General features: G+C 64.9%; 104 protein-coding genes and 2 pseudogenes (1 of these 106 cut by a window edge). 58 read left to right on the top strand and 48 right to left on the bottom strand.

Annotation, left to right across the window (positions count from 1 at the left end):
• The 4 genes from WD006_RS16625 to WD006_RS16610 form a co-directional block, all read left to right on the top strand.
• A protein-coding gene (locus WD006_RS16625; RefSeq protein WP_029309372.1) for an efflux RND transporter permease subunit crosses the window boundary here: on the top strand, nt 1–961 show its 3' portion. Its footprint begins 2,156 nt before the window's first position; 961 of the gene's 3,117 nt are visible here — the last part of the coding sequence; the start codon falls outside the window, past its left edge; the stop codon is at nt 959–961.
• A gap of 101 nt (nt 962–1,062) precedes the next feature.
• On the top strand, nt 1,063–1,437 hold the full coding sequence (locus WD006_RS16620; RefSeq protein WP_008648670.1) for a DUF2880 domain-containing protein: 375 nt from the start codon (nt 1,063–1,065) through the stop codon (nt 1,435–1,437).
• A 148-nt stretch (nt 1,438–1,585) separates the two neighbouring features.
• Entirely contained in the window at nt 1,586–2,083 is a 498-nt protein-coding gene (locus WD006_RS16615; protein ID WP_029309373.1) for a DUF1579 domain-containing protein, read from the top strand.
• Nucleotides 2,084–2,177: 94 nt separating this feature from the next.
• Nucleotides 2,178–2,786 carry a nitrogen fixation protein NifQ gene (locus WD006_RS16610; protein ID WP_035833767.1) on the top strand — a complete coding sequence of 203 codons (609 nt, stop codon included), beginning with the start codon at nt 2,178–2,180 and terminating at the stop codon, nt 2,784–2,786.
• A 58-nt stretch (nt 2,787–2,844) separates the two neighbouring features.
• Here WD006_RS16610 and WD006_RS16605 read toward each other — a convergent pair whose 3' ends face one another.
• A complete protein-coding gene (locus WD006_RS16605; protein ID WP_227874133.1) occupies nt 2,845–3,180 on the bottom strand; it encodes a hypothetical protein in 336 nt (111 codons plus the stop codon).
• A gap of 223 nt (nt 3,181–3,403) precedes the next feature.
• Between WD006_RS16605 and imuA the strand changes: the two genes are divergently transcribed.
• Genes imuA through WD006_RS16590 form a run of 3 tightly spaced genes read left to right on the top strand, consistent with a single transcriptional unit; the run spans nt 3,404 to nt 9,451 of the window.
• Complete coding sequence (imuA, locus tag WD006_RS16600) at nt 3,404–4,363, top strand: translesion DNA synthesis-associated protein ImuA (RefSeq protein ID WP_029309376.1); 960 nt, start codon at nt 3,404–3,406, stop codon at nt 4,361–4,363.
• Complete coding sequence (locus WD006_RS16595) at nt 4,254–5,963, top strand: Y-family DNA polymerase (RefSeq protein ID WP_051723384.1); 1,710 nt, start codon at nt 4,254–4,256, stop codon at nt 5,961–5,963. The genes imuA and WD006_RS16595 overlap by 110 nt, the downstream gene beginning before the upstream one ends.
• Nucleotides 5,964–5,989: 26 nt before the next feature.
• Nucleotides 5,990–9,451 (top strand): error-prone DNA polymerase, encoded by a 3,462-nt coding sequence (locus WD006_RS16590; RefSeq protein WP_029309378.1) that lies wholly within the window; start codon nt 5,990–5,992, stop codon nt 9,449–9,451.
• A gap of 276 nt (nt 9,452–9,727) precedes the next feature.
• Here the strand turns inward: WD006_RS16590 and WD006_RS16585 are convergent, their stop codons facing one another.
• The 5 genes from WD006_RS16585 to WD006_RS16565 all read right to left on the bottom strand — a co-directional run bounded on the left by WD006_RS16585 (nt 9,728) and on the right by WD006_RS16565 (nt 14,439).
• The gene (locus WD006_RS16585) at nt 9,728–10,381 is read right to left on the bottom strand and encodes a peroxiredoxin (RefSeq protein ID WP_008650897.1); all 654 of its coding nucleotides are present in this window, start codon (nt 10,379–10,381) and stop codon (nt 9,728–9,730) included.
• A gap of 173 nt (nt 10,382–10,554) precedes the next feature.
• The gene (locus WD006_RS16580) at nt 10,555–11,688 is read right to left on the bottom strand and encodes a dihydrolipoamide acetyltransferase family protein (protein WP_017515462.1); all 1,134 of its coding nucleotides are present in this window, start codon (nt 11,686–11,688) and stop codon (nt 10,555–10,557) included.
• A gap of 16 nt (nt 11,689–11,704) precedes the next feature.
• A complete protein-coding gene (locus WD006_RS16575) occupies nt 11,705–12,685 on the bottom strand; it encodes an alpha-ketoacid dehydrogenase subunit beta (protein WP_008650900.1) in 981 nt (326 codons plus the stop codon).
• Entirely contained in the window at nt 12,678–13,781 is a 1,104-nt protein-coding gene (gene pdhA, locus WD006_RS16570; RefSeq protein WP_029309379.1) for a pyruvate dehydrogenase (acetyl-transferring) E1 component subunit alpha, read from the bottom strand. The genes WD006_RS16575 and pdhA overlap by 8 nt, the downstream gene beginning before the upstream one ends.
• A gap of 187 nt (nt 13,782–13,968) precedes the next feature.
• Entirely contained in the window at nt 13,969–14,439 is a 471-nt protein-coding gene (locus WD006_RS16565; RefSeq protein WP_011518626.1) for a hypothetical protein, read from the bottom strand.
• Nucleotides 14,440–14,619: 180 nt separating this feature from the next.
• On the opposite strand from WD006_RS16565, the gene WD006_RS16560 reads away from it, so the two are divergent.
• The 5 genes from WD006_RS16560 to WD006_RS16540 all read left to right on the top strand — a co-directional run bounded on the left by WD006_RS16560 (nt 14,620) and on the right by WD006_RS16540 (nt 19,243).
• Nucleotides 14,620–15,558 carry a TauD/TfdA dioxygenase family protein gene (locus tag WD006_RS16560; protein ID WP_029309380.1) on the top strand — a complete coding sequence of 313 codons (939 nt, stop codon included), beginning with the start codon at nt 14,620–14,622 and terminating at the stop codon, nt 15,556–15,558.
• Nucleotides 15,559–15,607: 49 nt separating this feature from the next.
• A complete protein-coding gene (locus tag WD006_RS16555; RefSeq protein WP_029309381.1) occupies nt 15,608–16,633 on the top strand; it encodes an ABC transporter substrate-binding protein in 1,026 nt (341 codons plus the stop codon).
• A 1-nt stretch (nt 16,634) separates the two neighbouring features.
• Nucleotides 16,635–17,474 carry an ABC transporter ATP-binding protein gene (locus WD006_RS16550; protein ID WP_029309382.1) on the top strand — a complete coding sequence of 280 codons (840 nt, stop codon included), beginning with the start codon at nt 16,635–16,637 and terminating at the stop codon, nt 17,472–17,474.
• 47 nt (nt 17,475–17,521) lie between these two features.
• Complete coding sequence (locus tag WD006_RS16545; RefSeq protein ID WP_029309383.1) at nt 17,522–18,391, top strand: ABC transporter permease; 870 nt, start codon at nt 17,522–17,524, stop codon at nt 18,389–18,391.
• An 84-nt stretch (nt 18,392–18,475) separates the two neighbouring features.
• The gene (locus tag WD006_RS16540) at nt 18,476–19,243 is read left to right on the top strand and encodes a class I SAM-dependent methyltransferase (RefSeq protein WP_011518632.1); all 768 of its coding nucleotides are present in this window, start codon (nt 18,476–18,478) and stop codon (nt 19,241–19,243) included.
• A gap of 33 nt (nt 19,244–19,276) precedes the next feature.
• Here WD006_RS16540 and WD006_RS16535 read toward each other — a convergent pair whose 3' ends face one another.
• Entirely contained in the window at nt 19,277–20,503 is a 1,227-nt protein-coding gene (locus WD006_RS16535) for an MFS transporter (protein WP_011518633.1), read from the bottom strand.
• Nucleotides 20,504–20,705: 202 nt separating this feature from the next.
• Here WD006_RS16535 and WD006_RS16530 point away from each other — a divergent pair, with 202 nt between their 5' ends.
• Nucleotides 20,706–21,482 (top strand): IclR family transcriptional regulator, encoded by a 777-nt coding sequence (locus tag WD006_RS16530; protein ID WP_011518634.1) that lies wholly within the window; start codon nt 20,706–20,708, stop codon nt 21,480–21,482.
• 151 nt (nt 21,483–21,633) lie between these two features.
• Nucleotides 21,634–22,863 carry a GGDEF domain-containing protein gene (locus tag WD006_RS16525; RefSeq protein ID WP_029309384.1) on the top strand — a complete coding sequence of 410 codons (1,230 nt, stop codon included), beginning with the start codon at nt 21,634–21,636 and terminating at the stop codon, nt 22,861–22,863.
• A gap of 75 nt (nt 22,864–22,938) precedes the next feature.
• Here the strand turns inward: WD006_RS16525 and WD006_RS16520 are convergent, their stop codons facing one another.
• From WD006_RS16520 to WD006_RS16485, 8 genes are all read right to left on the bottom strand, one after another.
• Nucleotides 22,939–23,793, bottom strand: coding sequence for a citryl-CoA lyase (locus tag WD006_RS16520; RefSeq protein ID WP_029309385.1), 855 nt, complete (start codon nt 23,791–23,793; stop codon nt 22,939–22,941).
• Nucleotides 23,790–24,989, bottom strand: a complete 1,200-nt coding sequence (locus WD006_RS16515) for a CaiB/BaiF CoA transferase family protein (protein WP_008650915.1) — start codon at nt 24,987–24,989, stop codon at nt 23,790–23,792. The genes WD006_RS16520 and WD006_RS16515 overlap by 4 nt, the downstream gene beginning before the upstream one ends.
• A 37-nt stretch (nt 24,990–25,026) precedes the next feature.
• A complete protein-coding gene (locus tag WD006_RS16510; protein ID WP_029309386.1) occupies nt 25,027–26,037 on the bottom strand; it encodes a Bug family tripartite tricarboxylate transporter substrate binding protein in 1,011 nt (336 codons plus the stop codon).
• A 317-nt stretch (nt 26,038–26,354) separates the two neighbouring features.
• On the bottom strand, nt 26,355–27,011 hold the full coding sequence (locus tag WD006_RS16505) for a phosphorylase (RefSeq protein WP_029309387.1): 657 nt from the start codon (nt 27,009–27,011) through the stop codon (nt 26,355–26,357).
• Nucleotides 27,012–27,039: 28 nt separating this feature from the next.
• A complete protein-coding gene (gene shc / locus WD006_RS16500) occupies nt 27,040–29,049 on the bottom strand; it encodes a squalene--hopene cyclase (RefSeq protein ID WP_029309388.1) in 2,010 nt (669 codons plus the stop codon).
• Nucleotides 29,050–29,124: 75 nt separating this feature from the next.
• Complete coding sequence (gene hpnD / locus WD006_RS16495) at nt 29,125–29,973, bottom strand: presqualene diphosphate synthase HpnD (RefSeq protein WP_011518641.1); 849 nt, start codon at nt 29,971–29,973, stop codon at nt 29,125–29,127.
• 110 nt (nt 29,974–30,083) lie between these two features.
• On the bottom strand, nt 30,084–30,557 hold the full coding sequence (locus WD006_RS16490; RefSeq protein ID WP_224443859.1) for a BON domain-containing protein: 474 nt from the start codon (nt 30,555–30,557) through the stop codon (nt 30,084–30,086).
• A 180-nt stretch (nt 30,558–30,737) separates the two neighbouring features.
• Complete coding sequence (locus WD006_RS16485) at nt 30,738–30,941, bottom strand: cold-shock protein (RefSeq protein WP_008650922.1); 204 nt, start codon at nt 30,939–30,941, stop codon at nt 30,738–30,740.
• An 851-nt stretch (nt 30,942–31,792) separates the two neighbouring features.
• On the opposite strand from WD006_RS16485, the gene WD006_RS16480 reads away from it, so the two are divergent.
• From WD006_RS16480 to WD006_RS16435, 10 genes are all read left to right on the top strand, one after another.
• Nucleotides 31,793–34,654: a bifunctional glycoside hydrolase 114/ polysaccharide deacetylase family protein gene (locus WD006_RS16480; RefSeq protein WP_029309390.1), complete on the top strand. Its 2,862-nt coding sequence runs from the start codon at nt 31,793–31,795 to the stop codon at nt 34,652–34,654.
• Nucleotides 34,617–38,774, top strand: a complete 4,158-nt coding sequence (locus WD006_RS16475; RefSeq protein WP_029309391.1) for a tetratricopeptide repeat protein — start codon at nt 34,617–34,619, stop codon at nt 38,772–38,774. The genes WD006_RS16480 and WD006_RS16475 overlap by 38 nt, the downstream gene beginning before the upstream one ends.
• 51 nt (nt 38,775–38,825) lie before the next feature.
• Nucleotides 38,826–39,374: a hypothetical protein gene (locus tag WD006_RS16470; RefSeq protein ID WP_011518646.1), complete on the top strand. Its 549-nt coding sequence runs from the start codon at nt 38,826–38,828 to the stop codon at nt 39,372–39,374.
• Nucleotides 39,375–39,397: 23 nt separating this feature from the next.
• The gene (locus WD006_RS16465; protein WP_029309393.1) at nt 39,398–40,861 is read left to right on the top strand and encodes a PelD GGDEF domain-containing protein; all 1,464 of its coding nucleotides are present in this window, start codon (nt 39,398–39,400) and stop codon (nt 40,859–40,861) included.
• A gap of 3 nt (nt 40,862–40,864) precedes the next feature.
• Nucleotides 40,865–41,851 carry a hypothetical protein gene (locus WD006_RS16460; protein WP_029309394.1) on the top strand — a complete coding sequence of 329 codons (987 nt, stop codon included), beginning with the start codon at nt 40,865–40,867 and terminating at the stop codon, nt 41,849–41,851.
• The gene (gene pelF / locus WD006_RS16455) at nt 41,848–43,437 is read left to right on the top strand and encodes a GT4 family glycosyltransferase PelF (protein ID WP_029309395.1); all 1,590 of its coding nucleotides are present in this window, start codon (nt 41,848–41,850) and stop codon (nt 43,435–43,437) included. The genes WD006_RS16460 and pelF overlap by 4 nt, the downstream gene beginning before the upstream one ends.
• 1 nt (nt 43,438) lies before the next feature.
• On the top strand, nt 43,439–44,809 hold the full coding sequence (gene pelG / locus WD006_RS16450; protein WP_011518650.1) for an exopolysaccharide Pel transporter PelG: 1,371 nt from the start codon (nt 43,439–43,441) through the stop codon (nt 44,807–44,809).
• 208 nt (nt 44,810–45,017) lie between these two features.
• A complete protein-coding gene (locus tag WD006_RS16445; protein WP_011518651.1) occupies nt 45,018–45,716 on the top strand; it encodes a response regulator transcription factor in 699 nt (232 codons plus the stop codon).
• On the top strand, nt 45,709–47,379 hold the full coding sequence (locus tag WD006_RS16440; RefSeq protein WP_035833745.1) for a FecR domain-containing protein: 1,671 nt from the start codon (nt 45,709–45,711) through the stop codon (nt 47,377–47,379). Before WD006_RS16445 ends, WD006_RS16440 begins: the two co-directional genes overlap by 8 nt.
• Nucleotides 47,366–49,825 carry a CHASE2 domain-containing protein gene (locus WD006_RS16435; protein ID WP_011518653.1) on the top strand — a complete coding sequence of 820 codons (2,460 nt, stop codon included), beginning with the start codon at nt 47,366–47,368 and terminating at the stop codon, nt 49,823–49,825. Before WD006_RS16440 ends, WD006_RS16435 begins: the two co-directional genes overlap by 14 nt.
• 244 nt (nt 49,826–50,069) lie before the next feature.
• Here WD006_RS16435 and WD006_RS16430 read toward each other — a convergent pair whose 3' ends face one another.
• The gene (locus WD006_RS16430) at nt 50,070–50,945 is read right to left on the bottom strand and encodes an MlaA family lipoprotein (RefSeq protein ID WP_029309397.1); all 876 of its coding nucleotides are present in this window, start codon (nt 50,943–50,945) and stop codon (nt 50,070–50,072) included.
• Between the two features lie 44 nt (nt 50,946–50,989).
• Nucleotides 50,990–53,716 (bottom strand): MMPL family transporter, encoded by a 2,727-nt coding sequence (locus WD006_RS16425; protein ID WP_029309398.1) that lies wholly within the window; start codon nt 53,714–53,716, stop codon nt 50,990–50,992.
• 181 nt (nt 53,717–53,897) lie between these two features.
• Between WD006_RS16425 and WD006_RS16420 the strand changes: the two genes are divergently transcribed.
• A complete protein-coding gene (locus WD006_RS16420) occupies nt 53,898–54,527 on the top strand; it encodes an MlaC/ttg2D family ABC transporter substrate-binding protein (protein ID WP_008645112.1) in 630 nt (209 codons plus the stop codon).
• Nucleotides 54,528–54,621: 94 nt separating this feature from the next.
• Here WD006_RS16420 and hpnH read toward each other — a convergent pair whose 3' ends face one another.
• Both hpnH and ispH read right to left on the bottom strand, forming a co-directional pair.
• On the bottom strand, nt 54,622–55,788 hold the full coding sequence (hpnH, locus tag WD006_RS16415; protein ID WP_011518656.1) for an adenosyl-hopene transferase HpnH: 1,167 nt from the start codon (nt 55,786–55,788) through the stop codon (nt 54,622–54,624).
• Between the two features lie 28 nt (nt 55,789–55,816).
• Nucleotides 55,817–56,815: a 4-hydroxy-3-methylbut-2-enyl diphosphate reductase gene (gene ispH, locus WD006_RS16410; protein ID WP_011518657.1), complete on the bottom strand. Its 999-nt coding sequence runs from the start codon at nt 56,813–56,815 to the stop codon at nt 55,817–55,819.
• A 154-nt stretch (nt 56,816–56,969) separates the two neighbouring features.
• Between ispH and hpnA the strand changes: the two genes are divergently transcribed.
• A complete protein-coding gene (gene hpnA / locus WD006_RS16405) occupies nt 56,970–58,046 on the top strand; it encodes a hopanoid-associated sugar epimerase (RefSeq protein ID WP_267880329.1) in 1,077 nt (358 codons plus the stop codon).
• Nucleotides 58,047–58,083: 37 nt separating this feature from the next.
• On the opposite strand, the gene WD006_RS16400 is transcribed toward hpnA, so the two are convergent.
• The 4 genes from WD006_RS16400 to WD006_RS16385 form a co-directional block, all read right to left on the bottom strand.
• Nucleotides 58,084–59,226: a glycosyltransferase gene (locus tag WD006_RS16400; protein ID WP_375199026.1), complete on the bottom strand. Its 1,143-nt coding sequence runs from the start codon at nt 59,224–59,226 to the stop codon at nt 58,084–58,086.
• 6 nt (nt 59,227–59,232) lie between these two features.
• Nucleotides 59,233–60,249, bottom strand: a complete 1,017-nt coding sequence (locus WD006_RS16395) for a hypothetical protein (RefSeq protein WP_011518660.1) — start codon at nt 60,247–60,249, stop codon at nt 59,233–59,235.
• Between the two features lie 132 nt (nt 60,250–60,381).
• Complete coding sequence (locus tag WD006_RS16390; RefSeq protein WP_011518661.1) at nt 60,382–60,657, bottom strand: hypothetical protein; 276 nt, start codon at nt 60,655–60,657, stop codon at nt 60,382–60,384.
• 62 nt (nt 60,658–60,719) lie between these two features.
• On the bottom strand, nt 60,720–60,983 hold the full coding sequence (locus tag WD006_RS16385; RefSeq protein WP_008645098.1) for a hypothetical protein: 264 nt from the start codon (nt 60,981–60,983) through the stop codon (nt 60,720–60,722).
• 199 nt (nt 60,984–61,182) lie between these two features.
• Here WD006_RS16385 and WD006_RS16380 point away from each other — a divergent pair, with 199 nt between their 5' ends.
• Entirely contained in the window at nt 61,183–62,301 is a 1,119-nt protein-coding gene (locus WD006_RS16380) for an AGE family epimerase/isomerase (protein ID WP_029309401.1), read from the top strand.
• A gap of 7 nt (nt 62,302–62,308) precedes the next feature.
• Here WD006_RS16380 and WD006_RS16375 read toward each other — a convergent pair whose 3' ends face one another.
• Entirely contained in the window at nt 62,309–63,166 is an 858-nt protein-coding gene (locus WD006_RS16375) for a LysR family transcriptional regulator (RefSeq protein ID WP_029309402.1), read from the bottom strand.
• A 133-nt stretch (nt 63,167–63,299) separates the two neighbouring features.
• Here WD006_RS16375 and mdtD point away from each other — a divergent pair, with 133 nt between their 5' ends.
• Complete coding sequence (mdtD, locus tag WD006_RS16370; RefSeq protein WP_029309403.1) at nt 63,300–64,703, top strand: multidrug transporter subunit MdtD; 1,404 nt, start codon at nt 63,300–63,302, stop codon at nt 64,701–64,703.
• 62 nt (nt 64,704–64,765) lie between these two features.
• Here mdtD and WD006_RS16365 read toward each other — a convergent pair whose 3' ends face one another.
• The 3 genes from WD006_RS16365 to WD006_RS16355 form a co-directional block, all read right to left on the bottom strand.
• Nucleotides 64,766–64,906, bottom strand: coding sequence for a hypothetical protein (locus WD006_RS16365; protein WP_231108879.1), 141 nt, complete (start codon nt 64,904–64,906; stop codon nt 64,766–64,768).
• 21 nt (nt 64,907–64,927) lie between these two features.
• A complete protein-coding gene (locus WD006_RS16360) occupies nt 64,928–65,302 on the bottom strand; it encodes a hypothetical protein (protein ID WP_011518666.1) in 375 nt (124 codons plus the stop codon).
• Between the two features lie 276 nt (nt 65,303–65,578).
• The gene (locus tag WD006_RS16355) at nt 65,579–66,445 is read right to left on the bottom strand and encodes a LysR family transcriptional regulator (RefSeq protein WP_011518667.1); all 867 of its coding nucleotides are present in this window, start codon (nt 66,443–66,445) and stop codon (nt 65,579–65,581) included.
• Between the two features lie 96 nt (nt 66,446–66,541).
• Here WD006_RS16355 and WD006_RS16350 point away from each other — a divergent pair, with 96 nt between their 5' ends.
• Entirely contained in the window at nt 66,542–66,922 is a 381-nt protein-coding gene (locus WD006_RS16350) for a tautomerase family protein (RefSeq protein ID WP_029309404.1), read from the top strand.
• A gap of 265 nt (nt 66,923–67,187) precedes the next feature.
• On the opposite strand, the gene WD006_RS16345 is transcribed toward WD006_RS16350, so the two are convergent.
• Together WD006_RS16345 and WD006_RS16340 are read right to left on the bottom strand one after the other, a co-directional pair.
• Nucleotides 67,188–67,859, bottom strand: a complete 672-nt coding sequence (locus WD006_RS16345) for an alpha/beta hydrolase (RefSeq protein WP_029309405.1) — start codon at nt 67,857–67,859, stop codon at nt 67,188–67,190.
• 116 nt (nt 67,860–67,975) lie between these two features.
• Nucleotides 67,976–68,272, bottom strand: a complete 297-nt coding sequence (locus WD006_RS16340; protein WP_011518671.1) for a hypothetical protein — start codon at nt 68,270–68,272, stop codon at nt 67,976–67,978.
• Between the two features lie 572 nt (nt 68,273–68,844).
• Between WD006_RS16340 and WD006_RS16335 the strand changes: the two genes are divergently transcribed.
• Complete coding sequence (locus WD006_RS16335; RefSeq protein ID WP_029309407.1) at nt 68,845–69,918, top strand: methyl-accepting chemotaxis protein; 1,074 nt, start codon at nt 68,845–68,847, stop codon at nt 69,916–69,918.
• 17 nt (nt 69,919–69,935) lie between these two features.
• Here WD006_RS16335 and WD006_RS16330 read toward each other — a convergent pair whose 3' ends face one another.
• Nucleotides 69,936–70,805: an alpha/beta hydrolase gene (locus WD006_RS16330; protein ID WP_029309408.1), complete on the bottom strand. Its 870-nt coding sequence runs from the start codon at nt 70,803–70,805 to the stop codon at nt 69,936–69,938.
• 456 nt (nt 70,806–71,261) lie between these two features.
• Here WD006_RS16330 and WD006_RS16325 point away from each other — a divergent pair, with 456 nt between their 5' ends.
• Nucleotides 71,262–71,759 (top strand): hypothetical protein, encoded by a 498-nt coding sequence (locus tag WD006_RS16325; RefSeq protein ID WP_011518676.1) that lies wholly within the window; start codon nt 71,262–71,264, stop codon nt 71,757–71,759.
• A 256-nt stretch (nt 71,760–72,015) separates the two neighbouring features.
• Nucleotides 72,016–72,615, top strand: a complete 600-nt coding sequence (locus WD006_RS16320; RefSeq protein ID WP_029309409.1) for a TetR/AcrR family transcriptional regulator — start codon at nt 72,016–72,018, stop codon at nt 72,613–72,615.
• Nucleotides 72,616–72,661: 46 nt separating this feature from the next.
• Here WD006_RS16320 and WD006_RS16315 read toward each other — a convergent pair whose 3' ends face one another.
• From WD006_RS16315 to WD006_RS16295, 5 genes are all read right to left on the bottom strand, one after another.
• Complete coding sequence (locus tag WD006_RS16315; protein ID WP_011518678.1) at nt 72,662–73,438, bottom strand: alpha/beta fold hydrolase; 777 nt, start codon at nt 73,436–73,438, stop codon at nt 72,662–72,664.
• Complete coding sequence (locus tag WD006_RS16310) at nt 73,435–74,466, bottom strand: M14 family zinc carboxypeptidase (protein ID WP_029309410.1); 1,032 nt, start codon at nt 74,464–74,466, stop codon at nt 73,435–73,437. The genes WD006_RS16315 and WD006_RS16310 overlap by 4 nt, the downstream gene beginning before the upstream one ends.
• Before the next feature lie 45 nt (nt 74,467–74,511).
• Complete coding sequence (locus tag WD006_RS16305) at nt 74,512–75,426, bottom strand: LysR substrate-binding domain-containing protein (protein WP_029309411.1); 915 nt, start codon at nt 75,424–75,426, stop codon at nt 74,512–74,514.
• Nucleotides 75,427–75,708: 282 nt separating this feature from the next.
• On the bottom strand, nt 75,709–77,853 hold the full coding sequence (locus tag WD006_RS16300; RefSeq protein WP_011518681.1) for a phosphocholine-specific phospholipase C: 2,145 nt from the start codon (nt 77,851–77,853) through the stop codon (nt 75,709–75,711).
• A gap of 51 nt (nt 77,854–77,904) precedes the next feature.
• Nucleotides 77,905–78,123 (bottom strand): hypothetical protein, encoded by a 219-nt coding sequence (locus WD006_RS16295; protein ID WP_017514643.1) that lies wholly within the window; start codon nt 78,121–78,123, stop codon nt 77,905–77,907.
• A gap of 456 nt (nt 78,124–78,579) precedes the next feature.
• Between WD006_RS16295 and WD006_RS16290 the strand changes: the two genes are divergently transcribed.
• A complete protein-coding gene (locus WD006_RS16290) occupies nt 78,580–79,065 on the top strand; it encodes a hypothetical protein (RefSeq protein WP_029309412.1) in 486 nt (161 codons plus the stop codon).
• Nucleotides 79,066–79,090: 25 nt separating this feature from the next.
• Here WD006_RS16290 and WD006_RS16285 read toward each other — a convergent pair whose 3' ends face one another.
• The gene (locus WD006_RS16285; RefSeq protein ID WP_029309413.1) at nt 79,091–80,239 is read right to left on the bottom strand and encodes a DSD1 family PLP-dependent enzyme; all 1,149 of its coding nucleotides are present in this window, start codon (nt 80,237–80,239) and stop codon (nt 79,091–79,093) included.
• 217 nt (nt 80,240–80,456) lie between these two features.
• On the opposite strand from WD006_RS16285, the gene WD006_RS16280 reads away from it, so the two are divergent.
• Nucleotides 80,457–82,004: a methyl-accepting chemotaxis protein gene (locus WD006_RS16280; protein ID WP_029309414.1), complete on the top strand. Its 1,548-nt coding sequence runs from the start codon at nt 80,457–80,459 to the stop codon at nt 82,002–82,004.
• Nucleotides 82,005–82,101: 97 nt separating this feature from the next.
• Here WD006_RS16280 and WD006_RS16275 read toward each other — a convergent pair whose 3' ends face one another.
• Together WD006_RS16275 and WD006_RS16270 are read right to left on the bottom strand one after the other, a co-directional pair.
• Nucleotides 82,102–82,695 carry a 2-hydroxychromene-2-carboxylate isomerase gene (locus WD006_RS16275; RefSeq protein ID WP_029309415.1) on the bottom strand — a complete coding sequence of 198 codons (594 nt, stop codon included), beginning with the start codon at nt 82,693–82,695 and terminating at the stop codon, nt 82,102–82,104.
• 57 nt (nt 82,696–82,752) lie between these two features.
• Entirely contained in the window at nt 82,753–83,481 is a 729-nt protein-coding gene (locus WD006_RS16270; protein ID WP_060784142.1) for an SDR family oxidoreductase, read from the bottom strand.
• A 294-nt stretch (nt 83,482–83,775) separates the two neighbouring features.
• Between WD006_RS16270 and WD006_RS16265 the strand changes: the two genes are divergently transcribed.
• The 4 genes from WD006_RS16265 (at nt 83,776) to alaC (ending at nt 87,061) form a co-directional block, all read left to right on the top strand.
• Nucleotides 83,776–84,390 carry a PadR family transcriptional regulator gene (locus tag WD006_RS16265; RefSeq protein WP_035833748.1) on the top strand — a complete coding sequence of 205 codons (615 nt, stop codon included), beginning with the start codon at nt 83,776–83,778 and terminating at the stop codon, nt 84,388–84,390.
• Complete coding sequence (locus WD006_RS16260) at nt 84,387–85,199, top strand: siderophore-interacting protein (RefSeq protein ID WP_011518689.1); 813 nt, start codon at nt 84,387–84,389, stop codon at nt 85,197–85,199. The genes WD006_RS16265 and WD006_RS16260 overlap by 4 nt, the downstream gene beginning before the upstream one ends.
• Nucleotides 85,200–85,298: 99 nt before the next feature.
• Nucleotides 85,299–85,700, top strand: a complete 402-nt coding sequence (locus WD006_RS16255; protein WP_011518690.1) for a hypothetical protein — start codon at nt 85,299–85,301, stop codon at nt 85,698–85,700.
• Nucleotides 85,701–85,843: 143 nt separating this feature from the next.
• Nucleotides 85,844–87,061: an alanine transaminase gene (gene alaC, locus WD006_RS16250; protein WP_011518691.1), complete on the top strand. Its 1,218-nt coding sequence runs from the start codon at nt 85,844–85,846 to the stop codon at nt 87,059–87,061.
• 68 nt (nt 87,062–87,129) lie between these two features.
• On the opposite strand, the gene WD006_RS16245 is transcribed toward alaC, so the two are convergent.
• Nucleotides 87,130–88,017: a LysR family transcriptional regulator gene (locus WD006_RS16245; protein ID WP_029309418.1), complete on the bottom strand. Its 888-nt coding sequence runs from the start codon at nt 88,015–88,017 to the stop codon at nt 87,130–87,132.
• 100 nt (nt 88,018–88,117) lie between these two features.
• Here WD006_RS16245 and WD006_RS16240 point away from each other — a divergent pair, with 100 nt between their 5' ends.
• The 4 genes from WD006_RS16240 to WD006_RS16225 all read left to right on the top strand — a co-directional run bounded on the left by WD006_RS16240 (nt 88,118) and on the right by WD006_RS16225 (nt 91,728).
• Nucleotides 88,118–89,125: a tripartite tricarboxylate transporter substrate binding protein gene (locus WD006_RS16240; protein WP_011518693.1), complete on the top strand. Its 1,008-nt coding sequence runs from the start codon at nt 88,118–88,120 to the stop codon at nt 89,123–89,125.
• Between the two features lie 93 nt (nt 89,126–89,218).
• Nucleotides 89,219–89,956, top strand: a complete 738-nt coding sequence (locus WD006_RS16235) for a PIG-L deacetylase family protein (protein ID WP_011518694.1) — start codon at nt 89,219–89,221, stop codon at nt 89,954–89,956.
• A complete protein-coding gene (locus WD006_RS16230; RefSeq protein WP_029309419.1) occupies nt 89,953–90,666 on the top strand; it encodes a 4-carboxy-4-hydroxy-2-oxoadipate aldolase/oxaloacetate decarboxylase in 714 nt (237 codons plus the stop codon). Before WD006_RS16235 ends, WD006_RS16230 begins: the two co-directional genes overlap by 4 nt.
• Nucleotides 90,667–90,777: 111 nt before the next feature.
• A complete protein-coding gene (locus tag WD006_RS16225; protein WP_011518696.1) occupies nt 90,778–91,728 on the top strand; it encodes a LysR family transcriptional regulator in 951 nt (316 codons plus the stop codon).
• A gap of 173 nt (nt 91,729–91,901) precedes the next feature.
• Here WD006_RS16225 and WD006_RS16220 read toward each other — a convergent pair whose 3' ends face one another.
• Both WD006_RS16220 and WD006_RS16215 read right to left on the bottom strand, forming a co-directional pair.
• Nucleotides 91,902–92,318, bottom strand: coding sequence for a PIN domain-containing protein (locus tag WD006_RS16220; protein ID WP_029309420.1), 417 nt, complete (start codon nt 92,316–92,318; stop codon nt 91,902–91,904).
• Entirely contained in the window at nt 92,315–92,692 is a 378-nt protein-coding gene (locus WD006_RS16215; protein ID WP_029309421.1) for a hypothetical protein, read from the bottom strand. The genes WD006_RS16220 and WD006_RS16215 overlap by 4 nt, the downstream gene beginning before the upstream one ends.
• Nucleotides 92,693–93,010: 318 nt before the next feature.
• On the opposite strand from WD006_RS16215, the gene tcuA reads away from it, so the two are divergent.
• From tcuA to WD006_RS16185, 6 genes are all read left to right on the top strand, one after another.
• Nucleotides 93,011–94,444 carry an FAD-dependent tricarballylate dehydrogenase TcuA gene (tcuA, locus tag WD006_RS16210; protein ID WP_029309422.1) on the top strand — a complete coding sequence of 478 codons (1,434 nt, stop codon included), beginning with the start codon at nt 93,011–93,013 and terminating at the stop codon, nt 94,442–94,444.
• Nucleotides 94,431–95,603: a tricarballylate utilization 4Fe-4S protein TcuB gene (gene tcuB, locus WD006_RS16205; protein ID WP_029309423.1), complete on the top strand. Its 1,173-nt coding sequence runs from the start codon at nt 94,431–94,433 to the stop codon at nt 95,601–95,603. Before tcuA ends, tcuB begins: the two co-directional genes overlap by 14 nt.
• A 42-nt stretch (nt 95,604–95,645) precedes the next feature.
• The gene (locus tag WD006_RS16200) at nt 95,646–96,434 is read left to right on the top strand and encodes a class II aldolase/adducin family protein (protein ID WP_011518702.1); all 789 of its coding nucleotides are present in this window, start codon (nt 95,646–95,648) and stop codon (nt 96,432–96,434) included.
• Nucleotides 96,435–96,634: 200 nt separating this feature from the next.
• Nucleotides 96,635–97,615 carry a Bug family tripartite tricarboxylate transporter substrate binding protein gene (locus WD006_RS16195; protein ID WP_029309424.1) on the top strand — a complete coding sequence of 327 codons (981 nt, stop codon included), beginning with the start codon at nt 96,635–96,637 and terminating at the stop codon, nt 97,613–97,615.
• Between the two features lie 9 nt (nt 97,616–97,624).
• Complete coding sequence (locus WD006_RS16190; protein ID WP_029309425.1) at nt 97,625–98,650, top strand: D-2-hydroxyacid dehydrogenase; 1,026 nt, start codon at nt 97,625–97,627, stop codon at nt 98,648–98,650.
• Nucleotides 98,651–98,763: 113 nt separating this feature from the next.
• Entirely contained in the window at nt 98,764–99,216 is a 453-nt protein-coding gene (locus tag WD006_RS16185) for a response regulator (RefSeq protein WP_011518705.1), read from the top strand.
• Nucleotides 99,217–99,222: 6 nt separating this feature from the next.
• Here WD006_RS16185 and lpdA read toward each other — a convergent pair whose 3' ends face one another.
• Nucleotides 99,223–100,689 (bottom strand): dihydrolipoyl dehydrogenase, encoded by a 1,467-nt coding sequence (lpdA, locus tag WD006_RS16180; RefSeq protein ID WP_051723391.1) that lies wholly within the window; start codon nt 100,687–100,689, stop codon nt 99,223–99,225.
• Between the two features lie 114 nt (nt 100,690–100,803).
• Nucleotides 100,804–101,019, bottom strand: a pseudogene (locus tag WD006_RS16175) (biotin/lipoyl-containing protein); the annotation flags it as partial.
• 258 nt (nt 101,020–101,277) lie between these two features.
• Between WD006_RS16175 and WD006_RS16170 the strand changes: the two are divergent.
• Entirely contained in the window at nt 101,278–101,868 is a 591-nt protein-coding gene (locus tag WD006_RS16170) for a hypothetical protein (RefSeq protein ID WP_231108880.1), read from the top strand.
• A gap of 37 nt (nt 101,869–101,905) precedes the next feature.
• Here WD006_RS16170 and WD006_RS16165 read toward each other — a convergent pair whose 3' ends face one another.
• On the bottom strand, nt 101,906–102,544 hold the full coding sequence (locus WD006_RS16165) for a LysE family translocator (RefSeq protein ID WP_029309428.1): 639 nt from the start codon (nt 102,542–102,544) through the stop codon (nt 101,906–101,908).
• Nucleotides 102,545–102,657: 113 nt separating this feature from the next.
• Here WD006_RS16165 and WD006_RS16160 point away from each other — a divergent pair, with 113 nt between their 5' ends.
• The 5 genes from WD006_RS16160 (at nt 102,658) to WD006_RS16140 (ending at nt 107,492) form a co-directional block, all read left to right on the top strand.
• Nucleotides 102,658–103,509 carry a LysR substrate-binding domain-containing protein gene (locus tag WD006_RS16160; protein ID WP_029309429.1) on the top strand — a complete coding sequence of 284 codons (852 nt, stop codon included), beginning with the start codon at nt 102,658–102,660 and terminating at the stop codon, nt 103,507–103,509.
• A 177-nt stretch (nt 103,510–103,686) separates the two neighbouring features.
• Entirely contained in the window at nt 103,687–104,583 is an 897-nt protein-coding gene (locus WD006_RS16155) for an alpha/beta fold hydrolase (protein WP_029309430.1), read from the top strand.
• A gap of 292 nt (nt 104,584–104,875) precedes the next feature.
• Nucleotides 104,876–105,091 (top strand): hypothetical protein, encoded by a 216-nt coding sequence (locus tag WD006_RS16150; protein WP_029309431.1) that lies wholly within the window; start codon nt 104,876–104,878, stop codon nt 105,089–105,091.
• 207 nt (nt 105,092–105,298) lie between these two features.
• Nucleotides 105,299–106,387, top strand: a complete 1,089-nt coding sequence (locus tag WD006_RS16145; protein ID WP_029309432.1) for a porin — start codon at nt 105,299–105,301, stop codon at nt 106,385–106,387.
• A gap of 304 nt (nt 106,388–106,691) precedes the next feature.
• The gene (locus tag WD006_RS16140) at nt 106,692–107,492 is read left to right on the top strand and encodes an IclR family transcriptional regulator (RefSeq protein ID WP_029309433.1); all 801 of its coding nucleotides are present in this window, start codon (nt 106,692–106,694) and stop codon (nt 107,490–107,492) included.
• 18 nt (nt 107,493–107,510) lie between these two features.
• Here the strand turns inward: WD006_RS16140 and WD006_RS16135 are convergent, their stop codons facing one another.
• A complete protein-coding gene (locus WD006_RS16135; protein WP_155714371.1) occupies nt 107,511–107,651 on the bottom strand; it encodes a hypothetical protein in 141 nt (46 codons plus the stop codon).
• 259 nt (nt 107,652–107,910) lie between these two features.
• Here WD006_RS16135 and WD006_RS16130 point away from each other — a divergent pair, with 259 nt between their 5' ends.
• The 4 genes from WD006_RS16130 to WD006_RS16115 all read left to right on the top strand — a co-directional run bounded on the left by WD006_RS16130 (nt 107,911) and on the right by WD006_RS16115 (nt 111,779).
• Nucleotides 107,911–108,864, top strand: a complete 954-nt coding sequence (locus WD006_RS16130) for a Bug family tripartite tricarboxylate transporter substrate binding protein (protein WP_029309434.1) — start codon at nt 107,911–107,913, stop codon at nt 108,862–108,864.
• Nucleotides 108,861–110,015 (top strand): CaiB/BaiF CoA transferase family protein, encoded by a 1,155-nt coding sequence (locus WD006_RS16125; protein ID WP_011518714.1) that lies wholly within the window; start codon nt 108,861–108,863, stop codon nt 110,013–110,015. Before WD006_RS16130 ends, WD006_RS16125 begins: the two co-directional genes overlap by 4 nt.
• Complete coding sequence (locus WD006_RS16120; protein WP_011518715.1) at nt 110,012–110,815, top strand: enoyl-CoA hydratase; 804 nt, start codon at nt 110,012–110,014, stop codon at nt 110,813–110,815. The genes WD006_RS16125 and WD006_RS16120 overlap by 4 nt, the downstream gene beginning before the upstream one ends.
• A gap of 64 nt (nt 110,816–110,879) precedes the next feature.
• Nucleotides 110,880–111,779 (top strand): LysR family transcriptional regulator, encoded by a 900-nt coding sequence (locus tag WD006_RS16115; protein WP_375199027.1) that lies wholly within the window; start codon nt 110,880–110,882, stop codon nt 111,777–111,779.
• Nucleotides 111,780–112,038: 259 nt separating this feature from the next.
• On the opposite strand, the pseudogene WD006_RS16110 reads toward WD006_RS16115, so the two are convergent.
• The 3 genes and pseudogenes from WD006_RS16110 to WD006_RS16100 form a co-directional block, all read right to left on the bottom strand.
• Nucleotides 112,039–112,279, bottom strand: a pseudogene (locus WD006_RS16110) (hypothetical protein); the annotation flags it as partial.
• A 465-nt stretch (nt 112,280–112,744) separates the two neighbouring features.
• Nucleotides 112,745–113,392: a response regulator transcription factor gene (locus WD006_RS16105; protein WP_060784141.1), complete on the bottom strand. Its 648-nt coding sequence runs from the start codon at nt 113,390–113,392 to the stop codon at nt 112,745–112,747.
• A gap of 364 nt (nt 113,393–113,756) precedes the next feature.
• A partial coding sequence (locus WD006_RS16100) for a porin (protein WP_425648207.1) occupies nt 113,757–114,514 on the bottom strand: 758 nt, incomplete at its 5' end.

Genomic DNA, 114,514 nt, shown 5'->3' with positions numbered 1-114,514 from the left:
CCAGCAATATCTGTCGATCGAGATCGACCGTCAGGCGATTGCGCGGTACGGGCTGAACGTGTCGGACATCCACGACATCATCGAGATCGCCATCGGCGGCAAGCGTGCCACGGATATCTTCGAAGGCGAACGTCGCTTTGCGGCGGCCGTACGTCTGCCCGAGGAATTCCGCAGCAACGTGCAGGAGATTCGCCAGTTGCTGGTATCGGCGCCCGATGGCGTGCAGGTGCCGCTGCAGAGCGTGGCGAAGATCGAAGTGACCGATGGTCCGGCGCAGATCAGCCGCGAAATGGCCAAGCGCCGCGTGGTGGTGATGATCAACGTGAAGGATCGCGATCTCGGCGGCTTCGTGGCCGAACTGCAGTCCGCCACCGAGAGCAAGGTCAAGCTGCCCGAGGGCTACTACTTCGAGTGGGGCGGCCAGTTCCAGAACATGGAACGCGCGATGGGCCACCTGAAGATCATCGTGCCGATTACCATCGCCGCGATCTTCTTCCTGCTGTTCCTGCTGTTCAATTCGGTGCGCTATGCCACGCTGATCATCACGGTGCTGCCGTTTGCATCGATCGGCGGCATCATCGGGCTGTTCGTCACGGGCGAGTACCTGTCCGTACCGGCGTCGGTGGGCTTTATCGCGCTGTGGGGCATGGCGGTGCTGAACGGGGTGGTGCTGGTGTCGTACATCCGCACATTGCGCGAGTCGGGCATGTCGCTGCGCAACGCGGTGGTGCGCGGCGCCACGCAGCGTTTCCGTCCGGTGATGATGACCGCGACGATCGCCATGCTGGGTCTGGTGCCGTTCCTGTTCTCGACGGGCCCCGGCTCCGAGGTGCAGCGTCCGCTGGCGGTGGTGGTGATCGGCGGGCTGATCACGTCGACGCTGCTCACGCTGGTCATGGTGCCCACGCTGTACCGCTGGTTCGATGACCGCAAGCCGGAGCCGCGCGACATGTCGGTGTAACGCGACCCGGAACATTCGATCCGTACGCCAGTACGCCAGTACAATGGCAACCGGCCGGCATGCAACGCGCGTGCCGGCCTTTTTTGTTTGGAGTGCATACCATGACGATCCAAGCGCGCCGCGTGTTGACGGCGCTCGCATTGATCGCGCTGCCGGTGACCGCGATGGCGGCGCCTGCCGCATCCTCGGCCGACGCGCCCGTCAACGTCGAACTGGGCCAGCGCGGCGGCAAGCCCGAAGCGCCCGAGGCACCCGGTGCCTGCATGAACGCGGTGAAGGCCGCGTTGCCGAATCCCGACCAGTTTCGCTGGGTGCGCGGCACCACTCGCCGCGTGGCCGAAGACGTCTACAGCGTGGTCGGCAGCATCGAGTACGTGGACAAGTCGGGACAGGCCCGCAAGGGCGAGGCGCAGTGCGATGTGATGCGCGCCCCCGGTAACCAGTTCATCGTGCCGAAGGTGCGTTTGCCCCAGTAATTTCCGCGCTGACCCTGCCACACCGGAAACCCGCTCGATGACATTTTTGTCATCTTGCGGGTTTTTGTTGGACATCGACGACCTCGTCTTCTAACCTCTTGTGTACGTCGTACACAAATAGCGGCGCAACTCACAAGGAGGCGTTTGCATGAAGATCGAAGCGACCAACGAACACCGCTGGCTACAAAAGCTCGTCGGCAGGTGGGTAGGCGAGGGCGAGGCCCAGATGGGCCCCGAGGCGCCGCCTGAAAAATGGAAGATCCCCGAGCAGGTCAGCCAGGTGGGCGACGTCTGGGTGCAGGCGCGTGCGGAGGGCGAGTTTCCGGGATGTGGGTCGGCGGTCACGATCATGACGCTCGGCTACGACCCCGTTCGCAAGCATTTTGTCGGCACGTTCATCGGTTCGATGATGACCCACATGTGGGTCTACGAAGGCGATCTCGAGGCCGATGGCCGCACGCTCACGCTGCGTGCCGATGGCCCGGCGTTCGGCGCGGATGGCAATGTGGTCGAGGGAAAAACGGCGAAGTACCGCGACGTTGTGGCCATGGTTGACGACGATCACCGCACGCTGACGTCGTTCATGCAGGCCGACAACGGCGAGTGGATGCAGATCGTGCAGGCTCGCTATCGTCGCGAGAAGTAGGGCGCCGTTCGCGGTTTGACTGGCGTTATATACGTGGTTATATTGCGATGCGATGCCCGCCATTCCGCGGGTGTGCTGCCGCATTGTTGCCACGATGAACCGCTCACTGCTGTTGCTGGATGCCTTTGCCGCCCAACCCGGCGATCCCGTTACACGGGCGTTGGCCGGGGTACTGGAGTCCGCCTGCGCGGGGCGCCTGCCGCGCTTCGCGCAATGGCTCGGCCTGCCGCCGGACGCGTTCCGGCGCATGCTGGATCACTGCTTTCCCGGGGCCGCGCAGGCGGGGTGGGCGCCAGATGTTCCACCACAGGCGCCGGACAGCCTGCCGTGCGAATTCGCCGATCTGGTAGAGATGCTCGAGGACGGCTGCACGCCGGGCGCGGCAGGGACGCTGGTGCCGCTGGTGCATTGGGCCGCGCACGCGCTGGCCTGCGGCTGCTTCGGCCATACGCACTTGTGGCAGGACATGGGCCTGTCCGGGCGCGACGACGTGTCCGCGTTGCTGCGGCAGATCTTCTGGCCGGTCTTCGCGGCCAATACCACGGACATGAAATGGAAGAAGTTCTTCTATCACCGCGTCTGCGAGCGGCTCGACATTCATCCTTGCCCTGAGCCCTCGTGCGAGGGCTGCGACCATTACGCGGCCTGTCACGGCGCCGAATCAGCCATCGAATCGGTCATCGTGAGACAGCCTCGCTCCTGATTCCCGATGGAAGTCTCCCCAGCCTCCCCGGTGCAGGCGGGTGAGCGTATGAGCGTGGTTATGCGCGATCGACGCGATCGAGTTCGTTCCTGCTCCACCAGGCCTCCAGCAGCGGCTGGAAGCGGTCGTCGGGCGCGCGCGGCACGCGCGTGCTCTTGCGGGCGGGCGGGAGCTGCCGGCCCGTGAGCTGGTAGAAGATGGCGCCGGGCAACGTGCCGGGACCGTAGGGCACGTGATCGACCACGTTCATCTGGCGCGCGGCCTTCAGCGCGCGCGTGGTTTCCTCGGGGGTAAGACCACACGCGTCGGCCATCACGTCACGGCGCAGCGGACCTTGACGCTTGAGACCATCGATCAGCAGATGCACGCAATCGCGCGTATTCCGTTGTTTCATGTCGCGCATTTTGCGTACCTGCCCCGGACTGCACAATCGTGCATGACATTTGTTTGCATTCGTGCCGGGAATCCGTGGCAGTTCGCTGACAAGCGCACATTCCAGGCGGTGAACGCGCCACATTCGTGCTGCAGGCTTGCATCGGTCTCGATACTGTATAAACATACAGTATTCGTAAAAATACGAGGGCAGCGCCAGTCGATTGCGCCTCTTCATCCACATCATGACCGTGTCATCGCATGTCACGCCGCCGACAGTCGTGGCGGGCCATGCGGCTTCCTCCTCCTCCGCGCCCCGTGCATCGGTGAGCGAACTCGAGCACCGCTACCCCGGGCTGTGGCGCGCGGGTCAGCTCGGCCGCGCCGGGCGCTTGCCCGTGTGCCCGACCGGGTACGATGCCCTGACGGCCGAACTGCCGGGCGGCGGCTGGCCTGTCGGCGCCGTGACCGAGTTGCTGCTGGCCCAGGGTGGTGCGGGCGAATTGCGTCTGCTGATGCCGGCGTTGCGTGCGCTGGCCGCGGCGGGGCGCTGCATCGGTTTTGTCGATCCCCCGTACCTGCCCAATGCGGCAGGACTGGCGGGAGGGCTGGCGGCAGGACTGGCCGACGGTGGCCTGCCCGCGCGTCAGCTTTACTGGGTACGTCCACAGGCTGGTGCGAGCGTGGCATCGCGCCGCGCCGACATGGCGTGGGCGGCCGAGCAGATGTTGCGCAGCCAGGCGTTCGGCGCGGTGCTGGTCTGGCTCCCGGCGGCGCGGCCAGAGGCGCTGCGGCGTCTGCAGGTGCTGGCGCAGGCCGGCGATACCGTGGTGTGGGTGCTGCGGCCGATCCGCGTGCTGCACGAATCGTCGCCGGCCATGCTGCGGCTGGCGTTATCGCCGTTGCCCGGCAATTTGCTATCCATCGTTTTTCACAAGCGGCGCGGCCCGGCACGCGACACGCCGCTGCTGTTGCCGCTGGAAGGCATGCTTCATGTGCCGCGGCGCGCGGGTGTACCCGCGGTGCCCACGCCGGTCGCTCCGGTCGTTCCGGTCGCTCTGGTCGTTCCAGCAACTCCGGCAGGAGCCGATCATCATGTTCCCGATATCTCCGACATCCGCGGCAGCGCCAGCCATCCCGGCGTACTGGATCGCGGTGCACCTGCCGCGCCTGCCGCTGGACGCGCTGCAGCCGAGCTGGCCTGAGCCGGTCGATGCTGGTATGCCCGCCGCTACGTCTGCCCATGCGTCCGCCAGTACGTCCGTCGATCCCCGGCCCGCACCCCATACCGGAACGCTGCATCAGGCGCTGCCGGTGGCGGTGATCGAGCACGAGCGCGTGGTGCTGGCCAATGGCCCGGCCGTGGCGCTGGGCGTGCGCTATGGAATGCGGCGCGGCGGCGTGCAGGCGCTGTCGGCCGATGTGGTGCAGCTCGATCGCGATCTGGCGGCGGAGTCCGCATTGATGACCTCGGCCGCTTTGGCGTTGCTGCATTTCACGCCGGCCGTGGCGATCGACGCCGAACCCGAAGCGGCCACGGTGATGCTCGATGTCACGGCCAGCCTGCGGCTGTTCGGCGGCCATCGCGCGTTGTGCCGGGCGATTCGCGCGCGTGTGCGGCAACTGGGCACGTTTGCGCAGATCGGTAGCGGTACCACGGCACAGGGCGCCGCGTGGCTGGCGCGTCAGCCGTTACGCAAGACGTCGCGCGGCATTGTCCGGCCCGCGCGCCGCGCGGTGCGTGCCGCCCGCATGACGCGCCTGCTCGACCGCCTGCCCGTGGAATGCCTGCACACGCTGGCCGATCCCGAATGGCTCGAAGGCATTGGTTGCCGCACGCTGGGGCAGGTGCGCCGGTTGCCGCGCGCGGGGCTGTCACGCCGTATTGGCACGGAATTGCTGGCGCGGCTCGACCAGGCCTATGGCCAGATTTCGTCCGGGTTTGCCTGGTTCGAGGCGCCACCGGCGTTTGCGCAGCGCATGGAACTGCCAGGCCGCGTGGAGTCGGCCGAGGGCGTGCTGGCCGGGGCGCAGCGGCTGTTGCTGGCGCTCTCGGGCTGGCTGGCCGTGCAGCAGGCCGGCGTGACGCGCTGCGTGCTGATGCTGGAGCACGAACGCTACCGGCTGGGCGAGGACACTGACAGCACGCCGGTGCCGCTCCGGCTGGCACAACCGAGCCGCGATCCCGTGCATCTGTCGAAGTTGCTGCGCGAGAAGCTCGACAAGATCCGCTTTCATGCGCCGGTGGGCGGGTTGGCGTTGCGCGTGGAGGCGATGGAAATTTGCGTACCGCAAAGCGACTCGCTGTTTCCGGAACCGGGTGCCGAACCGGCGGAACTGGGCCGGCTGCTCGATACGCTGGTGGCGCGGCTAGGGCGCGACAACGTGCTGCAGCCGCATCCACTGGCGGATCACCGGCCCGAGCGCGCCAATCAATGGGCGCCCGTCGACGAACCGCCCGCCCGGGTCGGGACAAGTGGCATGACAAACGGCACGACAAGCGGCACGACAAGCGGCGGCGCGACCCCGCCCGAACGGCCGCTATGGCTGCTGGAGTCGCCATTGCCGCTGCGCGTGCACAAGCATCGCCCTGTTCATGATGGCCCGCTGGTGATGCTGACGCGCCCCGAACGCATCGAGGCCGGCTGGTGGGATGGTGGCCTGGCCACGCGCGACTACTTCATCGCCGAGCGCGACGACGGGCTGCGTTGCTGGGTCTATCGTGAACGCCCGGGGCATCCCACGCGCGACGGGCAGGAAGACGGCGGCGAATACCGCTGGTTCCTGCATGGGCTGTTTGCCTGAGCGCGCCGGATGCCAGGAGGTTGATCGTGCTGTCCGGCCTGTCTTCGTTGTTGCCGTCGCTGCCCGACTATGTCGAGCTGCACTGCATCTCCAACTTCACATTCCTGAACGGTGCCTCGCATCCGCAGGAACTGATTTCGCGCGCGTTCCAACTGGGCTACAGCGGGCTGGCGCTGACCGATGAATGCTCGGTGGCCGGCACCGCCCGCGCGCATCATGCGATCAAGGTGCTGCGCGAGGATATGTGGGAGGCGGTAACACGCAGCGCCCGGCGACTGGCCGCGGGGCAGACGGCGGGCGATGTCGACGAGATAGAGGAACTATCGGTATTCGACCTCGACACCGGCGACGAAGAGAGCGATGCAGGAGGTGTGGAGGACGCGGAGGATGCGGAGGATGAGGATGCGCTGTCGCCGGACGATTTCGACGATGACCCCGATGCCGCCGCGCGCCGTCATCGTGTGCTCGAAGCCCGCGCCGCCGCTGCCGATGCGTTCAACCTGATCATCGGCAGCCGCTTCACGTTGACAGCCGCGCCCGAAGACACCATGTCGCCACCGCGCCTGGTGCTGCTGGCGCGCAATCGCATCGGGTTTGGCGACCTGTGCGAGTTCATCACGCTGGGCCGCACCCGCGCGGAGAAAGGCAGCTATTTGCTGTATCCATCCGATCTTGCCGATCCGCAGCCGGAGCAGGCGCATCTGCGCGGCATGCCGGATTGCCTGGTGGTCCTGCTGCCCGATTACTGCGCCGATCTCGACGTCCTGCGCGCGCAGGCACGCTGGTGCCACGCAACCTTCGGCGACCGCGCTTGGATGGCGATGGAACTGCTGCAGGGCCATGCCGAAGCCATGCATCGCGCGCGTTTGCAGCAGGTGTCGGCGGAAACCGGCGTGCCGCTGGTGGCGGCCGGCGCGGTCAACATGCATGTCCGCTCGCGCAAGCCGTTGGCCGATGTGCTGACCGCGATCCGCATCGGCCAGCCTTTGCCCGCGTGTGGACGGGCCCTCGCGCCAAATGCCGAGGCGCATCTGCGCATGCGCCAGGTGCTGTCGCGGCTCTATCCGCGCGAAGCGCTGGCGCAGACGCTGAAGCTGGCGGACCAGTGCCGCTTCTCGCTCGACATGCTGCGCTACGAGTATCCCGAGGAACTCGTGCCCGACGGCGAAACGCCGATCACCTATCTGCGCAAGGAGGTGGAGCGCGGCATCACCGAACGTTTTCCACATGGCATGGCGCCGGAATGGAAGAAGCAACTCAAGGAAGAACTCGAACTGATCGAGGAGAAGCACTACGAGCCGTTCTTCCTGACCGTGCACGATATCGTCCGCTTCGCGCGCCAGGAGGGCATCCTGTGCCAGGGGCGCGGATCGGCGGCCAACTCGCTAGTCTGCTACTGCCTGCATATCACCGAGGTCAGCCCGGAACAAGCCAACCTGCTGTTCGGCCGGTTCCTGTCGCGCGAGCGTGACGAGCCGCCCGATATCGATGTCGATTTCGAGCACCAGCGGCGCGAGGAGGTGATCCAGTACATCTATGGAAAATACGGCCGCCATCGCGCCGCGCTGGCCGCGTCGCTGATCACGTACCGCTCGCGCAGCGCGTTGCGCGACGTGGGGCGCGCGCTCGGCATCGACCCGGGCGTGGTGGAACAGGTGGTCAAGGGGCAGGCCTGGTGGGATGGCGGCGCGGCGTTCATTGACCGCATTTCGCGCTACGGGCTCGATCCCGATTCCATCACCGTGCGGCAATGGGCCAGCCTGACGGAGCAGTTGCGCGGCTTTCCCCGTCACCTGTCGCAACACGTGGGCGGCTTCGTGATCGCCCGGGACAAGCTGTCGCGGCTCGTGCCGATCGAGAATGCGGCGATGGAAAACCGCAGTGTGATCCAGTGGGACAAGGACGACCTGGAATCGCTGGGGTTGTTGAAGGTCGATGTGCTCGCGCTGGGCATGCTGACCGCGATCCGCCGTGCGCTGACGATGATCCCGAATCCGGACCCGGAGCGCGCCGGACTGCCCACGCGCATGGAGGATCTGCCCGATGGCGACGTCAAGACCTACGACATGATCTGCAAGGCCGATACGATCGGTGTGTTCCAGATCGAATCGCGCGCGCAGCAATCGATGCTGCCGCGGCTGCAACCGCGGGAGTATTACGACCTCGTGGTGGAAGTGGCCATCGTGCGGCCGGGGCCGATCCAGGGCGGCATGGTGCATCCGTATCTGAAGCGGCGCGAAGCGTTTCGCCTCACCCGCAAGCTGCCGACCTACTTCGACGACGTGATCCGCCGCGTGCTTGGCCGCACCTTGGGTGTGCCGATCTTCCAGGAGCAGGTCATGCAGCTTGCGATCGAGGCGGCCGGGTTTACGCCCGGGCAGGCGGATCAGTTACGGCGCTCGATGGCGGCCTGGCGTCGTCGTGGTGATCTCAAGAAGCATCAGGACGCGCTGGTACGGGCGCTGACCGGGCGCGGCTATCCCGAATCGTTCGCGCTGGCCATCTGCAAGCAGATCGAGGGGTTTGGGGAATATGGCTTCCCGGAAAGCCATGCGGCCAGCTTCGCCAAGCTCGTATACGTCAGCGCATGGATCAAGTGTCATTACCCCGAGGCGTTCCTGTGCGCACTGCTCAACAGTCAGCCGATGGGCTTCTACTCGCCGTCGCAACTGGTGCAGGACGCGCGCCGGCATGGCGTGACGTCGCAGCCCGTGGACGTGACGATCAGCAACTGGGAGAGCACGCTGGAGCCGCGCCGGGAAGGGCAGAACTTCCGCGACGTGCGGCTGGGCATGAATCGCGTGAAGGGGATGCGCAAGGCTGCCGCGCTGCGGATCGAGGCGGCGCGTGTGGCGCGGCCATTCGACAGCGTCGAGGACCTCGCGCGCCGCGCGTCACTGGACCGGCACGACATTGACGCGCTGGCCGCGGCCGATGCGCTGGTATCCCTCGCGGGGCATCGACGCCAGGCACGCTGGCACGCGCGTGGCGCGGCGGTGCAGACCGCGCATCGCGATCTGCTGCACGATGCGCCACCGCAGGAGCACGCACTGCAACTTCCCGAGCCGAAACTCGGCGAGGACGTGGCCGCCGACTACGCCAGCCTGGGGCTATCGCTGAAGTGCCATCCGCTGACACTACTGCGCCACAGACTGCGCGCGCTCAAGTTCGCGACGGCACGCCAACTCGCGAACTGCGCCAACGGCCGCCGCGTGCGCGCCTGCGGCATCGTGACCGTGCGCCAACGGCCATCGACGGCCAGCGGCACGATCTTCACCTCGATCGAGGACGAGACCGGCGCCGTCAACGTCATCATCTGGCCAGACCTGGTGGAGCGGCAGCGCAAGGAGGTTCTGGGGGCGACGCTGCTCGGCGTGATTGGCACCTGGCAACGACAGGGCGAGGTGCGCCATCTGGTTGCGGACGAACTGGTGGATCTGAGTCCGTTGCTGGGGAGGCTGATGGTGGGGAGTCGGGATTTTCATTGAGAAGGAGGTCCAGTTTCCCCCCTTCTCATGCATCGGAGCAGAGCGCAGCAGGCCGGTCCCAGAATCCGGTCCCCAACTCAACGCACAAATTTTCAACCCCTGCAAGCAAAACCCCGCCAGGGTTGATTGCCCAAAAATTAGGCAATCAACCTTGAGCCAATACCGGCGCGGGCTGGCGGGTTGTCAAGAGGGGGATTATCCACGCTCTCTGTGGATAGTTCCTATCCGTCGTGCGGACTACCCCATCTGTATTAACAGAGGTGCTTACTTCGGTCCCTACTTCGGCTGGGCAACCGTTCGCAGATAAGGCTTGAGCGTCTTGAAGCCCTGTGGATATTTCTTCTTCGCGTCGTCATCCGACACCGAGGTGGGGATGATCACGTCGTCGCCCGGCTTCCAGTTGACGGGTGTGGCGACGGTGTGTTTCGCGTTCAGTTGCAGCGAGTCGAGCAGGCGCAGCACCTCGTCGAAATTGCGTCCCGCGCTCATCGGGTAGACCAGCATGGCCTTGACCTTCTTGTCAGGGCCGATCATGAACACCGCGCGGATCGTGGCGTTGTCCGCTGCCGTGCGTGGGCCGCCGCTCGCCTCGGGGTGGATCATGTCGTAGAGCTTGGCCACCTTGAGGTCGTGATCGCCGATCATCGGGTAGTTGACCGTGGCGCCCTGCGTTTCCTCGATGTCCTTGACCCAGCGCGAATGGTCGCCCACCGGATCGATCGACAGGCCGATGATCTTCGTATTGCGTTTGTCGAACTCGGGCTTCAGCTTGGCCATGTAGCCGAGCTCGGTGGTGCAGACCGGCGTGAAATCCTTGGGGTGCGAGAAAAGGATGGCCCAGCTGTCGCCGATCCACTCATGAAAATGAATCTTCCCTTCAGTGGTGTCGGCGGTGAAGTCCGGTGCTTCCTCGCCAAGTCGGATTGCCATGGTCGTGCTCCTTTATTGGTGGGTTGGGTGGGGGCGTGACGCAGCCGTCTGTGCGGCGAAAATCCAGTATAGGAACTGGTTTGCCCGCCGGACGGACAATGGGCTTCATCCATGTGGCGGATGGCCGGCCTGGCCAGGGCCGTGCCGGTATCGCCGGAATCACTCCTGTCGTGCTACTCGGGCCGTTCCAGATCCTCGATGACCGCGCGCAGGAACCGGGCCGCCTCGCCGCCCGTGACCACGCGGTGATCGAATGTCAGCGACAGTGGCATGACCCGGTGCACGGCAGGCACGCCGCCGGATGCCACCACTTCGTCGCGCACGCGCCCCGCGCCGAGGATGGCAACCGTTGGCGGCACCACGATGGGCGCCGCGTAGCGGCCCGCGATCATGCCGAAGTTCGACAGGGTGATGGTATTGCCGCGCATCTCCTCCGGCGCGATGGTGCGTGCGACCACGTCGGCGCGCATTCGGTCCAGCCCGGCACGCAGGTCGGCGGCATCGCGTTTGCCGACGTTGCGCAGCACCGGCACGAACAACCCCTCCGGCAGGTCCGCCGCAATGCCCACGTCGATCCGCTCGAGCAGGTGGCGTCTGCCGGTCCTGCCTTCGTACCACGCGTTGAGCGCCGGTTCCGCGCGCACGCCGGCCACCAGCGCGCGCACCAGGCGGATCGTGATGTCCTGACCGGTCACCGATGCGCCGGTCGCCTGCCACGCATGCAGGTCCGCATCGTCCATGACCGTGGCCGCGGCCACTTCGCTCTGCGCGCGCGCCATGTTCTGCGCCATTGCGCGGCGCACACCGCGCAGCACGTCCGGCGCGCCGACGTCCGCCAGGGTGGTGGCCACGCGCTGCACATCGGTGGCCGTGATCACGCCATCGTGGCCGGATGGGGTGACCATCGACAGGTCGACCGACAGCTTGCGCGCCAGCGCGCGCACGGCCGGCGTGGCCTTGATGCCGTGTCCGCCGGGAATGCCGGCGGCGCCTACGCGCGTGACGCCTTCATTGACCACATGCGTGCCGACCTTCACGGCGCCTACCACCGTGCCGGCATCGTCGGGTGCCCCCGCGCCCTCGAAGCCAACCAGCGGCGCGCCCAGGTGGACGATGTCGCCGGGCTGCGCAAAGAGTTTCGCAACCTGTCCGGCGAACGGGGAGGGGATCTCGACGATGGCCTTGGCTGTTTCCACCGACAACAGCGGCTGGTCGGCCGCGATGGTGTCCCCAGGCTTCACATGCCAGTTGACGATTTCCGCTTCCTGCAGGCCTTCGCCCAGGTCGGGCAGCTTGAAGATCCGCATCGCTATGTCTCCTTGGCTAGGCTGCTTCCAGCGCGCGTCGCGCCGCGTCGACAATCCGCGCCACCGACGGCATGTAGCTGTGTTCGAGTCGCGCCAGCGGCACCACCGTGTCAGGCGCCGTCACGCGCTGCACCGGGGCGCTCAGCGAATAGAGTCCCGCGTCGGCCAGGTTGGCGGCAATCTCTGCGCCCAGGCCGGCGGTGCGCGGTGCTTCATGCACGATCACGCATCGGCCGCTCTGCGCAACCGATTCCAGGATGGTCTCCATGTCCAGCGGCTTGAGCGTGGCCACGTCGATCACTGCCGCGGAAACGCCTTCGTCGGCCAGCACATCGGCCGCGGCCAGCGTTTCCCGCAACATCGCGCCCCAGCTCACCAGCGTGAGGTCTGTGCCCTCGCGCAGCGTGAAGCAGGCGTCGAGGGGCAGCGCCTGGCCGTCGTCGGCGACCTCCTGCCGGAACAGCCGGTACAGGCGGGTGGGCTCCAGGAAGATCACCGGGTCCGGGTCGCGAATCGCCGCGAGCAGCAGCCCGTAGGCGCGCGCCGGCGATGAAGGCATGACCACGCGGATGCCCGGCATCTGCGCGAACAGGGCCTCCGGGCTTTCGGAATGGTGTTCGGGCGCGTGGATGCCCGCGCCGCTCGGCGCGCGCACAACCATCGGGCACGTGATCCGGCCGCGTGTGCGGTGCCGCATATGACCCGCGTGATTCAGGATGTTGTCGATCGCCGGATAGATGAAGCCGGCGAACTGGATCTCCGCGACGGGCTTGAGCCCCATCGCCGCCATGCCGATGGCCGCGCCGACGATGGCGCCTTCGGCCAGCGGCGTGTCGATGACGCGGGCCTCGCCGAAGCGCGACTGCAGCCCCACAGTCGAGCGGAATACGCCGCCGTTCACGCCGATGTCCTCGCCCAGCAGCACCACGTCGGGATCGTTGGCGAGGGCATGGGCCAGGGCCAGGTTGACGGCTTCCACCATATGCAGTTCAGCCATGATGGGCTCCCGAGGTATCGGTCTTGCCAGAGGCGTCGTATTGCCGCGCGGTGTCGAGTTGTTCGGCCATGGCGTCGGGCAGCGTTTCATACAGGCAATCGAACATCGCCGATGCATCGGGATGCGGCAGCGCAAGATAGGCCTGCACGGCCGCGCCGACGGCCTGCTGGCATTCCTTGATCAGCGCCTCTTCCTGCGCGGCGTCCCAGGCGCCGAGGCGGGCCAGGTAGTCTCGCAGCCGGATAATGGGCTCGCAGCGCCAGGCTTCCTTGACCGATGCCTCGTCCCGGTAGCGCGACGCATCATCGGCTGTCGTATGGTCGCCCAGGCGGTAGCTCACCGCCTCGATCAACGTCGGCCCGCCGCCGTGGCGCGCATGTTCGATGGCCGCGCCAACGCGCTGCCGCGCGGCAATCACGTCGTTGCCGTCGATCTGTTCGCCCGGAATGCCCGCTGCGATCGCCTTCTGGGCCAGCGTCGCCGCCGCCGTCTGCTTGGCGCGCGGCATCGAGATGGCCCACTGGTTGTTGTTGATAACGATGACCAGCGGGACGTGCCACGCGCCGGCCATGTTCATCCCCTCGTAGAAGTCACCCTTCGAGGTGCCGCCGTCGCCGAGGATGCACACCGCCACGTTCGGTGCCTGGCGCAGCTTGAACGTGTAGGCCACGCCGGCCGCATGGCCAACCTGGGTGCCGATCGGCACGCAGTTGCCGAAGTCATATGGCACTGCGGCAAACGCGCTGCCGCGTTCGTCGCCACCCCAGTACAGCAGGCTCTCCGTCATCGTGACGCCCCGCACAAACTGCGCGGCATGATCGCGGTACGACGGCACCAGCACGTCGTCGCGGCGCATCGCCGTGGCCACGCCGACGCCGATCGCTTCCTGGCCCAGCGCGGACGCGAACGTGCCGATCTGGCCGGTACGTTGCATCGCGATGGCCTTGAGATCGAACTGCCGGGTCAGCACCATGGCGCGATAGAGCGGCAGCAGGGTGGCCGGATCGCGGGCAAAGTCGGGAAGGTCGGGCTCTGGCGAGCCGTCGGGGGAGAGGTAGCGGGTAAAGCCGATTTCAAAACGCGCAACAGTGCCCATGTGGTTGTCCCCTTGAGGTTGCTCCCTTGTGGTTCGCGGTGTCCTGTGCGGCGCAGCATCTTGTGAACGCTGCTGCCTTTGAGTGTAGGGCACCGAATCGCGCTGCGGGCGTGCGGTGGCGCACCGCCGTCACATTGTCAGCGCGGGCGGGTGGGGCGGTTTCATCGGCGGACGTGCAGCCGGGGCGCTAGCGGTGCCGGTACGCAGCGTGTGGCGGCACGCCGCCACGTGGTGGATAGAGTTTCTGGAACTGGGTGGACGTAATGCCCATGCCGCCCTTGTCGTCGATGATCGTCATCTCGTGCCACGCGACGGGCGAGCCCTGAAGACCGGCGAATTCCCTCAACTGCCAGATCCGGCCCGTCTGCGTGTCGAGCAGGAACGGGCCGGTGCGAGTCTGGCCGCTGGCGACGATCTGGAACCGGCCGGGCGCCGCGGCCTCCGCTGGCTGGCCTCCCGGGATGGGCGGCTGAGCGACGGCCCCGGCCCCGGCATTGGATGCGGCGACGGATGCGGCATTGGATGCGGCGGAAACCGGATTGCTGCCGGACGTGGCGGGCGCCGCTGCCTTGGGCTTGTCGCTGCCTCCGCATCCGGTCAAGACCATGAAGGCTGTCGCCATCGACAGAGACAGCATGGAACGTATTGCATCTTGCATACGGGCCTCCCGCGCGCCTGGTGTTGTTCCAGTCATTCCAGCAAGTTTAGGCGCGAGGCCGCGGGCGCGCCAACGCGATATAAGGAATCCGCATAATCGCGCGCGATTTGATTCGTTGTCCGGCCGGTGCGGCTTCCCTACAGTGCAAGGCTTGTGCTTCCCCCAGAGCAAAGACCTGCCATGACGATTGCCACTGCCGACGCCACCGTCGATACCTCCGTCGATACCTCCGCCAACCTCGCCACCGAGTCTTCCACCAGATCCCTTCAGGATTTCGAGATCCGCCCGCTGGGCGCCGCACTGGGTGCGGAAGTCATCGGGGTCGATCTGGGGCGGCCGCTGTCGCATGGTGATTTCCAGCGCATCCATCAGGCGCATCTCGATCATCACGTGCTGGTGTTCCGCGACCAGCGCATCACGCCGGCACAACAGATCGCCTTCAGCCGCCGCTTCGGGCCGCTGCAGATTCACGTGCTGAACCAGTTCCAGTTGCAGGGCTATCCCGAAGTGCTGATCGTCTCGAACGTGATCGAGAACGGCAAGCCGATCGGGCTGGGGGATGCCGGCCACTTCTGGCATTCGGATCTCTCGTACAAGGAGACACCGAGTCTTGGTTCCCTGTTGCACGCACGGGAGTTGCCCGCCGAAGGCGGCGACACGCTTTTCGCCAATATGCACGCCGCATGGGAGAACCTGCCGGAAGCGCTGCAGCGCAAGGTGGCGGATCTCACCGCCGAGCACACGTATCTGGCGCGGTACGCGGAGTTGCAGGCGCGCAGCCCGTGGCGTCCGAACCTGACGCCGGAGCAGATCGCGCAGGTCAAGCCCGTGGTGCATCCGGTGGTCCGCACGCATCCGGAGACCGGGCGTCGCGCGCTGTTCGTCAGCGAGCATTTCACCACGCGCATCGTCGGCCTGCCTGATGCCGAAAGCCGCGCGATCCTCGATGAATTGTTTGCGCACAGCGTGAAGCCCGAGCACGTGTACCGCCATCAGTGGCGCGAGCACGACCTCGTGTTCTGGGACAACCGGTCGCTGCTGCATCTGGCCGCCGGCACGCCCGATCAACTGCGGCGCGTGATGTATCGCACCACGATCGAAGGCGATCAGCCGTTCTGATTCGATTCTCGTTTTTTCACTCCGGCCCCATTTTTCAGGAGTCCATTGCATGTCGCTGTTTTCGTCCGCTTCCACCCTGACCCGTCGCGCCGCCGTTGCCATGCTGACAGCGGGCCTCGCCTTGACTGGCAATGCGCACGCCGAAGGCCGCCTGCGCATTGCCGAGCAGTTCGGCGTGGTCTATCTGCTGCTCAACGTCGCACGTGACCAGCAACTGATCGAGAAACACGGCAAGCAGCAGGGTATCGACGTCAAGGTCGAATGGACGCAGCTTTCCGGTGGCGCGGCGGTCAACGATGCCTTGCTCTCCGGCGCGATCGACATCGCAGGGGCCGGTGTCGGCCCGCTGCTGACGCTGTGGGACCGCACCCAGGGCAAGCAGAACGTGAAGGGCGTGGCGTCGCTTGGCAACTTCCCGTATTACCTGGTCAGCAACAATCCCAAGATCAAGACGATTGCGGATTTCACCGAGAAGGACCGCATCGCGTTGCCGGCGGTGACGGTCTCGGTGCAGTCGCGCGTGCTGCAATATGCCGCTGCCAAGCAGTGGGGTGACAAGGAATTCAACCGGCTCGACAAATGGACCGTGGCGGTGCCGCATCCCGATGCTGCGGCGGCGATCATTGCAGGCGGCACCGAGATCACTGGGCACTTCGGCAACCCGCCGTTCCAGGAGCAGGAACTGGCGGGGAATCCGAACGCACGCGTCGTGCTCAATTCCTACGATGTGCTCGGCGGGCCCAGCTCCGCCACGGTGCTCTACGCGACCGAGAAATTCCGCAGCGAGAACCCGAAAACCTATCGCGCGTTCGTCGATGCGCTGGCCGAAGCCGCCCAGTTCGCAACGAAGAACCCGGAAGCTGCCGCCGATCTGTATATCCGCGTGAACAAGGCGAAGATCGACCGCGCGCTGCTGGTGAAGATCCTGAAGAACCCGCAGGTGCAGTTCAAGGTGACGCCGCAGAATACGTTCGCGCTGGCGGACTTCATGTATCGCGTGGGTGCGATCAAGCATCAGCCGAAGTCGTGGCAGGACTATTTCTTCCAGGACCCGGCAACCGCCGAAGGGAGCTGACATGGCCGAAGGCAATAGCGCGCACCTGCGTGTGGTCGCCAGTCACGAACCGCTGCTGCAGGTGGATGGCGTATCGCTGGAGTACCGCACCGCGCAGCGCGTGGTGCGCGCCACGCATCGCGTGAGCTTCGACGTCCACGCCACGGACCGGTTCGTGCTGCTGGGGCCTTCGGGTTGCGGCAAGTCGACGCTGCTCAAGGCGGTTGCGGGCTTCGTGCCGCCGGCCGAAGGCGAGATCCGGCTCGACGGGCAACGGGTGCAAAAGCCGGGGCCGGACCGCATCGTCGTGTTCCAGGAATTCGACCAGTTGCCGCCGTGGAAGACGGTGCGACAGAACGTGATGTTCCCGCTGCGGCAGGCGCGTGGCATGTCAAAGGCCGAGGCCAACGACGTGGCGCTGCATTTCCTGGACAAGGTGGGGCTCGCGGCCTTTGCCGATGCCTATCCACACACGCTGTCGGGCGGCATGAAGCAGCGGGTGGCGATTGCGCGAGCGCTGGCCATGCGGCCGAAAGTGCTGCTGATGGACGAGCCGTTCGCCGCGCTCGACGCGCTGACGCGCCGCCGGATGCAGGAGGAATTGCTCGCGCTGTGGGACGACGCGGCCTTCACGCTGCTGTTCGTGACCCATTCGATCGAGGAAGCATTGGTGGTCGGCAGCCGCATTCTGCTGCTGTCGCCGCATCCGGGGCGGGTGCGCGCGGAACTCAACAGTCATCAGTTCACGCTGGCCAGCCAGGGCAGCGCGGAATTCCAGACGGCCGCGCACCGCATCCACCGGATGCTGTTCGGCGAACCCGCCACCGTGGAGGATGCGTCGAGCCGCATCGTTCACGCCTGAATCCCCAGATACCCCCAATTCCCGCCCTTCGATTCGAGATGCAAGCGATGAGTACCGCCAATCCCCCGGTTCGCCCCGAGTACGAGCATGTGCTGGCTCCCTTCACGGCCGTGCCGTTGTCGCTGCCGTTGCCGTGGTACCGGCAACTGTGGCAGCAAGGCTGGTTGCGCAAGGCCCTGATCCTGGTGGTGCTGGCCACACTGTGGGAAATCATCGCCCGCGTCCAGGACAACGACCTGCTGCTGCCGACGTTCCTGGCCACAGTGCGGGCGTTCGGCGAAGGCGTCGCCAGTGGCGAACTGCCGGGCAAGGCGGCGGTGTCGTTGACGGTGCTGCTACAGGGCTATGCGGCCGGCATCGTACTGGCCTTCGCGCTCACCACGCTGGCTGCGTCGACGCGTATCGGGCGCGATCTGCTCGACACGCTGACGGCGATGTTCAATCCCCTGCCGGCCATCGCGCTGCTGCCGCTGGCCCTGCTGTGGTTCGGGCTTGGCAGCAAGAGCCTGATCTTCGTGCTGGTGCACTCGGTGCTGTGGCCGCTCGCGCTGAATACGTATGCCGGGTTTTGCGGCGTGCCGGAAACGCTGCGCATGGCGGGGCGTAACTATGGCCTGCGTGGGCTGCGCTTCGTGGTGCTGATCCTGGTGCCCGCAGCGTTGCCGGCCATCCTTTCCGGGCTGAAGATCGGCTGGGCCTTCGCCTGGCGCACGCTGATCGCGGCCGAGCTTGTCTTCGGCGCTTCGTCGGGCAAGGGCGGCCTGGGCTGGTACATCTTCCAGAACCGCAACGAGCTCTATACCGACCGCGTGTTCGCGGGGCTGGCCACGGTGATCCTGATCGGGCTGGCCGTGGAAGGGCTGGTATTCGCCACACTGGAGCGCGTTACCGTCCGGCGCTGGGGGCAGCAGCACTAGTAGCCGCACTCGCAGGCCGCAGTAGCAGTAGCACTGGCAGGCAGGTCTTGCCGTTGTCATGCGAGCGGAGTAACGTACGCGCTCATGACCGCGATCCATCATGCTGCCGCCCAGGGCTTTTCTGCCCAGGCCGATACCTACGCCCGTGGGCGTCCCGAATATCCCGCCGAGCTTTCCGGCTGGCTGCGCGACACGCTTGGCGTGGCACCCGGCAAGAGCGTTGTCGACCTCGGCGCGGGCACCGGCAAGTTCACGCGCCTGCTGGCGCAGACCGGCGCCACGGTGATTGCCGTGGAACCGGTCGATGCCATGCGCGCGCAACTGTCGTCGAAACTGCCGGACGTGCAGGCGCTGGCGGGTAGCGCCGAGTCGATTCCGCTGCCCGACGGCAGCGTCGACGCGGTGGTCTGCGCCCAGGCGTTCCACTGGTTTGCCAACACTGCTGCCGTGCAGGAAATCCGCCGCGTGCTGAAGCCCGGCGGCAAGCTCGGGCTGGTGTGGAATGTCCGCGACGAGTCGGTGGGCTGGGTCGCCAGGCTGACCGAGATCATGACGCCGTTCGAGGGCGATGCGCCGCGCTTCTACAAGGGGGACTGGAAGAAGGTCTTCCCGGCCGATGGCATGGGACCGCTCGGTCTGACACGCTTTGCGTACACCCACAGCGGCGCGCCGGAACAGGTGATCGTCGATCGCGTGATGTCGGTCAGCTTTATCGCGTCGCTGCCGCAGGACCAGCAGGACGCCGTGCGCGCCCGGTTGCGCGAGGTCATTGCCACCGACCCGGCGCTGCAGGGGCACGACGTGGTGTCGTTCCCGTACAGCACCGAAGCGTACTGCTGCGAACGGCTCTGATCGGGTGGCGGTCAGATGACCGTCAGATGAGCATCAGGTGGCCGGCGCCAGCCGGTCGCGATAGCGCGCAGCCAGGACCTGGCTGAGCACCAGCGCCAGCACTGCCGCCAACGCGGCGAACAGGTACACGGCCGGATAGCCGGCGTGCTTCGTGATCAGGCCGGCGACGGGGCCGGTCAGCCCGAGCGAGAAATCGAAGAACAGCGCGTAGGCGCCCAGCGCGGAGCCGCGATTGGTGGCTGGCACGCGCTTGACGGCTTCGATGCCGAGCGACGGAAAGACCAGCGAGAAACCGAAGCCAACCACGGCTGCGCCAGCTAGCGCCTGCCACGGCGCCTGGGCCAGCCACAGCATCGCCAGACCCGCTGCCTCCACCGCGAACGACACCAGCGCCACCGGATAACCGCCGAAGCGCGTGATGCTGTCGGCCATGATCAGCCGCGTCAGGACGAAGCAGGTGCCGAGCGCGGTCAGCGCCAGCGCGGCATGATCCCAGCCATGCCCCGCGTAGTAGAGCGTGATGAAGGCCGTGATCGCGCCAAAGCCGACCGAGCCAAGCCCGAGGCACAGGCCGAACGGTGACATCGCGCGGAATACGCTACGGAAGGGCAACCGCTCGCCCTTGAGGATTGGCACGGCGGCTTGGCGGCGCGCCAGCAGCCACGAGGCGCCGGCGATGACTGACGTCACGATGCCGATCGCGGTCAGGCCACCGTGGCCGGCCAGCAGCACGCCCACGGGCGCGCCCACCGCCAGCGCGCCGTAGGTGGTGACGCCATTCCAGGAAATCACTTTTGCCGTATGGCGCGCGCCCACGCTGCCGATGCCCCAGGCGATGGTGCCGGTGGTCACCAGGCTCTCGCCCGCGCCCAGCATCAGGCGGCTCGACAGCAGCCAGCCCAGCGCGAGCCAGTCGTTGCCCGCGAACTGCGCGGCGACCAGCATCAGCAAGCCGCTGCCCGCGCACAGCAGCAGGCCCGTCAGCACCGAGCGCTTCGGCCCTTTCATGTCGCACAGGCTGCCGGCCCACGGGCGGCTCAGCAGCGTGGCCAGATACTGGATGCTGACCGCCAGACCCGCCAGTACCGCGCTATAGCCAAGGTCGCCATGCACGAAGCCGGGCACCACGGCGATCGGCAGGCCGACGCTGAGATATGCGATGAAGTTGAAGACAACGATGCCAAGTATGCGGCGAGTCACATTACCGGAGGCGAGATCGCCATGCGGTGGCGTGGCCTCGGGGGAAAGCGGGGTGGTCATTCGGTGCGGGGCGCGATTGGACGGGGATACAGGCCGGGTCCGGGTCGTGTATCAGGTACGACAACATAGGGAAAACCCGGGAGCGGCAATCATACCGGGAATGGGCGCGGTCCGTGCGGCGTGTTGGCGTGCAGATTGACATTGATTTTGCCGTTCTATACCGTGGACGCCCGTTCCATGCCACGTCCTCGACGCTTTCTCCATGCCCCGCAAAGCCGCCCAACTCTCCGAAGCCGACAAGCACGCCGCTGAAGGTGGTGCCGTCGCCGTGGATCGGGCGTTGTTCGTGCTGTCGGCTTTCCGGGAAGGCGACGGGACGTTGGGTCTGGCCGAACTCGCGCAACGCAGCGGCCTGTACAAGAGCACGCTGCTGCGGCTGCTGGCGTCGCTGGAGCACGCGCGGCTGATCCAGCGTCATACGGATGGACGCTATGGGCTCGGCCCCGAGATCGCACGGCTTAATGCGGTCTACGCGGCGTCGTTCTCGCTCGAGCAGGTCGTGTTGCCGGCGTTGCGCGAACTGGTGCGCACCACGCGCGAATCGGCCGCGTTCCACATCCAGCAGGGGGAACACCGGCTCTGCCTTTATCGCGTGGACTCCCCGCAGCCGGTGCGCGACCACATTCGTGCCGGCGATCTGCTGCCGCTCAATCGCGGCGCCGGCGGCCGTGTGCTGCGCGCTTTCGCCGGCGCGCGCGGAGAGATTTATCAGCGTATCCGTGACGAAGGCGTAATCGCGCTGGTGGGCGACCGCAGCCCCGACATCGCGGGCGTGTCGTCGCCGGTGTTCGGGCCCGGTGGGGAATTGAAGGGCGCCTTGACGCTGACCTGCCCGACGCCGCGCTTCTCCGAATCGTTCCGCGAACAGGTACTCGATGCCGCGCGGCGGCTGACGCAGGCGCTTGGCGGGATTTTCCCGGAGGTCGTCGAAGCCGCCGGACCCTCATCCTCGGCGGCAACTGCCCCGCAGGACGACTGAGCATCCCCCGGCTTGTCGGGGGTGCCGCTCGGTGACCCGCGCGGGATAAGATGCGTGCTTTCGTGCCGACGATAGCAACAGGGGCTACCCGTCAAGGGTAAACCTCGACAAGCGGCAGCCGCCCCCGGTAGCTTTAGAGGATTCGACTCCCGTGCACCTGGCCCAGCAGACCATCCTGGTCGTGATGATGGTGGTTTTCTCCAGCACGCTCGTCATGGCGGCGGGGCTGGTGCTCGCGCTGCGCGCCAATGAGGCTGGCCGCCTGTGGGCCGTCGGGCATGTGATCGCCTCGGGCGCGGGGCTGGTCATCGCGGCCAGCGCAAGCGCCGGATCGGCGGAACTCGGCGCGCTCGGCGCCGGTGCCTATGTGTTTGGCCGCCTGACGATCTACCGGGGTGTGCGCGTCTACTACGGCATGTCCGAACACGCGGCGCTGCTGCACGGTGTCGGCTTCGTGACGCTGGTGCTGCTGATGCTGCTGACCGGCCTGCCCGATGGCAGCAGGCTCGTGCATGGCCTCGCGTACGGCTTGCTGGCCCTGATCTCGTTTTTCACTGTCATCACCATGCTGCGCAGCGCGCGCGGCCGCAGGAGCATCGGCAGCCCGCTGGTGCTGGCCTCCCACCTGGTGCTGCTGATCTCGCAGGTGGCGGCGCTGAGCTACGGGGCGACATTCAAGGGTTTCGAGGTCACGCCTTTCTTCCTGCAGCCCGAAGGCTCGGTCTGGCCGCTGGCGCCGCTGGTGGCCGTGTTGCTGGGCCTGTTCGGTTTCTGCCTGATGTCGATGGAGCAGATCATCGCGCGCAACGAGAGCGGCGCGCGTACCGATGCGCTGACCGGGCTGCTCAATCGCGGCGCGCTCGACATGCTGGCCATCAGCATGATCGCGCGCTGGCAGCGCAACGGCGAGGCGCTGTCGTGCCTCGTGATCGACGTCGACTATTTCAAGCTGGTCAACGACACGCACGGCCACCATGCCGGTGACAACGTGCTGCGTGAAATCGCGACGGCGCTAGACAATTCGCGGCGCGCGTCGGATATTGCCGCGCGCTACGGTGGCGAGGAGTTTTGCATCCTCTGTCCGCATACGGACGAGCACCAGGCCACTGCGCTGGCCAATCGTATTCTGCGGAAGGTGAGGGCGATCGAACTGCCCGGCGCGGGCGGTCATGCCAGCGTCAGCATCGGCGTGGCCGAGCTGCGCGGCGGGCCCTCGAGCCGTGAGGGCCTGTGGCGCAGCCTGTTCGCCACGGCGGACCGCGCGCTCTATCAGGCCAAGCAGCGCGGCCGCGACCAGTTCATGCTGGCGTCCAGCATGATCGAAGAGACACCGGTCGGCGACGCGCTGCAATCGGTGACCGAGCCGCAGATGATTGTTTGACGGCGGATACCCAGGCGGGCCCGGTGGATACCTGGGCCGCCCTTATGTCGCTCTTAAGCCGTCCTTATGCCGTCCTTATACCGCCCCGCCATCCACCGGCACATCCCGTTGCGGCTGCCCGTCGTACGACCAGATGAACTGGCGCGGAATCGGCCCCTTGTTGCGGCCGCCCTGCTGGGTTTGCTCCCACGCATGAGACAGGATGCCCACCGAGCGCGACAGGCAGAATAGCCCGCGTGCCAGCGGCGCCGGAAAGCCGAGTTCCGCGTAGATGACAGCGGTCGCGCCGTCGATGTTCATCGGGATCGGCTTGTCGCGTCCCGCGCCGAGCGCCTTTTCCACCGCGCGGGCAATCGCCGCGTAACGGCCGGACACCACGCCATCGTCGGCAGCCTGATCCACCAACGCCAGCAGGCGCGGCGCGCGCGGGTCGAGCGGATGGAAGCGATGGCCGAAGCCCGAGACGAACTTGCCGTGCAGGTCGCGATAGTGGGCCAGGCCAGCGGCCACGGCATCATCGAACGGCGTGCCGGCGTCGAAGCGGCGCGCGATGTCCTGATAGAGTTCCACCGCCTGCTCGCCGGCGCCGCCGTGCACATCGCCCAGCACGTTGACCGCCGAGGCCATCGCATTGTTCAGCCCCACGCCGCAGGTGGCGGCCATGCGGGCGATGGCGATGCTGGGTGCCTGCGGGCCGTGGTCGACGGCGGCCATCAGCGCCGCGTCGAGCAGTTCGCCTTCGCGCTTGCCCGGCAGCTCGCCGCGCAGCATCAGCCAGATCATCTGCGCGAACGACACATTGCCGATCAACTGCTCGATCGGGTAGCCGCGATAGCGGATCTCGCCCGGCTTCATGTCAATGATCTCGGTGCGCCACCAGTCCTGCGAAGCCTGCTGGCCGGCGTCGATCGTTTCGTTCGTGGCGCTCATAGCGCGCGCTCCTGTTTGAGGGTGTCGATGGCGGCGGCGTCATAGCCGAGTTCGCCGAGGATGTCGTCGGTATGCTCGCCAAGTTGCGGCGGAGGCGTGTCCACGGACGGGGCCTGCCCGTTGACCTTGAAACCGGTGCGCAGCAGGCGGATGTCGCGACCCACGCCAGGCACGTTTTCGAACGCGCCGATCATGCCGCGGTCGCGCACCTGCGGAAGTGCGAGCGTGTCCGGCACCTTCAGCACCGGCCCGGCCGGCACGCCAGCCTCATTGAGCAGTTGCCACCAGTCGGTGGCGGACTTCTTCGCCAGTTCCGCTTCCAGTTCGGCGGTCAGCGCCGCGCGGTTCGCCAGGCGCGACTGGCGCTCGGCAAAGCGCGGGTCGGTCGCGAGCTCGGGGCGGCCCACCACGCGGCACACCGCTTCGAACTGCTCCTGCTTGTTGGCCGCGATATTGAGCGGGCCGTCGCCAGTGCGGAACGTGCCAGACGGGCTCGCTGTCATGTTCTCGTTGCCCATCGGGGCAGGGTCCTTGCCCGCCACCAGATGGTTGGAAACCACCCAGCCCATCGTGACCAGCGTGGCTTCCAGCATCGATACGTCGAGGAAGTAGCCTTCCGTGCGTTCGGTATCGGCCAGCGAGGCGGCGATGGAAAAGGCCGCGGTCATGCCGCCGATGGTGTCGGAGACGGGATAACCGACGCGATACGGCGCGGTCTGCGGGTCGCCGGTGATGCTCATCACGCCTGCCATGCCCTGGATGATCTGGTCATAGGCCGGCAGGTCGGAGAGCGGCCCATCCTGGCCGAATCCGGAGATCGCGCAGTAGATCAGGCGCGGGTTCACCAGCTTGAGTTCGTCGTAGCCCAGGCCCAGGCGCGTCATCACGCCGGGGCGGAAGTTCTCGACAACGACGTCGGCGCTCTGCACCAGCTTGCGGAAGACTTCCTTGCCGCGCGCGTGCTTGAGGTTGATCGTGATCGAGCGCTTGCCGGGGTTCTGCGCCAGGAACGAGACGCCCATCAGCTTGCGGTTCAGCTCGGCATCGGCGCCAAGCTGACGTGCGAGGTCGCCCGTGCCGGGCGTTTCCACCTTGATCACCTCAGCCCCCATGTGGGCGAGCTGGTGGCAGCAGAAGGGCCCGGCCAGCACGTTGGTGAGGTCGAGCACGCGGATATTGCGAAGCGGCTTTTGCATGAGGGGTATGTGGGTCCGGCCAGGCATGTTGTTGGTCTTATTCAACGCGAGCGCCGGAGTCTCGCACGATCGTGCCCCAGCGCGTGTGCTCGCTCTTGATGAACGTGGCGAGGTCCGCCGCGGAGCCGCCGCGCGGTTCGCTACCTTCGTCACGCAGTCTGGCGATCGTATCCGCATCCTTGAGCGCCTTGTTCACTTCCGCGTTCAGGCGGGCGATCACGTCGGCCGGTGTGCCGGCGGGTGCCACCAGTGCCTTCCAGTCCTCGGCCTGGAAGCCCGCGTAGCCCTGCTCCGCGACGGTGGGCACATTCGGCAGCAGCGCCACGCGCTTGACCGACGTCACGCCTAGCGCGCGCAGCTTGCCAGCCTTGAGCATCGGCATGGCGATCGGCGGCGTGGCGAAGTAGAAGTCGGTCTGGCCGCCCATCAGGTCGGTCAGCGCGGGCGATGCGCCCTTGTATGGCACATGCAGCGCCTTGAAGCCGGCACGGCGCTGGAACATCTCGCCGGTCAGGTGGCCCACGGTGCCGGTGCCCGCTGACGCCATCGACAGTTGCTTGGTCTTGGCCGCGGCCACGAGGTCAGCCAGCGTCTTGTAGGGCGAGTCCTGTCGCACGATCAGCACCACGGGCTGCGCGGCCACCAGGGCCACGGGCGTGAAATCCGTGACCGCGTTGTACGGCATCTTCGGGTAGAGCGTCGGGTTGATGGCGAGGTTGGCGGTCTGGCCCATGCCGATCGTGTAGCCATCCGGGCGTGCCTTGGCCACGGCGTCGAGGCCGATGTTGCCGCCGGCGCCGGCGCGGTTTTCCACCACCACCGTCCAGTGCGTGGCGGTGCCAATCTTGTTGAAGACCAGACGCGATAGCACGTCGGTGCCGCCTGCCGGCGGGAACGGCACGACCAGGCGGATCGGCTGAGCCGGATAGGCATCGGCGGCAAACGCGGACGCACCCGGCAGGGCGGCGATGGCCGCCATGGCGATCAGGCCGTGCACGAGGGTGCGGCGTCGCGAGGAGGCCGGGCGGGTCGGGTGGATCTTGTTCATGCTGAGGTCTCCGATTTCTAATGTTCTATAGAACAGAACATCGATCTTAAGAAAGGAATGAAACGGAGGATAGGAGGGGGGCGACGGACTGTCAAGTCATGGTGGATGACAGGCGGTGGCGGGATGTCAGGCCGCAGCGCGCGGGTGTGATCCTGACCTGGATGGGAATTTGAACGGCTTGCCGTCTCCCCGGCCCGCTCTGGCGCTGCGGGAGATGGGAAAAAAACAGCGGGTGTTTTGATGGGCGTGGGTGTGCTCCCCTCACCCGCGATGGCGCGAGAGGGGAAGGGGGAGGGCGAAAAGACGGGAGGGCGGCGTCAGGCCGCCGCGAGTGCGGTCAATGCGAAGCCAGCGCCGACAGCGTGTCGGGCGGCAGATAGCGCGGACTTTGCCGCTGAAGCATCGCGCCCCAGCCGCAGCAGGCCGCCAAGTTGATGCGGAGCCTTGAGCAGGCCGAAGATGATTGCGCCGATGTCGGTGCTGCCATCGGCCGCCATGCCGGCCACGGCTAGCGGGGGCACGGGACGGTCGGCAGGGTCGATCACCACGCGCAGCGCGGCGAACGGAATATGGTGGGTCTGGGCGGCCAGTGCGGCGATGTGGGATTCCATGTCCACGGCCAAGGCGCCGTGGGATTCGTGCAGCGCGGTCTTGTCGGTCACCGTGGTGACCGGGGTATCGGAGCCAGCCAGCAGGCCACACACGGCCTGAGGCAGGGCGCGGCGAAGCGCCGCTGTCCAGTACGGGTCGGTCGAGTAGGACGTGTCGCCCGCCCGCACGGCGGTGGCGACGATCACGGTGCCCGGCGGCAGCGTGGGATCGAGCCCGCCGGCTACGCCGAAGCTGATGACGCCGTCGCAGCCTTGCGCCAGCTGGGCCAGCCGGGCGTCAAGCACACGCGCCAATGCCGCATCGCGATGCCCGTAGAGCGTTTCCACGCCCGGTCCCGACGCGATGCGCGCCTCGAAATCCATCCCGCTGACTGCCAGTACCGCCACGACTTCAGAGCCCCCAGGAGATGGCGCGATTGCCATCGCGCAGCAGGTTGCGGAAGCGCGCCAGTGCCCAGAGCGGGAAGAAGCGCGAATAGCCGTGGTAGCGCAGATAGAACACGCGAGGGAAACCCACCGCCGTGAAGTACGGCTCGTCCCAGAAACCATGGCTGGCCTGCGTGCGCAGCAGGTACTCGACGCCGCGCACCAGGGCGGGGTGGTCGCCTGCGCCGGCGGCCATCAGGCCGAGCATGGCCCAGGCGGTTTGCGATGCTGTGCTCGGCGCCTTTTCATAGCCACGATACTCGAGCTTGTAGCTGTCGCCCGACTCGCCCCAGCCGCCATCCTCGTTCTGGATCGACAGCAGCCATTGGGCCGCGCGCTTCATCTCGGGCGCGTCCGTGCCGATGCCGGCGGCGTTCAGCCCGCACAGCGCGCTCCACGTGCCATAGATATAGTTGGTACCCCAGCGGCCAAACCAGCTTCCGTCGGCCTCTTGTTCGTCGAGCAGGTAGCGCAGCGCGCGCGCGGCCGGCTCGCTGTTGGCCGGCATCTGGCCTAGCTGGCACAGCATCGCCAGACAACGCGCGGACACGTCGGCCGTGGGCGGATCGAGCAGCGCGCCGTGATCGGCGAACGGGATGTTGTTCAGGTAAAGGTGCGTGTTCTCGGGTTCGAACGCGCCCCAGCCACCGTTGCTGCTTTGCATGCCGACGATCCACTCGCAGGCGCGGGATACGGCCTCGTCATAACGGTTGGAGCGGTCGCCCTTGTCCACCCGGTCCATCGCGGCAGCCACCACGGCGGTGTCGTCCACGTCGGGGTAGTGAGGGTTGGCGTACTGGAAAGCCCAGCCGCCCGGGCGGACGTTGGGACGGCGCACCGTCCAGTCGCCGCGCAGTTCGAGTTCCTGCAGCGGCAGCAGCCAGTCCAGCCCGCGTGCCGCAGCCGCGATCGTGCGCGGCTCGCCGACTTCCAGCAAGGCATGGGCGGCCAGCGACGTATCCCAGACCGGCGACAGGCATGGCTGGCAGTAAGCCTCGTCATCCTTGACCACGAGCAGCTTGTCGATCGAGCGGCGGGCGATGGCCCGGTTCGGGTCGCTCTCGGGCACGCCGAGCACGTCGAACATCAGCACTGAGTTGACCATCGCCGGGAAGATCGCGCCGAGGCCGTCTTCGCCGTTCAGCCGTTCGACCGTGAATTCACGCGCGCGCTCGATGGCCCGCTGGCGCAGGCCACGCGGGAACAGTGGCTCGGCCATGCGCACCACGGCGTCGAGCGTGCGGAACACGCCGACCCATAGCGGGCTCTGGTGCGGCGCGCGGCGCGGCAGGCGGGTGGCCTGGCACGGGCGCACGAACAATTCGTCGATGCCGATCTTGCGCGGATTGCGCGCCTGCGGACGCAGGCTGTTGAGCACCAGCAGCGGCACGATGACCGTGCGGGCCCAGTACGACACCTTCGACAGATGGAACGGAAACCACTCGGGCAGCAGCATGATCTCCACCGGCATCATCGGCACCGCCTGCCACGGCATCACGCCGTACAGCGCGAGCAGCGTGCGCGTGAATACGTTGCTGGCCTCGGCGCCGCCCATCGCGTGGATCGCGGCGCGCGCGCGGCGCATGTGTTCGGCTTCCGGGTTGTCGCCGGCCATCTTCAGCGCGAAGTAGCCCTTCACGCTGGCACTGATGTCCGAGGCGCCGGCGTGGAACAGCGGCCAGCCGCCATCGGCGTTCTGGATGCGGCGCAGGTAGTTGGCGATCTTGCCTTCCAGTACCAGATCCGGCGTCTCGCCGAGGTAGTGGACCATCAGGATGTACTCGGCCGGAATCGTGGCGTCGGCTTCGAGTTCGTAGACCCAGTGGCCATCGGACTGCTGTTGCGCCAGCAGGGATTCGACGGCATGGGCGATGCCGGCATCGAGCGGATCGGGCAGGGCCGGCTGGGCAGGGCGACGGGCGCTGGTGGTCAGCGTTTCATCCTGGGGGCGGGTTATTGTTGCGGCCTGGTTCATCTAAATCGGGGGCACTTCTCTGTTCTGGGCACGCGGCAATGGCCGCGTGCCTTGGCTAAATACAAGGCGGGCAAATCATGCGATGGCATGTCGGAGCAGAATCCAGACCAGCTTTGCCTTGGGCACGCGCACGCGCGCGCGCGGCGGTTGCCAGCCACGGGCCAGCAGGCGGGTCAGGATGCCGTGATAGACATCGGACATGATGCGCGGCGAACGCACCACGCGCGCCGGGCAGCGCGCCATGATCGCGGCGGAGGCATCGTAGTGAGCCTGAGCATCGCGCGCGATGCCGGTGCAGACCTCGGCGATCGCGGGGTGATGGATGACGTCGTATGGCTTGCCGACGGGAATGCCGGCGGCGGCCAGGGCCTCGGCCGGCAGGTACAGACGGCCGATCTCGGCGTCCTCGTCGAGGTCGCGCAGGATGTTGGTCAGCTGCAGCGCGCGGCCAAGGTGATGCGCCAGCGCGATGCCGGGTGCTTCGTCCAGGCCGAACACGCGCACGGCCAGGCGGCCGACGGCGCTGGCCACGCGGTCGCAGTAGGTGTCCAGCGTGGCGGCATCCGGCGCGACGATCGTGGCGACGACGTCCATGATCATGCCGTCGATGACGTCGGAAAAATCCTGCTGCTGGAGATTGAACGCCTTGATCTGCTCGTCGAGCGGGCGCAGCGCCGCAGGCGCCTGGCCTGCATAGCAGGCGGCGATGTCGGCGCGCCACTGTTCCAGCGCGGCGAGGCGGTCGGCGTGCTGGGTGTCGCCATCGGCGATGTCGTCCACGGCGCGGCAAAACGCGTAGATCTCGAACATGGCCTGCCGCTGCGAAGCGGGCAGGATGCGCATGGCCGCATGGAACGAGCTTCCGGATGACACGGCGGGTCCGGCGATCGGCCCGCCTGGCGTTGCGATTTCAGTACCGGCCACGGGTTTCCTCGGCACGCATTGTCAAATACCTTCCAGCGGGGCAGCCAGCGGGTGGCGCCCCGGGAACGGCAGAATTTGGGGGGATTCGAAGTCGGGCGATTATAGCAACTTCATCGCGCCGGGGGATTTGTGACGTTATCACCATAACGCGGGTATGGTACGCCGCGTGCCGGGGTGGTGGTGGTCTGGTCGATGACCCGTTCTACGTCGGGCACTTCGCGCAGCGCGCCCAGGAAACCCTTCCGGTCGAAATCCGCGGCCACGCAGCCCTGCACGGTCAGCCAGCGGCCCCGCACCATGATCCAGAGCGAGCTTTGCTGCCAGGCGGGCATCGTGTGCCGCAGCGTATCGAGCCGACGCCGCAGGGCCTCGGCAATTTCCTGGTCGTACTGGTAAGCGTTGGCCAGCCTGCAACGGCCTTCCATATAGCAGTGGTTACCTTCCTCGATGCGGTGGTGCGCCTCGCGTTTCCAATCCGCCTCGGTAATGCGCGGGCCCGCCGGTTCGGGGCAATTGGCGATCGCCTGCGAGATTTGCAGGAAGGGGTCGTTGCCGAAGTTGCGGGTCGTCTGTCCAAGTGCCATTTGCGCCGCGCATATCGTCATGGCCATTAGTGTCGCCAAGTGAATTGCCACGCGCAAAAAACACCGCGATGACCGAACGTCATCAATGCAATACATTATCTGCCCTGTGGAAAGCCCAGAAAGCAGAAAGCCCCGCCGGAGCGGGGCTTCCCAGGCAAGATAAACTGCCCGGTGATCCAGTTAGATAGCCTGGATCTTCGTGGCCTGTTCGCCCTTCTGGCCCATAGCCTTAACGTAGCGAACCTTCTGACCTTCCTTCAGCGACTTGAAGCCATTGCCTTCAATCGCCGAGAAGTGTGCGAACAGGTCATTGCCGCCTGCGTCCGGCGTGATGAAGCCGAAGCCCTTGGCGTCGTTGAACCACTTAACGGTACCGGTTTCCATATGTCTATCCAACCTCGAATTTCAAATGGGCGTAATTGCCCGACCAAGCATGTCGCTCACAACGAACCGGAGCAAAACGCTACAGGCCGGCGCACATGCGAGCAGCCATTTTGACTGTTTTTTTCTGGCTGTCAATCGGACCATGCCCCTAATGGTGTTTCGGCATACAAACAGCAGATATTAAATTCTTCTACATCCATTCCGGATTTGTCTGACATCAGGGTGCCTTCAGCGATGTTATGTCAGTCATTGCGGGCGTGGCGGTACCGGCAGTCGTTACATATTCGTAAGGCACGAGTGTGAGATATCACACAGTTGCCCACAGTCGCCATGCGGACAATCACACCGCAATACCTCAAATGGGCCAGATGCCGGAATAAAAATCCTGAGAGGTATGGTTATCCCGTATGCCAGAACCGAGAAACTTGTGGTCCAGGCGAGCGTAGTGGCGGCAGACATCTGCATTTTTACCACCCGGTGTAACATCTGCTTACCGATTCCCCTGTGGTCAAGGGGCACGCGGGTTGAATCGTGCCAAATGTCGTACCTATGACATGGCTTGTCGGGCACAATTTTTGACAATCTATTTCAAACGGATGGCCTAGGATCCACCTGCTCGCAAATTAGGAAAAATCCTATATAAAAGTGCTGCATAGAGCATAATGCAGGCTTAGGCATCGTCCGAGATGCGGGTCATGCATGCGAGCGGGGCCTGCGCGCCGCCATCGGCAACCGTCATAACAGCAGCGGACTTTAAGCCAGTGAAGCAATTACAGCGATGGATTCGGGGACTTTTCGAGGAGAGGGATGGGCCGACGGGCCGCTCGCGATCCGGTGCGTGGCGTGTAGTGATGGCCGTGATTGCCATTGTGGCAGCCGGTGTAGGGCTTGTGCTTGGCACGCTGACGCCGTCGACCGCGGCGCTGGCGCAGTCACCGGCGCCAGCGCGCGTCGCGCCGAGCGTGGCATTTCACTATGGCGCCCGGCCGCCCGTGGACATGCTGCAGGCCTTCGACGTGGCCGTCGTGGAGCCCGATAGCGGCTTCGATCCGCGTAGCGCCAGAACGCCGAACACCGCCTGGTTCGCATATGTCAGCGTCGGCGAAGTCCTGCCGAGCCGCGCGTACTTCAAGGACATCCCCCAGGCCTGGCTTTCCGGCAGCAATGACGCATGGAACGCCAGAGTCGTCGATCAGGCCGCCGACGGCTGGCCTGCCTTCTATGTCGACAAAGTAATCACGCCGCTGTGGGAACGCGGCTATCGCGGCTTTTTCCTCGATACGCTCGATTCGTACCATCTCGTGGCCAAGACCGACGCCGACCGCGCGCGTCAGGAAGCCGGCATGGTGCGTGTGCTCCAGGCAATCAAGGCACGCTATCCAGACGCGAAGCTGCTGTTCAACCGTGGCTTTGAGATTCTGCCCCAGGTGCATTCGCTGGCCTACGGCGTGGTGTTTGAATCGCTGTTCCGCGGCTGGAACCAGGCGCAAGGCACGTACACCGAAGTCAGTCAGCAGGACCGTGACTGGTTGCTTAACCAGGCGCGCATCGTCCGCGAGCAGTACGGCCTGCCCGTGATCTCGATCGACTACTGCCCGCCCACCGACGCCCAATGCCGACGCGACACCGCGCGTCGCATCGGCGCGCTGGGCATCACTCCTTATGTCACCGATTCCGGGCTGCAGACCGTGGGCGTCGGGTCGTTCGAGGTCATGCCGCGCCGCGTGCTGGTGGTGCAGGAAAACGAACTCGATGTTTCCATCGACGACAGCGTCGGCGTGCGTTTCCTGTCGATGCCGCTCAACTATCTGGGCTACCGCGTCGATTTCGCGGAAACGCGCGACACGTTGCCGGAGATCACTCCCGACCGCTATGCCGGCGTGGTGGTCTGGACCAACGGCAATATCCGCCAGAACCCGGGCCGCTTCTACGCCTGGGCGGAGAAACAGATCCGCCAGGGCATCCCCGTGGCCTTCATGAATGGGTTTGGCGCGCAGCCCGACGGGGCGCTGGCACGGATGCTGGACCTGAAGGCAGTCAAGGGCCGCACCTCGGGCGACGTCCAGATCCTGTCGCAGGACAAGATGATGGGCTTCGAGCAGCAGGTGGCCCCGGACCGTGCCGATGCGGTGCCGGTGCAGATACGCGATGGCGCGGCGAACACGCGCACGCTGCTGCGCCTGCGCTCGGGCACGCTGACGTATGACGCCGCCGCGATCACGGCCTGGGGCGGCTATGTGATGGGCCCCTACGCCGTGCGGCAGAACACGCCCAAGGGGCAGGACCGCTGGATCGTGCAGCCGATCGACTTCCTGCGCGAGGCATTGCGCCTGCCGTTGATGCCGGTCCCGGATCCCACCACCGAAAGCGGCCGCCGGCTGCTGACCATCCATATCGATGGCGATGGGTTTGCCTCGAAGGCTGAGATTCCCGGTGGCGGTTATTCGGGCGAGGTGCTGTTCCGCGAGATCTTCGACCGGTACCGCCTGCCGATGACGATGTCCGTGATCGAAGGCGAGGTCGGCAAAAGCGGCATGTATCCGAAGCTGGCACCGGAACTGGAGCCGATTGCCCGCAAGATCTTCGCGCAGCCGTATGTCGAGGTGGCCAGCCATACCTATTCGCATCCGTTCGAATGGGGCCGGACCGTGCCGGGACAGGAGAGTAACGCCAGGATCATCGAGGGCGATGACACCTATCACCTGGCAATTCCGGGCTACAAGATGGACCTGAACCGTGAAATCGGCGGCTCGATCGATTACATCAACAAGGTGCTGTCGCCGAGCAAGCCGGTGAAGCTGGTGTTGTGGCCCGGCGACTGCCAGGCCCCGCCCGAGGCGCTCAAGCTGACCGAAGCCGCTGGCGTGCTGAACATGAATGGCGGCGACACACTGATCACGCGCAGCAATCCGACCTGGACCGCCATCGCTCCGCTGGGCATCCACAAGGCGGATCACACGTTCCAGGTGTTCGCGACCAACCAGAACGAGAACGTCTATACGAACCTGTGGCATGGGCCGTACTACGGCTTCGAGCGCGTGATCGAAACGTTCGAGATGACGGAGAAGCCGTACCGCTTCAAGGCGGTGAACATCTACTACCACAGCTACTCGGGTACCAAGGTGGCATCGCTGAAGGCGCTGCGCAAGGTCTATGACTACGTGCTGACGCAGAACTTGCTGCCGATGCATTCCACCGACTACGTGCTCAAGGTGATCGACTGGCAGGGGATGGCCGTGGCCCGCGAGTTGGGCGATGGCGCCGACGGTGCGCCGGCCAGTGGCGCGTGGCGCGTGCGGGGCGATGGCAACCTGCGCAATCTGCGTTGGACGGGCGCGGGCGTCCCCGACGTGGTCACCGCAACCGGCGTCACGGGTTCGTCGCCGGCGCCGGGCGGCGGCGTCTACGTGCATCTGGATGGCGGCAACGCGCGCTTCCGTTTCGTACCCACGGCCACGCAGTCGGTGCCGGAACTGCCCGAGGCCAACGGTCTCGTGCGCGACTGGCGCCGCGATGGCAATGTCACCCGCTTTACCTTCGCCGGCTACTACAAGCCGTTCTTCCGGCTCGCCAACGCGGGCCAGTGCAGTGTTTCCATCGATGGCAAGCCAGTAACCGGTGTGCGCGATCGCAATACGCTGCGTTTCGATACCCCGGCGGTCAATGATCCGATCCATGTCCAGCAACAAGTCGAAGTCCGCTGCGGCGCCTGAGCGCGAGCGGCTGTTGCCGCCGGCGCTGGTTCTGACCTTTACCGCGATCGTGGGGGTTGGGCTGGCGCTGATGTTCCCGCGCGAGACCCTGCGTGAGCGCCTGCTTGGTCAGGGGCGGGCCGTCGATGGCCTGACCGTGGCCTATCTCGAGGCGTGGTCGCGTGTGGCGCCCAACGATACGAACTTCATGAGCGTGCTGGCCGAACAGTACGCCCGTAGTGGTCGGCTGGATGATGCCGAAACGATGCTCGAACGCATGTTGGCGGTGAAGGGCCAGGACCTGACGGGCCAGATCCTGCGCACGCGCATCGAGATCACGCAGCAGCGCGCCTATGCGGCCCAGCCGGATTCTGCCGAGCGCGCGGAGCGTCTGGCGATGATGGACGGCCTGCTCAAGGACGCCACCACCCCGGAGATGCTGCGTGCCTGGTCGGTGGCCGACCTGCAGACGCTGGCCACGCAGTCGCGCCAGGTCGGCAATGCGGCTGCGGCCGTGAAGCTCTTCCGCGAACTCAGCGTGCGCGACCCGGCCAACGTGGATTTCTATAATCGCCAGCTTGCCGGCATCGCCCTGGCGGGCGGCAACTATCGCGATTCCGCTCGCGCGTTGTTCGAGGCGCAGGCCCGCGCGAAGAATCTCTACGAGCAGCGCACGCTGTTCCTGCAGGCCCTGCAAACACTGCAGGCCGGCAACCTGCTCGATGAAGCGCTGGCCGAAGCCGAGCGCCACGGTGGAAAGCTGCTCGATGACGCCGAGGTACTGCGCTATCTGACCAGACTGGCGCTGGCGGCGAACAAGCCGGATATCGCGGCGAAGTATGTAGAGCGCCTGCTCAAGCTGTCGGCCAATCGGCCGACGAAGAGCACGCAGCTCGCACAGGCCGAACGGCAGCGGAACCTTCGCCGGGTCTCCGATACCGAACCGTGGCTCGCGCGCGGCGTTGTGTTTCTCGACGGTCCGCACGGCCTTGCCTTGCGCGAGCAGGTGGGCGAATTCGGCCTGCGTCGTGTGGCTGCGGAAGCGATCCCGGCGTCTGGCGTCGTGACGAAGCCGGCCACCCGCGACATCACGCAGGCTGAGGCCCAGGAGACGGCCAAGGCAGAAGTGGCCACGGCTGTCGCCAATGGCAAGACGTTCAATCCCGACGATTACGACCTGGCCTACCGCGTGTTCCTGGCTGCGGGCAAGCTCGATCAGGCCCAGCGCGTGGCGCAGACGGCCGTGGACAAGTTGCCCAACGACGCCGTCTGGCGCGAGCGTCTGGCGCAGGTGGCCGAATGGAATCGCCAGCCAATGGTCGCGCTGCAAAGCTGGCTCAAGTATGCGCAGGAGACCAACGACGAACGCGCCTGGAACAACGTGATGCGGCTGGCGCCGGGCCTCAACGACGACCGCGCCTATCTGGCGGCATTGCGGCATCGTGCGGCGGGCGGCGACCTGAAGACGATCGACGAGGTCGTCGCGGCCTACGAGCGGCTCGGCGAGCCGGAGGCCGGCATGGCATTCCTCGACGGGCTCGCCAACGGGCCGAACGGGCGTCAGGTGATGGAGCGCAATGCCGAACTGGCCGAGCGCGCCGGCAAGGACGACCGCGCGTTCGAGCTCTACGGCCAACTGGAGAAGCGCTTCGGCGCGCGCCCGCTCTACGCGCTCAAACGCGCCAACATACTGTTCGTGCGCGGCCGGCTGGATCAGGCGATGGACGCGATGCTGCCCGCGCGCGACAAGGCCGGCACGCAGGACCTGCTCTATTGGCGCACGTACACCCAGCTTGCTCGCCTGACGCAGCGGGACGATCTGCTCAAGGAGGGCTATCGCCAGATGATGATCTCAATGGCCAAGAGCCATGACGATCACTGCATGGCGATGCCGCCCGGTGCGGCCCGCAACGATTGCCTGGCCGAAGTTCGCGACACCGAGGACGATGATTTCGCGAACCTGATCGAGTACTACGATCGCTGGCCGATCGACGCCGGCCGCATCGCAGAGGCAGGCTGGCGCAAGAACGGCAAGCTCGATGAGCTTCAGTTGGCGATGTACTACTACACGCGCGCGCACGCTTATATCCGCATCGAGCAGATGCTGGCCAGCCTGACTCCCGAGCAGACGCGACAGGCCGAATCGTCGGCGGGCTTCCTGATGCGTCGCGCCGAGTACTGGCGCGCGACCGGTAACCACGAACGCGCGCTTGCCGATCTGCGTCATGCCATCGGGCAGGCCGATGCCGATAGCGAAACCTACGGCGCATTGCTGTGGGCACTCGTCGACATGGGTACCGACACCGAGGTGCGCGCGGTGATGCTGCGGCTGAAGCCAGAGGCGGAGAATGATCCGAGCCTCTGGGGCGCCTACGCGGCAGGCGCGATGCGCTTCCAGGACGGCCGCACCGCCTTGCACTTCCTGCGAAAGATGCAGCGTGGCAAGAGCGCCGATCCGCTCTGGCTCGGTGTGACCGCCGATGCCTGCGAGGCTATCGGCCAGACCGATCTGGCCTGGCGTATCCGCCGGGAGGCATGGGTCGAGCTGCATCGTACGTGGGCCGTGGGTGGCGCGAAGTGGGCCGAGGAAAGCGCCGGCGACGAGTATGCCGATGAAGACGAAGAAGATGCGCAGGGCCGTCCGGCACGCTCGGATCTCCGTAGGCAGATGATCGCGCTTGGGCAGATCTTTGCCTCGGCCGATGTGTCGCGTGGACTCGTCGTCGAGATGCTGCGGCGCGATCGCGAAAGCGTCGCCGCGCGCCAGGCCGCGCCCAGCGATCCAAAATCGCCCTCGCAGCTCGGCAACGTGCCGGGTCTGTCCCCGCTCGAAGTGACGCCGCCGCCGGCGCTGGTGGAACGCGAACGGCGCAGACAGGCGCAGCTTACGGCCGCCAGTCGCGAGGTGGCGCTGGCCTGGGCGATGTCGTCGGAGTCGAACGAACTCGCGCGAGCCTGGCTGGCCCGTCAGTACGCCGAGCGGCTGCAGCGGCCCGCGTATGCCGAGATTGCGATTGCGCTCGACGACAACGACATGGACAAACTCGACCGGATCATGGAGCGCAAGGCCGGGAAGGTGCCTGTGCTGAGCCAGATCGAGGTCAATCGCCAGCTCGACCGGCTTGCCGCCGCCCAGACCCAGGCGTTTGAAACGCAGGAGCTGGCGCGCACCGATGACTCGCTGCAGCAGACACTGCAGGACGCACTGTTGTTCAACGCCCAGGCAATCGAGCCGCGCGCGTCGTACCAGCGTCAGAATCCGCTGGAGTTCTACGAGTACAGCCTGGCCGGTGGTGCCCGGCTTTGGGACGGCTATGCGCTGAACCTGCGCGGCGTGTTCCGCGATCAACGCTCGACCGACCGTACTGCGCTCGACAACGTGCCTGGCAGCGACCGTCGCGCCGAATTGGCGTTGACCTACCGCGACACCCAGAAACTCTGGCTGCTGGGCGTGGGGCGTCGCGACGGCCTGCAGAGCTTCACCACGGCGCGGCTGACTGGCGCGTGGAACCTGGAGGATCGGGTGTCTTTCACTGGCCGGCTCGGCTACAACCAGCAGGCGGACGAATCGGCGCAACTACGTGTGGGCGGCATGAAGGACCTGGTCGAACTGGGCGCGACATGGCGGCTGGGGCTGCGCGAGTTCATTCGCGGACGGATCGAGTACGACCGTTTCTACGGGCAGGACCGCAGTTCGCTGGGGCACGGCATGGTCTACGACGTGGAGGCCGGCTATCGCATTCGCACGCAGTATCCCGACTACACGGTCCGCATCGTCGGCACGCGCGGCATTTACAACACCAACGGCGGCGCGCTGACGCCCACGATGCAGCGGCTGGTGCCGGCCGGTGGCGACGCGACGCCTGCGTTCTACATGCCGCAGAACTTCACGCAGGCAGGTGTGCTGTTCGGCTTTGGCACCGAACTGCTCGACGACTACACGCGCAAGTGGCGGCCCTTCCTGGACGTTGGGGCGCTCTACGACTCGCGCGCGGGGCACAACTTCCGCGGCCAGCTTGGCATGGCTGGCTCGGTGTTCGGCAACGACCACATGTCGATGTACGTGCTGCATGAAACCGCGTCCCGCAACGGCGGCACGCCGCTGACAGAAGTGGGTTTGCGATATCGCTGGCTCTACTGATAGTGAATACTGATGATCGAGTTCTTGAGAGTAACGAGGGGGATGGAAAACATGAACAGGATGACGACTCGCATGGGCCGCGTGATGGCCTGGTGTGGCGCGCTCGGCGCGGCACTGTGGCTGGCTGGTTGCGCGGTTACCGACGTGGGCCGCGCGCCACAGATGTCGCCCGGTGACGTGGTGGCGGTACTGCCCATCGTCAACAACACCGAGACGCCCCAGGCTGGCCTGCGTGCCGAGGCGATCGCCGAATCGCTGCTGAAGACCGGCGGCGTGGCGAACCTCAAGCGCTACCCCGCCTCGCTGAACCCGGAAACGCTGTTCGAGCCGGCCGAGCGCGAGGCGGTGGGCAAGGCGCTTGAGTGGGCCCGTGGCGAGCGCGCGCGCTACGCGCTGACGGGTTCGGTGCAGGAGTGGCGCTACAAGGTTGGCGTTGATGGCGAGCCCGCCGTGGGCATCTCGCTGCAGCTGATCGACGTGGCCAGCGGCCAGGTGGTGTGGTCGGCCACCGGCAGCAACGCCGGCTGGAGCCGCGAGTCGCTCTCGGGCGTGGCGCAGAAGCTGCTGCGTCGCCTGCTGGCGCCGCTGATGCAGGGTTGAGCACGGAAGGACGGGGGAGAGACGTGGCCAAGACCGTGGAGACAAGGCGCCAGGGGCAGGGCATCGGCCTGGGCGGGCGCTACGCGCGCTGGCTGGCGCCCGCGGGTGGCGGTGCGGCAGCCGTGATCGAGATGATCGTGATCATGGCGGCGGCAATGGGCATCACCTGGCTAGTGCTGCCGCAGAACCCGCTGCTGCTGGGCATGGGCTTTCCATGGGCCTGGTTGTTGCCGGTGATTCTGGCCCTGCGCTATGGCACGTTGGTGGGCGTTGGCGCGGTGCTGATGCTGCTGGGCGGCTGGTTCTTTTTCGACGAGATCGGCGCGCACAGTGGCGCCTTCCCGCGCATGTTCTTCATGGGCGGGCTGCTGCTGGTGCTGGTGGCCGGGCAGTTCGGGGACGTGTGGAATACGCGCCTGGCGCGAGCGCGGGCCGTGAATCGCTATCTCGACGAACGGCTGGCCGCGCTGACGAAGAACCACTACCTGCTGCGCATCTCTCATGCCCGGCTCGAGAACGATCTGCTGGCGCGTCCGACGACGCTGCGCGACACGTTGTCGCAACTGCGCGCGGTGGCCCTGCAGGACGCGATGAACGGCGGCAATACCGGTCCGCTGGCCGGCGCGCAGCCGATGCTCCAGGTCGTCGCGCAGGCGTGTCAGGTCGAGGGCGCGGCGCTCTATGCCTGCGATGGCGAGCGTGTCGTGCCGAACGCCGTGGCCAGCATCGGCCCGGCCTTCGAGATCGACGTCAACGATCCGCTCGTGCGGCATTGCCTCGAAACACGCGCGCTGGCGCATCTGCGTTCCACGGGGCTCCAGCAGGACGCGCAGACGCGTTACGTGGCCGTCGCGCCCGTGCTGGCGGGGTCGGACCGGTTGATTGGCGTGCTGGTCGTGGAACGGATGCCGTTCCTGTCGCTGACTTATGAAAACCTGCAGATGCTGATGGTGCTGATGGGCTACTACGCCGATGGCGTGGAACACGCCCGCGCCACGCACGGCATCCAGGAAATGGCGCCGGCTATTCCGTATGCGTTCGCACTCGACTACGCGCGGCTGTCGCGGCTGCGTCACGAGACGGGCATCCAAAGTTCGGTGGTGGCGCTGGTCTTCGACCTCGACGAAGCACGCGATGCGCTGTTCGAGCAGGTCGTGCGCAGCCGTCGTGCGCTCGATGTGGCCTGGCCGGTGCGCAACGCCCATCACCGGGCCATGCTGACGCTGATGCCACTGTCGGACGCCCAGGCGGTATCCGCCTATCTGGTGCGTATCGAGGACATGCTGCGCGCGCAGTTCGGCACCGATTTCTCGAGCGCGCATATTGGCGTCTACACGCTCTCGGTGCCCGCTGAGGGTGCGGAGGAGGCGCTGATGCGGCTGCTGCACCGCTGCCAGCTCGATGGGGCGTCCACGATCACGGCCGTGCAGGCCGATGGCACGCGCGACGCCAGCGTGGCGAGCGCCGGACCGGCACGGGCAGGCTGACCCATGGGCAAGCTGACCTTCGGAGGCGCTGCCTTCCAGATCTCTGCCCTGGCGCTGCTGTTCAGCGGCGGAACGGGGCTGCCGCTGTTGCTGGGCTTCCTGGCGCTGCAAGGCGCGGCTGCGGCGCTGCTGGGGCTGGTGTTGTGGCGCCTGTTGCCGCGCCGCTTCCGGACACCGTTCGTGTGGAGCTACGGCTATCTGGCAGCGTTCTGCTTCTTCGTGCCGGTGGGTGGCATATTGGTGTGCGTGGGCAGCCTGTTGTTCTCGAAACTGTTCCCGCGCCGTGGCAGCAACAGCGGTATTGCATCGGTGGCGCTGCCCGAGTTCGTCACCCACCTGATCCAGCGTGTGACCCATGGCGGGGGCGCGCGGCTGCGCGCGCAACTCGGCAATTCGCGCGCGCCATTGCCCGAGCGCATGACCGCGCTGGTAGCCATGCAGTCGATGCCCACGCGAACGGCCAGCCCGATGCTGCGCGAACTGCTGGCCGACAGCACCGACGATATCCGGCTGCTGGCCTACGGCATGCTCGACGGCGCGGAAAAGCAGCTTACGCAGAAGATCCTGGCCGAGCTGCCCCGTCTGGAGTCGGCTGACAGCCCGCAGGCGCGCGGGGAGATCAACCAGCGGCTGGCTGACCTGTATTGGGAACTGATCTACCAGAACCTGGTGCAGGGCGATGTGTACCGCTACACGGCCAGCCAGGTGGAGCGCTACGCCAGCGCGGCACTGGAGATCGACGGCAACATCGCCGCGCTCTGGTACATGCGCGGCCGGCTGGCGCTGACGCGCAACGCGCCCGCCGAGGCGCGCGAGTTCCTGGCTCGTGCCGAAGCGCTCGGCTTCGCGCGTGATCGCGTGTTGCCGCTGCTTGCCGAGGCGGCTTACCTGGAACGCGACTATGCCACCGTGCGCCGCCTGATGGCGGATTTCGACAGTCCTTCGCCGCTCCCACTGGTGCGGCCCCTGCTGCGGTACTGGCAATCATGAGCGAGATTCTGGTCAAGGGAACGTCTGCGGACGTCATGCTGCTTCTGGAAGGCACGTTTCCTTATGTGAGTGGTGGGGTGTCGAGCTGGGTCAATCAGATGATCCGTGCCTTCCCCGATATCCGGTTCGGCATCGTCTTCATCGGCAGCCGCCGACAAGACTATGGCGAGATGGCCTACGCGCTACCGGACAATGTGGTGCATCTGGAAACGCATTTCCTTTACGACTTCGCGCCGCCGCCGATGGTGCATGGCACGAAGGGCGATGCGCACGCCTTCGACCGCTCGGACGAACTGCACGAAATGCTGCGTCAGCGCGGCAGGGAGGTGGAGGCGGGGGATCTGATTCGCGAACTGATGCCAGCGCTGGGCGAGGGCGGCGCGCTGTCCGAGGATGCGTTCCTCTACAGCAAGCGGGCGTGGGACACGATCACCGATCAGTACCGACGGTACTGCACCGATCCGTCGTTCACGGACTATTTCTGGACTGTCCGGATCATGCACAAGCCGCTGTGGCAGCTCGTGCGGATCGTGGACGGGCTGATTCCCGCCAAGGTCTATCACACGGTTTCCACCGGATACGCGGGATTCCTCGGTGCGATGCTGCGGCATCGCACTGGGCGCCCGCTGCTGGTCTCGGAGCACGGCATCTATACGAAGGAACGGAAGATCGACCTGTTCCAGAGCCAGTGGATCCGTGATAACCGGAACATCTTCGAGCGCGACATTTCTCAGATTAGCTACTTCCGCGAGCTCTGGGTGCGCTTCTTCGAGACGTTGGGGCGCGTCTGCTATGAAGCCGGTGACGAGATCACGGCGCTGTACGAAGGCAACCGCAGCCGCCAGGTGCTGGATGGCGCGCCGGCCGAGCGCACGCACAATATCCCGAATGGCATCAACCTGCCGCGCCTTTCCGCGCTGCGCGAGCGGCGCGCGCCGGGTGTGCCGCCGGTGCTGTGCCTGATTGGCCGGGTGGTGCCCATCAAGGACATCAAGACGTTCATTCGCGCGATGCTGACCGTGGTGCGGGAGTATCCCGATGCCGAAGGATGGATTGCCGGTCCCGAGGATGAGGATCCGGATTACGCGACTGAGTGTCGCAGCCTGGCCGAAAGCCTCGGGCTGGGCGGCAAGGTGAAATTTCTCGGCTTCCAGAAAATCGACGAACTGCTGCCGAAAGTCGGCGTGCTGGTGCTGAGTTCGATTTCCGAGGCGTTGCCGCTGGTGGTGCTCGAAGGGTTCGCGGCGGGTGTGCCGTGCGTGACGACCGACGTCGGCTCGTGCAGCCAGCTCGTCTTCGGGCTGCCCGGCGAGGACGCGGCGCTGGGGGCCGCGGGCGACGTGGTGCGCATCGCGGACCCGGCGGCGCTGGCCGATGCGGCGCTGAAACTGATCAAGGAGCCCGCGCGATGGCAGGCGGCCCAGGCCGCCGGCATCGCGCGGGTGGAACGCTACTACACGCAGGAACAGATGGTGGGCAGCTATCGCACGCTCTATGCATCGATGATGGCGATGCCGGACAACACGCATCACGCACGCGGCGGGGCAACCCCGGCAAAGTGCCCGGTGCACGGGGGAGGGCGCTGACATGGCCGGCATCGGATTCGAACTGCGCAAGATGCTGCGGCGGGACAGTCTTTCGGGGCTGATTGGCGCCTATGCCTATGCCGGGGTGATCAGCTCCGGTCCGTGGGTGCTGTCGATCGTCGGCATCCTGCTGATTGGCCTGCTATCGGTCGGTTTCGTGATTCCGGGCATGCTGATCACGCAGTTCCAGGTCTCGGTGACGTACCTGATCGCGTGCAGCCTGATACTGACCGGGCCGATGCAGCTCTCGTTCACGCGCTTCACCTCGGACCGGCTGTTCGAGCGTCGCGATGATCTGGTGCTGTCGAACTATCACGCGGTGGCGTTGCTGGCCACGATGCTGGCAGGGCTGATCGGGCTGGCGTGTGCGTTCTGGGCCTTTCCGGAGCAGTCGGTGCTGTACCGGCTGTTGATGATCGCGGGCTTCGTGATCATGAGCAACATCTGGATCGCGGCGATCTTCCTGTCCGGCATGAAGCAGTACAAGGCCATCGTGTGGACCTTCCTGATCGGCTATGCCATCACCGTGCTGGCGGCGCTGGCAATGCGCAAGAGCGGGCTCGAAGGGCTGCTCGGCGGCTTTGTGGTCGGCCAGCTATGCCTGCTGGTGGGCATGATCACGCTGATCTACCGGAACTACACCAGCCGCCGCTTCATGTCGTTCGAAGTCTTCCAGAAGCGCTACGCGTATCCGAGCCTGATCGCCATCGGCCTCTTTTACAACCTTGGCATCTGGCTCGACAAGTTCATGTTCTGGTATGCGCCGTCCACCGGCCAGCAGATGATCGGGCCGCTCCATGCGTCGATCATCTACGACATTCCGGTGTTCCTGGCCTATCTGGCGATCATTCCGGGCATGGCCGTGTTCCTGGTGCGGATCGAGACGGACTTTGTCGAGTATTACGACGCGTTCTACAACGCGGTGCGCGGCGGCAGCTCGCTGGAGCATATCGAGGACATGCGCAACACGATGGTCCAAACCATCCGCCTGGGCCTGTACGAGATCGTCAAGGTGCAAGCCATCGCGTCGCTGGTGCTGTTCGTGGTGGGCGGATGGGTGCTGCGACTGCTCGGGATTTCTGAGCTGTATCTGCCGCTGCTCTACGTGGACGTGATCGGCGCCAGCCTGCAGGTGGTGCTGCTGGGCGTGCTGAACATCTACTTCTACCTGGATCGCCGCCGCGAGGTGCTGATGCTGACCGGCACGTTCGTCGTGCTGAATTTCGTGCTGACGCGCCTCACGCTCGAGCTTGGGCCGGCATGGTATGGCTATGGCTTCGCGGTATCGCTGCTGATCGTCGTAGCACTTGCGTTATATCTGCTCGATCGTAAACTTGACCGTCTCGAGTACGAAACCTATATGCTCCAATAAAGGGCGCGATGCGTGGCGATGCTGCATTTTGCGCGCACGAAACCGTTACGCCCGCAATTGGAAACTGAGAGGAAAAGGTAAAGATTGAGGTTGGTCTGCAACACCCGAAGCGCAGAATCCCCTCTAACGTAGCCTCGACGGGCCGTGTTACCGTTCGGTAACATAACACCGCCGTGCCAGACACAGGCCGTAGTTATCAGAGGGAAGTATGAGAATTGCCTCCGTGGAGGACGACACCAGCCAGGCCGAGCAGATTTGCCAACTGCTGGATGAAGCGGGCTTTGAATGCTCGAGCTTCGCGACCGGTTCCGCGTTCTTGCGAGCATTGCGGGACCAGGCGTTCGACCTGGTCGTCATGGACTGGCAATTGCCGGACGTCAGTGGTTACGAACTCGTGAGCTGGGTCCGCCAGCATTCGGGACGCCTGCCACCGATCCTGTTCCTGACCAGTCGCATCGAAGAATCCGATATCGTCGCGGGCCTGTCCGTGGGCGCCGACGATTACCTTGCCAAGCCGATCCGGCCGGGCGAGTTCGTCGCGCGCGTGCGAGCGTTGCTGCGTCGCGCATATCCCAAGACCCTGCACGAAGACGATCTGATCCGGCAGGGCGCCTATATCGTGGACGCGCGCCGGCGCGTTATCGCGCTGGACGGCCAGAACGTCGATCTGTCGCCGCGCGAGTTCGACCTGGCATTGTTCCTGTTCCGCAACATCGGCCGCCTGCTGGCGCGTGACGTGATTGAGCAGGCCGTCTGGGGGCGTGCGATGGATGCCGCCTCGCGCACGCTCGACACGCATATGTCGCGCCTGCGCATCAAGCTGGCCCTGCGCCCCGAAAACGGTGTGCGGCTGGCTTCCGTCTATTCGCATGGCTATCGGTTCGAAGCCACGGCCGCTCATGAGTAGCCGTCCCACGTCGCACCGCGCCGCCGTGGGAGGTGCGCTGATTTCCCTGATTCTGTCTGGCAGTGCGCTGGCCGGCCCCGCGGGCACGCAGGGCAAGGATTTCATCTATGAGGTCGAGCGGGGCGACACCCTGATCGGCCTGGCCACGCGTTTCATGACGAGCATGGACGGTTGGCACCTGCTGCAGACGCTCAATCGCGTGGAAGACCCGTACCGGCTGGTGCCCGGCACGCGGATTCGCATTCCCCTGTCGCAGATCCCCGTAGCGCCGTCGACGGCGCGGGTGGTTTTCGTGCGCGGACAGGCAAGCGTCGATGGCAGCCCGATGCAGACCGGCATGGCGCTGGCCGAATCGGCGCGGATCGAGATCGGTCCGAATAGTGCGGCGACGCTCGAACTGAGCGACGGGACCCGTGTGTCGCTGCCAGCGGCGACCACGCTGCAGGTGCGCCGACTGCGCGCATTCGCGCGCAGCGGTCTGACCGATACGATGATCGGCATCGACAAGGGCGGCGCCGATTCCGTGGTCGCGCCAAAGGGCGGTGGCGTCGGGCGCTATGAGATCAGCACGCCGTTGATGGTGACAGGCGTGCGCGGCACGCGCTATCGCGTCAGCGCCGATGACGGCGGTAGCCGTAGTGAAGTCATCGAAGGCAAGGTCGGTGTGGGGGCAGGTGCGCGTCCGGGCTCGGCCACGCAAGTCGCCGCCGGCTACGGTGTTGGGGTGTCGACCGCGGGCCGACTGTCCAAACCAATGGCGTTGTTGCCTGCCCCGGTCGTTGCCGCGCTGCCGCAGCCGGTTTCCAGCCGTGCCGTCACGGTGCGCTGGCAGGCCGTGCCGGGCGCGGCTGGCTACCATGCGGGCGTGGCGCGCGATGCCGCGCTGACCGAATGGGTAGCGACGACGGAGTCCGCGTTGCCGGAGGCCGTATTCGACGATCTGCCGGACGGTGATCTTTTCCTGGTCGTCAGCGCCCTGTCGCCACAGCGGCTTGCCGGACGGAGCGGCGTGCAATCGTTCAAGGTCTGGCGCAATCCGCCAGCGCCGTTCTCGCTGGTGCCTGTGCCCGACGCCGTCGAGCATGGCGGCGAGGTGGCGTTTCGCTGGGCTGCCGTGCAGGACGCATCGGGCTACGAGCTTGCGCTGGCCGCCGATCCCGAGTTTTCTCAACGCGCCGAGACGCGCCGTGAAAATGGCGTGGAGGCCGTCCGCACATTGGCGGTGGGGCAGTGGTGGTGGCGCTTGCGCTCGTTCGATGCGCGGAATCGGCCGGGCCCATGGGGCGACGCGCTAAAGGTGACAGTGCAACCGGCCCCGCCAGTGCCGGCGCCGGTCGACAACGGCGAGGAACTGCGCGTGCGCTGGCCTGCCGATGCCGGAACCGCCGCTGCTACGGGCTATGTGCTCCAGATGGCGTCCGATCCAGCTTTCAGCGGCGATGTGGTCACGTTCCGTACCACGGAGAGCGCGCTTTCGATTCCCCGCCCGGCCTCCGGCACATATTTCGTTCGCGTGGCCCGAGCCACTGGAACGGACGTGCCTCTGGCAAGCGCGTTTTCCGCGCCACAGCGAATCGACCTGCAATCTGTGCTGCGTGATGGACAGGGTGCGGTGATTGTGACGGGCGGCGCGAAGAAAGGCGTGCAACTTGGCGCCCAATAGAACTGACCTGCGCAGCGGTCAGTTCGACGCGGCCGAGCGGGAGGGCGCCCCGGGCGCCATGGGCTTTCGTCGGCGCACGCGACTGGAGTGGGCGCTGCTCACCGCCGCCGTGCTGGTGATCGCCCTGGCCGCGTCAAGTTTCTCCTGGTTCGAACGCGCGGACCTGGCCGTGTTGGACCTGGCCATCGTTGCCCAGGAGCACCCCGCGCGCAATGACATCGTGATCGTCGCCATCGACGACGAAAGCATCGGCGTGATTGGCCGCTGGCCGTGGCGGCGCACGGTGCTTGCCGCGCTGGTGGACCAGATCGGCGCTGACAATCCGCGTGCGATCGGCATCGATGTGATCCTGTCCGAACACGATATCCGTTATCCGTCCGACGACGCCGAACTGGCGCGTTCCGTGGCGCGGTCCGGCAACGTAGTCTTGCCCATGGTCGGCGAGTCAGGATCGAGCGGCGCGCGGCTGCGCGGCCCGATGGATGGCTTGCTGGCCCAGACTGGCCACATCAACATGATTGTGGATACCGATGGCGTGGCCCGACAGGTGTATCTGCGCGAGGGCGATGGCGAAGGGCCGCCGGTCTGGCACTTCGCGGCCGCCATGGCGGCGCTGGGGCAGCACACGCCGGTGACAGCGGCGCAGTTCCGCAACGAACGCGCGGTACGCATGGATGGCGCGGGGTGGATCAGTCAGGACCGATTGCGGATTCCGTTCGTCGGCCCCCCGGGGTCGTTCGCGCGCGTCTCTGTGCTGGATGTGCTTTCCGGCGAGGTCAGTCGCGGCTACTTTCGCGACAAGTCCGTACTGATCGGCACCGTCGCCACCGGACTCGGCGATGTGTTCCCGACGCCGGTATCGCGCGATGGGCGCGCCATGAGCGGTGTCGAAATTCTGGCCAACACGCTGCAGGCGCTGCTCGATGGCACCGGCATCGTTACCGTGCCCAAGCCCGTGGGCTGGCTCGGGACGATCCTGCCGGTGCTGCTGGCGGCCCTGGCGGCGTTGCGGTTCTCGCCGCGCAATGCGCTGCTCGCCACGGTGGCGATCGTCGCGGCGGTCGTCGGCACCAGTCTCTGCCTGCCGGGCAGTATGCATCTGTGGTTTGCGCCGTCGGGTGCGGTGCTTGGCTGCATGATGGTCTACCCCCTCTGGAGTTGGCGGCGTCAGGAAGCCGCGCTCCGCTTCCTGTCCGAAGAACTCGGGCGCCTGGCGCATGAGCCAGGCTTGCTGGCGGCGCCAGCCACGCGCATCGACCACTCGCTCGACGGCCGGATGCAGGCGGTCTACGGCATGACCTCGCGCCTGCGCGACATGCGGCGCTTTCTGTCTGACGGACTGGAGAGCCTGCCGGAAGCGACCGTGATCTGCAATCTCGATGGCGGCATTCTGGTGGCGAACCGGCGCGCGGTGGCGCTGGCGCCAACGATGCTCCAGGGGATCGACGGCGCGTACTATGCCAACGACCTGCGGTACATGCGCGGCAGCAATACGTACGGCGAGCTAGGCCGCCCGGCGTTGCCCGACCTGATCGAGGCGATGTTCACGGTGGCGGGTCCGGGCCTGGCCTACTGGGACGCGCTGTGCGGCGCGCTCGAAGGTGACGCGCCGGTGATGTCCTCGTCGGATTCGCATGGCGTGGAACTGACCACCGAGGACGGCCGGCGCTATCTGTTGCATGGCGGGCCGCTGCATGGCGAGGCGGGGCGTCCCGCGGGCGTGATCGTCAGCCTGATCGACATTACCGCGATACGTCGCGCCGAACGCCAGCGCGAGCAGACACTGCATTTCCTGTCTCACGACATGCGTTCGCCGCAGGCGTCGATCCTGGCCCTGATCGACATGCAGTCACGCCCCGACCGTGCCTTGCCGCAGACCGAACTGCTCGGACGAATCGGCGAACACGCGCACCGCACGCTTGCCCTGGCCGACGATTTCATCCGGATTGCGCAGGCCGAATCGCAGAGCCTGACGTTTGCCGAGACCGACCTGACGCAGATCGTGCTCGACGCAACCGATGAAATGTGGGCGCTGGCCAAGGCGCGTGGGACCGAACTGCGGCTCGACATCGACGAGCAGGGGCCGAGGTTGCGCGTGGCGCCAGCCCTGCTGGCACGCGCCATCACCAACCTGGTCAACAACGCCATCAAGTACAGCCCGTGCGGCACCGAAGTGACGGTGCGCCTGCGCAGGCTCGGCCCCTATATGGCGATCGAGGTATCCGATCAGGGGCCGGGCATCTCGCAAGACGCCCAGGCACGGCTGTTCCGGCCGTTCAGCCGAGTGCACGCGCATGGCGCCGATGCGCCGTCTGGCAGCGGCCTGGGGCTTGTATTTGTGAAGACCGTGGCGGAGCGCCATGGCGGCCGGGTGATGGTTGCCAGTGAAGTTGGCAAGGGCACGATGTTCTCCATCTGGTTGCCCCTGCGCAGCCGCGCGTCCTGAATGCGGGCCGACACAATTGTTGGCAGTCACGCTTTCGGAAATTGCCTACGATCTGGGTGCCGCGGACTCCGCATCCGCGCGCCTTCCGGCCCGCGTCGTATCCCGACGCGGGCAATTTTTTGCGTAGTCGTCGGACAAACGCCCTGACGCTCTCAGCCGGAGAGCCAACCAGCAGCCATTGATATGCCCTCTATGGGGTGGTGGAGAGGGCAAGCGTCTCGATTGCCCCGAGACGCTATTCTGGCTACTTTGCTGAGTCGGATGGCGGGGCAGCCGGGGCAGCCGGGGTTGCCGGAGTTGCCGGAGTTGCCGGAGTTGCCGGGGCGGCCTCCCCAGCAGCGGGCTTGGCCTCCGAGGCCTTGTCCGACTCGTCCACCTCGTCGTACGACGGCAGCGCGTTTTCACCCTGGTTCAGCAGGTACTGGCGCCGCTGCGAATAGGCATCGCGCACGAACGCGTACTTGTCGAGCGCGGCCTGCGAGAGCAGGTCCGTGGCGCCCAGCAGGTTCGAGCGCGTGTTGATCACGTTGACGCCGAACAGCGAGTTGCGCCAGGCCGGATCCAGATAGTGCGCCGGGTCCAGGTAGATGCTGGCGGCTACGCCCATGCTGTCGCGGAACGAACTCGGTCCGTAGATCGGCAGCACCAGGTATGGGCCAGCGGGCACGCCCCAGGTACCGAGGGTCAGCCCGAAATCCTGCGAATGGCGGTTCAGGCCAGCGGCCGTCGCCACGTCGATCAGGCCGCCAATGCCGAGCACCGAATTGATGGCGATGCGCATCATCGTTTCGGTGGCATCGACGCCCTTGCCCTGCAGCACGTTGTTGACGAAGTTGCCCACGTCAGACAGGTTCGAGAAGAAATTGGTCACGGCCAGACGGGCCGGCTCTGGCGTCACCGCCTTGTAGCCCTTGGCCAGCGGTTGCGCGCCATAGGTGTCGATCGTGTCGTTGACCTTGAAGATCACCCGGTTCATGGGCTCCAGCGGATCCTGCGGATTGGCTTGAGGACCCGTGGCGCAGCCGGTGGCGAGGACAGAGAGCGAGACGGCGGCCAGCGTGCGGGCAAGCCGGGGCTGGCGCAGTGCTACGGCGCCCGAAGGCGAAAAGCGGGATAGCATCGGGAAACGGTCTTGGCTTTGGTTTCTTGTAAGGGTGCGGCCGCCTACCTTCCTGGGTGGCGTTGATCCGGCCCCGCTGTGTTATCGGAAGATTGTGACATGGACGCGGCTACCGAGAGCGGGGGCAGCGACGGGCCGAGCGGTTCGGCGCGTCCCGACGGCTGACGGCGCGGGCGTCCCATCAGGATCGGCTGGAAGAACACCGCGCCAGCCAGCGTGCACGCCAGCGCCAGCGCCAGCAGTTTGCCCATGCTCGCAGTGCCCGGGTGGTGCGACAGCCAGAGGCTGCCGAACGCCGTCGCCGTGGTGGCGGCGCTGAACAGCACGGCGTGGGTCAGGCTCGACTGCAGAAGCTTGGTCTTGCCATGGCGCCAGGCAATCACATAGTAGATCTTGAAGGCCACGCCAATGCCCAGCAACAGCGGCAGCGCGATGATATTGGCGAAGTTCAGCGCAATGCCGAACACCACGCAGAGTTCGAGCGTCACGAGGCCGGAAACCAGCAGCGGGATCAGCGTCCGCAGCACATCGCCGACGCTCCTCAGCGTGATCCACAGCAGCACCGTGATCGAGATCACCGCCAACACGCCGGCGTGCAGGAACGCGGTCATGATTGTGTCGGCCGATCCGCGGATCGCGATCGGGCCGCCGGTGGCGTCCGGCTGCACGCGCGCCATCACGTCGATAAACTGGTTCAGCGCCGCTTCGCGGGCGTCATCGTTCTTCGCGCCGGGCGGCGGCAGCTTCGGGCTGACGCTGACCAGTGCCTGACCATCGGGCGCGAGCCAGTCGCGGACCAGTTCGGGCGGCAGTGTCTGCTGCGAGATCGGCTCGGGCTGCAGCGCGTTCTGCAGTGAGGCCAGCGCCAGTTGCAGCGGCAGCGCAATGGCCTGTTCCGCACGGTCGCGCGTGGCGGCCGGCGCATCGGCCAGCTTCTTGAGCGCTTGCGACAGATGGTCGGCTGCAGCTGCGCCCGGGCCGGGGTGATCCTCGGCGGCCAGCGCGAGCTGGCGCGAAGCGTTGCGCAGCGATGCCACGCGGCGCACGTCCTCGGCCGGCTGCGAGCGCGTTTGCGTCAGCACGGGCATCAGGCTCTTCGCCATGCCGGCGACAATGGCCAGCTTGGCGGGCTGGTCATCCGGAATGAACGTCTTCAGCGTGACCACGCGCTCGACTTCCGGCAGCGTCTTGAGCCGCGTGGCGATCTGCTGGGCTGCCGCCACGGACGGGGCGAGCACACTGACGTTGTCGGTACCGGCCTGCGGCGCATCCTTGAGCGCGAGCAGCGTCGACATCGATTCGGAGTCAGGGTCCTTCAGGTGCAGCGGGTCGAAATCGAAACGCAGGTGCGGCAGCAGCGGCGCGCCCGCGATCAGCACCGCCAGCACGCCGACCAGCGTGCCCTTGCGATGGCGTTCGAAGAAGGAATCGGCCGGGGCCAGCCAGGCAAAGCCCGGCACTTCGTCCTCGCCCGGCGGGGCCAGCACGCGGATCATGGCCGGCAGCAGCGTGAAGGTGGTGCCAAAGGCGATGAACATGCCGACGCCGGCGATCTTGCCAAGCTCGGCCACGCCGCGGTAGTCGGTGGGCAGGAAACAGAAGAACGCCGCGGCGGTGGCAGCCGCGGCCAGCGTGAGCGGGCCTGCGACGTCGCGGGCCGCCAGCTCCAGCGCCTTGTTGATGTCGTCATGCTCGTGCCGCTCTGCTCGGTAACGCACGCCGAACTGGATGCCGAAGTCGACACCCAGGCCGACGAAAAGCACCGCGAACGCCACGGAAATCATGTTCAGCGCGCCAACCATCAGCAGGCCCAGTGCGGCAGTGATGATGAGCCCGGAGATCAGGCTGACAAGGACAGCCGTGATCAGCCGCGCGGAACGCAGCGCCATCCACAGGATGCCGATCACGACGACCAACGTGAGGATGCCATTGAGCGCGGCGCCTTCGCTGACCGACGAGAATTCGTCGTCGGCCAGGGGCTGCGGGCCGGTCAGTCGCACCACGGCGCTGTAGCGTTCGGCAAGCTTGAGTTCGGTGGCCGCGGTGCGGATCGCGTCGCTGGCGCCAGAGCCGGCTTGCAGGTCGCTGAAATCGAGCACCGGCGACAGCGTCACGAAACTGTACGCGTTGCCGTCGGCGTTGGCCTTGAGGCTGTCGTCGACCAATCCGGCCCACGACAGGGCCACCGTATGGTCGGCCAGCACGCCGTCGACGGTATTCGCGCTCGCCTGGAGCAGCTTTTCCATGTCGCCCAGCTTGATCTGTCCGAGCTGCAAGGGGAGCGCCAGCGTGGTGGTCAGCAGGTCCGACAGGCCGCGCAACGTGGGATCGTGCGCGAGATTGTTGAGCAGCGGCCGGGCCTGCGTGAGTTTCTCGGCCATGTCGTTGACGCTCGCGGTATCGGCGAACAACAGGCCGTTGCGTTCGAAGAACGGGCCCGAACCGGGCTGCCCGACCGCGCGGAAGCGCTTGGGCTGCTTGCGCAGGGCATCGGCCAGTTCATCGGCGGCCGCATCGGCAAGCTCCTTGGCTGGGGCCTGCACCACGGCGAGGATCATCTTGTCGCGCTGCGGAAAGGCGTCGCTGATGGCCTGGTCGTGCTTCGCCCAGGGGGCGTCGGATTCAAGCAGTCGGCTGATATCGGTGTTGATGGCGAAGTTGCGGGCCGCGTAGATGCCTGCGGCAACGGTCAGCAACAAGGAAATGCCAATTACCAGCCAGGCGTGGGCGGTAGCGAATTTGACGGTGCGAACGAGCAGCGGTCTGATCATGTGTTTGAAATCTTCATCGCCCGGTTGCGGAGGGGCGCGTGGGCGGCACCCGGAGTATAGCGGGTGACGGTGGCGTTGCAGGTCCGGAGCGCCTTGCGCGCCATGCAGTCCGGCCTCGCGGCGATCCGCTATATACTGGCCCGACTGGCCAGCCGGCCGATACCTTGAGCATCAGATTGTCATGAACCGTTACGGATTCCTTCCCGCCGCCATCATTGCGCCGATCGCCGCCGTGGCCGTCGTCAGTACCGCCCACGCGCAGGTCAATACCAGCGCTTCGCCGGACAAGCTCGTGCAGTCCGCCGTCGAGGGCGTGATCACGAAGATCAAGGCCGATCCGGAAACCCGCGCGGGCGATCTCGGGAAGATCACGGCGGTGGTCCAGCGCGAGTTCCTGCCCTATACCGATTTTGGCCGCACCACGCGCCTCGCGGTGGGCGGCGCCTGGAAACAGGCGACGCCGGAGCAGCAGAAGGTCCTGCAGGAGCAGTTCACGGCGCTGCTGGTGCGCAGCTACGCGGTGTCGCTTTCGCAACTGCGCGAGCAGAGCCCGAAATTCTCGTACAAGCCGGCTAAAACCGGCAGCAATGCCAATGACGTGGTGGTGGCCACGCGGGTGATGAACAACGGCGACGAGATGCTGATCGATTATCGGCTGGAGCGCGGCGCGGAAGGCTGGCGCATCTATGACATCAACATGATGGGGGCGTGGCTGATCGAGGTGTACCGCAAGCAATTTGCGGACATCGTCGCTCGTGACGGCGTGGATGGATTGGTGAAGTACCTGACGAATCACAACGCGCGGACTTGATGCCTGTGTGGGCCTGAATGGCCTGAGTGGTCCGGAAAAGCAATCGGGGTCGGCAATGCCGACCCCGATTGCTTTCACGTCACCAGAACCAGGCTTAGTGCACCTGAGCGGCCTGCACGGCCTCGGCGCGGCTACCCTGCGCCTTCTTCAGGTTGCCGATCTCGGCCAGCTTGATTTCCACGTGGCGCGAGAAGACGTATTCGGCGGGACGCTGCTTGTCCAGCGGGATGTCCGGGGCCATCGGGCCATCGGTCTTCACGCCGCGCAGGCTCACGCCCAGCGCCTTGATCGGGTGCGCGAACGTATCGGCCACAGCCGTGGCTTCGAAGCCGCTGTGGACCATGCAGTTGGCGCACTTCTCGTAGTTGCCGACACCGTAGGCGTCCCAGTTGGTGTCTTCCATCAGTTCCTTGAAGGTCTTCACATAGCCTTCGCCGACCAGGTAGCACGGACGCTGCCAGCCGAACACGGTACGCGCCGGGTTGCCCCACGGCGTGCACTTGTAGGTCTGGTTGCCGGCCAGGAAGTCCAGGAACATCGTCGACTGACTGAACGCCCAGTTCTTGCCGGCGTTGCCGCGCGACAGGATGTCGCGGAACAGTTGCTTGGTCTTGCCGCGGTGCAGGAAGTGCTGCTGGTCCGGGGCGCGCTCGTAGGCGTAGCCCGGCGAGACCGTGATGCCGTCCACGCCCATCGCCTTGACCGAGTCGAAGAACTTGGCCACGCGGTCAGGCTTGGCATCGTTGAACAGCGTGCAGTTGATGTTGACGCGGAAGCCACGCTCCTTGGCCATGCGGATCGCTTCCACACAGCGGTCGTACACGCCTTCCTGGTTCACCGAATGGTCGTGCATTTCGCGGTCGCCATCCAGGTGGATCGACCACACGAAGTACGGGCTCGGCTCGTACTGGTCGATCTTCTTTTCCATCAGCAGCGCGTTCGTGCACAGGTAGACGAAACGCTTGCGGGCGATGATGCCGCGCACGATTTCGGGCATGTCCTTGTGCAGCAGCGGCTCACCACCGGCGATCGAGACCACCGGGGCGCCGCACTCGTCCACGGCCTCCAGGCATTCCTGCACCGACAGGCGCTGGTTCAGGATGGGGTCCGGATAGTCGATCTTGCCGCAGCCCGAGCAGGCGAGGTTGCAGCGGAACAGGGGCTCGAGCATCAGGGCGAGCGGGTAGCGCTTCTGCCCGGAAAGATGCTTGCGTGCGATGTAGGCGCCTACGCGGGCGACCTGCAGAAAGGGAATGGCCAAGGGGGTGCTTCCTGTTAGGTTCGTTGCTTCAGCCTGCCGCCGTCTGGTCGGCAAGGCGTGCGTCGCTGGGTTCAGTGGTACTACTGGCCGCCGGGGCCTGCTTCACATTGTCCAGCTCGGCCGGCAGGCGGAATTCGGCATGTTCCTCGATCCCTTCCATGGTCGAAACTTCGACCGGACCAAGGCGGCGCAAGGCCGCAATGACGTCTTCCACCATTTCTTCGGGTGCCGAGGCACCCGCGGTAATGCCGACGACGGCGGCGTCGCGGACCCACGTGGGGTCCAGCTCGCTGCCATCGGCGATCAGGTAACTCGGTACGCCGCTCTCGGTGCCGATTTCGCGCAGGCGATTCGAGTTGGAACTGTTGGTGGCGCCAATCACGAGGATGACGTCCACGCGGGTGGACAACTCGCGCACCGCGCTCTGCCGGTTCTGAGTGGCGTAGCAGATATCGCGTGTACTCGGGCCAACCAGATTGGTAAACCGCGCGCCGAGCGCCGCAATGATATTACGGGTGTCGTCCACGGACAACGTGGTCTGTGTGATGTAAGCGACCGGTGCGTCATTCGGCAGGTCCAGGGTGGCGACATCGGCCTCGTTCTGGACCAGGATGACCTTGCCCGGAATCTGCCCCATCGTGCCTTCCACCTCGGGGTGGCCGGCATGGCCGATCAGGACGACGTGGCGGCCCGCTGCCGCGTACTGGCGTCCCTGATTGTGAACCTTGATGACGAGCGGGCAGGTCGCGTCGATCGCGTGCAGTTCGCGGCGGGCGGCCTCGCTGACCACGTCCCGCGACACGCCATGCGCGCTGAAGATCGTCACTGCATTGCCAGGCACCTCGTCGAGTTCCTCGACAAAGCGCGCGCCTTTCTGGCGCAGGCTTTCCACCACATGCTTGTTGTGTACGATTTCGTGTCGCACATAGACGGGGGCGCCATGCTTGACGAGGGCTCGATCGACGATTTCGATCGCGCGGACGACACCTGCGCAAAATCCGCGAGGTTGAGCAAGTATCACCTGCATCGAAATGGCCCCCCGACCCTCTTGTGAAGATTAGAAGACATTTATATTTTGGTATTCCCGGGATCACATTTCCGGACTACGGTGGTTACTATATACCGGTGTCAGTTTTCGTGTCGCCGCGTGGGAATTTGCCAACAGGGCGTTTCCGGCGAGAATGCTGCACCGCAATCCGGCTGTGGGTGGGCTTCTGCGGGGCAGAAGAGCCTGCCGCGCCGGCAGCATTGTCAGGGGATTTGAAATTAACAATTGCATTCTTGTTACAGGTGCGTCGGGATTCCTAGGCTCGTCTGTGATGCGACAGGCACTCGACCGTGGCTTCCAGGTGCGCGTGCTTGTGCGCCCGACCAGTCCGCGCGCCAATCTGGCCGGCTTGCCCGTGGAGATTGTCGAAGGCGACATGCGCGATGCCGCATCGATGACCCGCGCCATGGCCGGCGTGCGCTACCTGTTCCATGTGGCAGCCGATTATCGGCTCTGGGCGCCAGATCCAGAGGAAATCGTGCGTTCGAACGTCGAGGGCACGGTCACGGTCATGAACGCCGCACGCGCAGCTGGCGTGGAGCGTGTCATCTATACGAGCAGCGTGGCCACCCTGCGTGTGGCGGGCGCCACGGCGCCGGTCGACGAGACGGCGGCAATGGCCGGCCATGAGGCGATCGGCGCCTACAAGCGCAGCAAGGTGCTGGCCGAGCGCGAGGTGGAGCGTCTGGTGGCGGAAGGCCTGCCGGCGGTCATCGTGAATCCCTCCACGCCGATTGGCCCGCGCGACGTGCGTCCGACCCCGACCGGCCGGATCATTGTCGAGGCGGCCACCGGCAAGATCCCGGCCTTCGTCGATACCGGCCTGAATCTGGTCCACGTGGACGACGTGGCGAACGGTCATTTCCTGGCACTGGACAAAGGGCGCATCGGCGAGCGCTATATCCTGGGCGGTCAGGATGTGCTGCTGCGGCAGATGCTGGCCGACATCGCGGGCATGGCCGGCCGCAAGGCGCCAACCATCGAGTTGCCGCGCTGGCCGCTCTATCCGGTCGCCCGCGTGGCCGAGACCATCGCACGCTTCACCGACAAGGAGCCGTTCGTGACCGTGGACGGGCTGAAGATGTCGCAATATCGGATGTTCTTCACTTCCGCCAAGGCCCAGCGTGAGCTTGGATACGCGCCGCGCCCCTATCAGGAAGGGCTGCGCGATGCGCTCACGTGGTTCCGGGAAGCCGGCTATCTGAAGTAGCCGATCAGCACGGCGGGGTGGTCCCGCCATCCGGATGTTACGACCGTACGGGCGCCTGCGAGCGCCCTTTCCATTGGCCGCCACGACGCAGGTAATAGCGCCGCGCAGAATCCAGCGTGGCGCCCAGATAGAACAGGGCGGTCAGTGGCAGCAGCGGTGCCATCCATACGGGTTGGCGATATTCGCGCAGCATGGGCCGGTAGCTGATGGCCATCAGGAGCCAGGCCAGCCAGGCTGGCCAGGTTCCCGCGCCGCCAGCCAGCGCCAGGACCGGCGGGGCCAGATAGGTCAGGATCATCCCCAGCGTGGCCCCGATCAGCATCCACGGCGAGTAGTGCAACTGCGTGTAGGCACTGCGGGCGATCATGTTCCAGAGGCTCTGCCAGTCGTCGTAGGGGCGGAGCGAAATGCTGTCATCCGCCAGATCGAGCCGGATCGACCCATCTGTCTTGATCTTCGCCGCAAGGCTGCAATCGTCGATCAACTCGCCGCGAATGGCTTCGAACCCGCCGATACGGGCCAGCGCCGAGCGCCGTGCCAGCATGCAGCCGCCCGCCGCGCCGGCCACGCGGCTGCGCGGGTTTGCAATGCTCGCGAACGGGTAGAGTTTGGCGAAATAGAAGACAAATGCCGGCACGATCATGCGTTCCCACGCGGAATCGCAGCGCAGGCGCACCATCAGCGAGACCAGATCACGCTGCTCGTCCTCGGCGCGGGCCACCAGTTCGGCCAGCGCATTCGGACCGTGCCAGATGTCGGCATCGGTCAGCCAGACGTACCTGGCCTCTGGCGCGGCCTTGTCGGCGGCGGCCAGACCTTCGGATTGCGCCCAGACCTTGCCACTCCAGCCGGCGGGCAGGTCGCGCGCCCCGATCACGGTCAGCGCGTCGCCCTTGTCGATGGACAGGGCCGCGGCGCGCGCGATGTCCGCCGTGCCATCGGTACTGTGATCGTCCACCACCACCAGATGGAGCCGGCCGGCGTAGCGCTGGCTCAGCACACCGGTGACGGCGCGGCCAATCACATCCGCTTCATTGCGGGCCGGGATCACGGTGACCACGGTGGGCCATTCGGCCGGGGCGGGAGAGGGCGCGGGCTTGCGCACGCGCCAGAAACCGGCGCGGGCGAAGACCAGCACGCACCAGACCACAAGGGTCAGCAGGGACAATCCAAACAGCATGGCGAATTATTTGACGAAGCGTCGTGCGAAGCGCGCCAGCTTGGGCACCGTGGTCGGACGCAGAAGCCGCGCATCATACCCCGCCATGCGTCGATCGTTCTCCACCAGGCAGAGATCGATCATCGAGCCGGGCGTGAGCGAGTCGGCCAATGTTTCGGCGGCGTTCATCGGGAAGTTGGCGTCCTGGGCGCCGCCATGCTCGTCTACTTCAATCTGGCGAGCCAGGCCGATCCGCTCCCGAATCAGGAACAACCAGACGCGAAACACCTTGAAGGCGAACGCGGGGCGGCGCCACCAGGGCAGGCTGGCGCGATACCAGGCCACCCAGTTGACGAAAAACAGGATGTGGCGGCCTTCTTCCTGAATCACCGGCTCGAAAGTCTCGACGAGTTCGGCCGGGAAGTAGCCCGAATCCTTGGCGGCCGCGAACAGGCCGAACGCGGCAAAGCTGTCGATGCACTCGCTGTAGCCGGTAACCAGCCAGCCCCATTCGATGTCGGACGGCGGCAGATATTCGGGCTCGGGTTCCAGCTGGATGCCGTAGGCCTCGACGAGCTTGGCCAGCACCACCTTGTGCCGCGCCTCCTCGTCGCCATCCATTTCCAGCGCGCTGCGCAACAGCGGGTCGCGCTGAAGCCGGGCAAAGCTGTGCACGCGGATCGACGCGCGGCCTTCAGTCTGCACGGCGATGTCCCAGATCGGCAGCGAGGTCACGCGCTCGAGCGCTTCCGGCGAGAGCTTCGGCCAGTCGATGACGGCGGGTTTGTAGGGGTTGTGGGTCTGCAGAAGCATGTTGCAGAACATGCGCAGATGCTCGGGGGACCCGGCACGCACCGGACCCTCTACCGGGTCGGTCCAGTTGCGCATCGCGTAATCGGCCTGGTCGATGGCCGCTCGGGCAACGGTGGCAGCCACTTCGGCGGCACGCGCCGCCGGGCTCGGTGTGGTGCTGGCCGACTGTGATCCGGTTTCGGGGACCAACGGGTCGACGGTCATGCCATCCGCTTCGAAATTTCTCTTCATCGGCGCTCCGGGCAGGGGATTGCGGAGCCATTGTATCCAGCCGGAGCGATCAGCGCAGGATTGTGTCGTTCAAGGCAGTCGAAATCGATCCGGCGGGCCATAGCCCGCCGGATCGTGATCGCCAATCGACCGCTAACGCGCGCGGTGTTCGTGCGCGGGCGGGTTCGGGCGAGGGCGCCAGTCCCGTGCGATGTCGGGGAAGACGTCGCACTCGCCACGCACGATGGCCTCGATCGTCGTGCAGACGCATTCGGTCCCCCGCGGGCCTACGCAGACGAGGCTGTGCGGATGCTCCGAATGGGGCGGGATGGCGTACACGTGCATGCCCTCGCGGTAGAGGGGATGCCGGGTGAGCCGCTCGTTCAGGATCTCGACGAAGCGGCGGGGGCTTACGGTGGGCTTGTCCATCGCTAGTTCGTCCTTTAAAGGAAACCCCGGCCCAGGCCGGGAGCGTTTGCCGGCGCGCGGGCTTAGTGGAGCGTTTGCGAGTCAGTGACTTCGCCCGCCGCGCGCGGCGTGTCCAACATGCTGTTGCCGGCAGCCCAGCAGGCCGCTTCCGCTTCGGCGTGCGAGGGGTAGTCGGCCGCTGCTTCGATCATGCTGTCGCACTCAGCGCCGCCGCACTTCTCTTCCACCACGATTCGCCACGTATAGCGTCCGGGAGGGTCTTCAAGCACATGCATGACCAGCGTGCGGCGGTGGTCGGTCAGGGTCATGGGATGGGTGGTGGGCATGGCAATTCTCCCTTGCCGACGGGCCATGACAGGAACGACAACCCGGCGGACTTTCAACATAGTCAGCGTCGCGGGGCATTGCCACCCCGAAATGATGCGGTGCGGCGTCGGCGGCCTTTCCTCGTATCTCCGGGCCTGCTATCTTGTCTGGCTTCGGTCTTGCGGGTCGACTATCCGGCCCACCCGAACCCAATCCGACATGCCAGTCTCGCCGCCGACCCTTACCGCCCGGATCTCCGCGCTGCTCGCCCATTTCGATACGGCCGTCCTGCCGCCCTGGACCGGCGCGGGATGGAATCCAGCGATGCAACTGGCGCATGAGGCACTGGACGGCGCCACCGGCCAGCCGTTGCCGGACAAGCGCTACCGGGCGATGGCGTGCGCGCGCCAGCTCTATGTCTTTGCGACGGCCGGCAACCTGACGCATGCCGATACCCTGTTTGCAGCGCTGCAACGTCACTTCGGCGATGGGGCAGGCGGCTGGATCTACAGCGTCGACGCCGACGGCCGGCTGCTCGATACGACGCGCGATCTCTATACCCACGCCTTCGTGGTCTTCGCCTGCGCGCATTACCACCGCGCTGGCGGCAGCGCTGCGGCGCTGGACCTGCTGCGTCGCACGGTCGATGTCATCGAGAGCCGCTTTGCCGATGGCAGCGGGCTGTATCACGCGGCCCTGGCCGAGGATTTCACGTCCAATGGCAGCGGCGTGCTGCAAAACCCGGTCATGCACCTGACCGAAGCCTATCTGGCGGCGCTGGAAGCCACTGGCGACACATGGTTCGCCAATCGGCTCCGTGACCTGGCCGATGCGGTGCACGCACGCTTTGTCGATGCCGCCGATGGATGCGTGGCCGAACTGCCACAAGGCAGCGCCGGCAATCGGATCGAGCCGGGACATCAATTCGAGTGGTATTCGCTGGTCATGACGGCCCCGGCACTGTTCGCCGATGTGGCACTGTCATCGGCATTGCGCCGGGCGTTCGATTTCGCGCGCCGCCACGGCGTGGCGGACGACACGCTGGGTGTCTGCGCGGCGCTGGATGGGGCGGGGGGCGTACTGGATGCCACCGAGCGCATCTGGGCACAGACCGAATTCGCCCGGGCGCTGGCGGTCAAGGGATCGGTCGATCATGATGGCGAAGCGCTGGATACGCTCGCGGTCTGGACTGACCGCTTCCGCACGCGCTTTCTCCATGCCGGTGGCTGGCACGAATGCCTGGCGCCCGATGGTATGGTCGTGCGAGCGGAGATGCCTTCCACCACGCCTTATCACCTGCTGACCGCCTATCAGGCGCTGGGCGCGTTGCCAGGCTAAGCAGCCATCAATCGACCCGCGCGGCGCGCAGGTCGCTCTTGCGAATCAGTTGCAGCAGCGTATCGGCCGGCTCGGTGAGCCGGCGTGCGGCCAGCGTGATGAACTCCACGTCCGGCAGTGCTGGCAGGGCATCGAAATTGACCGGTGGCACCAGACCGCCGCCGGTCAGATTCTCGGCCCGTACGGTAATGCCGAGCCCGCCGCGCGCCGCTGCGATACATCCGGAATGGCTGCTGCTGGTGCACACGACGCGCCAGCGCCAGCCGTTCTTGGCCAGCGTGTCCAGCACCACGGAGCGCGTCACGCTCGGTTCGTTCACGAGGATCAGCGGTAGAGGCTGACGCACATCCACAACCGTACCGGGCCGCGCCAGCCATTCGAGCCGGCCACGGAAAAGGGGCACGCCGCGCCGCTCGCCTTCGCGCCGCTTGCCGACGATGAGGTCCAGCGTGCCCGCTTCCATCCACTCGTACAGCTTGCTGGTCATGCCGATGGTGATCTCGAGCTCCACGTCCGGATGCGTGGCGCGGAATGCAGCCAGCACATTCGGCAGGGGACCCTGCGCCAAGTCTTCGGAGGTGCCAAGGCGCACGCGCCCCTGCAGGCGCGGTCCGCTGAACTGGGATTCGGCACGGGCCAGGGATTCGAGAATCAGCCGGGCATGAACGAGCAGGGCTTCGCCATCGGGTGTCAGCGCCAGCGAGTGGGTATCGCGCACAAACAGCCGTCGGCTCACGCTGCCTTCGAGCCGGCGGATATGGTCGCTGACCGACGATTGCGACAGGCCAAGCTGACGCCCCGCGTCGGTAAAGCTGCGCGCGGTGGCCACCGTTGCGAAAGTCTGGATCCAAACGGGATTGAGCATCGCCGCATTGTCATCGGTAAATCCGATCGCAGTCAACAAAGCCAGAGGGGTTCCCGATGGGGTGTCCGCTAGGTACCATGCTCGAACGTCTCCGGGATTACCCGGACTGACGCCGCCCCATCAAGAATTGCCTATGCGTACCGCCTCTGCTTCCGCCACCGATCAGGCCTTCTCCCAGAAGGCCATGCTGTGGATCGTCTTCGCCGGCTTTTTCATGCAGACGCTGGACACCACTATCGTCAACACCGCGCTGCCCGCCATGGCGCGCAGCCTGGGCGAGAAACCACTCGATCTCAAGCCTGTGGTGGTGGCCTACACGCTGACCATGGCGATGCTGACCCCGGCGTCTGGCTGGCTGGCCGACAGGTTCGGCACACGGCGCGTCTACTTCAGCGCGATCCTGATCTTCGTGATTGGTTCGGTGTTCTGCGCCACGGCGCACACGCTGACCCAACTGGTGATCGCGCGGGTGCTGCAAGGCATTGGCGGATCGATGCTGTTGCCGATCGGCAGGCTTGCGGTGCTGCGCAACATACCCGGCGAGCAGTACATTGCCGCACTGGCCTTTGTCTCCATCGCGGGGCAGGTCGGGCCGATCTTTGGCCCGGTGCTCGGCGGATGGCTGGTGCAGAGCGCGTCGTGGCACTGGATTTTCCTGATCAATGTCCCGGTGGGGCTGGTCGGCCTGTTCGCCGTGCATCGTTACCTGCCGGCTGGCGAAGTGGATGCCGCGCCGCCGTTCGACTGGATAGGCTGTGGCCTGCTGTCGCTGTGCATGGTCACGTTCTCGCTAGCGCTCGAGCGTGGTTCGGTCAGTAGCCTGAGTGCCGCGCTGATGGCCATAAGCATTGCCAGCGCGCTGCTCTACATTCCGCATGCGCGTCGCCATCGCACGCCGCTGTTCCGTCTCGCGCTGTTTCGGGAGCCCAACTTCAGCGTGGGGCTGGTCGGCAATCTTGTCTGCCGCATCGGCTCGGGCGCCGTGCCGTTCCTGCTGCCGCTGCTGTTTCAGCTCCAGCTAGGCTATTCACCCTTTCATTCGGGCCTGATGCTATTGCCGGTAGCGATTTCCGGGACCATCTCGAAGCGCTGGATCGTGCCGCTGGTGAATCGCTTCGGCTACGACATATTCCTGCTCGTCAATACGGTGATCGTCGGGGCTTCGATCGCGTCGTTCGCGGCAATCTCGCCGGGCTGGCCGCTCGGGCTGTCGATCGTGCAGTTGGCGATCTTCGGCGCCGCCAACTCCATGCAGTTTGCCGCTATGAACGGCGTCACCCTCAAGGGTTTGTCGCGCGAAGACGCGGGCAGCGGCAACAGCCTGTTTTCGATGGTGCAGATGCTCGCGATCGGCCTCGGCGTGACCATTGGCGGTGGACTCGTGAGTCTGTTCTCGACCAAGCTTGGCGTGGCTGCTCCGGCCTATCGGCTGGCCTTCCTCAGTGTGGGCATGATCACGCTGGCGTCGGCCATGGTGTTCCGGCGGCTCGATGCGGACCTGCTGAACCCGAAGCGGACTGCGGTGGAGGCGCGGTAGAGGGCATCGGGGCATCAGGGCATCAGGGCATCACGGCCGCAGCAAGCGCACGGCTGGGCCGCTCATCCATCGACGGAGATGACCAGCACACCCCGTTCCGACAGCGCGGGGCGGAGATCGTGCTGGAGGAACACGGACTTGCTGGTGTGCCGTGGTGCCGCCAGGAACAGTCCATTGTGGGCGTCGTTGAACACTGCTAGCACTTTGTAAGTGCCATTAGATGCTCAGTCTTCCTCGACGCCGGCCTCCCGCAGCATCCGCTCGCACTCATCGAGCATGTCGTGCGCGAATGCGGACTGGTAGTTCGGATCGAGGGCTTCCATCATCTCGTGCGAGGCGTAGAGGCCGGCTTCACGAGACAGCGTTTCGGCCAGTTGCCGGGCGAGTTGATCGCTCAGGTCGGACAGCACACGCCGTTCCGACAGCGCCAATTGCAGTTTCGAGCGTGACAGCCAGTTGGCCGCGAGCGTGGCGCCCTGGCCCTCGGTCATCCACTGGCCGTGTTCGTAGAAGGCTGACAGCCGTTCGGCGGTCAGCGCGAACATCAGGGCCTTGCGGGTGTTGAAGTCGATGCGGGGCAGGGGAGCGGCGGGGATCATGCGTGGATATCGGGGGTAGGGGGAGTGGGGATGTCGTAAATCCAAGTAGGAGGATGTCATAAATGGGATAACCCTGGATAACCTGAACCTACTTGGGAGGCCGAAAGTGAAACCCTCTCGCATCCGCCTGACCGTGGTCTCGTGCACCTGCCGGCTTCCGGGGAGTCGCTGGTCAGTCGGCCGAGGTCTGCCAGTTTGAGACGTTCGAGACAGCCACCTAGGTCGTTGCCAATTGGCAAACCAATACCGCTGGCAGCCATTCCAGTGTGTGACCGACTAGTTGTTTCTACCCCGCACAGCACTCTTGAAGGCGGCGGCAAGCGCGGCAAGCGCCTCGCGCGAACGGCTGTCGCTGACTCGCGAGTGAAGCAGAACTGGCAAGCGTGGCAAGTCAGGAAGCCCGAGCTTGGAGCCTACGTCAACTGCGCCCCATGGCAGCATGCGTGGAGCCAATGCCGCCACGCCAAGCCCGGCCACGACGGCTGCAGCGACTGCTGCAACGCCGCCGCCAACGAAAACTTCTGTCCAGGGCACTCCGGCCGCATCGAGAAACTGGCCGGCCATCGCACGCACGCCACAAGGTTCGGCCAGTGTGGCAAGCGGCAGCGGATCGCCGGCGCGATGCTTCCAGCTCGGCGCCGCAAACCAGCCGAACTTCTCGTCGGTCAGAAATTCGCCGTCGCTTCGACCAACGTGTAAGCGGACGATCACCGTATCGAGTTCCCGCCGGTCGAAGCTTTGCAGCAGGTCGCCAGACGAGCCAATCCGGATCTCGATCAACAGTTGGGGGTTTTGTGCGTTCATGCGCGCGATCAGCGCGGGGAGTTCCGGTCCCGCAACGTGGTCACTGATACCGATGACAAGACGTTGCCGTCTCCCTGTCATTCCGGCGAGCGCGCGTTCGTGTACCTCCAGGAGTTCGCGGGCGTGTTCAAGGAAGGCTACGCCCTGCGCCGACAGCGCCACATACCTGGGGGTCCGCTCGACCAGCCGACAATCGAGCCTCTGTTCGAGCCGTTGCAGCTTCAAGCTGACAGCGGCCTGCGTCGTCCGCATGGCTTCAGCCGCGCGCGTAAAGCTGCCAAGGTCCGCAATGCGCACGAAAGCCTGGACGGCATCCAAGTCGAGCGGGTGCCTTTTCATTTCCAATTGTTATTACTGATATTGGGTCATCATGGCTTTTCAATATAGCAGATGGCTCTTAATGTTCAGTCAGGCCACAACGGAAAGGACTCAACCATGCCACTCGTTCACGTCTCACTGCGCGCCGGAAAGCCGGAAGCCTACCGTCAAGCTATCTTCGATAGCCTCTATCGCGCGATGCACGAAACGTTCGAGGTTCCCGAGGACGACCAGTTCATGACCGCCACGGAGCATGACGCGGCGAACTTCCGCTACGGCGCGTCTTATCTTGGTGTCGCTCGAAGCGACGATCTCGTGTTCATCCAGATCACCGCAAACAATACCCGCACGGTGGAACAGAAGAAGCTGTTGTTCCGCCGGATCGCGGAGTTGCTCAGTGAGAGCGCTGGCATCCGGCCCGAGGACGTGTTTGTGAGCCTTGTCGAGGTCGCAAAGGAGAACTGGTCCCTCGGTAACGGCCTCGCGCAATACGCCTGAGTCGGTTCGGTTCAACGCAGTCGTAGTTTTCGGGCTGCTTCGCGACGCGCGACGCAAAATATGCGTGAATGCCCGTTGTCGAGGAAGTTCGTTGACCGCTGAGGGTCGGTCTGAGACCCTCAGCCTTCTGATTGCCTGCGAACCTCAAACGTCGCAGGCCCGCACGAAGCACCGCAGGGGTTCCCTTATCAGGAACGACGGACGTACCTCGGACCGCAGATTGGATCGGACGGCCGCCATGTTAGCGCGGCAATCGTCGCGGCACTCACACAAAGCGCTCCTGCAACCACTGGCCGATATCGACAATTTCCTCGATGCAGACCGAATGCGGCATCCGGTAGGTCAGCCATGTGACCGGATGGCCAGCGGCGGCCACCCAGTCGCGCGCGCGGGTGCCGAGCATCAGCGGCACGACATCGTCCTCGGTGCCGTGGGCGGCAAGGATTGGCGTGGCGGCGTTGGCCGGTGCAACCTCGGATGCGATCAGGTCGGTCGAGGGGATATACGTCGATAGCGCAATTACCCCGGCGAGCGTTTCGGGATGGGTCAGGGCCGTGGTGTACGCGATCGCGCCACCTTGCGAGAACCCTGCCAGGACGATGCGATTGGTTGGCACGCCGCGCGCGTTTTCGCGTGCGATCAGCGTGCGGATGGCATCGCGGGATTGCAGGATGCCTTGTTCGTCGGCACGGCGGCCCGCTTCATCGAGCGAGTAGATGTCATACCAGGCCGGCATGACGTAGCCGCCGTTGCAGGTCACGGGTATCGCCGGGGCGTTCGGGAAGATGAACCGGACGGCGAGGGTTTCGGGCAATCCGAGTTCCGGGACGACTGGAACGAAGTCGCTGCCATCGGCGCCCAGCCCGTGCATCCAGATCACGGAGAACGCCGGGTTCGGCGCGGTTTCAATTTCGATGGCGGGCAGCGGTTCGCTCATGGCCGGTTCCAGTGCAACAGCACGAAGCTAGGGAAGGCGGCCAGTATCGCACAGGCCCGAACGAGCCCATGCGGGTGTTGCCACGCCAGCGCGGCGTCAGGCGGCGTCAGGCGGCGTCAGGCGGCAGAGGGCACGATCGGCACCGTGGTCAGGCCCGGTGCGGCACGTGCGGGTGTTGCGGTGGCGTCCGTGCCGGCATGGGTGATCGCATAGCGCCGATCGGCCACACCTTCCACGCCGCTCGTTCCCACTTCTTCCAGGAAAGCGATCATGTTCCGGTAGTAGTCGACTTGCATCTGCGCTTCCAGCAGGCGGCGTTCTGCCTGGAAAAGCGTCAGCCTCATGTCTTGCAGTTCCTTCTCGGCGATTTTTTCGGGCGTCGGTGGACTGAACAAGTTTGCAAGCGAACGCATGGCATTTACCTCCAGGGGCTGTCTACGGCGGTGAGTCGTGATCGGATGTGAGCGCCATTGCGGTCAAATATAGACGATCCGGCGCAAGGTACACGATGGGTCACCATGGTTCATGTGGGGTCGCCCACAAGAATGATTGCGGTACGCCGCACGCAGGAGTAGATTGTTTGCCCATTGGCCGGGATGCCGCGTGCTGCGCGTCCCGGCCTTGCCGTTTCTGGGGCACTGGGCCGGGCGATCCCGCCGATTGTGGCGGAGTTGCCACTGCCGGCCTCTGACGCGATCCGCGCCGTCGAATCCTGCCATCGGCAAAAAAACGACACTCCGTCTGCCGCACGCAACATCGGTCAACTGCAGGCATTTCTCCCGCATGACAACGGCATGACGCGCCGATGACCAAATGGTGGCGCGAATGCCACGCCCGATTGTTTCTGTCCCGGTTTTGTCTTTTCGCGTCCCACTCTTTCGGAGGGGTAAAGGTTGCTTGGCTGGCTCCGTTAGTCCATCGATAGCCCCGGACAACGCGGGGCACGAAAGAGGAGCGGATAAAGATGGCGTGGGATAACTTGAGCATGCGCATCCGGCTGGGCGCGGCATTTGGGGTGGTGGTGGTGCTGGTGGCCGTCATGATGACGCTGGCGTTGGGCCAGATCACCGATGAGGGCACGCGAGGCTGGCTCTATGGGCTGGGCACGGCTGTGGCGGTGTTCAGCGTAGTGTGCTGGGCCCGTCTGGCCAGTGCGATCGAGGCGCCGCTCAAGGAGGCCGAATTCATCGCGGAGACGGTGGCTGCCGGCGATCTGAGCAAGGATTTCGAAACCGAGCGCGGTGGCGATTTCGGTCGTCTGCTCGGCGGCCTGGGAGAGATGGAAGACATGCTGACCGACCTGGTTACGCGCATCAAGTCCGCCAGCGATTCGATTTCTTCGGCATCGCAGCAAATCGCCGTGGGCAACACCGATCTGTCGCAGCGGACCGAGGAGCAGGCGGCCACGCTGCAGGAAACCGCGTCGAGCATGGGCGAACTGACTGCGATGGTCCGGCAGAACACCGAACGCGCGCGCACCGCCAACGGGCTTGCGGCTTCGGCGTCCGGCATCGCCGAGCGCGGTGGCGCGATCGTCGGCAATGTCGTGGAAACGATGGATGCCATCAGCGTCAGTTCGCGCAAGGTGACTGACATCATCGCCGTCATCGAGGGCATTGCATTCCAGACCAATATCCTGGCCCTGAATGCCGCCGTGGAAGCGGCGCGCGCGGGCGAGCAGGGTCGCGGTTTCGCCGTGGTGGCCGGCGAGGTGCGTACGCTGGCCCAGCGCAGTGCTGCGGCTGCCAAGGAGATCAACGTGCTGATCAACGACTCGGCGCGTCAGGTGGAAAGCGGTTCGGCGCTGGTCGGCCAGGCCGGGCAGACCATGGAGGAAATTGTCCAGGCGGTGCGTCGCGTGACGCAGATCCTTGGCGAGATCGCGACGGCTTCCGAGCACCAGAGCGACGGCATCGAGCAGGTGAACGTAGCGGTGACCCAGATGGACGATGTGACGCAGCAGAACGCCGCATTGGTCGAACAGGCGGCTGCGGCTTCGTCGGCGCTGGCCGAGCAGGCGCAGGAGCTTCAGAAAGTTGTGGGCGAGTTCAAGCTGTAGCCTGTCGCTTATCGCCGTCAGAGCTTCCCGCTCTTCAGGTAGGCGATCACTGGCGCCCAGAAACGGGTCATGTAGGAGGGCTCGATCGCCGCGTCATGCGGAAGGTCCTCGAAGGCTTCCAGCCGCCGGGGCCCGTGCGCGGCCCGGGCCAGGCATTCGGCATCCCGGAACGGGATCGTCTCATCCCGCTTGCTGTGCAGCAGCAGGATGGGCATGGTCAGATTCCGGATTTGCCGGATGTTATTCCATGGGTCCGGCAACATCCAGGCGAGCCAGCGCGGCACCCGGCCAGTGACGACTGCGGCGGCACGCGCAGAGCGGAATCCGGCGCCGATGACCATGCCATCGGGTGCCGGCGCCAGATCGCCCACAACATCCAGCAATACGCCGCTACCGAGCGAGTGCGCCATGACATAGTGCCGCGACGCCTTTGGTGTAACTGCGCGGAACTGGGCATAGGCAGCCAGGGCGTCCTGGTGCAGGTGGCGAACGGAAGGCCGGCCCGTGCTGGCGCCATAGCCGCTGTAATCGAAGACGAAGGAACTGATGCCTGCGGCGTGCAATAGCGCCTGGACGGGTGCCCAGTCGGCCAGGCATTCCTCGTCACCATGAAATACGGACAGTGCGGGCGCGTCGGGCGAGGCCGCGACGTATGAGCCACGCAACATGCGGTTGCCGCTTGCGAATGCAAACTGGCGCGATGCAACGCCGAAATCGTCTGGCCTTGCCGTGCCGCCCGGGGCCGGAACGAACGCTTCCCGTTCGATTGCGCGGAACAGTATTAGCCGTCCGACGCCGGCCAGCAGCGCCACACCAGCCAGCCCTGCGGCGCCAACCAGCCAACGCCGGTACGAATTGGGGGCGGGGGTCGCTTTTGGGGGCGGCATTGCGATGCTCGACTGTCGGCAGGGGTGAGTAACCCTATCACCTGCAAGGCCCGTCGGGAAAGTATCGGCAGGCTTCAGAAGAGGATTTTCCTCAACTTTATCTCGTAAAATCAATTACTTATCTTCGTGATTGATGATTTCGATCGGGGCAATAGAAAAGTTTTTGAGTGGCGTCCCAAGTTTCTGCTTGCGTATCTATCTATAGGTAGATAGTATTCACGGCATGGACGAACACGTTGCAGCGCAAACAACCAGCGCAGCGGGCAATCCAAGCAACACCAGACAGTGACGCAGTACCGGAAACGGTTCTTTTTTTAAGTCTTTGAGTCTATCTAGTAGTAGATAACATTCAGCAAAGAAGACGAAGAAGAGCGCCGCGAATTTGCAGCACAGACTTCGGCCCCGCAATCCACAACCTGAACCGGATTGCCCGGCCCCTTGAAGAAGGAGAGCATCATGAACGCCAAGACCATCCTGACCGCCGCCGCCCTTGCCGCCGCATTCGTGACGGGCGCCGCCCAAGCCTCCACCTCGCATGGCGAGGTCTACGGTTATACGTATCGTGTGAACGACCAGCGCAGCGCCTTCACCGATGGCGCCCGCCAAGGCAAGTTCGATAGCTTCAGCGAAGGCGCTCGCATCAGCAATCGCGATGGCTTTACCGAAGGCGCGCATATCGGCAACCGTGACGCTTTCACGGATGGCGCCCGTATCAGCAACCGGGACGGCCTGACGGCCAGCATCAGCAACCGTGATGGCCTGGTAGAACGCACCATTGACCCGTACCTGGATGGTGCGCGTTTCGTAGCCGGCCTTGATCGCAGTGGTGTTTCCGCCAGCCCGGCTCGCAAGGTCGATCCGTATCTGGACGGCGCCCGTGGCAATGAAGCACGTAACCCGTACTTCGACGGTGCCCGGACCCCGGACGTCTACACCGACGGCGCGCTTGCCTGACCAGCGCCATGGCCGCCCCGACCGGGTGGTTGTCGGCTGAAGCCCGGCGCCCTCGATAGGGCGCCGGGCTTTCATGGTGCGATACGCACGCTAAGATGAAATCGTCCGGGCCGAACGCCCGGATTCCCGGCGGCCGGAAAGTGGCGTGGCTTCGCAATCGCCACCTCCGTCGCGGGTTCCCGGCCTGAATGGCCGCTGGTTGGCTCCGGGAAAATCCCGGTTGTGTATCTATCTTCGTGTAGATAAAGTGGCGACCATGAAAACGCAACCTGTCCGCGAGCAACTGCTCGAACACACGCTGATCCTGATCCGCCAACGCGGATGCAACGGCTTTAGCTATCGCGACCTGGCCGAGCTGGTGGGCGTCAAGACCTCCAGCATTCATTACTACTTCCCGTCGAAGGACGATCTGATCCTGGAAGCGGTCAAGGAGTACAGCCGGCGGATTAGCGAGCGGCTTGCTGGCATCAGCGCCGACCTGCCCGTGCTGGACCAGGCGCGTCAGTACCTGGAGCCGTTGCGCCAGACCTGCGGGTCGAACCAGATTTGTCTGGCCGGGATGGTGTCGACCGAGATCCTGAGCCTGCCGGAGTCGGTGCACTCGGTGCTCAAGGACTTCTATCACGTCAACGAAAACTGGCTGGCGAAGCTGCTCGAGCGCGGCCAGAAAGAGCGTGACACGCCGTACCCGGTGCCGCCCGCCATGCTGGCGCAGGTGATCTACGGGGCGCTGCAGAGCGGTCTGATTGCGGCGCGCCTGTTCGGCACGCAGGACCGTCTGGAATCGGCGGCCGAAACGCTGCTTGGCGCGCTGTGCAACAAGCGCGCCGCGGCGCTGCTCGAAGCGCACGCCTGAGTCGCGTACCGAACTATCTGCAGGACACATCATCCGCCGGAGGGCATCAGCCGTCCGGCGGTATTTTTTTGTCCTGCTTCCAGGCGGCCACTGTGTCGCACAGCCAGCGTGGATCGTCGTGCGGCAGGTCGTGTCCTGCCCATGGATGACGGATAAGGCTGACGCCATCCGAGCGCCACGCTGCCGCCAGGTGCGCCGAGCAGGCCGGGTTGACCAGCCGGTCGGCATCGGATGAGAGGATCAGCGTTGGACATGCCGGCGCGGCGGTCATGGCGCGAAATCGTGCGGCGGCCAGCAACTGCAGCCATGCCGCCTTGCGCGAGACCGGCGCGCTTTGTGCGATCTCGACCCAGCCGGCGATGTCGGCGTCGCGCGTATCGAGCCGCTCGCAGGTCAGTCGGTGCACGGTCCGTTCGCAGCGGACGCGATCCTGCCAATGGTTCGCCATGCCGAGCAGCGCCGGCCAGTTCAGCGGCTGCAGGCGCTCCGTTATCGCGCTGAAGGGCCTCATGCTCGTATTGATCAGCACCAGCCCCGCCACGTCGTCGGGCCACGCCTGAACCCATCGGGTTGCCACCATCGCTCCGAGCGACATCGCCAGCACGCGCCATGGTCCTGGCACGCCCGATGCACGCGCCGCAGCCCGAACCGCTTCCATCATGCCGTCGACGCTGGCCGGCACCGTGGCGTCGTGCGCCGTGCCGTTGCCGGGCAGGTCGATCAGCAGCGGCTGCCCAAGCCCACGCGATGTCCATAACGCCGGCAGGTTGCCCCAATGGCGTGATTCACGGGTCAGGCCGCGCAGGAAGATCCAGGCGCTCATGGCATGGGCGGCCCATATTGCCAGTGCGCGCGCGCCTGCCCCAGCAGGTGATCCCGCTGCGCTCCGTTCGGCAGCCAGCGGTCGGGCGCCACGGCTACCCGGCCGAGAAAGTCGAACAGGCTGACATGCCGGCGCAGGACCCGTGCAGTGCGGTGTGCCTTGATGGGATTAAAAATGCCGGCGCGAGAGAAAATCTGACGCGGATTCTTCTTGATCCACAGCCACGAACCCAGTTCGAGCGTCATCGGCAGGAACAGGTTCTGCGGCGGCGCGCGGTCATACGCGAAGTCCCACAGATCGCCGTGCAGCAGGTATTGGTGGCTCTGCGGCTCGAATGCGTAGCCGTGATGCGGATGGGCCTGTTCGAACATGGTCTTGAGCAGGTACATCTCGGGGAAGTGGGACATTGGTGCGTGCGTGCGCGCGTACGGGAACCAGATGCTGTCGCGCCAGCCGTAGCCCGAATGACAATCGACGGCGAAGCTCAGCGGGCGCGGCAGTAGTTCGGTTTCTACCACGTGAAGCATCGCGCGGCTTTCCGCTTCCATTGGCGCGCCCGCGCGGCCGCGATACCACGGTAGCCAGGCGCCGATACGCTGCCCACCGGCCAGGAACGGCACGGCGGCATCGGCATCCTGCGGCGCGTTACGCATCAGATCGACACCATTCGGATTGGCGCGCGTTGCCGCATACATCCCACCTGGATTGACGATCGGCATGAAGATCAGCCGCACCGTCTGCAACTGGCGATGCAGCAGGTCGTCCCAGGCAAGACGACACAGCAATGAGCGCATGTAATCGAGCACAAGCTGCGTGCCGATGCGTTCCAGACCGTGAATGCCGCCGAAGATGCCGATGGCCGGGGCGTCTGGTGCGTCGGTGCCCAGGCTGGCCACGTGCACGGCAAACGAGTGGCCTTGCACGGTCACATCGCAGGCGATTTTCGAACGAAACCATGGCGCGCCGAGTTCCAGCAGCGCGAGTAGCTGGTCGTACTCGGGAAAGCTGGAGCGGCCCGTGTCGGTCATCGATGGGAGGCGTTTGGGGCGGAGGGCGCTTGGAAGACGGGCGGATCAGTTCAATATAGGCGCTGGCGGCGGCACTTCGCAATGGCGGCCGGAGGCGGCGCCAGGCAGTACCAGTCTGTCCAGCAGCGCGCTGAGCAGCCTTGTCTCGCGCCGGCTGTTGAGGCAGTACAGGTATTCGTGGATCACCGGTGCGCGGCTGGCGAACGGCACCACCGTCAAGGCCGGGTCGCGTGGCACTTCACCCATCGGCATCACGCTTGCGCCGAGGTTGTGGCGGATGGCCTCGCAGATGGCCTCGCGGCTACCGATCACAGTGTGCGCCGGCAGTTCCTCTCCGACGGCACGGAGCGCGCTTTCCGTGGCCTCTCGCGTCATCGAGCCCTGTTCGCGCACGAGCAGGTGACAGGCGGCGAGTTCGGAAACTTCAACGCGCGGCCGGCGTGCGAACGGGTGCGCGGGATGCGTTACCAGCACCATCGGGTCCGCTGCCAGCCTGATTCGGTGCAGGCGATCGTCATTGACCGCATGCGACGACACGGCGGCATCGATGCGGTACTCGAAAAGCGCATCGAGCATTTGCCGGGAGTTGCCGATCTGGATGCTGACGCCGATGGCCGGATAGCGCTGCCGGAACGCCGCCACGCTGCGCAGGATGTAATAGGGGCCGGTTGCGCCGATCCGCAGGTTGCCCATACGGAGATTTCCGGCATTGCGCAGCAGGAAGTCGGCATTGCTCTCCTGCTGCACGATCTGTTCGGCCAGCGGCATCAGCGCGACGCCGGTATCGCTCAGGTCCACGCGGCTGGCCCGCCGATGAAACAACTCCACGCCGTAGAGCTCCTCGAGCTGGCGGATGCGCCCGGTGACCGTGGGCTGGCTGACTCGCAACTGGCGAGCGGCGGTGGTGATGCTGCCTTGTCGCGCCACCTCGTAGAAGGTCATCAGCAGATCGCCAAGCATGGGGTTCCAAACGGAAACGGGAGAGCTGCCGACTATAAGGCGGAAATATGACAGCGTGACGAAGGCTTGTGCGTAGCCAATCCGGTGCCGGGGGGCTGGCCATCATGCTGCTTCACGGCGCGAGGGAGGTGATGACAGCGCCGACGCCGAGGGGCATCGTTACTTCAACATGGAATCGGGCCCGGGGATGCAGTGGGCATCCCCGGATGAGCGACTATCTGGCCGGGCGGCTCACCGGCCCGGCAACTGCGAGGCTGCCGGACCAGCTGCGGTGAGCCGTTGTCAGGCGCCCATGGCCGGGTCGGAGACCGTATGCGTGCCGTTCTCCAGCCGGCCGGCGAAGCGGCGCATGAAACCACCCTGCTGTGTGGTGACCGTGAAGTCGTACCAGTTGCCTTGCGACCCCACGGGCCAGTGCTGGTCGACCTCCTTGCCGGCCGGGACCTCGAACGTCCAGGGGCCGTCGTTCCGATAGGCGTTCGGCTTGACCGTGAACGTGCACGTCGCGCTGCCGCGGTTGATCAGCGTGAGCCAGACCTGGGCGTTGGCCTCGTCGTAGCACACACGGATCTCGGGCGCGGCACCGCCGCCGGCAGCCTTCTGCGCGCTGATATCGCCGACGAACGCGCGGTGATAGCCATTCGGGCCAAGCACCCAGAGGTCGTAGCGGCCACTGTCGCGGCTCACGTCGAGCTTCGCGTCGTAGGACTTGCCCGCCTCGATCGCATAGCGGCGCGGCACATCGCCCAGATGCAGGCGGTCGTACACGTGGAATACCGCGGCCTGGGTGCCGTCGTTCTTGAAACGCAGCCAGACCGTGTTCGTGGACGGGTCCTCGAAGCCGCTGGTATGCAGCGTGTAGGGCAGCGCGCGCGACGGGCGTGTGCCGTTCTTCTGGGTGGGCATCGACTGGGCGGCAACCGTCGGCGCAGGAATCTGCGCCTTGGCATCCTGCGCGGCGCGCAGCGTGTCGGCGTCCGTCTTCTGCAACGGCGTGAAGGCCAGGGCCGTGTTGCTGTTCGGGTTGATGAAGTCGAACGCCGACATCAGATCGCCCATGATCGCGCGGCGGTAGGCACTGATGTTGGTTTCCGCCACGCCGAAGCGCTGCTCGATGAAACGCAGGATCGAGGTGTGATCGAAGGCCTGCGAGTTGACCCAGCCACCTCGGCTCCACGGCGACACAACGTACATCGGCACGCGCGGGCCGGGACCAAACGGCGTCTTGTCGACGCTGTAGTACTCGGTCGATGCATCCATCGTCGTGTAGCCGACGGGGTTGCCCGTAGCGTCGAGTGCGGGGGCGCACGGCGGCGGCACGTGGTCGAAGAAGCCGTCGTTCTCGTCGAAGTTGATCAGCAGGACCGTGCGGCTCCAGATCGCGGGGTTGGCCGTCAGCGCGTCGAGCAACTGCTGCGTGTACCACGCGCCCTGCACCGGGCTCGACGGCCCCGGGTGTTCCGAGTATGTCGCAGGTGCGACGATCCACGATACCTGCGGCAGCGTGCCGGCGGCGATGTCATCGCGCAGTGCCTGCAGGAAGCCGCCATCGGGCATGGTGTTGCCGATGCCCTTGAAGAGCGGGTTCACCGTGTCGTTGGCCGGCGTATACGGCGTGTACGGCGAGCCGTTGGCGGCATTGCCCAGCGCCGCGTTGGCCGCGCGGTACTGCTTGAAGCCAGCCAGCGGATTGTCGGTGAAGTTGTCCGGCATGTTCTGGTAGACCTTCCAGGTCACGCCGGCGGCCTGCAGGCGTTCCGGATAGGTGGTCCAGGTGTAGTTGACGCCCGTGGCGTCGAGCGAGTCGCCGCTGTTGTCGATCACCGGGCCGCCGTTCTTGCCGAACGGATCATTGGTGCCGGTCCACTGGAACAGCCGGTTCGTGTTGGTGCCACCGTGGAAGCCGCAGTGGTAGGCGTCGCACAGCGTGAAGGCATTGGCCAGCGCGTACTGGAAGCCCAGTTCCTGCTCGGTGTAGTAGCCCATCGACTGGGTCTTCTTGGCGGTGGGCCACGCGCTCATCCGGCCGAGGTCCCACGCGGCCTGCGCGTCGGGCTGGCTGTGAGGCGTGCCGCTCACGCGCTGGGCGTTGCCGGCGGTCTGGTCCAGGTGATACGGCAGTACCACGCGGTTGATGTTGTTGCTGGCGTAGGTCTGTTGGAATGCGTTGCGGCCGCCCGGCAGTGGAATCGGGAAGCGGTCGCTGAAGCCGCGCACGCCGTTCATGGTGCCGAAGTAGTGATCGAACGAGCGATTCTCCTGCGTCAGGATCACAACGTATTCGACGTCGCGGATCGATTTGGTAGCGTTGTTGGCCGGAATGGCCAGCGCGCGGCGGATGGCCGGCGGGAATGCGGCAAGCGCGGCGGTGGCGGCGGCACTGCTGCCGGCCATCTTCAGGAAATTGCGTCGGCTGCTGGAGTTCATAGCGGTTCTGCCCTGGTCAAGCGTGTCGTTGTTGGTGGCGTCCATCGGTGCTCAGGGCGCGCATTTCATGAGCGGCTTGGCGGAATCGGGAGTATCGCCGCCGGGCGTGGTACCGGTGGGGGGCGTGGTACCGGTGGGTGGCGTGGTGCCGGAGTTTCCGGTGCTGCCGTCGCCATCGCCGCCACAGGCGGCAAGGGTCGCACACAGCAGCAGGGCCGCCAGGCACCCGCGGGTGCGGGCCCGGGTGATGGTGCGGATTGCGTCGATCATGGTCGGTGTCTCGTGCGGGGTATGGCCGGCCGCTGCTGTCTTGCAGCGGCGCGTCGCGTGACTCGCGATGCGCTTTGCAGCGTAAGCAGCCAGGTTGTCCTCGCAGTGACATCGGGCCCAAGAATTCCGATGACGGCATAGGCCTTTTTTGTGCCTTGGACCAGTTGGGCAATCGGTCAAATTATCTGAATCATCAGAATATTGTGCTGCGATGCACCAAACCGTGTGCTATGGTTTTAGACGCTTCCCTCGAATTTTGACGCAGTGGCGCGGCCGCGAATTTACCGATATTTCCCAGAAAGCCGCGCCAGTCCTGGGCTGCAGGGAGGTGGCACCCATGCTGGATGCGTCTGACCCCATTCTTGTTGCGGGTGCAACAAGCCGTGACCTTGCTTGTGATCAGGGCTTCCCGCCCCCAGTCTGGTAAGTGAGCAGGGCGCTTGGAGGAGTTGCATCATGAACAACCAACCCGACTATGTCTGGCACTACACGGTGGGCACGCCACTGGCCGCGATCGCGCGCGCCGGGCGTCTCGTGCCGGCCGCGGCATTGATGCGGGAGCCGCACCTGGGCAAGCAGGAGATTCTCTGGTTCTCACGCAACCAGCAGTGGGACCCGTCGGCGAGCAAGGACGACGGGCTGGGTCAGGCGCGTCACACGTTGACGCGCGGGGCGCTGCATACCCGATTTGGTCTTTATCGATTCGGCCTGTCGGCGCTGGACGTGCGCCTGGTGCCGTGGCCGACCGTCACGCGTGTGGCGGAAATCGACGTGCCCGAGGCCATGACGATGGTGGCCAACGGATTGCGCTGCGGCGCGGCGCCGACTGACTGGCTTGGCACGCTGATGCCGATTCCATTGTCGGATCTCCGTTTCGAGGCCTGGACCGGCGCGATCTGGGCGCGGGCCGATCTGAACGAAATCGCCGCCCAACTCGCGTAGCGGGCGGGCGCTCAAGTTCCGGCAATCAGCGGCTTAGCCCACGCGCGCTGATCGGCCAGACACATTCCACCACGCCGGCCCGGACGCCGACGATCTCGTCATAAAGATTCAGGGTCGGGTCGCAATGGCCCGGCACAAGCATGACGCGGCTGCCCAGTGCGGGCAATGCCTCGGGGGTGTCGGCGCGGCGTGGCTTCACGATGCCGTGCTCATCGTTGGCCGCCACATAGTCGAGCGTCGTCGACGCCGCGCCCTCGGCCCAGATCCACGGCAGCCCGGAATCGACCGCCATCGACTTCAGTCCCGCATCCAGAATCACGCGGTCTCCCGCCGCCACGCTCATGACCGTGGTGGCGATAAAGAGGCTATGTTCGAAGCGCAGCGTGCCGGTATAGGCATTGCTGCCGTAGTCCGCGTCCATGAACACATAGGAACCTGGCTGGATTTCGGTATAGACCCCACTGGTCAGGTCGAACTCCACGCTGCCGCTGCCGCCCCCGGTCACCACGTCACAGCGCACGCCGACTGCGCCAAGGCGTGCGATGACGCTACCGGTGCGCTCGGCAGCCCGTGCGGCGGCGTCACGACGCTCGGCCCAGCCGCGCAGATGCTGGACGCCGCCGTGGTATGCCTGCAGGCCGCGAAATGTCAGTGCCGACTGATTCGCGATGCGCTCTGCGAGCCGCAGCGCTTCGGATGCATCCCGCACACCGCAGCGACCCTGGCCGACGTCGATTTCGACGAAGACATCGACCGCGCTGCCCGCCGCCGAGGCAGCACTGGCCAGTGCGTCGATCTGCGCGACGTCGTCGACGCACACGCTCACGCGCGCATGCCGGGCCAGTTCGGCCAGCAGCGCCGCCTTGGCCGGGCTGGCGAGTTCATTGCTGATGTGGATATCGTGGACACCGGCGCGCGCGAACGGCACGGCCTCACTTACCTTCTGGCAGCAGATGCCCACTGCGCCCTGGGCGATCTGCGCAACTGAAACGTCTGGGCACTTGTGTGCCTTGGCGTGAGGACGCAGCTTGACGCTGGCCGCGTCGGCCGCGGCCTGCATCCGGCTGATGTTGCGGGCGAAGACATCCAGGTCGACGACGAGCGAAGGTGTGTCGATGGCGTCTACGGGCTGGCCGGGACGCGCGGCGGGAGGCAGGTCAAAGGCGATGGACATGGCGAGATGGCGGTTGACTGGGGGACAGGACCGGCGATACGTACCACACAATGCGCGAGACAGCGTAGCACGGTCCGCCATGCCGTCGCCCGGGAGTGCTGAAAAAGCCTCTCGCAAGCCTCGCATTTGATCTATCGCAAATGAAGATCATGGGTAGGCTCAAGCTTCAGACGAGGGCGTCGTTAAGGCGGGCTTGCACCCTTATCTGTTGAGCCCCATGAATAACCTGAGCATCCGCCACGGCCTGCTGGCGACCCTGGTGATTTTCGGCCTGATGATCGTGTTTGGCGCCGCGCTGGGCGTGACCCAGTTGTACGCAGCCAGCGAGTCCGCGGAGGACATGCATCAGGTATCGGCGCACGTGCAGTTGCTTAACAGCGCCTACAAGGACATGACACGCGCGCGCGCTGCGCTGACGCGTGCGTACAACTCGGCCAAAGCCGGCGGCGGCGTCAACGCCGAGGCAATCGGCAATGCGGAGGGCTCGATCCGCAAGTCCACCGATGCGTTGGAACGCTTTGCCAGCGCGCCTGTTCTGGAGGGGCTGGATGCCTCGGCACGCGACGGCATGGTTGCTGTCGCACGGGCACACAATGACGCTGTGCAACGGGGACTCGAAGCATTGCGCAAGGATGATCCCGATGGCTTCGTGGCGATCAACGACAAGGACATCACCGCGACAGGTATGAAGTATTCAGCTGATGTCGAGCGTTTCGAGGCGCTCGCCACCCAGCACACTGAAGCCGTGATCGCCAGGATCAGCACCCGTTTCAACCGGGTGCTGATCCTGGTGTGTGTCGGCATGGTGGCGTCGGTGCTGCTGATCGTGGTCGTGCATCTGGCGCTGCGCAAGCTGGTTGTGGCGCCGCTGCACCAGGCGTGCGACCTGATCATGCGCGTGGCGGACGGCGATCTGACGATCAAGGTGCCCGAAGCCGGCCGCAATGAAATCGGACAGTTGCTGCGCGCGCTGTCGCGAATGCAGCATGGGCTGACGGACACCGTGGCGAAGGTGCGGGCGGGCTCCGATGCGGTGACAACAGGCGCGCGGGAGATTGCCGCGGGCAATACCGACCTGTCGTCGCGTACCGAGCAGCAGTCGTCGGCGCTGGAGCAGACGGCCGCCAGCATGGAGGAGTTGACGTCGACGGTGGCCAATAACGCGGAGAGCGCCACGCGCGCCAGCGGCCTGGCCCGCGATGCGGCGGATCTGGCATCGCGCGGTGGCGAGGTGGTGCGCGGCGTGGTGCAGACGATGAGCGAGATCAACGCCAGCTCGCAGAAGATCGTGGACATCATCGCCGTAATCGACGGCATTGCATTCCAGACCAACATCCTTGCGCTCAATGCCGCCGTGGAAGCGGCACGTGCTGGCGAGCAGGGTCGCGGTTTCGCGGTGGTGGCTGGCGAGGTGCGCGCGCTGGCTCAGCGCAGCGCAGGAGCCGCCAAGGAGATCAAGTCGTTGATCGATTCGTCCGTCGACAAGGTAGGCGCCGGCAGCGCGCAGGTAGAGCAGGCCGGCAGCACGATCGAGGACATCGTGGTGGCCGTGCGGCGACTGGCCGATACCGTCAACGAGATCTCGGCGGCATCGATCGAACAGTCTTCAGGTATCTCGCAGGTCAGCGAGGCGGTGTCGCAGATGGAGCAGGTGAACCAGCAGAACGCTGCATTGGTGGAGCAGGCTGCTGCTGCCGCAGATTCGCTCGAATCCCAGGCCAACCAGCTTGCCGCCGCCGTGACAACGTTCAAGCTGGCGGCTTGATGGTTCGCCTGAGGGGCCGCCTGAGGGGCCGCCTGAGGGGCAACCTGAGGGGCAACCTGAAGGGCCGCCCGAGGGGGATTTACCCGGGCAGGTGGCGTTAGCTGGCGAGTTGTTCCTCGACGAACGTCAGCCGGTCGTTGCCCCAGAACAATTCGCCATCGACGATGAAGCTTGGCGCGCCGAAGATACCGCGTGCCACGGCTTCTTCGGTCACCTGCTTGAGTTCGGCCTTGACCTCGGGGTCGTCGAGCATCGTCAGTGCCTCGCGCGGGTCGAATCCCGCCGCCACCAGCACCTTGCCGATCTCGTTCGGGTCGTTGAGGTTCTTGCCGTGTTCCCACATCGCGCTGAAGATCGCGTCGACATAGCGGTGGAACTCGGCGTCACCCTTGCGCTGGTAGCCGATCGCGCCACGCATCAGGGCCAGCGTGTTCACCGGAAAGAACGGGTTGTGCCGGAACGGTGCATCGTAGCGCCGGGCCCAGCGTTCGGTATCGCCGGACGACCACTTGCTCTTGGCCGGAATCTCGGCCGGGCTATGGTTGCCGGTGGCCTTGAACACCCCGCCCAGCAGCATCGGCCGCCACACGATCGTTGCGCCGGTACGCGCCGCCACGCGAGGCAGTTCCTTGTACGCCAGGTACGAGTAGGGGCTGCCGAAATCGAAGAAAAATTCCACCTGCTTGGTCATTGCATGTCTCCTTTGTGTCCGGCTTTGTGCTTCTTGGCAATGCTGGCTTGAGGGCGATTACCAGTGTTCGATCCAGGGACGCAGATCGAGTTCGTGGGTCCAGGCATCGCGTGGCTGTTGATGCAGCATCCAGTAAGTGTCCGCGATGTGCTCCGGATTGACGATGCCGTCCTGTGTCCTGGTGGCGTAGCGGTCCGGGAAATTGTCGCGGATGAAGGCGGTGTCGATGGCGGCGTCGATGATCAGGTGGGCGACGTGGAGGTTCTTCGGGCCAAGTTCGCGTGCCATGCTTTGCGCCAGCGCGCGCAGCGCGTGCTTCGCGCCCGAGAATGCCGACATGCCCTCGCGGCCGCGCGTGCTTGCGGTGGCGCCGGTGAAGAAGATCGACCCGCGCTGCCGGGGCACCATGACGCGCGCGGCTTCGCGGCCCATCAGGAATCCCGCGAAACAGGCCATCTCCCAGACCTTGAAGTAGACGCGCGAGGTGGTTTCCAGAATCGGGAAATTCACGTTCGCGCCGATGTTGAACACCGCGACTTCCAGTTGGCCGATATCGCGCTCGATGCGCTCGATCATGGCAACCGTCTCTTCTTCCTTGCGCGCGTCGCAGCCAAAGGCATGGGCCTCGCCGCCTTCGGCCCGAATCTGCTCGACCAGTGGCGCGAGTTTGTCGGCATTGCGTCGGGTGACGCAGGCGACATAGCCCTCGCGGGCAAAGCGGCGGGCGATGGCGCCCCCGGTGGCGTCGCCGGCGCCGACGACGAGGATGGCTTTCTTCTCAGGCACGGTGTCTCCTCCTGCCAGGTTGAATTGCGGAAATGGTGCTGCGTGGAATGCCTTGGGTGTCCTGGGTGTTTGCGTAGTGGCTTGCATTATGACAGGAACGTTCCCGTATCGTGCGCCCGAGAATTCGTCCTTGACTTTATATCGTACGATATATATCGTAAGATGCATCGTAAGACTTGTTGGAGTGCAATCATGAGGGACTGCTTTGGTTCTGAGGGTAGGGGCGAAGGTCGCCAAGGTCATCAAGCGCGGCACGGTGGACATGGGCATTGGCGCGGGCAGCGTCACGCTGGCTTGCGCGTGCTGATCCATGCGATGGGCCGAGGCGGCAGCTTCTGGTCTGGTGGCGGCGGTGGCGATTGGGACGGCTCCGATGGCTTCGATGGCGAAAGCCTGCGCCGTGGCCGCAAGTTCAGCGCCGAGGATCTGCAACTGTTGTTGCTGTCGCTGCTAGAGGAAAAGCCGTCGCATGGCTATGAGCTGATCAAGGCGCTGGAGGCACGCACGGGCGGGTTCTACAAGCCGAGCCCGGGCGTGGTCTACCCCGCGCTGACTTTCCTGGAGGACCTCGGCTACGCAACGGTCGATACCGAGGGCAACAAGAAGCGCTACCAGTTGGCAGACGCCGGCCGCGCCTATCTGGAAGAGAACCGTGAGCGGCTGGAGCAGATGCTGGCACGGCTACAGCACGTGGCACGCAAGATGGACTGGATGCGCCGGGCCATGCGCGGCGAGCCGCAGCGCGAGCCCGAGCAGGGCGGATGGGTGCCCGAGTTCGTGACGTCGCGGATGCGACTCAAGCAGGCGCTGGCGCTTCGCAGCGGTGCGTCTCCAGACGAACAGCGCCGGATTGCCGCCATCCTGAACCGCGCGGCGGATGACATCGAATCGGGAGACCAGAACGCATGAATGACGACCGCAATCTGACAGTCGAGCGCGTCCGCCATCCGCTCAAGATGCGCCTGCTCAAGGTGTTGCGCACGCACCGGGTATCGCCGCAGTTGCTGCGCGTGACACTGGGCGGCGAAGACCTCGCGGACTTCGTCTCCGGCTCGTTCGACGATCACATCAAGGTGTTCTTCCCGCCCGCGGGAGCGGAAAAGCCTGCGTTGCCAGAAGTGGGGGCCGACGGCATCCGTTTTCCGGAAGGGCAGCCCCGGCCAGAGACACGCGACTACACGCCCCGCCGATACGACAACGCAGCCGGCGAACTCGACATCGAGTTCGTGCTGCATGGCGACGGGCCTGCTTCCACCTGGGCGGCGCAAGCGCAGCCGGGCCAGTATCTCGGCGTGGGCGGCCCACGCGGTTCGTTCGTGATCCCGCACGGGTTCGACTGGCATCTGCTGATCGGCGACGACACTGCGCTGCCGGCCATGGCTCGCCGTATCGAGGAGCTGGGCCCGGACGCCCGTGTGATCGTGGTGGCGGAAGTGTCGGATGCCTCGGCGCAGATTCCGCTCGCGACCGGGCCGAATGCGCAAGTGCATTGGGTTCACCGCGAAGGCCGACCCGAGGGTAGCCAGCTTGCGCCGACGCTTCGCTGGCTCAGTTTGCCGCAGGGCGAAGGCTACGTCTGGGCTGCTGGCGAGGCCGCCGCGATGCGCGAGGTGCGCCAGTATCTGGTGGGCGAGCGCGGCATCGACAAGTCGCGTATTCGCGCATCGGCTTACTGGAAACGCGGCAATGCGGCGGTGCATGAAACGATCGATGACTGAAGAGTTGAATCGCGACATCTGAAATTTTTCGTCGCGGGCTCCGGCAGGGGCGTGGCGCGGATACACTAATCGCCACGCTCATCGACACAGGGATCTGCCATGCCGCGCCTTCGCCTGTCGCCATTGTTCGCTGTTGCCGCCGCCATCGTCGCCACTGTTGGCACTGCGGCGTGCGCCCCCGACTCCGTGCGTAACTACGAGGCCCATGGCCTCAACAAATATCTGAACACGATCCAGGATGCGTGCGCCGACACGCGGCTTGGCAACCACAACCTGGGCGAGTGGCTGCGCAGCGGCACCACCGATAGCGACAGCGACTACGTCTACTGGCTCGACCAAACCTCCAGGCTTTACTACAGCCGCATCAATGTGCCGCAGTATCGCGACGCGATTGCCGGGTCGATGGGGGGTACCAAGTCCAATGCCGATGCGCTCGATTGCATCGTGCGCCATCTTCCTCCGGATCGTCCGACACAGCCACCCGGCGGCATGTTCCAGTAACGCAGCGCGACGCGCGTTGATCGACGTGTGCCATTTATTGGTTGTGCGATTGCGCGCGTCTTGCTAAATTCAGTCCCCAGCGACCGAGACAACGGTCGCGACGTCGCTCGGACGGTTCCGGGCGCTTACGTAAAGGACTCCACATGACTGCCGATTCCGGCAAGCGCCGCTTTGCGCGCATCGATCGTCTTCCCCCGTACGTTTTCAATATCACCGCCGAGCTCAAGATGGCCGCCCGCCGCCGTGGCGAGGACATCATCGACATGAGCATGGGCAACCCCGATGGCGCCACGCCGCCGCATATCGTGGCCAAGCTCGTCGACGCCGCGCAGCGGCCGGACACGCACGGGTATTCGGCGTCGAAGGGCATCCCGCGCCTGCGTCGCGCGATCTCGCACTGGTACCGCGAACGCTATGACGTCGATATCGATCCGGACAAGGAGGCGATTGTCACGATCGGCTCGAAGGAAGGCCTTGCGCACCTGATGCTGGCCACGCTGGACCGTGGCGACACCGTGCTGGTGCCCGACCCCAGCTACCCGATCCACATCTATGGCGCGGTGATCGCGGGGGCAGACATCCGCTCAGTGCCGCTGACGCCGGGCATCGACTTCTTCGCCGAACTGGAACGCGCGATTCGTGGCAGCTACCCGAAGCCGAAGATGATCGTGCTGGGTTTCCCGTCCAATCCGACGGCGGCCTGCGTGGAGCTCGATTTCTTCGAACGCGTGATTGCGCTGGCGCGCAAGCACGACATCTTCGTGGTGCACGACCTGGCTTATGCCGATATCGTTTTCGATGGCTGGAAGGCTCCGTCGATCATGCAGGTGCCGGGCGCGAAGGACATCGCGGTGGAGTTCTTCACGCTGTCCAAGAGCTACAACATGGCGGGATGGCGGATCGGCTTCATGGTCGGCAATCCCGACCTTGTGGCCGCGCTGACGCGTATCAAGAGCTATCACGACTATGGCACGTTCACACCGCTGCAGGTGGCGGCGATCGCCGCGCTCGAGGGCGACCAACAGTGCGTGAAGGAAATTGCCGCCCAGTATCAGTCGCGCCGCGACGTGCTGGCACGCGGGCTGATCGAGTCGGGCTGGCCAGTCGATATTCCAAAGGCTTCGATGTACATCTGGGCCCGTATCCCGGAACCCTATCGCGCGCTCGGCTCGCTAGAGTTTGCCAAGCAACTGTTGGCCAAGGCCAAGGTATCGGTTTCCCCCGGTATCGGGTTTGGTGACTACGGCGATGAGTATGTGCGATTCGCGCTGATCGAGAACGAATCGCGTATCCGTCAGGCGGTGCGCGGGATCAAGGCGATGTTCCGCGCGGATGGGCTGGTGACGGCGCCAGGCGGCTGATCTGCAGTTGGTTTTTTCCCCTCTTCCGCGAGCGGAAGAGGGGAGCCAGCAATCGGCAACTCCCAACCTCAGAAATATCCCACGAACCGTTTCATGATCGGCGATAGCGCATCCGCGCGATGCGCCATCAGGATGCGGCTGCCTGCGTCGGGCCCGGCGATGGCGCGGTACGCCACGCCGGGGATGCCCGTGCGCGCGTATATCGCCGGTAGCACCGACACCCCGGCACCACTGGCTACCAGGCCGATGATCGTGGTGGCCTCGCGCGCTTCCTGCGCGACATTCGGCGCGAATCCGGCGCGATTGCACAGTGTGGTCACGTGATCGAACAGGCCGCAACCGAGTCCGCGGGGAAACAGCAGGAACCTCTCGCCGGACAGTTCGCTGATGTCGATCTCCGTCTGCTCGTTCGATCGCGCCAACAGGTGGCCGAGCGGTAGCACCGCCACCAGACGGTCCGCCAGGACCTCCCGCACTTCAATACGCGCCGGTGGCCGGAACTGCGGTGAGGGACGCAGGAATCCAATGTCGATTTCGCCACTTTCGAGTTGCTGGAGCTGCTGGCCGGTGGACATGTGCACCAGTTCGAGCCGGGCATGGCGATGTGCCTCGCGGAAGGCGTGCACGGCGCGAGGAAAGACATCCTGCATCGGCACGGACGCCGTAAACCCCACGCGTATCTCTCCTGCCTCTCCGGAGGCCACCTGCCTGACCACGTCACGCGCTTCGTCGAGATTGGCCAGTGCCGCCCGTGCCTTGTCCAGGAACAGTTCTCCGGCCGGCGTCAGCGCCACGTGATGGCGCGACCGCTCCAGCAGCGGGCTGCCCAGTTCATCTTCCAGTGCCTTGATCTGGATGCTGAGCGGCGGTTGGCTGACATGCAGCCGGCGGGCGGCCTCGCTGAAGCTCAGCGCCTCGGCCACGGCCACGAAATAGCGAAGTTGGCGAAAGTCCATTGATACGAATTCGAAATAACGAGCCACCTGAAAACATATTGGACAGTATCACGGCCCGCGCCGAGAATGTGCCAGGAGATTAATAACATCTGGAGACATCATGCTGCGCGGGCTCGCTCGTATTCATGCTTTGCAGGGCGGGAGCCGCCCGATTCTGGCCGCAATGCTAGCCACCGCGCTGGCAATCGGCGCCCAGACGGCCCGTGCCGACGCATATCCCGACCACCCAATCCGGCTGGTCGTGCCGTATGCGGCGGGCGGCGCGGTCGATATCGTGGCTCGCTCGGTTGGCCAGCGAATGAGCCAGCAACTCAAGCAGCCGATCATCGTCGATAACCGCCCCGGCGCCAGCACCAATATCGGCATGGATTTCGTGGCCAAGGCCTCGGCCGACGGCTACACGATCATGATGGCATCGAACAGCCTGGCGACGAACGCGGCGCTGTTCAACAAGCTCAGCTTCAACCCGGCCACGGATTTCGCGCCAGTGGCGCGGATTGGCGAGGCTTCGCTGGTGGTGGTGGTGCCGGCCAAGTCGAGCATCACGTCGATGAAGGGGCTGATCGCCCAAGCCAAGGCGGAACCGGGCAAGCTTAGCTTCGGTTCGGCCGGCAACGGCAGTTCGGGCCACCTTGCAGGCGAAATGCTCAAGGAGTCCGCCGGCATCGACGTGCTGCACGTTCCATACAAAGGCGGCGCGCCCGCCATTACCGACCTGATCGGCGAACGCCTGACGTTCATGCCGATCAATCCGCTTGAAGTGATCAGCCATATCAAGTCCGGCACGTTGCGGCCGCTGGCGGTGGCCAGCGCCAGCCGTTCGGCGTTGCTGCCCAATGTCCCGACCTCGAAGGAGGAAGGGCTGCCCGCCTTCACCGCCTCGGTCTGGTGGGGACTCGTTGCGCCCGCCAAGACGCCCGCGCCGGTCGTCAAGGCGCTGAACACGGCGGCCAACGCCGCGTTGAACGATGCCGACGTGCGCAAGCAGCTTGGTCAGCTCGGTGTGACGATCGTCTCGGGCACGCCCGAGCAGTTCGGCCAGTTCATCCGCTCGGAAACCACGACCTGGACCGGGGTAATCCGCAAGGCCGGGATTACCGCCGACTAAGTGGCCGGCTGAGCGCCCAACTGAGCGGCTGATCGAGGCCACATCCGGGCGCCCGACTGCGTCCATTTTCTCGAAAACGTCTTTCGTATTGCCATGTCCGTACAACAAGCCTCGGCTGCAAAGCCTTCCATCCTGGTGGTCAGCGCCCACGCCGCTGATTTTGTCTGGCGCGCGGGCGGTGCCATCGCGCTTTACGCCGAGCGCGGTTATCACGTGCGCATCGTGTGCCTGTCGTTCGGCGAGCGCGGCGAGTCCGCGAAGATGTGGCGGCAGCCGGGCATGACGATGGACCGGGTCAAGGTCGCGCGTCGCGAGGAAGCCGAGCGCGCTGCCGAGATCCTGGGCGGCACGCTCGAATGCTTCGATCTGGGCGACTATCCGCTGCGCGTGCCCGACGAGGCGCTGCTGCGGCTGGCCGACATCTATCGCGACATTCGCCCGGAACTGGTGCTGACGCACTCGCGTGAAGACATCTATAACTTCGATCATCCACTGGCCACTCACGTGGCGCAGGAAGCGCGCATCATCGCCCAGGCGCATGGCTACAAGCCCGAGGTGCCGGTGATCGGCGCGCCGCCTGTGTTCCTGTTCGAGCCGCACCAGCCGGAGCAGTGCAACTGGAAGCCGGACGTGCTGCTCGATATCTCCGCGGTCTGGGAGAAGAAGCAGCGCGCGTTCACGACCATGGCCGCGCAGGAACACCTGTGGGAGTACTACACCCGCGTCGCGCTTCAGCGGGGCGCGCAGGCAACGCGCAACTCCGATCGCAAGATTACCCACGGTGAGGGCTACGCCCGCATTTTCCCGCAAGTCTCGGAGGTCCTGGCATGAGAACCGTCGCTTATCGCAATATCTTGCGCGCCGAGTCGCGCGATGTCGAAGCGCTTGGCAAGTTCGGCGTGGCGACGGTGCATGAGGCCCAGCGCCGTACCGGGCTGATGAAGCCATATCTGCGGCCGATCCAGTCCGGTTCGGCAATCTCGGGCTGTGCCGTCACGGCGCTGATGCATCCCGGCGACAACTGGATGATCCACGTGGCCGTGGAAATGGTTCAGCCTGGCGATGTGCTGGTGGTGGGCTTGGTGAGCGACTGCACAGACGGCGTGTTTGGCGATCTGCTGGCAACTTCGCTGAAGGCGCGCGGCGCGCGCGGGCTGATCATCGACTGCGGTGTGCGCGACGTGTCGACGCTGAACGCCATGGGCTTCCCGGTCTGGTCCCGCGCGATTTCCGCGCAGGGCGCGGTCAAGGAGACCGTTGGCGCGGTCAACATACCGGTGGTCTGTGCCGGCGCGCTGGTACGCCCTGGGGACGTGATCGTCGCGGACGATGACGGTGTGGTCGTCGTGGCGCGACCGCAAGCGGCGGACATCGCCGCGAAGGCGGCCGAGCGGGAGGCGCTGGAAGCTGGCAAGCGCGAGAAGCTGGCCTCCGGCGTGCTGGGCGTCGACATGTACAACATGCGTCCGGGTCTGGCTGAGAAGGGTCTGGTTTACCTCGATCAGACTGTCGACTGGTACAGCGGCGCCAACGAAGCCTGAGACCCCGGAGCCGGCATCTCGGCCCGCCGCGTTTCCCATCTGGTATAAGACGTCCCACGAGATGATGATCGTTGCCGCCGGAATCGGCGGTAGCGATGCCAGGGGACACAGATGGAATTGCGCCAGCTTCAATACTTCGTGAGAGTGGTCGAACTCGGCAGCATGAGCCGGGCGGCGCTTGAGCTCGACATGGTGCAATCGGCCGTCAGCCAGCAGATCAGCCGGCTCGAGAGCGAACTGGCCACGCGCCTGCTGCGCCGGACGCCACACGGCGTGACGCCGACCGAAGCGGGCCTTGCGTTCTTTCACGAAGCCCAGCTTACTCTGCGTCACGCGGAGCAGGCGCGGCGCGCTGCGCATCAGGCGCGGCTGACCGGTACGGTCAGTGTCGGGCTGGCGCCGACCACGGCCTCGGTGATCGGTGTGCCGCTGATTCGCGCGATGCGCGAGCGCTATCCCGACGTGCGACTGCATATCGTTGAGAGCCTGTCGGGACACCTGACCGCGATGCTCAATGCGCGCCAGCTCGATCTGGCCGTGTTGTTCGATACGCATGCCGCGCGGCGCTGGACGGTCATGCCGCTGCTCGAGGAAACGCTCTTCCTGATTCAGTCCCGCAATGCCTTGCCGCAGGGCAAGGCCGAGCCGCCCACGCGTCTGACCATGGCCGATCTGTCCGAGGTGCCGCTGATCATGCCCACCGGTGTTCATGGTCTGCGCAGCACGCTAGATGCGGCATTCTCCCGGGCCAAGGTTGTACCGCATGTCACGCAGGAGATCGACTCGCTGGCGATGCTGATGGATGCCGTCGACATGGGCTTTGGAACCACGCTGCAGCCATGGGCCGCAGTGGGGCGCTATCCCGATGCGGAAACGCGTTTTCACCTGGCGCATATCGACGATCCGCAGGTAGGTCGCCAGAACCTGCTTTGCAGTCTGTCGGACGATGAGTTGTCACCCGCTGCGCTGGCGCTGCGGGTGGTGCTGGCCGATACGGCGCGTGGTCTGGTGCGATCGGGAGGTTGGCGCGGGGCACGGCTGCTAGAGGCACTATCAAAATGATTCTGGCGTCGTTGCGCGGCCTTGGCCGGTCCACTTGTACTGTCTGCGGCCGCCCCCTTGCAGGGCGCGCATGTGCTCGCAGGCACATGCCGTTCCGCAGGCGGCTCGCATACGAGCCGAAACCCCTGCTTCACCCTAGCCAGAATCGCTTCGCTTCATTTTGATAGCGCCTCTTAGTGGAGGGATAGCGGGTACGGATGACGCCCAATATCGCGAAAGCCGGGCATGTGGCCGGCGGCGCGATCGAACGTGGCGACGTATTCGCAGCCTTCTGCGTGCGCGGCACGGTCGATCAGGCAGTTGGTGAAACCGGTGTTCCCCGAGGCGAACATCGACAACGCGCGATAGACGACCGGAGCGGACTCGACCCGCAGCGCCCGGCTCCTGAGCAGGCGATATATGGCCCGGATGATCTCGGGCCGCGAGCGGCGCCGCTGCATCACCCATGCAAGTTCCAGGATGACCGCCGTCGACACGTAGCCGGGGCGTTGACAGGTCAGACTGGCGACCAGACCGGCGGCGATCGGCGACTGCACGGCATCGTCGTCCAGGATCAGCCGCGCCAGCACGCAGGTATCCAGCCCGATCATCCCTGACGCCTTCCGGGTTGGCCAGCGGCTAGTGGCCGGAAGAAATCCGTGTTCGGCACATAGAACTCCACGCCCTGCTCGCGGTAGGTCTGGGCCAGGCAGCCGAACAGCGGGTTCGCCGCTCCTCCGGCGTACGGCATGTCCTCGAGTGCCGGCCAGTCTCCCGCATTGACGACGGTGGTGGGGTCCCATCCCATGCTGGACATGAATTCTTCCATGACAGAGGCTTCGATCAGCAGGTCGATCTGCCCGGGTGTCAGCGGCGGGCCATCGTGCCGCATACAGCCCCGCAATGCCAGCAGATGGGGGCAGGGGCCTTCCGTGCCGGTCTGGCTGGCTGGCCTGGAAGTACTGAATTCGATGGTGTCATCCATGATGTGAACGGCTCCTTGAGCGTTGAGAGAGCGGCACCGTGAGTGCCTTGTTCGATACTCTGGGCCAGCGCCGCCGGGATAGATATGAGACGGATCTGAAAGGCCGCCCCTGCTGCCTCATCGCGAACCTCCGCTCTCTGTTTGCCGCCTCGGGCCCGGTTTGGTTGCCCCATCACAAATCGTGATGCCCCCATGCCAGTCAACGGGTTAGCAGGCCCGGAGCGGGCAGCTACAGTCCCGGACAGACTCCAGGAAGGCTCAGAAAGGCGTGTCAATTTCCACCCCCACCCCCAATCCCCGCACTCAGGACGCCCGGTCATGATCGACGTCCTGGTGATCGGCGGCGGCAATGCCGCCCTTTGCGCCGCGCTGATGGCCCGTGAAGCGGGCGCCAGCGTGATGCTGCTGGAAGCCGCGCCGCGAGAATGGCGCGGCGGTAACTCCTCCCACACACGCAACTTGCGCTGCATGCATGACGCTCCGCAGGACGTGCTGGTCGACGCGTACCCCGAAGAAGAGTACTGGCAGGATCTGCTGAAAGTGACCGGCGGCCTGACCGACGAGAAGCTGGCGCGGCTTGCAATCCGCGCGTCGTCGTCGTGCCGGGACTGGATGCGCAGCCATGGTGTGCATTTCCAGCCACCGTTGTCTGGCGCGCTCCACGTGGCTCGCACCAATGCGTTCTTCATGGGCGGCGGCAAGGCGCTCGTCAATGCGTACTACCGCAGCGCCGAGGCGCTCGGCGTGCAGATCCGCTACAACGCCCCGGTCGACGCCATCGAGCTCGATGGCAGCCGTTTCGTGGCCGCGCGTATCGGCGCCGAGCGGATTGAAGCACGCGCCTGCGTGCTGGCGGCCGGCGGATTCGAATCGAACCGCGAGTGGCTGCGGGAGGCCTGGGGCCAGAACGAGCGGGGCGAATGGCCCGCCGACAACTTCCTGATCCGCGGCACCCGCTTCAACATGGGCGTGCTGCTCAAGCACATGATCGCCGCGGGTGCCGACGCAATCGGTGACCCGTCACAGTCGCACTGCGTGGCTATCGACGCGCGCGCGCCGCTCTACGACGGTGGCATCTGCACGCGAATCGATTGCGTCTCGCTCGGGGTCGTGCTCAACGCCAACGCCGAGCGGTTCTACGACGAAGGCGAGGACTTCTGGCCCAAGCGCTATGCGATCTGGGGCCGTCTGGTCGCGCAGCAGCCACAGCAGATCGGTTACTCGATCATCGACGCAAAGGCGGTCGGACGCTTCATGCCGCCGGTGTTCCCGGGCGTCAAGGCCGATACGTTGCCGGAACTCGCGCGCAAGCTCGGGCTCGACGAAACCACGTTCATGCGGACGATCAACGAGTACAACGCCGCGTGCCGGGTCGGCAAGTTCGACCACACGGTGCTGGACGATTGCCACACCGAAGGCGTGACGCCGTCCAAGACCCACTGGGCGCGGCCGATCGACACCGCGCCGTTCTTCGGCTACGCGCTTCGCCCAGGCATCACGTTCACGTACCTGGGACTGAAGGTCAACGAAGAGTCGGCCGTGCATTTCGATGGCAGGCCGAGTGACAACCTGTTCGTGGCCGGCGAGATGATGGCTGGCAACGTGCTCGGCAAGGGCTATACCGCTGGCGTCGGCATGGCGATCGGCACCGCGTTCGGCCGGATTGCCGGCACGCAGGCCGCCAAGGCGGCAAAGGGCATGGCCAGGCGTGCCTCACAGGCATCAACGGAAAAGGAATATGCAACATCTTGAAGCGCTGACGCGCGAGGCCGCGGCATTGGCGCGCGGCGCGCTGCCGCTGACTGCGGACGAGGGTGAAGTGGCACGCACCCTGCAGATCTGCAACGCCTGCCGCTATTGCGAGGGCTTCTGCGCGGTGTTCCCGGCAATGACGCGCCGGCTGGAGTTTCCCAAGGCCGATATCCACTACCTGGCTAATCTGTGCCACAACTGTGGCGCCTGCTATCACGCCTGCCAGTACGCGCCGCCGCACGAGTTCGCGGTCAATATTCCGCAGGCGATGGCCAAGGTGCGCGTGCAGACCTACGGCGACTACGCTTTCCCCGCCGCGCTCGGCGGTTTGTACCGGCGCGCGGGGCTGACTACAGCGCTGGCGCTGGCCGGCGGTCTGGCGTTGTTCCTGCTGATGGTGCTGGCGATGCGCGGCAGCCTGCTGCACGCGCCGCTGGCCGGCAACTTCTACGCAATCTTCCCGCACAACCTGTTGGCAGTGATGTTCGGCGTGGTGTTCGTCTTCGCCATCTTCGCGCTGGGCATCGGGGTGACACGGTTCTGGCGGCAGGTAACGCCCGGCACGCGAGCCAGTGATGACGGCGGCGCGGCCGCGGGAGGCGCCGCGCACGATGCGCTGCGGCTCAAGTATCTCGGCGGTGGGCACGGCGAAGGCTGCAACAACGAGGACGACGCGTTCACGCTGCTGCGCCGGCGCTTCCACCATTTCACTTTCTACGGCTTCATGCTGTGCTTTGCCGCGACGACGGTGGCAACGCTGTATCACTACCTGCTGGATCTGCACGCACCTTACGCGCTGACGAGCCTGCCTGTGCTGCTTGGCACGGTCGGCGGCATCGGCCTGCTGATCGGCACCGCCGGTCTGTTCTGGCTCAATGTGCGGCGCGACCCGCGCACTGGCGATCCGGATCAGAAGCCGATGGACCGTGGATTCATCGCGCTGCTGTTCCTGACCAGCGCGAGCGGACTGGTGTTGCTGGCCTTGCGTGATACCGGCGCGATGGCCACCTCGCTGGCAGTTCACCTCGGCATCGTCATGGCGCTGTTCCTGACGCTGCCGTACGGCAAGTTCGCGCATGGCATCTACCGCTGCGCGGCGCTACTGAAGTACAACATCGAAAAGCGCCGGCCGAGCGATCTCGCGCTGGGCGCCGACTAAGACATCGAATCGAATCAAGAAACCGAAAAGGGAGACAGGATCATGACGAAACCGGGTGTGCTTAACATTCCCTCGATGCGCGGCCAGTGTAGCGACACGGAGTGGCAGGCGCGCGTCGATCTCGCCGCGTGCTACAGGCTGGTCGAGCTCTATGGCATGGCCGACATGATGGCCAACCACATCTCGGTGCGCGTGCCGGATGAAGAGGATGCGTTTCTGATCAACCCGTACGGCATGATGTACGAGGAGATCACAGCATCGTGCCTCATCAAGGTGGACCACGCGGGCAACATCTTGTCGAAGCCTGACTTCGGTTCGCTGAACTACGGCATCAACAAGGCCGGCTACGTGATTCACAGCGCGGTGCATCACGCGCGGCCCGAGGTGGCGTGTGTGATCCATACCCATAGCTGGGCGTCGATGGCGGTGTCGTCCCTGGCGTGCGGCCTGCTGCCGGTCACGCAGACGGCGATGCGCTTCCTGAAGATCGGCTATCACGACTATCAGGGCGTGGTGCTCGATACCGCCGAACAGGCGTCGCTACTCGAAGACCTGGGCAAGGGCGAGGCGCTGATCCTGCGCAATCATGGCGCCCTGACCGTTGGCAATACCGTGGGCGAGGCGTTCAACTGGATGCATCGGCTTGAACTGGCCTGCCGCTCGCAAGTGGCGGCGATGTCGTGCAACACGCCGCTGCAGCAGGTGCCGGCGGACGTGCTGGAAGCCACGTGGAACAACTATCAGCCGGGCACGCGCCGTCCGTACGGCGTCATGGAGTGGCCGGCGCTGCTGCGCAAGCTTGATCGCCTGGACCCCAGCTTCCGCGACTAGGAAGCCGAAGCAACGCATTCCCGTTGCATCTGAAGAAGAAAGCCTGAACGCCATCCAACGCCCGCAGAGGCGTGGATGGCTTGCGGCGAACCGGCGGGATCCGTGCCCCGAATCGCGGGTCCCGACTGGTGGCATGGCGCCGGGCGCGCGCAAAACCGTCCCGGTGCGCAGAAGAACTATATAAACAAGAGAGACAAGACATGCATCGATTCGCCCCCGTTCGATGGCTGGCTACTGCATTGGCCGCCACTGGTTTCACGTTCGCCGCGCAGGCGTCGGCGCAAGGCACTCCGTATCCGGCCAAGCCCGTGCGTGTGGTAGTGGCCTTCACCGCAGGCGGCACTACCGACATGCTGGCGCGTAGCGTCAGCCAGCAACTTGCCCAGCGTTTCAAGCAATCCTTCGTGGTGGACAACCGTCCCGGCGCGGGCGGAAATATCGGCACCGAGTACGTTGTCCGATCGCCGGCCGATGGCTACACCCTGCTGGTCAACTCGGTGGGGCCGATCTCGATCAACCAGACGCTCTACAAGCGCCTGAACTACGACCCGCTGGCCGATCTGGTGCCGGTGGTGCAGATCGCCGACGTGCCGAACGTGCTCGTCGTGCCGGCCGCGCTGCCGGTAAAGAACTTCGACGAGTTCGTGGCCTATGCCAAGGCGAACTCGGGCAAGCTCAACTACAGCTCGACCGGGGTGGGGACGTCGTCGCATCTGTCGGGCTTCATGTTCAGTGAACGCATCGGTGCCCAGGCCACTCATGTGCCTTACAAGGGCGCCGATGCGCTGAACGACCTGCTCTCGGGGCGCGTCCAGTTCATGTTCGCCACGATTCCATCGGTGATCTCGCAAATCCAGGCTGGCAAGCTGCGTGCGCTGGCGGTGACTAGCGCGAAGCGTTCCCGCTCGCTGCCGGATCTGCCGACGGTGGCGGAGAAGGGCTTCCCCGGTTTCGAGGCTGGCTCGTGGTTCGGCTTCTTCGCACCGAAGGGCACGCCGGCCGAGGTCGTCACCCGGGTCAATCAGGCCGTGAATGAGATCCTGCCGTCGCTGCAGGCGCAGATGGTCCGTGAAGGCGCCGATCCGGTCGGCGGCTCGCCGCAGCAGTTCGGTGATTTCACGCGCAAGGAATACGAGAAATGGAAGGTCGTGGTCAAGGCCTCCGGTGCCACTGTCGATTGAAATTCAGACATGTCTCAAACTCAGCCGAAGTCTCAAGTTTCCGTCCAGCCATTGCGCATCCTGTTGTCCGAACCGACGCTGAGGGAGCATCGCGCCGCGATCGATCTGTCCATGGACGGCGCGCCGTGGCTGCCTGTATTGGCGCCTGCCACCGATGACCCGAAGGGTGTCGATGCCGATATCGCCTTCGTGTCGCGCGACGTGACCGGGCTATCGACCAAGCATCAGATCCTGCCGGCCACGCAGCGCTTCTATTCGGCGATGCTCGAGGCGCCCGCGCTGCGATGGGTGCATGTGCATTCGGCCGGCGCCGATCGCGCCGTGTTCGGCCAGTTGCGGCAGCGCGGGGTGACCGTCACCACGTCTTCAGGCGCCAATGCGGGCGTGGTGGCGCAAACCGCGCTGGCGGGATTGCTGGCGCTGGCGAGGCATTTCCCGCTACTGCTCGCCGCGCAGCGCGAGCAACGCTGGGCCCCGTTGCTAGGCACGGGATTGCCGCGTGACGTGCGGGGGCAGACCGCAACCATTGTGGGGTGGGGCCCGATCGGGCAGCAGATCGGTGCCATGCTGCGCCTGCTCGGCATGTCGGTGGCCGTGGTCCGGCAACAGCCGACGCCGGCTGGCGAAGGGTTCGAGACCTTTACGTTCGATACCCTGCACGAGGTGCTTCCCCGTACGGACTGGTTGATACTGGCCTGCCCGCTGACGGACCGGACGCGTGGACTGGTCGACGGCGCGGCCCTGCGGCGATTGCCGACTGGTGCGCGGCTGATCAATGTGGCGCGTGGAGAAGTGGTGGACGAGCCAGCGCTGATCGAAGCACTGACAGAAGGAAGGGTGGCCGGCGCTTACCTCGATGTGTTCGCGCATGAACCATTGCCGGCGACGTCGCCGCTATGGTCGTTGCCGAACGTCATTGCCACGCCACATAGCGCCGGTTTCTCGGACGGCAATGCGGCGCGTGTGGTCGACATCTTCTTGGACAATCTTCGCCGTCGGCTGGCGGGTCAGGCATTGCGAAACGTGTCAGCCTAGCGGCAAATGGGAAGGGGTTGCAGAAAAGGCTGCAAACCGAAGCGGGAAGTTGCGGAGTTTTCAGCAACCTCGCCGCGGCGTCGACATGCACAATATCGACAGCCGAATTTCTGTTGCCACGTACTGTGTCCAAGCCTGCCAATAACCTGCCGTTGCCGCGCGTCATCGTCGCGGAGGATCATCCCGTATGCCTGCTCGTGCTGGAGGACCAGCTCAAGGGCATTGGTGGCTGCGAGGTGGTGCTCTGCGAGAACGGTGCCGACGCGCTCAGGGCGCTGGAAAGCGGCCCGGCCGCGCTGTTGCTGACTGACCTCAGCCTGCCCGGCATCGAAGGACTGGCGCTCGCGCGCAGAATTCGCACGGGCAAGGCGGGGCAGGTGGCACCCGACCTGCCCATCGTCGCCATCACGGCCACCGCCGGACCCGAGGAGCGACTCGCATGCCTGGAGGCGGGCATCGGCATGGTGCTGACGAAACCCGTCAGCTACGAGACGCTCCAGTCGGTCCTGGGTCGCTACCTTGGGAAAGACGACCAGTACGATCAATACGAGCAATACGACCGATAGCGCCAACTACATATTGAGCGCCCGCTTTCGCACCGCCAGCGCAGCCTCGCGCATGACCTCGGACAGTGATGGGTGCGGGTGGCAGATCATGCCGATGTCCTCCGATGCCGCCTTGAACTCCATGGCGACCACGGCTTCGGCGATCAGATCCGAGGCATTGGCGGAGATGATGTGCACGCCCAGGATTTCGTCGGTCTTTGCGTCCGCGATCATCTTGATGAAGCCATCCGGATGTCCGATCCCAAGCGCGCGGCCGTTTGCCATCATCGGGAACTGGCCGGAACGGAACTCGCGGCCTTCCGCCTTCAACTGGGCTTCTGACTTGCCCACCCAGGCGATTTCGGGCTCGGTGTAGATCACCCACGGAATGCAGTTGTAGTCGATGTGTGGCTTCTGGCCGTCGATGACCTCGGCGGCCATGACGCCTTCGTCCTCGGCCTTGTGGGCGAGCATCGGGCCGCGCACGACATCGCCGATAGCGTAGATGCCCGCCACCGGGGTGCGGCACTGGTCGTCCACGGGGATGAAACCGCGCGCGTCGGCGGCCAGGCCCACGGCATCCAGACCCAGATTCTCGGTGTTCGGCACGCGCCCGATCGACACGATCAACCGGTCCGCGACGAGCTTCTGTTCGGCGCCGTCCTTGTCCTTGTAGGCAATGCTGACGCCCTTGGCGGTGGCTTCGATATTGCCGATGTCGACACCAAGGTGAATCGTGAGCCCCTGCTTGCCGAACTGTTTGGCGGCTTCCCTGGCCACGGCTTCGTCAAGCGCGCCGAGGAATGTGGGCAGGGCTTCCAGCAGCGTGACTTCGGACCCGAGCCGTCGCCATACCGAGCCGAGTTCGAGACCGATCACCCCGGCGCCGATCACTGCGAGTTTTTTCGGCACCGAATCGAAGGACAGCGCGCCCTCGTTGTCGGAGACGATTTTGTTGTCGACCGGCACGCCCGAAAGATGGCGGGCCTTCGAACCCGTTGCGATGATGACGTTGCGTGCCGTATGCGACGTCGTCTCGCCGCCGTTGCTGGCCTCCACGGTAATCACGCCATCCGCGGCCCGCCCCTTGAACTTGCCATGGCCCTTGATCCAGGTGACCTTGTTCTTGCGAAACAGGAACTCCACGCCACCGGTGAACTTGTCGACGATTGCAGCCTTGCGCTGGATCATCTGCGCCAGATCAAGTGTGACGCCCTTGACCTGCACACCATGTTCGGCCAGCCCATGCTTCGCTTGCTCGAAGTACTCGGACGAGGCGAGCAGCGCCTTGCTTGGAATGCAGCCGACGTTCAGGCAGGTACCGCCGAGCCGTGGCTTGCCAGCGTCGTCTTTCCATTCCTCGATGCAGGCTACCGTCTTGCCTAGCTGGGCCGCACGGATGGCGGCGATATATCCACCCGGGCCGGAGCCGATCACGATCACGTCGAAGTCGGCCTTGGCCGATGCCGGGGCACCAGCGCCACCTGATGCCACGGCGGCTACCGGGGCAGGGGCCGGTGCGGGCGCTGGGGCGGATGCCGGCGCTGCAGCGGCCACGGGTGAGGCTGCTGCGACCGCTTTCCCCTCGGTGTCGACCACCGCGATCACGTCGTCCGTATGGACCGTGGCGCCATCGGGCTGGACGATCTTTGCGAGCACGCCGTCGGCCGGACTCGGCACCTCCAGTGTGACCTTGTCGGTTTCCAGTTCCACCAGGATCTCGTCGCGTTTGACGGCCTCGCCGGCTTGCTTCTTCCACTGCATCAGCGTGGCTTCCGAGACGGATTCGGACAACTGCGGCACTTTCACTTCGATCGCGGCCATGGTTTTTCCTTGCGGGTCTCTTGTGACGAAAGCTTCCAGTCTAGGAGAGCACGCCAAGGATGCCAGCCGAGTTGCGCAGTGGTGACTTCGACGCGCGCAAATGGGGTGTCTGCGTCACTCGTTGGCCGGATCGATCGGAAGGACGCCATCCCCCGCGATGCCGCGTCGCCGCTATCGGCAAAATGACTCGGCAGGAAGGCGTTGGGCTTCCTAAGCTATGGGAAGGATTGGAAGAACAAGATGCACCGGGAGGTCGCCATGACTCCAGATCTCAATGCGCAGGTCCGGCGCGTCGCGTCGGCCATGCTGCTCCCGTGGTGCGCGGCCTGCGCGTATCCGGAAGTTCATTCCCAGGCCTGCCTCTCGGGTGTCGATGTGTACGAGGACGTGGCCTATGACACGGGCGCCAGCCGCGTGACGTTCTCGGGATCGGACACCGGCACCGGCGAACCGTGCAGCGATACGATTGCCGGCCACGGCGGATTCTGGGTTGCCAGCTTCGACCGCACGGCGCCGCCGCCAGCCGAGCCGGGCGCCGTGGTCGATACGAGCACTGTGGTGGAGGCTACCGTCATTGGGGGCGAATGGCACTGGTGGCAGGCCGACGGCACCTTGCAAAGCGGCGATGTGATGGGCGGGCAGGTGATACGTCCGGCAGAGCCGGGCGGCAGCGTCGGTATCTGCACCAATGGCGCGGCCATGATCGCCGTCACGCTCTCGGTCCATCAGCAGTATCCCGGCAGTGGCACCTTCGAGGGCTGCCTGGACGATACGGGCGTGGATACCACGATGCCGTGGATCGTCCATCCGCCGTCGATCCGGGGAAGCTTGAGGATGAACTCGCCGTAAGCGGGTGATCATTCCACTCGCCTGGCGGGCGATGGCGCTACAACAGCGTCGGCCAGTGCGCGGCTTCCAGCGCCATCCTCGCCCCGAGCAGCAGAAGCACGCCGCCCGCCACAAGGCGCTGCGCCAGCAGCCAGCGTGGGTGGCTTCCCATCATTGCCGCGGCGCGGCCCGACGATATGGCGACGAGCGCGTTGACCGATGCGAAAGCGGCGGTCAGGGCCAGCCCCAGGACCAACGATTGCCTGAGGACGCCGCCCGCCTGATAGTCGATGAATTGCGGCAGTATCGACAGGAAGACCAGCGCGAGCTTGGGATTGAGCAGGCTGGTCATCGCGCCCATCGTGAACAGGCGACGCGGCCGTTCGGTTTGGGTTGCCTGGATCTGAAGCGGGGACCGGCCGCCTGGCTTGAGCATCTGCCAGTCCATGTAGAGCAGGTAGGCAGCACCGGCGATGGCAAGCAGGCGCGCGGCGCCAGGAATCGCCAGGAACAGCGCACTGATGCCAAATGCCGCGCCGAGCATGTAGGTCATGTATCCGAGCATGACGCCCGCCAGTGAAGTCAGCCCCGCCCGGGTGCCTTGCGAGACCGAGCGCGCCATCACGTAGACCATATTGGGGCCCGGCGTGATCGCCAGCAGGCCGCCCACGGCCATGAATTCGTACATCGTTCTCATGCGCTGCACCTGGTCCAGAACCATCCTTGATCGGGAATGCTGGCAGTATCGGACCACGGGATAACTAAGTAAAACGGATTATACTGATCCGATTATTCAGATTTTCTGATGAGATGAAGAAGCTCGATCTCGATGTGATGGAGATGATCGTTGCCGTGGCCGATGCCGGGTCGTTCGCGCGCGCGGCGGAGACCCTGCATCGCTCGCCATCGGCCGTGAGCATGCAGATCAAGGCGATCGAGGACGTGCTCGGCAAGCCACTCTTCACGCGCACCACGCGCAACGTCGCCCTGACCGAGGACGGCAGGACGCTCCTGGATTACGGACGGCGTGTGCTGGCCTTGCGGGAGGAGGCATGGTCGGCGGTGGTTCGCCCGGAGATTCGCGGGCGCGTCACGATCGGCGTTCCTGACGATTACGCGTCGTCGCTGCTGCCTTCGGTCCTGCGCCGATTCGCGGCGGCTCATCCGCGCGTGGAGATCCGTGTCATCGGACTGCCCAGCCACGCGCTGATTCCATTGCTGAAGGACAACACGCTGGATCTGGCCTGCATCACGAAGGCGCGCGGCGTCACCGGGGATTTCATCCGCCATGAGCCGATGGTTTGGGTCTCGGCCCGCGGTGGCCGACCCATCTGGCGGGAGCGTCCGCTCCCGATCGCCGTCTTCGCCCACGGCAGCGCCGCGAGAGCCGGCGCCATCGCAGCGCTACAGCAGGCCGATATTCAGTATCGGATGTCGTATGAAAGCCCCAGTCTGCTTGGATTGATCAGCATGGTCGAGGCTGGACTGGCGGTGGCGCCGCTGGCGCGATGCAGCGTACCGCCGCATCTTGCCGTGCTGGGGGAGTCCGAAGGACTGCCGCCGCTTGCGCCACTGGAGGTCGTGCTGGCGCGTAGCGCGAAATCGGCGCGGCCACCGTGCGACTTTCTGGCGGAGCAGATGCTGGCGGACTTGAAGGTCTGAGGTCCCGACTGGCTGACGCCCGGCGTGATCAGATGATGGGGCAGCGAAGAGCAGGGATAAGGGCGAAACTCACATACGCGAATCGAGGCGTTTTTTTCTCGTCCATGACTTGCTTCGGGCACGCCGTGCGTGGTCAGATACAGCGCTTCATTTCCCACGTCCCCACGTATTTGCGATATGACGAGCCCGATATCTACAACGACCCCACGGCCCGAGACGCCGGACGAGATCCTTGAGCGGTTCAGCGCCAGGGCAATCGTCCACCGGGACCGATCCGGTCCCACAGAGATGGTCTGGCGCGAGATCGGTCGTGGCTCCCCCCTGGTACTGATCCATGGCGGTCATGGAAACTGGATGCACTGGGTGCGCAATATCGAGGCGCTGAGCCAGCAGCACACGCTATGGCTGCCTGACCTGCCCGGTTTCGGTGAATCTGGCACGCTCGACGGCGATCCTCACGCGGATGACCGGCTGGATCGGCTGGTCGATACAGTGGCAGCCAGTCTGAGACAGCGGTTCGGCGCGTCGGATGGATTCGCGCTGGCGGGCTTCTCTTTCGGTGGTGTAGTCGCGGCCCGCCTGGCGGCCGCGCTGCCGAATGTCGAGAAGCTTGCGCTGCTGGGCTCCGCCGGGCATGGCGGTATGCGGCGCCAGCGACTCGATATGGTCAACTGGCGCACGGAGGACCGCGAGCAGATGCTGCAAGGCTTGAGGCACAACCTCAAGGCACTGATGCTTCACGATCCGTCCAGCATTGATGCGCTGGCCATGGCGGTGCACGAACGGGCTTGCATGGCCACGCGCTTTCGCAGCAAGTCCATTTCGCGCGGCGGCCCGGTGCTCGGACAGGCGCTCGACAGCTATGGCGGAAAGACGCTGCTGATCTGGGGCGAGCATGACGTGACGGCTGACCCGTTGGAAGTGGCACCGCGCATCGCGGGAAACTTGTCGACTCGGCGATGGCACCTGGTTCCCGGCGGCGGGCATTGGGTGCAATACGAACGAGCGGACGAAATCAATCAGTTGCTGCTGCAGTGGTTCGCCAGGGCCGACGGTGGATTGCACGCCCGATGAGCGGCGGCCTTGTCGGCGACGTGTTCGATGCCGGCGAGGCACGCATTAGCCTGATTCTCCTTATCGTTGCTCTCCCACATATCGGTTCTCCCGGTTCGTTTCAGATACCGAAACGGTGGTCTGGCAATGCGTGGTCAAGTGTTTGATACTCGCCACTGGTGCGTGTTCTCGTCGACGCAGATCGACAACGCGCACGCATGCAATGGTTAGCCGAGTACTGGGTTCGTCAGCGCCCACCGAGCCGCTTCACGTGATTGGCCATCCATGCAGTTGATCAAATAAGGAGACAAGGATGGCAACTCGCAACCTCGCGACCTCGGGTCGCGCATCGTCACGACGGCGGATACTTCACGCACCGCAGCCGCGGCATGGGGCTCAGTCCGTTATTGCCGGCAGCCCCGATATCGCGCGCGCTGCTTTCATCGGCGGTAACGCCGTCACGCTGTTCGAGAAGCAAGCCGACCTTTATCGGAAGGCCGCAAGCATTCTGGTTACGGGCAATCCGTAGCCGCGCGCTCCGAACTCGATCACCTATCCACGAGCAACGTACCGTTCGCCGACGACAGCCGGCAGGGCGGAGCTTTGTCCAGCGCTTTGATGCGCCACGAAATCAATAAGGCGTGAAGCGTTCCCGCTCAAGCGGGAGCGCGTCCACACGCCATGACCTGGCCAGCCTCAGCCGGAAATTGAGGCATTTCCAACTTGGAGGAAAAGAATGAAGGCGAGATTGACAGTTCCCGCACTCGCAGCATTGCTGTGCTGCGTTTCGGCGGAATCCCGGGCAAACGTGACCCTCTACGGCGTCGTGGACGCAGGCGTGAGCTTCACCAACAACCAGGTGGGCGGAGGCAGCGTGGTCAGGCAGACGTCGGGCAGCCTTTCCAGTTCGCGCTGGGGCGTACGTGGATCCGAGGACCTTGGCCAAGGGCTGAAAGCGGTGTTCGTGCTCGAAAGTGGCTTTGATGTCGACACTGGCAAATCAGCGCAGGGCGGACGGCTGTTCGGGCGATCGGCATATGTGGGGTTGGAGAGCCAATGGGGCAGCATCCTGTTTGGGCGTCAGCAGAGCGCGTTGTTCGACATGATCGGCGCGTTCGACCCGATGGCGCTGTCGCCGAGGTGGTCCATCTTCAATCAGGATCTTGCCCTGGTCGCCCGGCCGGATAACACCATGAAGTACGTGGGGAAGTTCGGCGGCTTGACGGCAACGGCGATGTACAGCTTTGGCGCGGAAAGTACCACGGTGGATGGCAGCGAGGTGCCTGGGAATGCCAAGCTAGGTCGGGAGTTCGGCTTTCGCCTGAGCTACAACAGTGGTCCGTTCAGCATTGGCACGGCCTATGACGAGGTCAACACCGGCACATTGACCACGAACCGCGACGCCACGTCGCGTCGGGCCACGGTGGCCGGTACCTATGCGCTTTCCACCCTCAAGGTGTTCGCCGGCTACCGATGGGCAAAGGCCTACGATGGAGCGATTCTCGTGGGTGCGCTGCCAGGTGTGTCGAATCAAGCGTCGAACCTGTGGTGGACTGGCGTGATGTGGCAGGCGGGGCCGGCGGTGACGCTTAGCGCGGCCGCTTATTACCAGGATTTCCGCAACACCGGTGGTGACCCGTGGCTGTTCGTCGCCACGGGCCGGTACGCATTCTCGAAGCGTACCGAGGCCTACCTGACGCTGGGCTATGCACTGAATCAGGAGAACTCGAACATGGGTCTTGGCAATGGCGCGGCCGGCTTCGGTCACACGCCGCCGGGCAGCAATCAGTTCGGCACGACCCTCGGGATAAAGCACATTTTCTGACATAGATCATTGTGTGGACGGGGCCTTCAACGACATGGACTTGGTGCCCCGTCATCATTGCCAAATGAGATGTCCTTGTCCACGCGCAAATCATCGGGCAGGCCGGGTATCGCTGTCTGGAACCGGACATGCATCGGGGACGGATCGGAATCAAGGCAACGTAAGTGCGGCACGACGTTTCCTTCTGATTGGGATTCAATGGAATGGTCGCGGGATATCGAGCATTGACCGCGTAGAGAGCGGGCCGCAGTATGGTCGTTTCGACAGTTGACACGACCGGAGCGACCGAAGCCGGCAGGAAGCCATGCTTGAACCGACGCACGAGAGCGAGCCTTTCTCGCGCACCACACCGGGTAGCCAGACGTTGCTGCGCGGACTCAACTTACTGCGCGCATTCGTCAGCGGCGCGCCTGTGCTGAGCAACGCTCAGCTCGCCGAACGCAGCGGCCTGCCGAGGCCCACGGTCAGTCGCCTCACCCATTCGCTGGTGGAAGGCGGTTACCTCGAATACGACGGTGTGTCGAAGGGCTATCGCCTCGCGCCGGTATGCCTCAGCCTGGCGCGCTCGTTCCATATCGGACGCTCGGAGCTGGATGCCGTGTTGCCATTGATGGCCCAGGTAGCGATGGCGGAGCAGATCAACGTCACGCTATCGGCCGCCGATGGGTTCTGGATGGTCTATCTCCACACAATTCGCAAAGGTCGTGGGCTGATGAGTCGTGCCGCAATGACCGGAACGCGATTCGGGATGGTAAGAAGCTCAACCGGGCACGCGTACCTTGCCGGCCTGCCGGAATCGCGGCGGCAACTGCTGATGGGCAGGCTGGCGAGCCACTACGGCGAGAAGTGGCCGAAGTACAAGGAGCGCATCGACACGTCGAGGGCGAAGTACGAGAAGGAAGGCTATTGCCGCTCGCGCGTCGTGCTCGGCATGGAGGGCATCGCGACGGCAGTGATGGGCCCGGATGGTGTGCTCTATACCCTGAGTGTTTCGTACGCGGTAGGGGACGATGACGATGGTCCGCTGGAGGCGCGATATGCGCCTGTGCTGCTCTCACTGCGTGACGCCATCGAGATTGCGTGGTCCGAGTTTGGCGGCGTGTAGGGGGGGCGGTTCGCAGGTTCAGGAGCTTATCTGCTCCAGTTGCGGAATGAACTCTCCAAGAAGCTGGCGTGTCGCGAGCGTGGAGGGTCCCAGCCGACGCCGGATCAGCGAGATGCGATCCGCGTCGCGTGGAGTGTCGACGATGTGGATCGTTCGCATTCCCAATTCCTCATTCCCATTCCTTAGCAATGTCCGCCGCATAGGCCGGCGCGATCAACACGCCCGCACCTCGCTTGATCAAGCCAAGTGAGCGGCGCCTGTTTGGCAGGCTGACTGGCCGGCATCAGGCGATCAAGCAGCATCGCTTCCCTGTCTCCTTCCGACATATTCCATCTGATGATAAATCTATGAAGACAATTCGCTTGTTTGCATGAATGGATCGGAACAACATGGCGGTCATCAGACAGAGGAGACACTCATGAAGACACGTATTGCCGCCTTGTTGGCCGCCGCCATCGTTGCGCCACACGCTTTTGCCCAAGGCGACGGCTATCCGAACAAGCCGATCAAGCTGGTCGTTCCTTTCACGGCCGGCAGTGCCTCCGACACGGCGGCGCGTATTGTTGCCGAGGAGGTGCGTTCGTCGATTGGCACGATCATCGTGGACAATCGGCCGGGCGCCAACGGCATCATCGGCTCGAGTTATGTGGCGAAGTCGCCGGCGGATGGCTACACGCTGTTGTTGACGAGCAGTTCCACGCATTCCGGCATCGAAGCGCTGTTCAAGCGTCCCGGCTACGACCCGATCAAGGACTTTGTTCATATTTCCCGCATCGCCACGATCCCCATGGTGCTGGTCACGCGTCCGGATGCGCCATACAAGACGGCAAAGGACATGGCCCTGTACGCGCAGAAGAACCATCTGCGTTATGGCTACGGCAGCGGCTCGGCGCAGATCGCGGCCGCCACGTTCTCGCAGATGGCGAACGTGCCATCCGACGCCATTCCCTACAAAAGTCAGCCTCCTGCGGTGACCGATCTGCTCGGTGGGCAGATCGACTACATGGTGGCGGATACATCGGTCGTCATGAGTTTCCTGCACGGTGGCAAGCTCGATGGCCTGGCCATCACGAGTCCCCGGCGTTTGCCCGAGCTTCCCAACGTGCCGACGATGGCGGAGGCCGGATACAAGAACTTCGACCTGGTCGTATGGGTGGGGCTGGCCGCGCCGGCGGGCACGCCGACGGCCGTGGTGGAGAGATGGAACAAGGCCGTGAACGATGCCGTGGCACGTCCCCCCGTCGTGGAGAAGCTTGCGAAGCTCGGCATGATTGCGGCTCCGGCCAGCACGCGTGACTTCGCGGCATTCACTGTCGCTCAGCGCGGCATCTGGACGTCCAGGGCCACCAAGGCGGGTGTGGAGCAGCAATGACGCATCGCGCACCAGATACGACGGGGCCGCTTGCGGGCGTCCGTGTGCTGGATCTGACGTCGGTCATCATGGGTCCCGTCTGCACGCAGATTCTGGCCGACTATGGGGCGACGGTCGTGAAGATCGAGCCGCCTGATGGTGACGTGATGCGCCATGCCGGCAACAAGCGCGCGCCTGGCATGGGAAGCATGTTCCTTCATGCGAACCAGGGAAAATCGTCTGTCGTGCTGGATCTCAAGCAAGAGGAAGATGTCCGAACGCTCAGAGAGATGCTACCGGGCTTTGATGTGCTCGTGCACAACGTGCGACCGCAAGCCATGCGCAGGTTGGGGCTCGATGAAGCGGCCGTGCACGGCCTGAATCCGTCGATCATCTATGTTGAACTGACCGGGTATGCAGAGGGTGGGCCGCTGCACGGACGTGCGGCGTATGACGACGTTATTCAGGCGCAGACGGGGCTGGCCGAACTGTTTTCTCGCCAGACGGGTGGCGCGCCTCAGTATGTGCCGACGCTGATAGCGGACAGGGTGACCGGCCTGACCGCCGCGCACGCCACCATTGCAGCACTGTTCGCGCGCAAAAGCACGGGTCACGGTGATACGGTCCGCGTATCGATGTTCGAGACGATGGCGGCGTTCGTCCTTGCGGATCACCTCGGCGGAGCGTCGTTCGAACCATCGGCTGGCGCCATGGGATACAGCCGCTTGCTGACACCGCACCGGAAGCCATATCGGACGCGCGATGGCTACATCGCGGCGGTTGTCTACAACGACAAGCACTGGAAGTCGTTCTTCGAGGCGATTGATGATCTCGCGACGTTCGAGCGCGACAGCCGGTTTCAAACTGCGCCCGCACGGGCCGAGAACTACGACGTCATCTATGGTCACCTCTCGCAGGTCATGCTGACTCGCACCACCGACGCGTGGGTGGCGCTGCTGGAAGCCGCGGATATTCCGTGCGCGCGTGTCAATCGCGTGGAAGACCTGCTGGAAGATGCGCAGCTTCGCGCGGTTGGCTTCTTTGATCAGCGCGATTTTGGCGACGGTGGACAACGGCGTATCGTTTCCCGCTTTCGCTCGCCAGCCGCGCGAAATAATCTTGCAACGCCGGCGCCAATGCTTGGTCAGTCGGCAGGGGAACTGGAAGAATGAATCAGGAAACGGCAAAAATGGTGAACACGGAAGAGATCAAACATCTGTCACTCGATGTGTCGGAGCAAGGCGTGGCGACACTGCGCATCGCCAATGGCACCAGTCTGAATATTCTGGACTCGGACACGATCGTCGAATTCACGCAAACGCTGCGTCGGCTGGCTCGCCGCCCTGACGTCCGGGTACTGGTGTTGCGCGGGACGGGGGAGAAGGCATTCGTTGGTGGCGCGAACATCAAGGAGCTGGCCAGGCTTGAGCCGGAGACGGCGGTGGCGTTCATCACGCGATTGCACGATCTGTGCGAGGCGGTCCGCGATTTCCCGGTGCCGACGATTGCTCGTTTGTCGGGCTGGTGCATGGGAGGCGGCATGGAGTTCGCCGCCGCTTGCGATATCCGCATCGCTGACGAGAATGCCAATTTCGCCATGCCGGAAGTCAGGATCGGCATCCCGTCGGTCATTCATGCAAACATCCTTTCTCGCCTGATCGGTGAGGGGAACACACGCTGGATGTTGCTGACTGGCTCCTCGATCAATGCGGCGCGCGCCCATGCCTGGGGATTTGTTCACGAGGTCGTCGCCAACGACGCTCTGGATGCCGCAGTTGCGCATACGGTATCCGAGATACTGGAGTGCGGGCCGGCAGCCGTGCGTGCGCAGAAGTCGCTGCTGCGCGCGTGGGAAGATCCTGCGATCGAGCGGGGGCTGAAGCACAGCATTGCGGTGTTTGGCGACGTCTACGCTGGGTCAGAACCGGATGCTTACATGGCGCGGTTCCTTGAGCGCAAGAGGAAAAGCTGACAGGCGCTGGTAATCGGACGAAGCGGTCATGTACCATCGAACTGTCCATCCAATTGCCTGCGCCATGAACTTCACACTCAGGGAGTTCCGAGTATTCCGCGTCGTGTACGAACTCCGCAGTTTCAGCGGAGCTTCCCAGACCATTCACATGACGCAGTCGGCGGTGAGCAAGGTGTGCCAGGAGATGGAGGCCAAGGTCGGGCAGCGGCTCTTCGAACGGTCGACTCGCAAGGTGACACCAACCCAGTTGGCTCACCAGTTGTATGGCCATGTATGTGAAGTGCTCGGGACCATGGATGCCGCCGAGCGCAGTATGCAGAGCCTTCTGAACCTGGAAGCTGGCGAAGTCAGCTTCGCATCGTCGCCAATGATGTGCGTGGGATTGTTGCGGGGGGCGGTTTCGGCGTTCCACGAAGCCCATCCGGCGATCCGGATCGGCATGCATGAGTTGTCGACGGACGAGACGATCGAGTACGTGGTTAATGGAAAGGCCGACTTCGGACTGGTTTCGATGGAAGAAGCTCATCCCAAGCTCTCGATCGAGCACCTGTACAACGAATCCATGTTCGTGATCTGTGCCGGCGACCACGAACTGGCTCGCAAGCGCAAGGTTAGCTGGGAGTTGCTTGCCGACTATCCGCAGATCACCTTGCATTCAACTTTCAGCACTCGGCGGACCATTGATCGCGTTTTTGCGTCGAGACATCTGACGTACTCGACTTCCGTCGAGGTCGGGACGGTACTGTCGGCAATCAGCTTTGCGAAGGCGCGGCTTGGGGTTACGGTGTTGCCCGGCTACGTTCGGGAGTTCGTCTCGGAACTGGGCCTGGTAGCGAGGGCATTGCCCTGCGAGGGAGTCGAACACCCCATCTCGCTCATTACACGTTGGAATGCGCGGCTTTCGACGCCAGCAGAATGCCTGCTTGACAGCGTCAGGAAGCGACTGGCCGCCGCACGAGCCTAGCTGCGTAAGGAGACAGCGTCCCGGCACTGTCGTGTCCGAGGGCCGGTGCTCAGAACCGAATGATCCACGCGCCCGTCGTGTAGCGATTGTGGTTGTTCCGGCCGTTACACGAGGTGCTGTGGTTATAGCCTGCACGGTTGCGCATCGATTGCGCGCCACGCCTCCGGCTTTGGAGGCAGATCTCGAACGGTCTCGTGAGTTCACGCGGCGCATCCGCGAGCGTTCCCATCCACCCCTGCGGCATTGGCGCGAGCCAACCGCGATTGGCTCGCTCGGAGCGCCGAGACGGATCGTGAGATCGCGCGGCATGGCGCCGATAGCCCGACGGAGCAATCTGCAAGACTTTGCAGATCGACTTGCTTGATCCACCCCAACAGTGTCTGGCTCGTACAGCCGATTGTCGGTGCGATAGATTCAACTGCTGCCCACGGCGATGGATATTCGATGCGCTGCTGTCGGATCTCAGGGGGAAACCTGGTTTGCTCGCTTATGGGCTCCATTCTTTCCAAGAGTGGAGCCGCCACTGAACTCGGGGCGATTCACTGTCGCTAATCGTTCGCGACGAGCATCGGCAAACACAGGATCCTTAGCCGCCCAAGTAAAAGCCTGTTTCAGCATCTATGCAGCCAAACGCATGACCATGGCATCTTTCTGTAAAACCATTCGAAGGAATATTAGGACGAGGCCTATATCCCAGGTGGTGTTATTGCTTAAAAATGCTGCGTGAGAGTGCCTCCGGGTTTTCCTCTCACGGCAAGGCGGTGTCCATGGGACACCTCTCGCTCGTTCCCCTTAGGCGTCAGTCGGCTCCCCGCGGGCTGGCGCACTTTTTCTCTTCGAACTTCGCCATGTTGTACCGCGGCAAGTATGTCTATGGACAACGCTCGCTCGTCTGCATGCAACGTATGTAGTCAGTGTACTCAGAGACTTCCGCGCAAAGCTGTTCTGCACGATAGGCAGGCCCGCTACAGTTCGTCTGAGTCTGCCGAGGCAAGATAGCGTCCGAGCTCCATATCATGCGTCAGCCCGAGCTTTGCCATGGCAGCGCACTTCTGCACGCTGATGGTTTTCCTGCTTCGGTTAAAACGCGCCGCGATTTCTCTGAGCGAGAGCCCCTGCGCGAGCAGGCGCAGTACCTCTCGCTCACGCGGGCTTAGTTGCTGCAGCGCAGCTTGTGGCGTGCCTCCGTCGTCCTGGTCGAGGAGATGCGCCAGCGAGGCCGGAGCAACGAACTTCCTGCCCGCAAGGACAACGCGGCAAGCCTCGGCAACGTCCCGAGTACCGCAGGTTTTCGAGACGAAGGCGGAGGCACCCGCGGCTATCATGTCGCGGACGGCCGGCGGCGAGGCGTTCATAGAGAACACGATCACGGCTACATCGGGACGCATACGCTTGATGCGTCCGATGAGTTGCAGCCCGTCACCCGCTTCGTTGAGGGAGAAGTCGGTGATGACAATACCCACTTCTGGATCGTTCAGCGCATTGAGGATCTCATTGACACTGGAGGCAGTGACCACCTCCGCGAACTGTCCTATGCGGGCAAGTTCACTGCGGAGGGCGATCACAATGATGGGGTGATCATCGCAGACCAGTACTTTGGGGGCTTGGTTCATTCGTGACCCCGCGTTCGAGGCATTGGGCAGTGTGGTCAAACAAATTTAGGCAAGGAGCCGCTGCATCGCTCCGCGACCCGTGCCAGTCACTTGCCATTTCATGCCAGGTGCGACGCAGCTTACTAGGGAGATATTGTCCGGCTGGTGAGGGCGCGGTTCAGTAGGCCGCGGCCTAAACTGCAGGCGTTGATGATTAGGCCGCGGCTGATGGTGGAAAAGGACCCTTGCCGATACTCAGGCCCAGCGATGCTGTAGTTGCGATGTCGTCTTCGTCATCGCGTCTTCTTGCGCGAGTGATTCGCCAACATGCCGAGGCCCCGGAGCCCAGGAATCTCCTGGGCTTATCCGATTTAGTCCCTTGTGCTTAGAACTTGTGGCGAACGCCGACTACCGCACCAAACTGGTTTGCGCCCGGTTGAACACCTTCCGAGTTCGACGAGGTTGCCGAACCCAACTGGTCATTGAAGCCGTTCACGCCAAGGGTCGACTTGCCGTTGTTCAGGGCGTACGACATCGACGCGTACAGATCGGTCCGCTTCGAAAGTGAGTAATCAGCCAAGGCAACGAATTGCCACGGGTTACCGGCGTTGGCGTTACGCAGGTTCTGGTAGTAGGCGGCACCTGCCAGTGACAGGGCGGGCGTTACCTGGTAACCCAGACCAGCCCAAGCCAGGTTCGATGAACCGTTGGCGTGGCTCGGAGTGCCTACCAGAACATCGCCGTTGTAGGCGTGCGCATAGCGGTAGCCAGCGAAGACCTTGGCCTGACCGAACGCGTACGTACCGGCGATAGCGGCGTGACGGGTCAGTTTGTTAGTTGACAGGGCGGTAGCTTGTGAGCGGTTCGTCTGGTCGTACACGGCACCGACCGAGAACGGGCCGGCAGCGTAGATCGCGGAGAATGAGTACTCACGGCCGTTGGTGAAGTTTCCCGGAACTTCCTGGTTGTTGTTGTTGAGGCTGTACAGAGCGGACACGGTCAGGCCACCGAACGTGCCCATGTACTTGGCGGAGTTGTCTGCTCGCGAGGCGAACCACGGATCCTGCGAAGTGATCGAGTAGCGGCTCGAAATGCTCATCGGATCGAAGGCCAAACCGAAGTCAAAGCCAGGGGTGGTGTGAC

The sequence above is a fragment of the Cupriavidus sp. Met-2 genome (assembly GCF_049843575.1).
In the GTDB taxonomy this organism is placed as follows: Bacteria; Pseudomonadota; Gammaproteobacteria; order Burkholderiales; family Burkholderiaceae; genus Cupriavidus; species Cupriavidus metallidurans.
Note: the sequence above shows the minus strand (reverse complement) of the source record. Positions and strands in the feature narration are given on the sequence as shown.

Coding starts and splice junctions, on each gene's coding strand:
- ispH (WP_011518657.1), bottom strand. CDS start 56,815: ATGCAGGTGATACTTGCTCAACCTCGCGGATTTTGCGCAGGTGTCGTC.
- WD006_RS16135 (WP_155714371.1), bottom strand. CDS start 107,651: ATGCGAACGATCCACATCGTCGACACTCCACGCGACGCGGATCGCATC.
- WD006_RS16155 (WP_029309430.1), top strand. CDS start 103,687: ATGACGAGCCCGATATCTACAACGACCCCACGGCCCGAGACGCCGGAC.
- WD006_RS16220 (WP_029309420.1), bottom strand. CDS start 92,318: ATGATCGGGCTGGATACCTGCGTGCTGGCGCGGCTGATCCTGGACGAC.
- WD006_RS16490 (WP_224443859.1), bottom strand. CDS start 30,557: ATGGCACTTGGACAGACGACCCGCAACTTCGGCAACGACCCCTTCCTG.
- WD006_RS16560 (WP_029309380.1), top strand. CDS start 14,620: ATGACGATTGCCACTGCCGACGCCACCGTCGATACCTCCGTCGATACC.
- WD006_RS16120 (WP_011518715.1), top strand. CDS start 110,012: ATGAATCAGGAAACGGCAAAAATGGTGAACACGGAAGAGATCAAACAT.
- pelG (WP_011518650.1), top strand. CDS start 43,439: ATGGCCGGCATCGGATTCGAACTGCGCAAGATGCTGCGGCGGGACAGT.
- WD006_RS16295 (WP_017514643.1), bottom strand. CDS start 78,123: ATGATCGACGCAATCCGCACCATCACCCGGGCCCGCACCCGCGGGTGC.
- WD006_RS16440 (WP_035833745.1), top strand. CDS start 45,709: ATGAGTAGCCGTCCCACGTCGCACCGCGCCGCCGTGGGAGGTGCGCTG.
- WD006_RS16480 (WP_029309390.1), top strand. CDS start 31,793: ATGGCCGTGATTGCCATTGTGGCAGCCGGTGTAGGGCTTGTGCTTGGC.
- WD006_RS16125 (WP_011518714.1), top strand. CDS start 108,861: ATGACGCATCGCGCACCAGATACGACGGGGCCGCTTGCGGGCGTCCGT.
- WD006_RS16190 (WP_029309425.1), top strand. CDS start 97,625: ATGTCTCAAACTCAGCCGAAGTCTCAAGTTTCCGTCCAGCCATTGCGC.
- WD006_RS16200 (WP_011518702.1), top strand. CDS start 95,646: ATGACGAAACCGGGTGTGCTTAACATTCCCTCGATGCGCGGCCAGTGT.
- WD006_RS16345 (WP_029309405.1), bottom strand. CDS start 67,859: ATGAGCGAACCGCTGCCCGCCATCGAAATTGAAACCGCGCCGAACCCG.
- WD006_RS16505 (WP_029309387.1), bottom strand. CDS start 27,011: ATGGATTTCGAGGCGCGCATCGCGTCGGGACCGGGCGTGGAAACGCTC.
- WD006_RS16285 (WP_029309413.1), bottom strand. CDS start 80,239: ATGTCCATCGCCTTTGACCTGCCTCCCGCCGCGCGTCCCGGCCAGCCC.
- WD006_RS16565 (WP_011518626.1), bottom strand. CDS start 14,439: ATGCAAGATGCAATACGTTCCATGCTGTCTCTGTCGATGGCGACAGCC.
- WD006_RS16260 (WP_011518689.1), top strand. CDS start 84,387: ATGAATGACGACCGCAATCTGACAGTCGAGCGCGTCCGCCATCCGCTC.
- WD006_RS16150 (WP_029309431.1), top strand. CDS start 104,876: ATGGCAACTCGCAACCTCGCGACCTCGGGTCGCGCATCGTCACGACGG.
- WD006_RS16280 (WP_029309414.1), top strand. CDS start 80,457: ATGAATAACCTGAGCATCCGCCACGGCCTGCTGGCGACCCTGGTGATT.
- WD006_RS16105 (WP_060784141.1), bottom strand. CDS start 113,392: ATGAACCAAGCCCCCAAAGTACTGGTCTGCGATGATCACCCCATCATT.
- WD006_RS16325 (WP_011518676.1), top strand. CDS start 71,262: ATGAACGCCAAGACCATCCTGACCGCCGCCGCCCTTGCCGCCGCATTC.
- WD006_RS16170 (WP_231108880.1), top strand. CDS start 101,278: ATGACTCCAGATCTCAATGCGCAGGTCCGGCGCGTCGCGTCGGCCATG.
- WD006_RS16585 (WP_008650897.1), bottom strand. CDS start 10,381: ATGGCAATCCGACTTGGCGAGGAAGCACCGGACTTCACCGCCGACACC.
- WD006_RS16610 (WP_035833767.1), top strand. CDS start 2,178: ATGAACCGCTCACTGCTGTTGCTGGATGCCTTTGCCGCCCAACCCGGC.
- WD006_RS16395 (WP_011518660.1), bottom strand. CDS start 60,249: ATGAAGAGAAATTTCGAAGCGGATGGCATGACCGTCGACCCGTTGGTC.
- WD006_RS16595 (WP_051723384.1), top strand. CDS start 4,254: ATGTTCCCGATATCTCCGACATCCGCGGCAGCGCCAGCCATCCCGGCG.
- WD006_RS16215 (WP_029309421.1), bottom strand. CDS start 92,692: ATGGATGACACCATCGAATTCAGTACTTCCAGGCCAGCCAGCCAGACC.
- WD006_RS16330 (WP_029309408.1), bottom strand. CDS start 70,805: ATGCCGCCCCCAAAAGCGACCCCCGCCCCCAATTCGTACCGGCGTTGG.
- WD006_RS16145 (WP_029309432.1), top strand. CDS start 105,299: ATGAAGGCGAGATTGACAGTTCCCGCACTCGCAGCATTGCTGTGCTGC.
- WD006_RS16350 (WP_029309404.1), top strand. CDS start 66,542: ATGCCACTCGTTCACGTCTCACTGCGCGCCGGAAAGCCGGAAGCCTAC.
- WD006_RS16510 (WP_029309386.1), bottom strand. CDS start 26,037: ATGAACAAGATCCACCCGACCCGCCCGGCCTCCTCGCGACGCCGCACC.
- WD006_RS16545 (WP_029309383.1), top strand. CDS start 17,522: ATGAGTACCGCCAATCCCCCGGTTCGCCCCGAGTACGAGCATGTGCTG.
- WD006_RS16130 (WP_029309434.1), top strand. CDS start 107,911: ATGAAGACACGTATTGCCGCCTTGTTGGCCGCCGCCATCGTTGCGCCA.
- WD006_RS16515 (WP_008650915.1), bottom strand. CDS start 24,989: ATGCAAAAGCCGCTTCGCAATATCCGCGTGCTCGACCTCACCAACGTG.
- WD006_RS16580 (WP_017515462.1), bottom strand. CDS start 11,688: ATGCGGATCTTCAAGCTGCCCGACCTGGGCGAAGGCCTGCAGGAAGCG.
- imuA (WP_029309376.1), top strand. CDS start 3,404: ATGACCGTGTCATCGCATGTCACGCCGCCGACAGTCGTGGCGGGCCAT.
- WD006_RS16305 (WP_029309411.1), bottom strand. CDS start 75,426: ATGCTTGGCGATCTGCTGATGACCTTCTACGAGGTGGCGCGACAAGGC.
- WD006_RS16290 (WP_029309412.1), top strand. CDS start 78,580: ATGAACAACCAACCCGACTATGTCTGGCACTACACGGTGGGCACGCCA.
- WD006_RS16315 (WP_011518678.1), bottom strand. CDS start 73,438: ATGAGCGCCTGGATCTTCCTGCGCGGCCTGACCCGTGAATCACGCCAT.
- WD006_RS16225 (WP_011518696.1), top strand. CDS start 90,778: ATGGAATTGCGCCAGCTTCAATACTTCGTGAGAGTGGTCGAACTCGGC.
- WD006_RS16235 (WP_011518694.1), top strand. CDS start 89,219: ATGTCCGTACAACAAGCCTCGGCTGCAAAGCCTTCCATCCTGGTGGTC.
- WD006_RS16530 (WP_011518634.1), top strand. CDS start 20,706: ATGCCCCGCAAAGCCGCCCAACTCTCCGAAGCCGACAAGCACGCCGCT.
- WD006_RS16390 (WP_011518661.1), bottom strand. CDS start 60,657: ATGGACAAGCCCACCGTAAGCCCCCGCCGCTTCGTCGAGATCCTGAAC.
- WD006_RS16445 (WP_011518651.1), top strand. CDS start 45,018: ATGAGAATTGCCTCCGTGGAGGACGACACCAGCCAGGCCGAGCAGATT.
- WD006_RS16575 (WP_008650900.1), bottom strand. CDS start 12,685: ATGGCTGAACTGCATATGGTGGAAGCCGTCAACCTGGCCCTGGCCCAT.
- WD006_RS16430 (WP_029309397.1), bottom strand. CDS start 50,945: ATGCTATCCCGCTTTTCGCCTTCGGGCGCCGTAGCACTGCGCCAGCCC.
- WD006_RS16605 (WP_227874133.1), bottom strand. CDS start 3,180: ATGAAACAACGGAATACGCGCGATTGCGTGCATCTGCTGATCGATGGT.
- WD006_RS16165 (WP_029309428.1), bottom strand. CDS start 102,544: ATGAGAACGATGTACGAATTCATGGCCGTGGGCGGCCTGCTGGCGATC.
- hpnA (WP_267880329.1), top strand. CDS start 56,970: ATGCTGCACCGCAATCCGGCTGTGGGTGGGCTTCTGCGGGGCAGAAGA.
- WD006_RS16535 (WP_011518633.1), bottom strand. CDS start 20,503: ATGACCACCCCGCTTTCCCCCGAGGCCACGCCACCGCATGGCGATCTC.
- WD006_RS16360 (WP_011518666.1), bottom strand. CDS start 65,302: ATGATCCCCGCCGCTCCCCTGCCCCGCATCGACTTCAACACCCGCAAG.
- WD006_RS16615 (WP_029309373.1), top strand. CDS start 1,586: ATGAAGATCGAAGCGACCAACGAACACCGCTGGCTACAAAAGCTCGTC.
- WD006_RS16460 (WP_029309394.1), top strand. CDS start 40,865: ATGGGCAAGCTGACCTTCGGAGGCGCTGCCTTCCAGATCTCTGCCCTG.
- tcuA (WP_029309422.1), top strand. CDS start 93,011: ATGATCGACGTCCTGGTGATCGGCGGCGGCAATGCCGCCCTTTGCGCC.
- shc (WP_029309388.1), bottom strand. CDS start 29,049: ATGAACCAGGCCGCAACAATAACCCGCCCCCAGGATGAAACGCTGACC.
- WD006_RS16320 (WP_029309409.1), top strand. CDS start 72,016: ATGAAAACGCAACCTGTCCGCGAGCAACTGCTCGAACACACGCTGATC.
- WD006_RS16255 (WP_011518690.1), top strand. CDS start 85,299: ATGCCGCGCCTTCGCCTGTCGCCATTGTTCGCTGTTGCCGCCGCCATC.
- WD006_RS16195 (WP_029309424.1), top strand. CDS start 96,635: ATGCATCGATTCGCCCCCGTTCGATGGCTGGCTACTGCATTGGCCGCC.
- pelF (WP_029309395.1), top strand. CDS start 41,848: ATGAGCGAGATTCTGGTCAAGGGAACGTCTGCGGACGTCATGCTGCTT.
- WD006_RS16355 (WP_011518667.1), bottom strand. CDS start 66,445: ATGAAAAGGCACCCGCTCGACTTGGATGCCGTCCAGGCTTTCGTGCGC.
- WD006_RS16400 (WP_375199026.1), bottom strand. CDS start 59,226: ATGCTGTTTGGATTGTCCCTGCTGACCCTTGTGGTCTGGTGCGTGCTG.
- WD006_RS16245 (WP_029309418.1), bottom strand. CDS start 88,017: ATGGACTTTCGCCAACTTCGCTATTTCGTGGCCGTGGCCGAGGCGCTG.
- WD006_RS16620 (WP_008648670.1), top strand. CDS start 1,063: ATGACGATCCAAGCGCGCCGCGTGTTGACGGCGCTCGCATTGATCGCG.
- WD006_RS16520 (WP_029309385.1), bottom strand. CDS start 23,793: ATGAGCGCCACGAACGAAACGATCGACGCCGGCCAGCAGGCTTCGCAG.
- WD006_RS16540 (WP_011518632.1), top strand. CDS start 18,476: ATGACCGCGATCCATCATGCTGCCGCCCAGGGCTTTTCTGCCCAGGCC.
- WD006_RS16385 (WP_008645098.1), bottom strand. CDS start 60,983: ATGCCCACCACCCATCCCATGACCCTGACCGACCACCGCCGCACGCTG.
- WD006_RS16485 (WP_008650922.1), bottom strand. CDS start 30,941: ATGGAAACCGGTACCGTTAAGTGGTTCAACGACGCCAAGGGCTTCGGC.
- pdhA (WP_029309379.1), bottom strand. CDS start 13,781: ATGGGCACTGTTGCGCGTTTTGAAATCGGCTTTACCCGCTACCTCTCC.
- WD006_RS16420 (WP_008645112.1), top strand. CDS start 53,898: ATGAACCGTTACGGATTCCTTCCCGCCGCCATCATTGCGCCGATCGCC.
- WD006_RS16550 (WP_029309382.1), top strand. CDS start 16,635: ATGGCCGAAGGCAATAGCGCGCACCTGCGTGTGGTCGCCAGTCACGAA.
- WD006_RS16375 (WP_029309402.1), bottom strand. CDS start 63,166: ATGCTCAATCCCGTTTGGATCCAGACTTTCGCAACGGTGGCCACCGCG.
- WD006_RS16240 (WP_011518693.1), top strand. CDS start 88,118: ATGCTGCGCGGGCTCGCTCGTATTCATGCTTTGCAGGGCGGGAGCCGC.
- WD006_RS16115 (WP_375199027.1), top strand. CDS start 110,880: ATGAACTTCACACTCAGGGAGTTCCGAGTATTCCGCGTCGTGTACGAA.
- WD006_RS16160 (WP_029309429.1), top strand. CDS start 102,658: ATGAAGAAGCTCGATCTCGATGTGATGGAGATGATCGTTGCCGTGGCC.
- WD006_RS16475 (WP_029309391.1), top strand. CDS start 34,617: ATGTCCAGCAACAAGTCGAAGTCCGCTGCGGCGCCTGAGCGCGAGCGG.
- WD006_RS16310 (WP_029309410.1), bottom strand. CDS start 74,466: ATGACCGACACGGGCCGCTCCAGCTTTCCCGAGTACGACCAGCTACTC.
- WD006_RS16300 (WP_011518681.1), bottom strand. CDS start 77,853: ATGAACTCCAGCAGCCGACGCAATTTCCTGAAGATGGCCGGCAGCAGT.
- tcuB (WP_029309423.1), top strand. CDS start 94,431: ATGCAACATCTTGAAGCGCTGACGCGCGAGGCCGCGGCATTGGCGCGC.
- WD006_RS16425 (WP_029309398.1), bottom strand. CDS start 53,716: ATGATCAGACCGCTGCTCGTTCGCACCGTCAAATTCGCTACCGCCCAC.
- WD006_RS16335 (WP_029309407.1), top strand. CDS start 68,845: ATGCGCATCCGGCTGGGCGCGGCATTTGGGGTGGTGGTGGTGCTGGTG.
- alaC (WP_011518691.1), top strand. CDS start 85,844: ATGACTGCCGATTCCGGCAAGCGCCGCTTTGCGCGCATCGATCGTCTT.
- WD006_RS16380 (WP_029309401.1), top strand. CDS start 61,183: ATGCCAGTCTCGCCGCCGACCCTTACCGCCCGGATCTCCGCGCTGCTC.
- WD006_RS16555 (WP_029309381.1), top strand. CDS start 15,608: ATGTCGCTGTTTTCGTCCGCTTCCACCCTGACCCGTCGCGCCGCCGTT.
- WD006_RS16275 (WP_029309415.1), bottom strand. CDS start 82,695: ATGACCAAGCAGGTGGAATTTTTCTTCGATTTCGGCAGCCCCTACTCG.
- WD006_RS16140 (WP_029309433.1), top strand. CDS start 106,692: ATGCTTGAACCGACGCACGAGAGCGAGCCTTTCTCGCGCACCACACCG.
- WD006_RS16340 (WP_011518671.1), bottom strand. CDS start 68,272: ATGCGTTCGCTTGCAAACTTGTTCAGTCCACCGACGCCCGAAAAAATC.
- WD006_RS16470 (WP_011518646.1), top strand. CDS start 38,826: ATGAACAGGATGACGACTCGCATGGGCCGCGTGATGGCCTGGTGTGGC.
- mdtD (WP_029309403.1), top strand. CDS start 63,300: ATGCGTACCGCCTCTGCTTCCGCCACCGATCAGGCCTTCTCCCAGAAG.
- WD006_RS16230 (WP_029309419.1), top strand. CDS start 89,953: ATGAGAACCGTCGCTTATCGCAATATCTTGCGCGCCGAGTCGCGCGAT.